Below are 115,343 nucleotides of genomic sequence, written 5' to 3' on the forward strand. Positions count from 1 at the left end.
CGCCCAGAAAACCGCTGCCTTCGGCCTGAATCTTCTGAAGTTCAGCCGTGACATACGGCTGGTTACCAGCTTCGCTCTGGCGAATCAGCGCCCGTAATTTCAACGTATTGGCAAATTTGATCCACAGCGTCTTGTTGCCTTTGAACAGGATATCGTCGGCACCGGGACCAACGCCAGCGGGAGCGTTTTTGAGGTCTTCGATGCCGGCGCTGATCAGGTTAATTGATTTTTCGTAGACGGTTTTTCCGTCCTCGTAGCGCGGAGTTGGGTGCTGTGTCCCCTGCAAAGCGTCGTCAAAAGGCAGGTTGTTGTAAATATCAACCAACCGCAGGAAGTGCCAGCCCTGCATGATCTGCGCAATTCCGGCGTAGAACAGAGCGCCTTCGGTCTGGGCCTGTTCTTTCATCAGCTGGTAATAGAGCAAGGTCGTATACCCATTTTCCCAAACCGGAATACCGTCGCGCTGGTGACGAATGGCAGGGCCGTTGTAGGACTTCAGATCGACGAACAAGTTGACTCCTTCGCTGGTGGTCCCCCAATAACCCGCCCAGAAGGCCCCAATCTGATTAAGCTGGCCGGTTTCCTGGTTAACCGTACTGACCAAAGCCGCCGGAAGTTTGGCACTTAGCGTCAGGTTTTCGCTCACCGGGGCATTCGGATTGTTGTTGACTTCCAGAAACTCACTGCACGAACTGAATGAAACCGTCAGAGCAGCCACTAAAACTATCTTTACTATCTTCTTCATGTCTATCTCAGAAAGTTAAATTCACATTGAAACCGTACGTGCGATAAGGCGGAACCTGCCGGAAGCTCAGGTAACCATCCGTGCTATTGTAGAGGTATTCCGGATCACCGTACTGGTTGTCTTTGTGACGGAGAATGAACAGGTTCGTGGCTACGAAGCCAAGACTGGCTTCGCGGACCACTTTCTGCCTGGCCAGCAACGCAGCTGGCAGTGCATAGGAAATATTCAACTCCCGCAGTTTGAAATAGTCGGATTTGGCCGCGGTGTTGATTTGAATTTCGCCCTGTTTGGTCCAGAACGCTTTATCTCCTTTCGATAAAACCGTTGTGTTCGGGGTGAAGCTGCCGTCGGCGTTCTGAATCACGGAATTCGGGAAAATAAACGGCTGACGGTCAAACTCGGCAGTGCGCGGGTCCGTTCCGGCGGTGTACATTCGGGGAACGATTTCGGAATAAAGCCATCCACCCATTCGCCAGTCGAACTGCGCGCCCACACTAAATCCTTTGAATTGCAGGTTGGTACTCAGGCCCATCTGGTACGGTGGCACCATCGTGCCCAGGTGCACGGGATCGGTGGCAATCAGGGGTTCGCCGGTGGTCGGATTGATGATTACCCGGCCCTGTGGGTCGCGCTGGTAATCACTAACCTGAAGGCTCGGATACTGCTGGCCAATATTGGCGTACGACTGCCGGAATATGTTGAACGATGTAAGCCCTTCATACAATTCTTTTACCTGGTTATTGATGTGGGTAAAGTTGAAGCCCACGTTCCATTTCAGGCCATTGTTGCGGACTACATCACCGTTGAGGCTCAATTCAACAATGTTATTGGTCAGCCGGCCCGCGTTTACAACAGCACTGCTGTAGCCCGTCGCGCGTGAAGTGGTTGCATTGAAGATCTGGCCTTTGGAGTCCGAGAAAACGTAACTTCCTTCAAAATTTAGTCGATTGTTCAGGAAACTCAGCTGAATACCTGCTTCGTAAGAGGTAACAAATTCGGGCTGAATGTTTGGGTTCGGATACCGCGCACCGGGCGTGAAACCCACTACGTTGCCAAACGGAAAACCATTGATCTGGCTGTACGGGTTGTTCAACGAATACGGTTCCAGCGTTACGTTACCGGTTTTGTTCCAGGATGCAAACACCTTCCCGAATGAGAGGACATTGCTATTTTTCAGCGCATCAATGGCTTCGTTGAAGACGAACGACGCGCTTACGCCCGGGTAGAAATACGAACGGTTTTCCTTGCTCAGCACCGAAACCCACTCGTTGCGTCCGGTCAGGGTCAGGAACAGGTAGTTGTTATATCCCCCCGTAAACTCACCGTAACCCGCCAGCGAACGATATTGGGTGATCGAAGAACTACCGCTCAGCTCGCCAATCCGGGTGCTGGGGTTGAACAGGTCGGGCAGCAGCAAATTGCTGGTCGAAATGGTGGCGGTTTTGGTGTAGTCGGAGCGGAAGTTCTGCCCCAGAATCAGACGGGTGCTAAACTTGCCAAACTGCTTGTTGAAGTTCAGGATCAGATCGCCGTTGAGCCGTTGAAAGTTATTGCTGCCGTCGCTGACACTGCCGTTGACGTTCCGGCGACCGGCGGCTTCAAATTTACCGGTCGTGCTGCGGGTCTGGGTTGCAGTGCTGAACATGCCTATCCGGTACATTGCACTAAACCAGGGTGTTACCTGGTAACCCAGTTCCACTTTTCCGTTGATGGTCTGCTGCTCGCTTACATCGCGGATGTTGTCAATCTGGTGGTACGGGTTTTTCTGTAAGTCCGTGAAAAAGTAATTCGGGTTGGCGTACGAAGCTGGATCCCGCCAGTCTTTCATTGATTTGAAATCGAAATTGGCGGGCAATGAATAGGCCGTAATCCAGGGTCCATCGGGCGTCGTATTCTTCTTGAAATAAATGTAGTTGACGTTATAAGCCGTATGCAGCTTGCCAAATTTGCGGGTTCCGTTGAACCGCGCACCGGTTCGGTGGCTTACGTCTTCGGGAATAATTCCTTTGATTGCAACATCCTGAACGGAAAAGAAATACGTGTTTTTCTCGTCACCGCCCGAAAACGACACATCATTTTGCAGATTTACACCGGTTTGGAACAAATCCAGCCGGTTGTCACGCGATGGTGCTGCGTACACAACCTGGTGACGTGAGCCACTGGGCAGCACCGGCCCGAAATCTTTCATCGTTCCATCAAAAGCCGGACCCCAGGATTCGGCCTGTGTAGGATCGTAGACACCGTTGACGCCTTGTCCAAATTTTGTTTGTGCCGGTGGCAACATAAAGACCTGCGAGAAAGTGGTGGTGTTGCTAACCCGAACGGTTCCGCGCCCCCGGGTTCCGCTTTTGGTCGTGATCATCAGCGCACCGTTAACCCCTTCCGAACCGTACAAGGCAGCCGCGTTGGCTCCCTTCAAAACCGTAATGTTTTCAATATCATTGGGGTTCAAACGCGTAATATCCGGCACCGGAATCCCATCGACCACATAAATTGGGGCATTTTTCGCCCGGTTAAGGGAGCGGCTGCCCCGCATCGTAATCTGGATTTGCGGATCGACTTTGCTATCGTACATATTAATTCGCAAACCCGCCACCTTACTCGTTAGGCCAAAGAGTGGATTGACGGTTTTTCCCTGATTGAGGTTTTCGTTGCTGACCACCTGAGCACCTCCGCCAAATTCGCGGGCGGCCCGTTTGATCCCCAGAGCGCCAGTGACGACTACCTCCGACAATTGTTTCAGATCCTCTTTCAAAGCAATTGCAAGAGGTTGAGGGCTCTCGGCCACAACGATTTCCTGGGCTTCGTAGCTAATAAAGGAAACAACCAGCACTTGCCCCGGATTAGCCCGGATCAAGAATTCACCTTTGTTATCCGTAGTTGTACCCAGCGATGTTCCCTTGATGGTAATGTTAGTTCCTGGCAGTGGTGAACCCGACGTTTGCTCAATTACTTTGCCCCGAATTGGGCGTCCCTCATCGCCCGGGCGTTGTGAAAAGGCCGTTATGGTCAGTGAAATAAGGAAGATTAACGTGGATAGCGATTTAATCATATAGGTTGAATTTTAATCCTGGATTAGAAGGTTCTAATTTTATTTAGACACAGTCTAATTAACTTTACGGCTGCAAAGGTAGATAGAGAATGGAAAGCAGAATGACGAATTCGGGAGAATTAATGACGCGAGAGGGAGAAATTAAAAACAATGGACTTAGCCCTATAAATAGCACAGAAACGATCCGGCAAAATTCTGTTTTTTTAGGACGGGATAAGGATAAAATTGTAGAAAAAAGCGAAACGTATTTGCGGGAAGATGCGGAGGGCGCGAGCTACGAATTTATATCGGCGGGTATTCACATTTGGTACGCAACTATTCAACCTAAAAAAAGAATAAAGTCTCAGCTATTGATTTCCAGTCCGTGTATTCAGCTACTTTTCTCGATTCAATCGGTCAGCTCGTATCGTTTTAAATTTGATAAAAACTCAGTTTATAAATTCTCGGATCAGGAGCATAATATTCTACTATTTCCTGACGATTACGTTTATTTTGAATCTAAAGTTTCTGATCAACTGGAATTCTTTTCGATCAGCCTTTCTCCGGAGTTATTTTTTAGTTACTTTCCCGACTCGATAACTTACTTTTCAGGCTTTCGTGAAACTATTAAGACAAAAAAAACGGCCCTATTTAGTGAACATAATTTATCGATTACGCCCCGCATCGCAGTTATATTGCAGGAAATAATTCATTGTTCGCTGGGTGGTTATAGCAAGCGGTTATACATCGAAGCCAAAGTAATTGAATTAGTGGCGCTTCAAATAGATCAATATGAGCGCATTAAAAACGCGCCCTTAGTTCTGCGTTTAAAAGAAGAGGAGGTGCAGAAAATGCATCGGGTGCGCCAAATTATTACCGAAAACCCGGAGAAAACATTCTCGCTAAAAGATTTATCCCGCGAAGTTGGTACCAACGAATATAATCTGAAAAAACACTTCAAACAATTGTTTGGTGACACAGTGTTTGGGTATATTCAAAATTTCAGGATGGAAAAAGCCAAAGCAATGCTGGCGGAAAGAAATGCCAAAATTGCCGAAGTGGGCCGCCAGTTGGGTTACAAACATGCGACCCATTTTACAACGGCTTTTAAAAAATATTACGGCTTCCTTCCTCACAAATTGAAAGCCTTTTTACTCGTGGATTTAGTTGAGTTTGATTTAACTTTATTGCTGGAAGTACTGTAAACTAATCAGGCGGGCTGACTCGTTTCGCTCAGCTGGAACCGGGTTTTGGGCAGGCTTTCAGGGTATTCGTCCCGCAGAAACGCAATAATATTCTCCCGAACAAAACACCGCAAATCGAAGCTTTCGGGCGCATTGCGGGAAGATGTCAGGATGCGGATAACCACGCAGGTAGGCTGGGTATCGGTTACCTGCACCACACAAACTTCCCGGTCCCATAACGGATTATTTTCCACCAGTTCTTTCAATTTCTCCCGAATCCGGTCGACGGGCACGTTGTAGTCCAGGTACAACATCACGGTTCCCAGGACTGCCGCGTTGGAGCGGGTCCAATTCTGAAACGGTTTTTCGATGAAATAGGTGATGGGCAGAATCAGGCGCCGACGGTCCCAAACCCGGACAATCACGTTCGTCAGGTTAATTTCCTCAATCCGGCCCCATTCGTTCTCAACCACCACCGCGTCATCAACCCGGATCTGCTGGGTAAAGGCAATCTGAATACCGGCCAGCAAATTGGCAATGGTGCGCTGAGCGGCAAAACCGATCACGACCGACGCGATCCCGGCCGACGTCAGAAAGCTCAACCCGATTTTGCGACCGCCGTTGAACGACAGCAGCAGGATGGAAAAGCCAATCACCAACACAAGAATGGTAACAAACTGCCGGACAAACCGAATTTGGGTAACAAACTTCCGCAGGTGCAGATTAATATCATTGGTTGTGTCGTACTGGCGAATGATGATCCGTTCGGCCACTTTCAGCAACTGAACAACCAGCCAGGTTGTGGCCGCTACAAAGGTAATTTCAGCGGTTTTTGACGCATACGGAAACCGCTGAAACGAGCGTTCCTGAAGGTTGGTAATGATCAGGAAAAAAAGGGAAGGCACGAACAGGTAAAACGCATTCCGAATGTATTGACGCAACAGCCCCAGTACTTCAGGGTGTTTTCGCCGGAGAACAAGCCGTACGGTCTGCGTGACGATCAGGTTGACGAGCAATCCGGCACCAAGCGAAATCAGTAGCAACAACCAGCCGGAAGCTCTCCGGTTGTGTCGTAGCCAGCGGTCAATCTCCGGACCAATCTGGCTGAAATTGTCCCAAAAATCCGTCCAGTTCATGGTATTATCGAGGGGGTTCCTAGTAGTAAAGACTCGGAAACCAGAAATTGTTAGCGGGATCAGCGAAAGATTTTCAACAAAATAACCTTACAGGCTGCGCACCCAGTACACCATCGGTTTCGGGCTAGAAACCGATTTGCCCAGATCGGGCCATTCCATAATGCTCCGCAACGAGGGTTCTTTTTTATACCCTCGCTTGATCCAGAATGCATCGTTCGGGCGGTAGTCCGACGGTTTGGCCGGATGGTTTTCGTCCCGCTCGACGGAAGAGAAGCAGGCCGTTTGGAAAGTGCCAAAGCTGTGGGCGTGTGCTTCCCGCTCGTCAAAAAAACGGTGACCTAACCCGTGTCCACGGTATTCGGGCAGGAGAATGCTTTCCCCGAAGTAGAAAATGGTATCGAGGTTGAAACCGGCTTCTTCAAACGGTTTTCGGACGTCGGCCGTTTCATCGCATAGCGGAATGCAGGTCGTTGCACCTACCATGTCGGGCCCGTCGTAAACGGCAAACAAAAAAGAACGATCCGCCTGAGCGTAGGTATTCAGATACGATTTTTCATACTCGACGTTACCCTCGTAGAGGTACGGATAGTCGTGAAAAACCGTAATGCGCAAAGCCGCCAGTCCGTCAAATACCGATTCGATTTCCCGGCCTCTTTTTGTCAGGAAAGAAAGTGACTGCATCGGGCGCGGGGTTTATTTGGAAACGGCTTTAATCCAGAGCGGCAGGTTATAATACGTAGTAACGCGTGTAATTTTATTGTCGGCCACTTCCAGAAAAGCGGCTGCCGGTACCACGTAGGTCTGGTTTGTAGCCGCAGGCAAACCGTCTTCCGCTTTTTTGTAAACGCCATTGACAACAAATTCAACCGCAACGCGATTGCCAGCTGGCTCCGTAAAGAAAACCATCTCCGTCAGCTTCTCGTCGTAAGAGTCGTCCATGTGGTGGACAAAAGCCGTGAATTGCTCAAGGCCAATGCGTGCTTCGCCCTGATTGGGTTCGTGCCGGATGTCGGGCGAAACGAGCGCCAGCATTCCGTTCCAGTCTTTCCGGTTAAAACAATCGTAATAGTTTTTCACAACGTCTAAAGCAGCCATCATTTACGGAGGTTAGTTTGGCGCAAAGATAGGAAAGAGATCCAGGAATGGTCAATGTAAAAATAAAAGCCCACGGTTTTCATCGTGGGCTTCTCTCGCCTTGGGAAGGTAAAAAACTTATGCCAGCAGCGGTTTTACCACTTTTCCGTGCACATCCGTCAGGCGATACCGGCGGCCCTGGTGCTTGAAAACTAGTTTTTCGTGATCGATGCCCATCAAATGCAGAATCGTAGCCTGAAAGTCGTGAACGTGGACCGGATCTTTGATCACATTATAACCAAACTCGTCGGTTTCGCCGTAAACCATGCTTTTTTGAACACCCGCACCCGCCATCCAGACCGTGAAGCAGCGTGGGTGGTGGTCACGGCCATAATTTTCTTTCGACAGTTTTCCCTGCGAATAATTGGTCCGGCCAAACTCCCCGCCCCAGATCACCAGCGTGTCGTCGAGCAATCCGCGCTGTTTCAAATCCATGATTAGAGCCGCCGACGGTTGGTCAACGCTTTTGGTTTGAATTTTAATGTCGTTGGGCAGGTTCCCGTGCTGATCCCAGCCTTGATGGTACAACTGCACAAATTTGACGTCTTTTTCGATCAGCTTGCGGGCCAGAATGCAGTTGGCAGCAAACGTACCCGGTTTGCGCGAGTCGGGTCCGTATAGGTCAAAAATGTAATTCGGTTCTTTCGAAATATCGAGCGTTTCGGGCACGGAAGTCTGCATCCGGTACGCCATTTCGTACTGTGCCATCCGGTTGTTGATTTCCGGGTCAAGCACTTGTTTAAGCTGTTCCTGATGCAGTTTGCCGAGGTAATCAAGCATTCGCCGACGGCTGGTTTTGTCGATGCCCGGCGGGTTGTTGAGGTAATAAACCGGATCTGGCCCGGAGCGAAACACCACGCCCTGGTGTACCGATGGCAGAAAACCGTTGCTCCACAGCTTGGCGTACAGTGGCTGATCGCCATCGCGGCCTTTCGAGAGCAGCACCACAAACGCCGGTAAATTCTGGTTGTCGGAACCCAGACCATAACTGGCCCAGGACCCAAACGAAGGCCGTCCGGCCTGCTGCGAACCGGTTTGAAAGAAGGTCACCGCCGGATCGTGGTTGATGGCCTCGGTGTGCATCGACCGGATAAAACACAGATCGTCGGTAATGCGGGAGGTGTACGGCAGCAACTCGCTCACCCACATCTGACTGTGGCCGTGTTTGGCAAAATTGAATTTGGAGGCCGCCAGCGGAAACCGGCTTTGCCCAGCGGTCATACCCGTTAGCCGTTGGCCTTTTCGGACCGATTCGGGCAACTCCTGGCCCCACATCGTTGCCAGCCGGGGCTTGTAGTCGAACAGGTCCAGCTGCGAGGGCGCTCCGCTTTGAAAGAGGTAAATCACCCGTTTCACTTTCGGCGAAAAATGCGGTTTGCCCGGGGCACGGTTTTCTTCGCTGCCCGCCAAAGCCTTGGCCGGGTTGAGTAGCGATGCGAGCGCCATCGCACCCAGGCCGGCACTGGTTTTGCCCAGAAAATTCCGGCGACTCAACTGATCGTGTATTTCGTCTTCCAGGTTTTGCATAACCTTCAAATTTTTGCTAACCTCTGATTTTCTTTGCTTGACTCCGCGAAATAGTTCTTTAAATTGTTTCGCGGAATTTAGCGGAGGTTTTATCGTTTGATAATCGCTTCGTCAACGTTCATGATGGTGCTGGTCACAACCGTCCAGGCCGCCAGTTCGGGAGCGGGAATGGCTTTATCAACCGGATATTCACCAACACTCAACAAGTCGGTGGCCCGCTTGGGGTTGTTCTTGAAATCAGCCAGCTCTTCCGCGTACAGTTGCTGCATCAAAGCCGTTTCTGCCGGTCGCGCCGGACGGCTAGTCACCGCTTTGAACACGTAGCTGATCAGCTGTTCGTTCTTGAGTCCCATGCCGCAAGCCCGTTGACCCAGCACGCGGGCGGCTTCAACAAACTGCGGGTCGTTGAGCGTCACCAGAGCTTGCAACGGGGTCGATGTTTTCTGCCGCTTGACAATGCAGGTGTGTCGTTCGGAGGCATCGAAATTGAGCATCATGGGCGGAGGAGACGACCGTTTCCAAACCGTATACAAGCTTCGACGGTACAGGCTATCTCCGTGGTTTTGTACGTAGTTGATGGCGTTCCGGGTTGCCAGGGCTTCCCAGATACCAGCGGGTTGGTACGGATGAACACTGGGGCCGCCAATTTTTTCGGTGATCAAGCCGCTGGCTGCCAAGGCAATATCACGAACCTGTTCGGCCGACATCCGGTAGCTTGGGCCACGCGACAGCAGAGAATTGTCCAGATCGGCTTCCAATTTCTTGTTGTCAACTACGGACGACTGGCGGTAGGTGGCCGACATCACAATCAGTTTCTGCAGGGCTTTGGCGTTCCAGACACCCGACGAACCTGCACCGTCCCGGAATCGGACGGCCAGGTAATCCAGCAACTCCGGATGCGATGGCAGGTTGCCCTGATTACCGAAATCATCACTGCTTTTGACCAATCCCTGCCCGAAATACTGCTGCCAGAACCGGTTGACCATCACGCGGCTAAACAGGGAGTTGTCGGGGTGCAGCAGCCATTTGGCCAGCCCCAGCCGGTTTTTTGGATAGTCTGCCGGGAAAGCCATCAACTGGGCGGGCGTTTCCGGTTTGACTTCTTCACCCGGGGCATCGTAGGCTCCGCGTTTCAGCAGGAAGGTTTTGCGGGGGTACTTCCGCTCCTTCATCACCATCACCTGATCGGAATTGTTGTACAGCACGAGTTCTTTTTCCCGCAGTTTCTGGTATTCATCAAAGGCTTTACGGTAGGTCGAATCGTGGGTGGTTACGTAATAGGTGTACAAGCCAGCTCGTTGGGTTGCGGTGCGTTTGGCGGCTGGTGTATGCAAGGCCGTTGTCAGCGCATCTGATTGATTGGCCAGAACGGGGATTTCGAGCGCCGTCAGGTTGCGGTTATAAATCCGTAGCTCGTCAATCGCGTAATCCTTGATGTAGTGGTCGTGAACCCGCCCAATCAGGAATGGCGATCCCGTCCAGTTTTTGCCGTTTTGTCCGTGATCAATGCTGTGCCGCAGGTTGTCGGTCACAATGCGCAACGGAGCGGGTTTGCCGTCCAGATACAAGCGGATACCGGCCGACCGGCCCGACCCGTCGTAGGTCATGGCCAGGTGAAACCATTGTTTATAGCGGATTTTACCGACGGTTTCTACATCGAGGCAGTTGTCGGGCCAGACATGGCTCATCGTCACCTTAAACCGTCCGTCTTTCTGCAATAGAATTTCGTACCCCCGGTTGCCGTCGAATGGGCCGTTCGATTTGCCCATCAGCATTCCTTCAAGGCCCGGTTGGGCAACATTGAGCCAGGCACTAACCGTAAACGGCTGATTCTGCTCAAAATAGCCAACCCGGCGGGGCAGTTCGATGTTGCTATCGCCTTTCAGGTAACGAGCCATGCCAACCCGGCCTTTAATCTGGTACGGCAAACTTTCAGGATCACCTGCCAGACGGGCCGGAAGTGTGTCGTTCTGTTGATTCCAGAACGCGTTGCGGGGATCTTTTTCGAGCTCTTCACGGGTTTTCGGTACCACCGGTTGTTTCAGCTCCGGCAGGCCCAGTTTTTTCCGGCGTTCGTCTTCTTTCTTCTTTAACTCAAATTCCTTTTTCCGCTCGGCATCTTTCTGTTTCTTTTCCTCTGAATGTTCGTAGGCTTTAAAATCCAGCCGATCGGTTTCGTCAAAGGTATAATGAGCTACCAAGCCCTCAGTAATGGATGATTTCGGATTCCGCTCGGCCTGGCTCAGCCAGAGTCCGAAGGCACGTTGGTATTCGGGTCGATTGATGTTCAGGCGCGGTTGCAACGGTTTCAACTGCCTCCGGATGTAGTTCAATTGGGCCTCCGTTGCCGTGGAGGTGAGCGTAATGGTGGGGGCGGGTTCACCGTTGTACGGGATCTGGCCGCGCTCGTTGTTGTTGTTGAAAAACGCGTACAGCGAATAATAGTCTTTCTGCGAAATCGGGTCGTATTTATGGTCGTGGCAGCGGGCACACTCAACCGTCATGCCCAGCATCGCTTTCCCAAATGTATTAACCCGGTCGGCGACGTATTCCACACGGTATTCTTCGTCCACAATACCACCTTCCTGGCTTTGCTGGTGATTGCGGTTGAAAGCCGTTGCCAGCAGCATGTTTTGCGTTGGATTTGGCAGCATATCGCCCGCCAGCTGCCAGGTGATGAACTTATCAAACCGCAGGTTTTTGTTAAAGGCTGTAATGACCCAGTTTCGGTAGGGCCACATGGTCCGCAGGCCGTCATCCTGATACCCGTGCGTATCGGCATAACGGGCCGCATCCAGCCATTCGGCGGCTTGTCGTTCGCCGTAGTGCGGGCTGTTCAGCAAGCGGTTTACCACTTTTTCGTAAGCGGTAGGGGCGGTGTCGGCCAGAAAAGCATCCACTTCGGCCACGGTTGGTGGCAAGCCCGTCAGGTCAAGCGTGACCCGGCGCAGTAAGGTAGCTTTGTCGGCTTCGGGATTGGGCGTTAGGCCTTTTTCTTCGAGTTTTTTGAGCACAAAATGGTCAATCTCGTTTTGAGGCCACGGCCTGTTTTTTACCGTCGGTATTTCGGGTTTGGTTGGCGCAATCAGCGACCAGTGGGGTTTGTATTCAGCTCCCTGCTCAATCCAGCGTACCAGCAGTGCCTTCTCTTCATTCGTTAGCACCAGATTCGATTCCGGCGTCGGCATCCGGTATTCCGGATCATTGGAAACAATCCGGTGATACGCTTCGCTTTGGGCCAGATTGCCCGGCACAACTGCGGTTTTTCCGCTTTCCGCCAAGGCTTCGTAAGCTCCTTCGGGTGTATCCAGTCGTAAACCGGCTTGTTGCTTTGCCTTGTCGGGCCCGTGGCAGGCAAAACAGCGGTCCGACAAAATGGGCTTGATGTGCAGATTATAATCGACCTTTTCGGGCAACTGGCTTTCCACCGCCACCAGCTCTGCCGGTTTTTCGACACTGGTGCTGCATGAACTCCAGATGGCCACCGCGAAGAGCGCGATGGTCGTGCTCAGGAGCAGAGGTCGAAATCGTATGTCGGTAAAATGACACATACGAAGAGAAGTGTTTAAGGAAAAAGTGCAAACAATCTACAAAATTATATAAAATATTTCGGAAATAAACCAATTTGCTTGCTAAAAAATGTACTTTTTTGACTTCTTATTCGGTTACTTCGTTTTGGTGGGTTCGGCAGCAGCCGAATCGGCTTTGGTGAACTGCGCAATTGAATTTTCCCCCAGCCCCATGTTAATTTCCAGGTTGGGGATTGCCTTCTTCAATTCGGCTACACCCGCGTCGGTCACTTTGGTTTGCCAGAGGTAAACGGTTTTCAGCTTTTTTAGTCCGGCCAGTTCTTTCAATCCGGCGTCGGTAACGGCGGTTCCGTACAAGTTCAGGTATTCCAGATACGGCAGAGCGTTTAGGTTTTTCAGCCCCGCATCGGTGACTTTGGTTTGTTCCAGGTGCAGCTTTTGCAGGTTTTTCAACTGCGCCACCTGCGTCAGTGTGGCATCGGAAATTTGCGTATCTCCGAGTTTTAACCAGACAATTTGCTGGCTCAGTTTTGGCAATGCCGTAGCCTGGGCATCATTGAACGCGCGGGCATTGACGGCGCTGACTTCCAGCTGATTCTGCTCTTTCGACAACGGTAGGATCAACAAACCCGTTTTCTTCAATTCTTCCAGCGCCTTGGGATCAGCGGCCGGAAGTTGCATCGTCAGCACTGGTGAGTCGGGAGCCGGACCACTGGCAACCTGCGGACCGCCCGTTGCGTTACCGGACCCCAATGAGGCCAGCGCCGGTTTGATATCGTCCGTAACTTTCAGTTCCGCTACTTTTTTGTCGAATGGCGCGCCCTGATTGATCCACCACGACAGCAGGGCGATCTGGTGGTCGGTCAGCTGGGGTTTGCCTTTGGGCGGCATATGATCATCGTCTTCTTCCGGCAACAGGCACACTTTCACCAACCGGCTCTGATCGGCTTTTCCGGCAACAACAACGGGGCCGTCTTCGCTGCCTTTTCGAATCATATCGGGGTTATCCAGCCGCAAATCGCCCTTTGATTTTTCCGGATTATGGCACTGAAGGCAGCGGGTTTTCAGAATGGGATTGACAATCTGCTGATACACCAGGGCCTGATTCACATCCGTGATCACGGGAATGTCCTCAATGGTTTGCTCCCGGGGTGGAATACCCGCCAGCGACCGAAGCGGTTCGGGCGTGTATTGGGTCAGGAAATCCGAACCGTGGGTGAGCGAACCGCCTTCGTGACCAGCCGCCAGCAAGAGCACAACACCAATTCCCAGCGCCGGAAAGTACAGCAGTTGCCCCCAGCGGATTCGGGGGCCAATGCGCTCGTGTTTGACGGCCCAGGCAATCCAGGCAAAAACTGCAACGCCGATGCCTTCCCACATGTGGTAGTTCAGTGTAGTTTCATCGTAACCGCCCCCCAGGGAGAGCAGGTAACCGAAAATACAGGCCATCGTGGCGCTGACTGCCGACCAGAACAGGATCAGGGTAATGGTGTGGGAACTAACACGCTGCCGACGCGTGATCCGGTCCAGCTCCAGCAAACCGGCAATCAGTAGAAAACCGATCGGTAAGTGAACAATGAGCGGGTGAAACCGACCGAAAAATAAGGCCCACTCAGAAGGTTGTTGCGAGGTGGCTTGTAAAAGAATAAAGCTAATCATTGATACGGTTTGTGCTGGGAGTAGGATCTGGTTGGGACAATCGGGCAGCAGACGTACTGAATGTATAATAGCTTCAGGCCGGACTGAAAACGAGTTTTAGTCCGGCCTGAATGAGATTCGGGCAATTGCGGAGCGAATATGCTCCGTAATCAATTATTAGCTAACGCGCTGTAGTTTAACCGGGTATGTTTTTTGGGAAGCCCACTGCGGAACATACACGTTCTCATCGCTGTCAACCAGCACATCGTGCGGGTGCATGAAAGCCTTGCTACTCATGTCTTTCCGTTGTTCCGTCAGTTTACCGTCTTTGTAAACCGGAGCTGAACCACCCGGCGTTGAGACCACCTTGTCGTTTTTGTCCAGAATTTGGATGTAGCCCGAATTCGGGTAGGCATCCGAGGTGCTGCGGAAAACCGCCCCGTAAATCATGTCGCCGTGCAAAACCGGGCGGCAGATGTATGATCCGGGCAGGGCAATGGTTGACAGGTACTTGCCGTCGAGCGTAAACCGTTTCAGGCAGTTGTGCCGCCGGTCGGTGATCAGCAAAGTGGGGTTGGCTTTGTTGCGGGTATCAACCAGGATCCCGTGGCAGCAGTCAAACGTTTCGTTGGTTTCGCCTTTGCCGCCCCAGTGCCGGATGTATTTGCCTTTGGCGTCGTACTGGGTAATGTAATTCAAGCCGTAGCCATCCGCCACGTAAATATCCCCGTTGGCGGGGTTAATGGCGGTTTCGGTGGGGGTGAATTGCGTGGGATAAGCGTATTTGCCTGTCTCTTTCGGATAATCAAGTGTCATCAGAACTTTACCTTTTAAGTCCGTTTTGATGACTTGGTGCCGGTTGTTATCACAGATAAAAAGGACTTGGTCTCCCCCTTCGTTGGCCAGCGTCAGACCGTGTCCGCCCGGATAGCTATTGCCCCAGGTTTCGAGAAGTTTACCGGATTTATCGTAGATAATGACGTTGTTTTTGGTTTCGTTGGTCAGCAGAATCAACCGGCCTTTGGCGTCTTCGACCATTTCGTGGCAGTCGTTGACGGGATTTTTTCCGGCATCCAGCACGCCCCAGTTTGGCACGACGCGGTAGCGGTGCGAACCGTGCCCGATCACCATCTCATCGGCTTTGGGTTGCGCGCCAAAGTTGATATGAGGAATAGCCAATCCGACGGCAGTGGCCGCAACGGCCTTAGTCAGAAAAGTGCGTCGGTTTACAGATTGAAAAGTCATAAGGTTAATTACAAAAGGTTTCAGGAATATTGGGTTTTGCGTTACAGGTACCCATAAACGGTCCGTCTGATGCGGTCAGGATAGCTCCAGGAAGCGTTCTGTGTTGATGCCCCGGTCTTCCAGCTCAAACGAATTGTTTATAATAAGTTGGTGAATATACTGCCAAAGTGAGTGATTTGTCAACCAAAAACTTAGATCAACGTTCAGAACACACTGCAAAAGGTCACCAGGGTAATAATCTCCTTCGGCAAACAGGTTTTTATTTAAGCGTTCGATCGCCAGCGGAATCAGGTAAGAAAGTGAAATACCGTTTCCGATCATCAGCCGAATATCTTCCGTACTGAACAGGTTCAAGGGGGTTTGCCGGAGCGCGTGAATTTTCTGGTGCCGGCTGTCGGCGAGCAGCGGTTCTTCCCAGTATTGATCCTCCAGCATTTCGAGCGTTTGCTCCTGCCAGTTTTTCTCCATGTGTCTTTAGCAGAGACCCTCTTTGATCCATCCAAAAACGAAGATACTAGTCCTTCTGCGGATCTGATGCAGTAAAAAAATATTTTTTTATCAGTGTGGGGTGATAAAGTACAAACTTGTCTATGTTAAATACCACCAGACAGATTGTCGTTTTACATGCAACAGCTACCGTTCAGCGATAACGAAAGTAATGAAGAAAATTTGCCGCGGTTCTCCGTCAATCGGTATACCGCCTACCGGGGCACTGTGACGGATGACGAATTGATATTCCGGGAGCTTTTCGTTCAGGACCCAAAGCGGGGTTGTGAGTTATTGTTCCGGCGGTATTACGCCAATCTGGTTAACCACGCTGTACGGTTTGTCTATTCTAAAGACATTGCCGAAGATTTGGTGGCCGAAGTCTATACGGTTTTTTGGCAGGATCGGATTTTTGAGCGGATAACGACTTCGTACCGCGCTTACCTCTACCAAACGGTTCGGTACCGGGCTTACAACTACCTCCGTTGGGAACTTCACCCCTCAGACCCGCTGGATACGCTCACCACACAGGATGCATCCATTGCCTAGCAACCTGACGAAATTCTGCATTTCAGTGAACTCCATCAGAAAATTGAAGAAGCTATTCAGGGCTTGTCGCCCCAGTGTAAGCGGGCTTTTCTGTTGAGCCGGGTCGATGGTAAAAAGTATCCGGAAATCGCCCAGGAAATGCAGATCAGCGGAAGTGCTGTCGAAAAACTAATGAGCAGAGCACTCAGCCAGTTGCGTCAGGAACTGAAACGACACCGATTGATCAGCCTGCTTGTGGGAATATTGATCTTCCTATTCTGAGGTATTGCATAAACTAGTTCTTCCCGTGATTGATCGGGCGTAATTCGAAGATAGTATGGAACCCGAACAGCTTAAAAAAATAGTGTTCGATTTTTTTGACGGAAAAGCGACGGCTTTTCAGCGGAAACTCCTGGCCGACTGGCTGGCCGATGAAGCCAGTCAGGAGATGTATTACCAGTACCTGGACGAATGGGAAAACCGCCACCGGCAGGTGGCGGTGGATACCGAAACGGCGCTGGATCGTTACCAGCAGATTTTAGCCAATCAAAAACCGTCCGTCGTGCGGGCGAGAATGCTGCCCAATGGATCGACGGGTTTCTGGGCAAATTGGAGAAACTGGGGCATTGCCGCTTCGCTCGTGCTGGTGAGTGTGGCGCTGGCGTATCTTTTCCGGACTCAGCTCCTGTATGAAACGCACCGGACGGCTTTTGGCGAAACCCGTGAGTACCGGCTCGACGATGGTACAGAAGTGACCCTCAATGCCAATTCCGTTTTGCGCGTTCCCCGTTTTGGCTTTGGCCGCGATACCCGGAAGGTTTTTCTGCAAGGCGAAGGGGAATTTAAAGTAACGCATACGGTGACGAATCAACGGTTTGTAGTGCAGACCGCCGACCGGTTTCAGGTCGAAGTACTCGGAACGGAGTTTGTCGTCTACGCGCGGGAAAAGGGAAAGCGGGTATTTCTGAACAAAGGAAAAGTGAAGCTCGATCTGCCCCAGGGCCAGCAGCTTTACATGCGTCCCGGGAATGTGGTGACCATTGCTAATTCGGGGAAATACCGGATGACTCGGACGCCCAGTGCGCGCCCGTACGTCGCCTGGAAAGATCACTGGTTTTACTTTGATAACACCTCAGTGGCCGAAATCGCCGAGCAGATTTACGAACGGTTCGGCGTCAAAGTAACGGTTTCGGATCCCCGCCTGGCAAAACGGCGAATTGCGGGCAACTTCCGGGCAAAACGCGCCGACGACCTGTTCATGATCCTATCCGGATTACTCAACCTAAGCGTGGTTAAAAAAGATCAGTACATTGAATTTCAGCCTTCTAATACCTAAACCCTTAATAGTTTACAAAAAATGTTTACTTCATGTCTACAGAAAACGGCCCTGATCACGCTGGTTATGCTGAGTTATCAGTTGACCCGGGCGCAATCCATCGCGCTGGCCCGGCAGCATGATCGTGCGCTGGAGCGGCCACAGTCTGCTCCGACGGCGGGGCAAAAAATGAAAGAAGTATTGACGGAGTTAAGCCGTCAGCATCAGGTCAGCATTCTGTTCGAAGAGACAACCGTAAGTGGGATGTTGGTTCCGGAAAACAGAACGTTGCATTCCGGAAAACTGGAAAAACAGCTGGAGCGACTGTTAAAACCGTATGGCCTGATGTTTCGGAAAATTGGGGGGCAGGCTTATTATATTATCAAAACGCCGGCGAAGAGCACGGAACCCCTGAAAACGGAGCGGGAAGACTCTAACGCATTAATTCCGCCGAAAGAGTCGACATCTGCCCACGGGCTGGGAAGCGCACCGAGCGTTCGGGCTGTAACCCTTGCCGATTTTACAATAACCGGAAACGTAGCCGGGGAAAACGGCGAAGGACTTCCGGGCGTGAGTGTGGTAATCAAAGGAACGCAGCGGGGAACGGTGACCAACGCGGAAGGGAACTACACGCTTTCGGTGCCGGAAAATGCGGCTGGGGCGGTGCTGGTCTTTAGCTTTGTCGGTTATCTGTCGCAGGAAAAAACCGTCAGCGCATCCACAACGGTCAATGTTACCCTGCAGCCAGACGATAAAGTGCTGGAAGAGATTGTGGTGATTGGGTACGGAACGGCGAAGAAAAGTGACTTGACCGGCGCGGTGGGTACTGTACGGGAAGCGGAACTGAAGGAACGGCCAACGGCTTCCCTGCAACAGGCATTGTCGGGACGGATGCCCGGCGTTCAGGTCAACACCAACTCTGGCCGGCCCGGTGGCCGGAGTACAATCCGGGTGCGGGGGTTCAGCTCCATCAACTCCTCGAATAACCCGCTCTACGTGGTTGATGGGGTGATGATGCCCCAGGGCACCCAGAATCAGTTTAGCTCGGCCATCGATTACATCAACCCCAACGATATTGTTTCCGTAGAGGTCCTGAAAGATGCTTCTTCAACGGCTATTTACGGAGCGCGTGGCGCCAACGGGGTCATCCTGGTGACCACCCGGAAAGGCCGGTCCGGCGAAGGCCAGGTCACCTACAATGTAGACTTCAGTGTGAATACCATTGGACCCAATCCTCCGAAAGTGTTGAACGCCCGGGAATATATGGCGGTTGAGGATCTTGCCTTTGCGAACATGGCGAAATATGATCCGGACGGCTGGGCTGCGGGCAAATGGGCGTACCTGAACCCCAAGCTGCGCCGAACGGACCCCCGCGTCTGGAACCCGGACGGTAGCCCCAAATACGATACAAACTGGTTGAAAGAAACGACCCAGAACAAGCTCTCCCAAAATCATCAACTGGGTTTCAGCGGGGGCAACGACCGCACCCAGTACTCTATTTCGCTCGGTTACCGCGACGATCAGGGACTGATTAAAACCTCCTACATGAAACGGTATTCGGGACGGTTTACCATCGACGATCAGGTAAAATCTTGGCTGAAGGTAGGTGGAACGCTCAGCTACAACAATCAGTCGGAGAACCTGGTGGATATCAATGATGCCGTGGCGCGTCAGATTGTGGAAGATTTTCCGTTTTTGCCGGTGCAGTACGAAGACGGAACCTACGCCAATAACCGTGATTATCCGTATGCGGAAGGGACGATGAGTTCGTACCACCGTCTGATGGGCACCCAATACATCCTGAACACCCAAACTACCCTGGGGAGCTTGTATTCGACCATCACCTTTGCCAAAGGACTTGAAATGCGGACGATTCTGGGAACGAATGTACAGACCCAGGAAAACAACTACTCGGTGACTCGGACGCTGAACATCGGGGGCAACGGAAATGCCTCTTCCAGCAATCGGAAAGAGTCGTTCTGGTCGCTGGAAAATTACCTGACCTACAACAAAACGATCAACGAAAAACACGCCCTCAATGCGCTGTTGGGCATTTCCTGGCAGGAGACTAATATCTTCAACGTCAATGCCAGTGTCAGCAATTTTGCTACCGACTACTTTGGGTTCAACAACTTGGGAGCGGGCGCCACGAATCCGCAGGTGGGGTCCGGCGCGTCTCGTTTCTCGTTCAACTCGTACTTCGGACGGCTTAATTACAACCTGATGGAAAAGTACCTGCTGACGGTGACGGGCCGGGCTGACGGTTCTTCGAAGTTTGGCGAGAACCACAAGTTCGCCTTTTTTCCTTCAGCCGCGCTGGCCTGGCGGGTTTCCGAAGAGGGTTTTCTGAAGAACAATCCGGTGATCTCGAACCTCAAAGTCCGGACCAGTTATGGCTTGACGGGCAATTCGGAGATTCCTCCCTACACCTCGCTGGCCTTGCTGAGCTCAAACTACACCACGATTTTAGGCGAAAGCCGGACCGCCGGTACCGGCATCAGTCGCCTGGCTAATGCCGATTTGCGGTGGGAAAAAACCGCTCAGACGGATGTGGGACTGGAAATTGGATTGCTGAAGGGCCGCATCAACCTGGAAGCGGATTACTACTACCGCAAAACGACGGATATGCTGCTGGATGCGCCCGTAGCGCGCACGAGTGGGTACGCCCTGATCCGGCGGAATGTCGGTTCGATGGAAAATAAAGGGTTTGAATTGGGATTGAATACGGTCAACATCGATGCGGGCGGATTTCAGTGGAACTCAACCTTCAACATCTCGTTCAATCGCAACAAGGTGTTGTCGCTGGCCACACCCTCCGATATTTTCAATGTGGGTGGCCCGAATTTTACCAACCCGACGAACATCATTCGGGTCGGCGAACCCGTGGGCTCTTTCTGGGGGCTAACGCGGCTGGGCGTCTGGAGCGAAGCCGAACGGGAGGAAGCCGCGAAGTTTGTCAGCTACCGGAATGGGCTGACGATGTTGCCGGGTGATATCAAGTACCTGGATGTGAATGGCGACAAGGCCATCACCGACGCCGACCGGAGCATCATTGGCAACGGGAGTCCCAGAGGCTGGGGGGCGTTTACCAATACGTTTCGCTACAAGAGTTTCGACCTGACTTTCGAAATGCAGTTCATGTACGGCAACGATGTCATGGATTTGAATATCTCGACCAGCGAAGATCGTCAGGCGCTGGCCAACAGCTACACCTCGGTGCTGAATGCCTGGACCCCCCAGCATCAGAATTCAAAGATTGCCGAAATCCGGGAAACGCGGGCGGGATATGTCTTGAACGTAGATAGTTACTGGATCAAGGACGGTTCCTTCCTGCGGGGACGTAACCTGCTACTGGGTTATTCGTTTCCCAGTAACCTGACCAGCAAGCTAAAACTCAACCGGCTGCGGGCCTATGCCACCGTGCAAAACTTCTTTCTGCTGGTGAAAGACCCCATCATCGGTGACCCTGAAGTAACGCCCACCAACCAGGGCGATAGCAACAGTGCCTTTTCGCAGGGAATGATCTGGCACAACTACCCCAAACCGACCACCTACATGTTCGGGCTGCAAATCGGTCTGTAAACCGTTCATCACTAACTCAGGATTTGACATCATGAATCATATAGCTCGTAAAATAAGTACGGTGGCCCTGTTGGGAGCCACCCTGCTGGGAACCGTGGGGTGCGAGGATTTCCTCCAGGAGCAGGCGCCGTCCAACCTGACGCCGGATAATTTTTATACCATTCCGGATCATGCCGAAGCGGCCCTGGCTGCCGTTTATGCCGACCTGCGGTTTATTGGCGATGCAGCCGGGATTTTCTCTTCGAACTGGCAATTGCTGGAAGCACTGACGGGAACCTCTACCACCGAAACCGCCCAGAATTCGGACCTGAACAACCTCTACGGTCTGGTACACGATGGCAACACCGCCCATGTAGTTAACTACTGGAACGGGCTTTACAAGGTGATCGCCAACGCGAATCAGGTTCTGGAGAAAGTACCCGGGATTAGTCCCATGCCGGAAGCTCAGAAAACCAGAATCCTGGGCGAGGCTCGGTTTTTGCGGGCTTCGGCCTATTTTACGGCGGTGCGGTTGTGGGGCGATGTTCCGCTGATTACCCAGCCACAAACAACAACGTCGCCGGATTTTCAGCCGTCGCGAACCGCGCAGGAAGAAGTTTACAAACTGATTGTCGACGACCTGCTAGCGGCTGAGAATGCAGGGCTGCCCTGGATGGATGCAAGCGGTCGGGTAAACCGGGCCGCGGTTAAAACCCAATTGGCGAAAGTGTACCTGACAATGGCAGGGTTTCCGTTGAGCAAAGGAGCCTCGCATTACAAACTGGCGGCTGAGAAAGCCCTGGAGATCATCACGTACGCAAACGCCAATCCCACGGAAATTAGCCTGTTTAGGAGCTACGAGGACGTTCATCGGGAGAGTACCAAAAACCGGCTGGAGCACTTGTTTATGTTGCAGTATAATACCCAGGTCGCCGGAAATCCAATGGATAATTTCTATCCGAACTTCAAACCGGTAACTTACAACGGACCTTCCGGAACGGGTAGCTCAGTGCCGACCGCTGCGTTTTATGCTTCCTATGAGAAAGGTGACCTGCGGGCGAAAGATCAGGAAGGGTATTTCTATACAACGTATTTCACCAACGGAAACGGAGCCCGCTTTGAACTGGGAGGAGCGTATGTGTTCAAGCATTTCAACCGGACGGCGAATGGAACGCAGGGCGTTGCCGGAACCCGGCAGAACAATCTGAATGTTCCGCAGATCCGGTATGCTGAAACGCTGTTGATTTACGCCGAAGCGCAAAATGAGGCCGGAGGACCAACGCAGGCTCCTTACGACGCGTTGAAAAGGATTCGCGACCGGGCGCAGCTGGCAACACCAGCGCTAGGAACCTACACCCAGGCGACGTTCCGGGAAGCCGTCTGGCGAGAGCGGTGGCATGAGCTGTGTTACGAGCAGATTACCTGGTTTGATATGGTTCGGTTGCGGAAAGTCTACAACGAGCGCACCAACGGTTTTGACAATTTTGTGGGGCACATCAACCTGAGCTCAAACCAGCTTTTGCAGGAAAAACACCTCTTGCTACCGCTGGGAAGGCAGGAGATGCTGAACAATCCCAATCTGAAACCCCAAAATCCGGGATATCCCAATTAATTCAATAAATAATCGTAATTTAGATGTTTGCAAGCGGTTTTTGTTATCGCGTAAGCTGCTGTTTATGAGATTTTTGAAGTTCGTGATGCAGTAGGAATAGTCGGGCTGACTGTTTATAATGAGTGTTTTTTTGTGAAAATTGGATTCAGGAATATTGGTGATAATGAAGCGCAACAAGATAAGTCGATTGGGCGGACTGCTATTGGGATTGTTCTGGATCGGTACGGTTTGGCTGGTGCAGGGCTGCGGAGGAGTGGAAAAACCCGCCGAAATCAAGCAACTGGCGGATCAGCTTCCCGACCAGATCGATTATAACCTGCACGTCAAGCCGATCCTGTCGGATAAATGCTTTTTTTGTCACGGCCCCGACAAGGCCAGCCAGAAAGGTGGACTGGAACTGGCGACCCGCGAAGGCGCAATGGCGGCTCTGAAAAAGGCGAAAAACAAAAAACACGCTATCGTTCCCGGTGATCTGGCCGAAAGTGAAGTGTATTACCGGTTGGTGACCACGGACGAAGACCAGATGATGCCGCCGAAATCGTCGAATCGGACGCTGTCCAACTACGAAAAAGCCGTATTGCTGAAATGGATTGAGCAGGGCGCGGAGTATAAACCGCACTGGGCGTTGATCAAGCCGGGAAAACCGGCCTTGCCAACCGTGAAAAATACGCGCTGGACCCAAAATCCAATCGACCATTTTGTGCTGAACAAGCTGGAAGCGCAGGGGCTGGCACCCTCGCCCGAAGCTGACCGCGAGAACCTGATCCGCCGGGTGACGCTCGACCTGACGGGGTTGCCGCCAACCGTAGCCGAAGTGGATGCGTTTCTGGCCGACCGCGCTCCCAACGCCTACGAAAAAGTAGTGGACCGGCTGTTGAAATCACCGCATTACGGCGAGAAAATGGCCGTCGATTGGCTGGATGTGGCCCGCTACGCCGACACGCACGGTTATACGGTTGATCGGTACCGCCCGATGTGGCCCTGGCGCGACTGGGTCATTAAGTCGTTCAACCGCAATCAGCCGTTCGATCAGTTCATTACCTGGCAGTTGGCCGGTGATTTATTACCGCATTCAACGCGCGAACAACGGCTGGCGACGGGCTTCAACCGCAACCATTCGCAGAATATGGAGGGCGGTATTATCAACGAGGAATTTCGGGTGGAATATGTGGCCGACCGCGCCAATACCGTCGGGACGGCCCTGATGGGTATGACGGTTGAGTGTGCCCGCTGCCACGACCACAAATACGATCCGATTTCGCAGAAAGATTATTACAGCCTGTTTGCCTTTTTCAACAACGTTGACGAAGCCGGACAGATCTCCTGGGACGACGCGATGCCGGTACCCACGATGCTGCTACCCGAATCGAAGCACGATAGTCTGCTGACGTTTTTGGATGCCAAAATCAAAACCGTGGAGACGGCGCTGAGCCAAACCGTCGGACAGGAAGAGGGGGCCTTTACGCAATGGCAGGCGAAAAGCGGGGCTTCTGTACCATTCGACCTTCGGAAGGGGTTACAGGCGCGGTTTACGTTTGATCAACTGGTCAATGGCAAGTTTCTGAATACCGTCAGCAAGAAAGATACGGGGAAAGTGCTTGATCCGGTGCTGGTGCCGGGGAAATACGGAAAAGCATTTCAATCCAATGGCGACGACATCCTGACGCTGGGCGAGGTCGGGATTTTCAACCGGTCGCAACCGTTTTCCATTGGTGTTTGGGTCAACATTCCGGGTGACGTGAACAAGGCCGCGCTCGTGCACAAAGGGAATGGCGACATTCTGTACAATTTTCGGGGATATTTTCTGAACCTTCGCGACGGCAAGGCGGAATTGCTCATGGCGCATACCTGGCCTTACAATGCGATCATTCGGGTGGGCACGCAGGTGTTGCCAAAAGAAAAATGGATTCACCTGACCATGACCTACGACGGGTCCAGCAAAGCCAACGGATTGCGGTTGTATGTTGATGGACAGGAAGCCGCTCTGGTGACGGAAAAAGATAATCTCTACAAAGACATTCTGTTCCGGGGCAAGCAAACCGGTTTGATGGTGGGTGCCGATATGCGCGGTCCGGGCTTCAAAAAAGGTTCGTTTGATGATCTGGTTGTGTACGATCGTACGTTGACCGCGCCGGAAGCACGGGCGCTGGCTAAAGCTGATCCGAACCTGAAAGCTGATAAAAATTACTACCTCAATACGGTTTCGGCCACGTATCAGCAGCAGCGCGCGGAATTGCAGAAACTCCGGGCGGAACGCAACCGGATCGTGGAGGAAGTGCCGGAAATCATGGTCATGGAGGAAATGAAAACACCCCGCCCGACCTACCTGCTCAAGCGTGGCGTCTACGATGCCCCCGGCGAACGGGTGCAGCCCGATGTCCCGGCCAGCATTCTGCCATTTCCGAAAGAGTATCCCAAAAACCGCCTGGGGCTGTCCAAATGGCTGCTGCATCCCGATAATCCGCTGACGGCCCGGGTTGTTGTAAACCGGTATTGGCAAGCCTATTTCGGAACCGGGTTAGTCAAGTCAGCTAATAATTTCGGAAATCAGGGCAATTTGCCCACACACCCGGAATTGCTCGATTGGCTGGCGGTTCAATTTCAAACGTCTGGCTGGAACGTGAAAGCCATGCAGAAGCTCATTGTGATGTCGGCCACCTACCGGCAGTCGTCGCGCGGTACACCGGAACTGCTCCGGAAAGATCCGGAGAACACTTGGCTGGCCCGCGGTCCATTGTTCCGCTTAACGGCCGAGATGATCCGCGATAATGCCTTGTCATCCAGCGGTTTGATGTCGGTACGTTTGGGGGGTGAAAGTGTGAAACCGTATCAGCCAGAAGGATTGTGGGCCGTCAACAACACCACGTATGAACAGGACAAAGGCGAAAAACTATACCGTCGGAGTCTGTACACTTTCTGGCGCCGGACTAATCCGCCCCCGTCGATGAATACGTTCGATGCGCCGTCGCGGAGTTATTGCGTGGTTCAACGGCAGAAAACCAGCACCCCGTTGCAGGCACTGGTGTTGCTCAATGATCCGCAGTTTGTGGAAGCGGCCAAACTGGTAGCAGCCCGGTCGTTTGAGCAATACAAGGCAGTGCCGGATCGATTGACGCAGGTGTTCCGGCTGCTAACCAGCCGGAAACCAGTGGAGAAAGAACTGGCCATTCTGACGAAACTGTACGAGCAGGAATACCGGAAATTCAAGCAAAGTCCGGCCAAAATGCAGGGTTGGATTCAGGCGGGGGAATACCCACTGCCCAAGGTTGACGAGTTGCCGGCTCTGGCGGCTGGTGCGGTTGTTGCCAGCACGGTGATGAACTCCGAAGCCTTTATGACCAAACATTAAACTGTAAACCGTAAAGCAATGAAAGACAAACTGGCGCAAAGTCTGGCTGATACGTTCAACCGGCGGTCTTTTCTGAACAAAGCATCGTGGGGACTGGGTACGCTGGCGCTGGGTTCGTTATTGCCTTCTTCCGGGCTTTTCTCGAATCCGGCGGAGCGAATCGAAACCGTGCCCCACCGCGCACCGAAAGCCAAGCGGGTGGTGTATCTGTTTCAGAGCGGAGGACCGTCACAGCTGGAAATGTTTGATTACAAACCCCATCTGGCAAAAATGCACGGTCAGGATTTGCCCGAGTCGGTTCGGAAAGGCCAGCGGTTGACCAGCATGAGTGCCCAGCAGTCGGCTCTGCCCCTGGTAAGCTCGCCGTATCACTTTGCCCAGCACGGCAAAAGTGGCGCGTGGGTGAGCGAATTGATGCCGTATACGGCCAAAGTGGCCGACGATCTGTGTTTTATCAAATCCATGTATACGGAGCAGATCAACCACGATCCGGCGCTGACGTTTTTTCAAACCGGAAACCAGTTGGCCGGTCGGCCCAGCATTGGTTCGTGGGTCAGCTACGGGCTGGGTACAGCCAACGAAAATTTGCCCGCTTTCATCGTGATGGTGTCGAAAGATGCCCCGCAGGATCAGCCCCTGTACGCTCGTTTGTGGGGCAACGGTTTTTTGCCTTCCAAACACCAAGGCGTGCAGTTTCGCTCCGGCAGCGATCCCGTGCTCTACCTGAGTAATCCTAATGGCTACAGTTCGGCGGATCGGCGGTTGATGCTCGACGCGCTGAAAGATTTGAATCAGGTGCAGGAGGAACTGTACGGCGATCCGGAAGTGTCGAATCACATTGCGCAGTACGAGATGGCGTTTCGGATGCAGACCTCCGTGCCGGACGTAAACGATCTGTCCGACGAGCCTGCCTGGGTGTTCGATCTATACGGGGAAGAAGCGCGCAATCCGGGTACGTACGCAGCCAATTGTTTGATGGCCAGGCGGCTGTTGGAGCGGGATGTGAAGTTTGTGCAGTTGTATCACCAGGGCTGGGATCAGCACGGCAATTTGCCTAAAGCGCTTTCTAAACAATGTAAAGCCACCGATCAGGCGTCGGCGGCTCTGGTGCAGGACCTCAAACAACGCGGTTTGCTGGACGACACGCTGGTAGTTTGGGGCGGTGAATTTGGCCGGACGAATTACTCGCAGGGCAAGCTGACCAAAGACAATTATGGCCGCGACCACCATCCGCGCTGTTTTACGATGTGGATGACGGGCGGGGGCATCAAGCCCGGAATCACGTACGGCGAAACCGATGAGTTTGGTTATAATATTGCCAAAAATCCGGTGCACGTCCACGATTTTCAGGCCACGCTACTCCACTTACTGGGCATCGATCACGAAAAACTGACCTACGAATTTCAGGGCCGGCGGTTTCGCTTGACGGATGTAGAAGGGAAGCTGGTGAAAGGGATTCTGGCGTAAACTAAACCGGATTACTCCCCCTTTCCCGCATAGCCTTTCCCCATCAGCACCTGCCCTGGTCGTTTGCCGTTGTGCTTGCCGTTCTCGATCACTGGCACACCGTTGACCAGCACGTACGAAAAACCGCTCGAATACGCGTGCGGCAGGTCATACGTGGCTTTGTCGCTGACGGTTTTTTCATCGAACACCACAAGGTCAGCGGCATAACCGGGCCGAAGCAGGCCCCGATCTTCGAGCTTAAACCGTTGGGCGGGCAGTGACGACATCCGTCGAATGGCCTCTTCTACCGGAATTACGTTCTGCTCCCGAACGTACCGACCCAACACCCGGGCGTTGGTGCCGTAACCCCGTGGATGTGGCATGCCCGACTGAAATCGCGCCACGCCCGCATCCGAAGCTATCATGGTATTGGGGTAGCGCATGATGGTGGCAATGTCTTCTTCCGACATGGTGTGGTAAACCATTTGAGTGTGTTTCATACGGGCTTTTTCCATCAGTTCCAGCACCAGCTCCGCTTCCGTTTCGGCGTTGTTTTTGCGGTTTAACTTCTGATTGATTTTGCTAATACTCAGTCCGTTGAAAGTAGTGTCGGTGGGGTAATAAGCTACAACGGCATATTCATAATTCTTGCGGTCGTTTTTCTTTAAACCGTCGAGCATTTCCTTCTTGATTTTGGTACGGGTAGCCGGATCGCGGAAACGGGCCAGTGTGGCCGAATCTCCGTCGGCCAGCGCCCAGGAGGGAACAATACTCGACAACGAGGTACTTGAAGCGGTATACGGATATTGGTCAACGGTTACGTCCAGCCCTTCGCGCCGAGCGGCTTCTACCATCCCGATGGTTTCGGTACTGGAACCCCAGATCGGCTTGCTGGCAACCTTGAAGTGCGAAATCTCGACCGGAATCCGGGCTTCGCGTCCAATCTGAATCGCTTCTTCAATCGCTTTTTTAACGGCCTGACCCTCATTACGCATGTGCGACGCATAAATGCCCCCGTAGCGCGAGGCCATTTTGGCCAGGCTAACAATTTCCGGTGTGCGGGCGTAGGTGCCGGGCGTGTAAATCAAGCCCGTGGAAATACCAACGGCCCCGTCTTTCATGGCCTGTTCTACCAAGGCCTCCATCTCGGTTTGTTCCTTAGCGGTCGGTTCGCGGAAGGCCATTTTCATTACTTTCAGCCGTACGGTATTATGCCCGATCATCGACGCCAGGTTGGGTGAAAAACCGTTGGTTCGAAGCGAATCGTAGAAGAGCCGCAGGTTGGTTGCCGAGCTGCCACAGTTGCCGGTAATGAGAGTTGTGACGCCATCATAGAGGAAATTCTCGGCTTCGGGGCGGTTCTGTAAACTACCTTCTACGTGCGTGTGAACGTCGATGAAACCCGGTGCAATCAGCTGATTCTTCGCGTCGATAACGGTTTTGGCGCTGGCGGCCGGGATCGTGCCAATCCGGGCAATTTTCCCGTTTCGAATGGCTACGTCGGCATAATACCACGGGTTGCCGGTACCGTCGACAACCCGGCCGTTTTTGATGACCACATCGTACGATTGGCCGGATGCGAGGGTGCTGATGAAGAGAAGGTAGACTATGTATTTCATGGGTTCACAGAGGGTAATAAACAGGCGGGTGAATTCTCATCTGAAACCACTAACTTACCGAACAAATACGGTATTTACCAGAGCTTCGGATGGGTAAAAAATGGGAACTGATGGTGTAGGCCAAATTTTGTCCTTATCAGTCTAGTCTTGGGAATAACCGCTAAGTACTGCTGAACCAAGCAGTTAAAAACGATACTCTTATACCTTGGTAACCTGTATGAAACGTAAATTTCTACTGTCTTTGGCCCTTGTTTCTGCCTTCTGCAGTTGCGAACCCAAACCGTCTGCTCCATCCATCGTCGGGACCTGGGAGTTGATTTCGGCTACATCCACCGAGAAGGATACGACTTTTTCAACGTTCAATCCGAACCGGAAAATGATCAAAATTATCAATGATACGCATTTTGCATTCCTGAACCACGATCGGCGCACGGGGCAGGATTCGCTCACGGAGCCTTTTTCAGGTGGTGGTGGTGCCTATACGTTAAAAGACAGCGTGTACACGGAGCATCTGGAATACTTTGTCGATAAAGCCTGGGAGAATCATGACTTTGTGTTTGTGGTCAAAATCGTCGGCGATACGCTGATTCAGAAAGGCGTTGAAAAATTGGAGAAACTGGGGATCGACCGGGTGATAATTGAAAAATACAAGCGCACGAAAGACTAAGTTTCCGCCTGTTTTCGTCGGGTAAAGTCACCTGAAAACCCATTCATCCTCTTCATCGTGCTTACCTGCCAACTGGCGCGAACTGGCAGTTACGGGACTCATTTGTGCCAAGAAATAGCATTTTGAGCGCTCATTGCCCGGCCCTTCTACAGTAAAACAGTTCTTACAAACAATAGTATTGGTTCTCTTTTTTTACATAAAAACAAAAAATATTACCAGTTCTTTTTTGTTTAAAGGATTAAGCATAGTTTTGAGAGGATTATTCAACAAACAGATACTAAAAAAACATCCTTAATTACTATGATACCGATGACAGGCTTGTTCCTGGTAACAGCGTCCTTCTACGAATCCCGGCCGAGGTCAGCAATGCGTTCGGGATGAAGCTTCACTTGGTCAGTGTACTCAAAAGCCCATTTGGAAAAAACCTGGGGCAATACCGTGTTTAGTCCAGGTTTTCAATACTGATTATTCCTATCCCTCCTTATTTTGCCTGTAAGCTTAATCGTTTAAGCTGATGAATAGCTTGCACGGAAAATTTTTGAATTCTGCATCCATCTTTCATTTTTCTAACCATTTCTACACGTATGAGAAAATTTGTAAAACTATGTTCGTTTCTGTTGCTGCTGGCACAGGGCTATGCCTTTGCGCAGACAGCCAGAATAACCGGCCAGGTGCTTGGTCCCGATAATCAGGGATTACCCGGCGTAAACGTTCAGGTGAGCGGTACCACGACGGGTACTTCCACGGACGCGTCTGGTAATTTCTCCGTGAATGCCGCCAGCAATGCGTCACTGGTGTTTTCGAACATCGGTTACGTGAGCCAAACGATTCCGGTCAATGGCCGAAGCGTGATCAATATCCAGCTGGCGGAAGATCAGAAAACGCTGAATGAGGTGGTAGTGGTGGGGTATGGTACGCAGCGAAAAGCCGATGTTACCGGGGCTTTGACGGCTATATCGACCAAAGAATTTGCGCAGCAGCCGGTCAACCGGCTGGATCAGGTTTTGCAGGGCCGGGCCGCCGGGGTGCAGGTCATGCAAACCAACGGCGCACCCGGGGGCGACGCCCGGATCCGGATTCGGGGGGCTAATTCGGTTCTCGGTAACAACAACCCGCTATACATCGTCGATGGCTATGTAGGGGCTGATTTTAACTTTGTTAACCCGAGCGATATTGAAACGATTCAAGTGCTGAAGGATGCTGCTTCGACATCGATTTACGGAAGTCGTGGGGCCAATGGCGTGGTAATTATAACGACTAAAAAAGGGGCTCGTGGGTTGAAATTAAATTACGAGGGGCAGTACAGCATTTCGGAGAACATCAAACGGTATGATGTTTTACCGGCGGGCGAATTCGCCGAAATCGTTAATGCCCGGGCCACGGCAACGGGTTCTAACCTGCCTTTTACGGCGGATCAGATCGCGCAGTTCAAGCAAAACGGCGGAACGGATTGGCAAAGTCTGGTTTTTCGGACCGGCACGGGACAACAGCACCAAGTGACGCTTTCGGGCGGTGGTGAAAAAACGACCTTTTTGATTTCGGGCAATTACCTGGACCAGAATGGTATTGTCAACAACAGCGGTTTTAAACGGTATATTTTGCGGACCAACCTGAATACGCAGGTCAATGACAAGCTTTCGTTTCGGGTAAATCTGTGGGGCACGCATTCCAAAAATCATAATACGCTCGATGGTGGAGCTATTGTACAGGCACTGGCCTGGGCACCCACAACGCCTGCTTACGGGGCCGATGGGCAACCAACGTTCAACGACCCGATTGGGTCAGTTTATCGCAACCCGCTGGATTACATGTATGATCAGTCCATTGATGCTAAGCGGGCCAGCCTGAACATCAACGGGGGCTTGAACTACAAATTGCCGATCAAAGGGTTGTCAGTAGACTTGCAATATGCCGTCAACTACCTGAATGCGCAGAACATGAACTTTACGGGCAAACGTTTGTCGAACAACGTTCCGAACGCCAGCCGCTATTCGGCGCAACAGGTAACCCTGCAAAACACCAACACGCTGAACTATGACCTCAAAGCAGGCGATCACTCGATCAATGCTGTTGCGGTTCTGGAAACCCAGCAGTTCACGGATCGTAACTTTACAGCAACGGCTTCCGGGCTGCGGTTTCCGCAGTTAGGCTACGACAACATTGGTGGCAATGCTGCGGCTTCGGTTGCATCGGGGTATCAGAAGTGGACGTTGCTTTCGCTGCTGGGCCGGGTCAATTACAGCTACAAAGACAAATACCTGGTGACGGCTGCGGTTCGGCGCGACGGTTCGTCGAAGTTCAGCGCGGACAATCGGTACAGCGTGTTTCCGTCGGTGGCGCTGGGCTGGCGGTTGTCGGAAGAAGAGTTCATCAAAAATCTCAACGTATTCAGCAACCTGAAACTACGCGGAAGCTGGGGAATGACGGGGAGCCAGGCCATCAACCCGTACGCAACCCTGTCGACCTACGGAACCACCTTCGTGGGCTTTAACAACACGGCAGCCACGGCGGGCGTTATTCTGGGCAATCCCGGGAACCGCGACCTGAAATGGGAAACCACCCGGCAGGTGGACGTGGGGCTGGAAATGGAGTTCTGGAACGGACGACTGCGGATTGAAGCGGATTACTTCAAGAAAAATACGACCGATCTGCTCCTGAACGTGGCGATTCCGAGTTACGCCGGTGGCGGTACGCAAACCCGAAACGTGGGCGAAATCGAAAACAAAGGGTTTGAATTGTCTGTCGGCGGAACACCCATTGACAAGGGCGGTTTTCGCTGGGAAACGAATCTGAACTTTTCGACGCTGCAAAACCAGGTACTTAGCCTGGGTGGACTGCCCCGCCTGGGACAGGGTACGAATGTTGGGGGAGGCATGTCAACGACCAATGAGTTTATGTTGATACCGGGCGAACCGCTGGGGTCGTACTGGGGGTTGCGGTACCTGGGTACCTTCAAACCGAACGAAGCTGATTTGGCTGCCCGCTATGGTCGGGTACCGGGCGATCCGCGGTACGAAGATTTAAACGGCGACAACACAATCACGACCGACGACTTCCAGATTATTGGTCGGGCGTTTCCGAGAGCAACGGGTGGCTGGAACAACACCGTGACGTACAAAGGGTTGACCTTGAACGTCTTCTTCAACGGCGTTTTTGGGGTTGATAAGCTCAACTACACGCGGGCTGCTGCCTTATCCGGTTCCGGCGATGCGCGGCAGTTCATTCTGTCGGAAATCCGCGACTATTACCGCCCGGGCAATGAGGGGTCCGACATTCCGGCCTTTACGAGAACGTATCAGCCGTTTACCCAATCGAGCCGCTTCCTGGAAGATGGCAGCTTCGTTCGGCTGAAAAACGTGAGCCTTTCGTACAACATTCCGAACGGTTTTATCCGGAACAAAGCTAATATTCGGGTCTTCTTCAGTGCAACTAACCTGCTGACCATCACGAAGTACAAAGGGCCGGATCCGGAATCGGCGCGGGTGGGTTCGGGCACCGACACCGCTATGGGTATTGACTACGGCTCGTACCCCAACTCAAAAACCTATACGTTCGGTTTAAATCTGGGCTTCTAAATTCCTCTGATCATCCATGAAAAAGTTATTCATAATTGCACTCGTGGCCGCGCTGGGAGCTGGCTGCAAAAATTACCTGGAAGAAGACACCACGGGCTTACTCTACGGTCCGAACGTTCTATCGACGCAGGAAGGACTGGAATCGGCACTGACGGGCGCTTACCGGGGACTGGGCAACCAGTGGGGATACGGTTTTCTGCACCCTTCTGCCAATGCCGCTACCATCGGTAGCGACGATGTAACGACCCACCCCGCCAGCAACAAAGCCGACTGGCGCGAATTTGATCAGTTTAACGTATCGACTACCAACCAGCGTTCGGGAGCGGTCTACAACGGTTGTTACAAAGCCATTCAGGGCGCGAATAACGTGATCAATAACTACGAAAAAACGGCGGGAACCAAAGCCACCATTGACATCATTGCGGGCGAAGCGTTCTTTATCCGCGCCTTCTCGTATTACTGGTTAACCCGTTTTTACGGGAGTATTCCGCTCGTGACGGTGGGTGAGTACTCGAGCGATCTGCTGACCATCAAGAAGTCGACACCGGCAGAAGTATACACCCTCATCGTGGCGGATCTGAAAAAGGCGGAAACCATGCTGCCCAACACCCGGCGCGAACCGGGCCGTCCCAATGCCGGATCGGCCAAGGCGTTTCTGGCCGATGTGTACCTGACGATGGCGGGCTGGCCGCTGAAGCAAACCGCCAACTACGATCTGGCGGCAGCCAAAGCGAAAGAAGTAATCGACAACCGGGCCACCTACGGTTTTGCGCTGATGCCGACGTTTGCAGCCGTGTTTGAAAACGATCCGGCGGTGGCTATTCTTCCGGAATCGGTGTATCAGATCAACGGTTTTACGGGTGGTAGCGGAACCGCCAACGCAACGTACGGAAATACCACCATGCCGGGTGAAGAAGGCGGTTGGGACGACATGTTTGCCGAACTGAACTTCTTCAACAGCTTTCCGGCGGGTCCCCGCAAAGACGCCACCTTCCGGACGCAATTTGGCTTAGGGACCACCAAAATTCCCTGGCAACAGAGCCTGACGAAGCATCCGTATTACCAGAAATGGTACATCAAAGGCAATGTCGTTACGTCCAGCATCTCACTTCCATCGGTTATGATGCGTTACGCGCACGTTCTGACCATTTACGCCGAAGCCAAAGCGCGCGGCACGGGTGGCCCCGATCAGGCGGCTTACGATGCCCTGAATCAGGTGCGGTCGCGGGGGTTACCGACGGGAGCCAAAATCCTGTCACCCGCCGACGGTTTGACGGCTACACAGTTTGCCGATGCCGTGGTGCAGGAGCGAGCCTGGGAATTTGCGTGCGAGCGTACCCGCTGGTTTGACCTGGTTCGGCTGGAACGCGTCGAAGCAGCCAATGCCGACAAGAGTCCGGATGATCTGAAACCAATCAAGGCGATCACCAAAGCCAACTACTGGTTCCCGCTGCCCTACTCGGATACGTCGATCAACCCGAATCTGAATTAATAAGGATAACAAAAAAACGCCCGGCACTTGTGCTGGGCGTTTTTTGTTACGAACAATCTGCCCCAACCGTTACACTTTGCCGCGCAGAAAATCCGCCGTATAATTTTCACCTTCCGGTAATTTAACCAGCTCCTCGGGCGTTCCGGTAAAGGTAATGTATCCGCCTTTTTCACCCCCTTCGGGGCCCAGGTCGATGAGGTAGTCGGCGGATTTGATTACTTCTGTATTATGCTCGATGATGATGACGCTATCACCCTGATCGACCAGCGCGTTGATGGCCTTCAGCAGCTTCCGAATGTCGTGGAAATGCAATCCCGTGGTGGGTTCGTCAAAAATAAACAGCGTACTGCCTTTATTCGGATTGCCTTTTCCCAGAAACGACGCCAGCTTTACGCGTTGTGCTTCTCCGCCCGACAGCGTGTTCGACGACTGCCCGAGCGTGATGTAGCCCAAACCGACATCCTGCAATGGCAGCAGTTTCTCTACCATTTTGGGCTCGGCTTTCCGGAAATACTCAATGGCTTCGTCGACGGTCATGTCCAGAATGTCGGACACGTTTTTATCCGCCAGCGTTACTTCCAGCACTTCCTGTTTAAACCGCTTACCGCCACAGCCTTCGCATTTCAGGTAGATGTCGGCCATGAACTGCATTTCGATTTTGACCTCACCCTCGCCCTGGCACACCTCGCACCGCCCGCCATCGACGTTGAACGAAAAGTGGGACGGTTTGTAGCCACGCGCTTTCGACACGGGTTGTTCGGCCATCACCGACCGCAGGTAATCATAGGCTTTAATGTACGTCACCGGGTTGGATCGCGACGATTTGCCAATCGGATTCTGGTCAATCATTTCGATGGCGGCCACGCGGTCCAGGCTACCGCCCAGACTGTCGTGCTTGCCGGCTTCCTCCGAGCCGTCGCCCTTCAGCCGCGTCAGGGCCGGATACAGTACCTTCCGGATCAGGGTTGATTTACCCGAACCACTTACGCCCGTCACTACCGTCAGCGTATTGAGCGGAAACCGTACGTCCAGTTCCTTCAGGTTGTTTTCCCGCGCGCCATTTATCTCCAGCCAGTGCGTAGCCTTCCGCCGGAATTTCGGCACCGGTACGGTTTCCTGACCAGTCAGAAAAGCGATGGTGTGGGAGTGATTCGTTAAGCCGGAGCCGTCCGGCGGTGAAGAGTGATGAGTGGAGAGTTGTTTCCCATCAGAGCCGTTGGTTTTTTCACGTCCGTCATAACTCTTAATTTCCGCCCAGGTTCCCTGAAATACCAGATTTCCGCCGTTAGTCCCGGCGTCGGGACCAATGTCAATGAGCTGATCGGCGGCCCGCATCACTTCTTCTTCGTGTTCAACCACAATAACGGTATTGCCCAGATCACGCAGGGTTTCCAGCACGCTCACCAACTGCTTGGTATCGCGGGGATGGAGGCCAATGCTGGGTTCGTCGAGGATATACATGGAGCCAACCAGTGCGCTACCGAGCGAGGTAGCCAGCTTGATACGCTGGTATTCACCGCCCGACAAGGTGTTGGTCAGCCGGTTTAAAGTCAGGTAGGTTAAACCGACCCGTTCCATGTAATCGAGCCGGTTACGGATTTCGGTCAACAGCCGCTTGCCTACTTCCTGCTGGTGGGCTGGCAGCGTCAGGTTCCGGAAGAAATCGGCGGCTTCGCTAATGGGCATCAGCACAATATCCGTGATTGATTTTCCGGCTACTTTGACGTAACTGGCATCCCTCCGCAGCCGCGATCCCCGGCACTCCGGGCAGGTGGTTTTGCCCCGGTAGCGCGACAGCATCACACGGTATTGCACCTTGAACGTCTGGCTCTCCACAAAATCGAAGAAGGCGTTGAGGCCCTTAAAATAGCTATTTCCGCTCCAGAGAATGTCTTTTTGTTCCTGCGACAAGTCTTTATACGGGCGGTGAATCGGGAAGTCGAAGCGAATGCCGTTCTTGAGCAGCGGCCGCAGAAACTCGTCGTTCATTTTTTCGCTTCGCCAGGGCGCGATGGCTCCTTCAAACACCGAAAGATTTTTGTCCGGGAAAACCAGGTCTGGATCAATGCCCAGCACTCGCCCAAAACCGTCGCACCGGCGGCAGGCACCGTACGGGTTGTTGAAGGTGAACAGGTTGACGGTCGGCTCTTCGAACGTAATACCGTCCAGCTCAAATTTATCCGAGAAAACGCGGGATTCTTTGCCTACTACATCCACCCGGCAAACCCCCTCGCCTTCGCTGAATGCCGTCTGGATCGAATCCGAAAACCGGTACTGGTTGTCTTCTTCGGGTTGCCCGTTTTCGTCAAACTGAACCGTACTCCGGTCAATCAGAATTTCCAGGTCAGCGCCCGACTGGGGTTCGGCAGCGGTTTTTTCCAGAATTTCTTCAATGAACAGCACTTCACCATTGGCTACAATCCGGGTGTATCCTTTTTGGAGTAAGATTTTCAGCTCGTCAATCAGGGTCCGGTCGGTGCGGATGTGCAGCGGGGCCATCACCATGACGCGCTGACCGGCTTCGTACGAATACAGATAATTTACGACATCCGTTACAGTATCTTTCCGCACCTCGCGGCCTGAAATGGGCGAATACGTGACGCCAACCCGGGCGAAGAGCAGCTTCAGGTAATCATAAATTTCGGTAGTCGTTCCAACCGTTGAGCGGGGGTTGCGGGTCGTTACTTTTTGTTCGATGGCAATGGCCGGCGACACCCCTTTGATGTAATCGACTTCGGGTTTTTCCATCCGGCCCAGAAACTGCCGGGCGTAGCTGCTCAGGCTCTCGACGTACATGCGTTGCCCTTCGGCAAACAGCGTATCGAATGCCAGTGACGATTTGCCCGAGCCGGAAAGACCCGTGATAACCACCAGCTGATTGCGGGGAATGGCAACATCAAGGCTCTTGAGGTTGTGCACCCGGGCCCCCTTGATGATGATAAATTCTTTCGGGTCAAGTTGGTCAACGTTCGGTTGTTGAGAAGGGCCGTCTGGCGGCAGACTGACTGATAAATTCATTCTTAAATTTAGCAAAACTCTATCTTTGGGCTAACGGTTTTTTTGAAAGGATGGTTTCCTTTTTTTAGATCATCTTGAGAAGAGCGATCAGCAACGGTTCGGACGGGATAGGAGTCTTTATTGATAAACGAACGGGAATGGATTTTTTTGTGCAGGAAGATATGCTAAAGCTTTTGCTGGCGATGCTGCTGGGCGGTTTGATTGGGGGCGAACGGGAGTATCGGGGCAAATCGGCGGGGCTACGGACCACCATTCTGATTTGCGTTGGATCGGCCCTGTTTACCATCGTGTCGCGCCGGTTCAGCGACGACGACCGGATTGCGGCTAATATCGTCAACGGCATTGGTTTTTTGGGGGCGGGTATTATTTTTCGGCAGGAAAACAGCGTCAAAGGACTGACGACCGCTGCCACCATCTGGGCCGTTGCCGCCATCGGGATGGCCATTGGGGGTGGGTTTTACGACCTGGCACTCGGCGGCTTTGTCGTTATTGGGGCTACCTTGCTGGTGTTGCCGTTGCTGGCGTCGGGTATTGCCCGGATCAATATGGCGCGCCAATACCGGATTGTTACTACCTTCCGGTCGCAAACGCTGGTGCACTACGAAAAGCTGTTTAAAGAATGCGGCTTGCATCCGCAGCGGCAGAATCAGCAGCGCATCGGCAACGATATGATCGGGCGCTGGCGGGTCAATGGCCCGGAAGAGTGCCACGAACGTTGTATTCAGCAATTACTGAATGATCCGGAAATTAAGGAGGTTGAATTCTGAGGGGAATTCTACGGACTAAAAACACCTATTTTTTCGTTTATATAACAAGTATTCATTTTTGTTCATTAATCAATTCTATGAACCTCATACAGAAAGGCTTACTGGCGATCATGCTGGTGAGTAGCAGTGTTGCTTTCGGACAGATTACCGAGGACCCGGAAGACCGGCGCGGAGATGGTAAAGACCCGTTGAAAACAAAAACCCCCGAAGGCGACCCGTTGCCATTTTCGCGACGCCTACGATTTGGTGGTGGTATTAGTTCCTTACAGTTTGGTAATTCAAGAATCGGTACGCCGTTTATTATTGGCTTGTCACCCGTCGTTGCCTATCAGGCTTCCGAGCGATTGATTGCTGGCGTCGGTATTAATTATGTATATTATCGCTACCGGTTACGATTGAACAATCAGACTTTGACTGACCAGTTCAATCAATACGGTGGACGCGGATTTTTAATGTATGAGCTTATACCAAGCATAGTACCTAATCTGTATGCTCACGCAGAGTTTGAAAATAATAATATCCGTTATCCGGACCAGGTTGCGCAGGAGTACAAACGTCGTTGGGTAACGGCACCGATGATAGGAGCCACGTATTCGCAACGCGTTGGACGTTTGGCCGGTATTAACCTGTCGGTACTGTACAATGTAAATTTTAACTCTGATATCTACTCTCAATATGTTTACGGAAGTCCGTGGAATATTCGGATTTCGTTCTTCTAGACAACAACAAAGCGCCGAGAGCTCAGAAAAGACTTGGGTCTATTTCTGGGCTCTCGGCGCTTTCCTTTATGATTGTCGCACTAATTCGGTTAGCTACAACGCCCGTAACCTGAGGGTGGGCAGCCCCTGCGTATTGATCCCTTGTTCCGAAATCGGGAAGGAATGCGAGGGCTTAAAAATGCCAGTCTGTTGAGTAAATTGAAGGCCGTAGTTGCTTCTACGGCTATGATTGTCAGCCGAATCAAATCGATCTTTTTCTGCAGCATTCTTTTCCTTTCATCGCTTAGGAGCGTGGGGCAAACACCCGACTTTTCCGGGGTGCCGGGAGCGATTGTTGCCTACAGTCCGGCGTCGTCGGGCCTGTACATCGGTTCGCCCAGCCTGTGTGTATTGCCCAACGGCGATTACCTGGCTTCGCATGATTTGTTCGGCCCCAAGTCCAATGAGTTTGTACGGCCCAATTCGCGCATTTACCGCTCCACCGACAAAGGCAAAACCTGGCAGCAGATCTCGGAAATCAACGGGCAGTTCTGGTCGAAGCTCTACATGCACCGCAACGGATTGTACTTCTTCGGAACCGATAAACACCACGGCAATACCATCATTCGCCAGTCTAACGACGGGGGCGTCAGCTGGACGAACCCGACCGACGGTGAAAATGGCCTGTTGCTGGCGGGCGAATACCACTGCGCGCCGGTGCCGTTTCTGGAACACAACGGGCGGCTCTGGCGAGCGATGGAAGACGCAATGGGACCCATCAAACAGTGGGGCAAGCGTTATGGGGCGTTTATGATGTCCATGCCGCTGGATGCCGATCCGATGAAGGCTGCCAATTGGACCAGCAGCAATGTATTGCGGTATGACTCCACATATCTGGACAACGGTTTTGGGGGCTGGATCGAGGGCAATGCTGTTCTGAGTCCGACGGGGGAAATGCTGGATATTCTGCGGGTTGACCACAAAAAATCATTGGATGAAAAAGCGGCTTTCGTACAAATCAGCCCAGACGGTAAAACCGCTACGTTTGATGTCAAGAGCGGTTTTATTCCATTTCCCGGCGGAAGTAAAAAGTTCACCATTCGCTACGATCCCAAATCGAAACGCTACTGGACGCTGGCCAACTACATTCCGCAGGAAGTCAAGCAGGCCAATACCGGGAAAAACCCGGCCAGCTTGCGAAATACCCAGGCGCTGTGTAGCTCTGCCGATTTACGCACCTGGGAGTTACGCCAGGTTGTGCTTCAACATCCCGACGTGGTCAAACACGGTTTTCAGTACGTCGACTGGCTGTTTGACGGCAACGATATTATTCTGCTATCCCGCACGGCCTATGATGATGGGCTGGGCGGAGCGCATAACAACCACGATGCCAATTTTCTGACGTTTCACCGCATTAAAAAATTCCGGAAAAGCCGGTAACCGCCGGATAGACAATCTTTTAGTAAGCAAGACTGGCCTCCGTATCCGTTTGTCCCTTCGGACGGAATTCGCGCTTGCGAAAGCGAAGTAACGTGCTCTGGCTAACCGGTTGGGGGAGCTGGCGGTTGAGTTCGGCCAGCGCTTGCTGGGAATCGTACGGATATTTTAACAATGCCTTCTGGACGGCTTCAACATGTTGCGGATCGCTCGGGTTTAACTTGGGTTTTTTGCCACGTCCTATTTTGTCGTATAAGCCATCAATACCTCCTTTTTTCCAGCGGTTCAACCAATTATGAATACTCCGCTGGTCTACCTGAAAAAGCTGGGAAAGCTCCTGGATATTCATTCCATAGTAATGGTAAAGGATACACTGGCATCGTTTTTCAAAAGAGCTATTGATACCCTTGCGAACAATCTGGCGCAGTTGCTGGAGGTTTTCTTTACTAATAGGCATATCGGTTGATCTGTCTAAACATTGAGTAATAAAGTCTCTTGGCTACGAAAATGTATGACGTGGATCGCTTCTTCTTCACCAGAGCGTTCTTTGACGACCGCATTGGAAAAGACAATTCTTACAGCATCGCACCGCTCAACTACAGGGGCTGTATGCAGTAAGGGCTGCTGGTTTTTTAGACAGAGAAAGGTACTATCGGTGACGGCTTTGGCTATACGCTCAGTAACTGTTGCCATTCCTGTTTTAGGCGCCACAACTGGCTGCGAATAGGAGCTCCATCAAAGGCGTGCACTGGCAGGCAGATGCGGCCTTGAGAATCAATCAAATAGGCAGATAAGATCTCCGCTCCACCCCGCGCATATTGATTCAGAACTTCCAGGGCCGATTCGGTATCCAGACGGGTGAAACTGATTTGTTGATAACCCCAGACAGGCGACAGCAAAGAAACATGTATGGTGGTTTGCATGGCTGAACGAAGTCTTCTAGTTAGTGCCTGCTTTGAGAATTCGGTGCCCTTCCTGAGCCAAAATCTTGGCCGACTTCGTACCAACTACCCAAAAAAGGGATTCCTGTTCATGTTTAACGATCCAATAGTCTTTTTGAGTGGTGCGGACCAACCGATTGCAGGCATTCATTGCGTCAACAAGAAGCACGTATTGTTGACGCTGGGATTCTTCCAGGGCTCTGGTAACCTTATGGTTTTTGAGATAAGATTGAATTGACTTGATCACGGCAAAAATCGCATTTGATGGTTTAGGAATAGCGTTATTATTTCAACAATCAGCCCGGCTGAGGCTGGATTTAGTAGGTAAAATAACCGGAGCACCGGGCGTCTTTGGTACATCTAACGTTTCCAGATGGAAGCGTACGCGTACTATCGCTAGGCATAAATCCGTTGTTATTCACCATTTATTAGACATAAATATTGCGATATCTGCCATCAACTTCACTAAGTACCTTTGTTAAGTACAGTCGATTGTTGATAAAATTTATAAAATAACACAGCTGTATTAAAAAAGTTATATAGTAAAAAGTAAAAATGTAAGTTGGTGCATAATAATTTTCAGACATCATTTCTTCGAATCAAAAACAATGGTTGTTTTTACATAAGCCATCCAGGTGATTTCCTAGCCTTTTATAGAGACTTGGCTGAGCATTGTTGCTTAGGCAAAACGCTTTGTGGAAAAACGAACGCATTCCAGCCCGATTTGAGCAAGATATTCGATAGTCCGTCAAACCGCTGAACGGTTTTCTGGTTTAGTAGATAGCAGGCTTGAAATAGATAACAGACTATGAAAAATATCGATGTAATTGCTACCGATTTGCGTTTTCCGGAAGGTCCGGCCTTTACGTCGGACGGTACTCTCTGGTGCGTTGAACAGGAAGGAGAAAGTTTGTTCTGGCTCAAACCCGACGGAACGCAGGGGCGGCTGCACGTGGGCAGTGGAAGTCGGCCGAACGGCCTTTACATCGATGACCTGGATCGACTCTGGTTTTGCGACTCCGGGCTGCATGCCATCCGCTGCATCAATCACCCTGATCAGGAACCCGAAGTTATGGTGGATCAGGTGAATGACGAGCCGCTTAGCTGGCCCAATGACCTGACATTTGATTCGGAAGGAAATATGTTGTTTACCTGCCCGGGTTCACCCGAGGATGACAAGCCCGGTTACGTTTGTGTTTGCTCAACCGTGGGCGAAGTGAAAAAAATCTCCGAGAACCTTTTTTACCCCAACGGTATTGCTTTTTTGCCCAATAATCGGACACTGCTCATCGCCGAAACGCACCGCAAACGAATCTGGGCCGGAAGCTGGGATTCGACGAGCCTGACCTGGATCAACCCGACGATTTGGGCCGAAACAGGCGAGGACGGTTTTGGGCCGGATGGCCTGACGCTGGGACCCGACAACCTGCTTTACGCGGCTATTTACGGCGGTAGTATCCTGCAATTATACCGCCCATCGGGCACATTGTCAGACACAATTCAATTACCCGGCGAAAACCCTACCAATTGTGCTTTTGATCCGACAGGGCGGCTGGGCCTGGTGGTGACGGAAACCCAGAACGGGCAGTTGATACGAATCAGCGAGTGATAGAAAGGGGGTTTACGCTCTTTTTTTTCTTCTTTTACAACCTTTCTTCTTCTTTTCCGCACTTTGGATTGAACGTTCAACGAAGCCATTCATTTGACCCTGACGCCCGATCTAACGGAACAAGAACTAGTTGCCCATTGCCTTCAGCTGGATCAACCGGCGGGTCGGCGGATGGCGCAGCGGTTACTGTTTGAACGGTACAAGCGGGCCATGTATTCGGTGGCATTCCGGATGCTGAACGATTACGATCACGCCAACGATGCGTTGCAGGACGCGTTTGTGGAGGTTTTTCGGCAACTGCATACGTTCCGGTTTCATTCGACACTGGGCGCCTGGATCAAAACCATTGTCGTTCGGCAGGCATTGCGAAAGCGTCAGCTGGAATGGCGGTTTGAAACCATCAACGAACAGCTACACGATGCGCCGGTTGAAGTGCCCGATTCAGTAACGGGTGATGCACTGGATGCCGCTATTCGGTCATTGCCCGACGGTGCCCGGACGGTTTTTGTGCTGGCCGAAGTGGAAGGCTACAAGTACCAGGAAATTGCCATTATGCTCAATATTTCGGAAGGAACCTGCAAATCACAGGTCAGTTATGCCCGAAAATTATTGCGCAGAAAGCTGGCGGAACTGATCTGAGCGCGGATTTCGCCGAAAAATAAAGGATTAACAGGAATTGATCATGGACTTATCCAGGGCCCTACAAAACTTGCCGGAACACGAACCGCGCGCCGACCTCTGGGAGCGGATCGAGTCCGATTTGCGGGCCGATGCCGTCATTGACCAGGCACTGGAAGAATTGCCGGTTTTTGAACCGAAAGCCGACGCCTGGGAGCAAATTGCCGGACAATTGGAGCCGCCAGCGGTTCGTCCGTTATGGCCGCATTCGATTCGATGGGTGGCCGCGGCTGCTGTGGCGGGGTTGCTGGTTGGGATCGGGTGGCTGGGGCAACCGGTTTCGGATGAAAAAGTGACCCTGGCGTATGCCACAGAAACCGTTGAAGCGAGTTTCCTGGATACGCCGGAACCGCTGGAGTCATCCGCGGATCAGAAAGCGGAAACCTTCATTCAGCAGCAGTGCGAACAGCAAACCGTGGTGTGCCAGAAGCCCGAAGTGAAAGAACTAAAGCAGCATCTGGATGAGCTGAACAGCCGAAAGGCCAGTGTCGAAGAGAAGATGAGCCTTTTTGGGAATGACCCGGTATTGGTTCAGGCGCAAATCAAAATTGAAAATGAACGGGCGGAAGTCACCAAAGAACTGGTCCGGATTTTAACGATATGAGAACGGTATTTTTTCTGCTGGCCCTTTTTTCCCTTCCTGTTGTTGCGCAAACCCGGCTTCAGGTGGTGACAAAGACCGTGGAAAAAGAACTACCGTACAGCACCGGTCAACGGGTCAATCTGACGGCCCAGAAAGCGGATGTAAGCATCAAGGGCTGGTCGAAATCGACGGTTATGGTCCGGTTGAAACTGATTGCCAAGCATCCCGAGCGCGATGCTGCCGAGCGCGAACTGGCGTTCCTGAAATACGACATTCAGCTTCGAAACCAGGTTATTGAGCTCTCAAACCGTTTCGTTATTCCGCAGCGGGTGGGTGCCGTAAAGGGCAACCTGAAGGCCGTATACGAAATCTGGCTACCGACGCACTGCCCCATTTCGATCAGCAATACGTTCGGGGATGTAAACCTGGCTGATCTGGCGGGTGAAACAGCACTGAAGCTGGAGTTTGGGAAATTATCGATGCAGAACCTGAGTGGTAAAACTGTCATCACGTCGGAGTACGGCGATATTGACGCCAGCGACTTGAGCGGAGCGTTTACCATCAAAGCCGAAAAAGCGGAAATCACCTTGCGCGACCTGGGTGGAAGTGGCCGCATCCAGAGCCGGTACGGTAAGGTTTACATCCATCCCATCGCTAGCCTGACGGCCTTGACCGTCGAGGCCGCGCGCACCGAAGTAGCCCTGTTTCCCCGGCGAATCGACGATTTTCAGTATGACGTCGAGACAACATATTCGATCATTCAGGTGCCGGAGGGCTATGGCGAGAACCTGGGTCAATTTATGAATAAAAGGCGATTCGATTACCAGCCTCCGGGGCATAAACCCACCATTACGGTGAAAAATTCGTATAGTCCGGTTAGTATTCAGCTGGCGGTGAGCGGGGTTACTTCAGTAAAGTAAGCAAAGAACACAATGAAAAAACAATACGGACTGCTTGGGATGCTACTGGTCGGCCTGTCGGGTTTGGGTTATGGGCAGCAGTGGACGGGGGGCGTGAAAGGCATCGTCCCGGTGAGTGTACGACCCGAACGGATAACGACCCGGATCAACGAATTTGAGGTATTCGAATCAAAAGGGGGCGAGTCGCTGGGCAGCGGCTGGGGACTATTTACGCGCTACGATTTGCCGCGCTGGTATGGGCAGCTCGAAGCGACTTACGGACGGTATTACCTGACCGGGCTGTACCTTTCTTCCCCTAAAAACTCGTTTGGAACCAACCTGGATCTGAAGCGGCAGCATATCCGGCTGATGGGCGGCTACAAACCGATACCGTGGCTGAGGCTCCATGCCGGCATGGCAGGCGCTTTCAACCAGGCGACCCGGCGCGAATCGAATGAATCGCACCTTCAATTTCTGGAGGAGCAACTGCAAAAATACCCGGCCCAGAAAGAATGGTACGAGTCTCAGCTAACGGAAGCGCGGCTGTTTAGCGCCATCCGGAATAGCTATCAACGGTTCAATGCGGAAGGGCAGGCCGGCATCGGTACCGATATTGGGGGCCTGATGCTCGACCTGACGTATACGCACAGCCTGAGTCCGATTATCAACGGGGTCAGTTATCAGGGAAATCGCTACGCTATTCAATCGCATTACGGTTTTTGGGCACTCAGCGCGGCCTATCGCCTGTTTCCGTTCAAAGCGTTTTTGCTGCAACCCCGTCGCAACAAACGTACCTACGACCGCATTAAGAAAACCATTCCGTATTACCGCAATGAAGTGGGTGTTGGGGTGGGCATCACCGGCGATGATTTTGGTGGATCGTGGCTTTACGAAAACCGGTATACCCGCTACATCCACCGGCGGATTGGTTTCACGGGCGTCGTCGGGATGGCTCGTTCATTCGAAGACTACAGCGGTTTTTTGCCACAAGCCTACACGGCTTTCCAGTTTTCGGCCTTGGCGCGGTTTTTACCGCTTTACACCCGCCGTCATCATCTGGCGCTGTCCGCCGGACCGGTTTACACAACGGTTTCGGGAATCAACCCAGCCTCCGGTCGAGGAGTAAATATTGCGGATGGAAAACTCATCGAACAGGTTATTACACTGCGCCCCGACAGTGGGGAGCGGCAAAAGGGACTCGGATCGATGGTGCAGATCGACTACCAGTTCATGCCTGTCGACCGTATTCCGGTTGGCGTCTGGGTCCGGATTCAACAAAACCGCGCGCTGGACTATGCGGCAGTAGGTTTTCAGACAGGGTATCGTTTTTAAAAGCAGGTTACCAAATGGCTCGTTTTTTATCCATTTTATCATTTTGGGGCTTGCTGCTGGTCAGCCCGTTTGCGCTTGCCCAATCGCCCAGTGATTACCGTTGGGAAATCGCCGGTAGCGGCAGCGTTTTGCGCTCGTCGGATGTATCCTCAATGGGTTGGTTCATTCGGCAGCAACTAACCTATTTTCCGCACCAAAACATCGGTTTTTCAGCAGGTCTGGGTTGGGGTAAACTGGCTGATTTGTCGTCACTAAAAACGGGAAACACACAGGACTTAGCTAACCTTTTTTACCGGCAGCACAATGCTGCCGAACTGAATGTGGTACTGGCTCCGGTTCGGTCGCGTCGGCAAACCGTGCGCCTGTCGGCTGGGCTGGCGTTGTGGCGCTCCCGGGCGATGAATGTGGATAGCGTGTATCCCAAGGAGCCGCAGTGGCAGCAGTACGAAATTGCCCCCCGGTTTACGGATTCCCGACGGTTGGTGCCGCAAGTTGGGGTGGGGTATCAATTGAATGTGTCATCCCGCTGGTTGATTGGTCTGGATGCACGGGCGTATTGGACGGGATCCGCGAAAACCGCTACGACCGTAGGCCTGACGGCAGCGTATCGGTTTCAGCTGAATGCGGATTCGCTCGGAATCAGTGGCATTGACCGGCAGGATCTGAAAGCGGGTGTTCGACTGGGCGCTACGCACAGCGTTGGCAACGGGCGGGGAATTTCGGAAGTGTATCGCACCCGTTTTGTGGGCGGTCTTTGGGCCGAATTGCCCATTTCGTTGACCTGGTTTGCGCGCGGAGAAATTAGTTACGCCCAGCGGGGATACCGCGTTTACGAACGCAAGCAGGGGAATGCGCGCTACCTACCCGCCGTTTCGAGCCAGAATTTCCTGGACTGGACCCTGCTGTTCTCGCACGAGGTAGCCTACCGCTGGCGGTTGTTTGTGGGTCCTCAACTGGCTTTGTTTCTGAACGGAAAGGCGGACCTGGACGGCGAGCCGGTGGAGGTGCGTCGGCGGAATTTTGGGGGAGTGGTAGTCGGAACGGCGGTTCAGCTTTCCGACCGGTTGCAGCTCGATGGTCGTTACCAGCGCGATCTTGTGTCCTTTTCAACGAATCAGGGTGGTGGGTTGAACGGGTTTCAGCTCGGCATCAATTATTCCTTAAAGCCGTAAACTATTCATCAATGAAAACAACATTTCTTTTGATCATCGCTTTGCTCGTTGGGCAGGAGACTGGATGGGCACAAACCGTCAATAATCTCCCCATCACCTATTCGCAGGAAGACAGCGCGGTGACTCGCAGCGAGTTGCAACGGGTATATCGGTATATTACACGGGCCAATGTAGAAGAGAAAACCCTGATCAAACTCGGTTTCTGGCCCAATGCGATTGATCGGGAGTTTTCCGGCCGTCCCACTTTCCGGATTGGTCTGAATGCCGATGCGTCAGTGGAACGGAAATTAAGTCCGTCACTTTCGCTACTGGTAGGGTTTGATCTGGCGGTTCGTTACAATCGGATCAACCAACTTAATTTTACCGCCATGTCCGGTTATAGCTATACCGATGTAGACCGAAGTTTTTTGAGCAGCGTGTATGGTAAAATAGGAGTTCGGTACTATTACGGTATGGCAAAGCGAATCCGGGAAGGTAAATCGGCCAATAACTTTTCGGGTAACTACGTTGGTCTTCAGGTTGCCCGAGCACTTTCTGTTTACAACGCTAGACATCTCTACGATACAAGAACCGGCGAACCCGTACGTACGGAAAAGTATGATATGGCGGGTTCTTATAATGCACCTTTGATTGCGGCTATGTGGGGAATACAACGGCGGGTAGGCCGTCGAGGCTTTTTTGATATTAATGCCGGACCAGAAATTACCGTTCCAAGACGGCCGGAAGATCCGTACGGAAATTCACTTCCCAATAGTTATTTCTACAAAAATAGCGACCGCCCTGGTTTTGCGCTGCGCGTCAATGCGGTGATTGGTTTGGGATGGTGAGATGGTGGGTGCGGATGTGATTGAGTGGGTTGGATTCTTGTCGGGAAACTGTTAGTTTCCAGCTCTCTTATCCTGTCCCACTTTCAACCATGACATCCGAAACCGTTTTTATGATCGTCAATACGCTCGTTTTACCGCAGTGGCTTTTGATGATTTTTGCCCCCCGCTGGAAACCCACCGATTTTCTTACCAAAACATTACTCATTCCGGCCCTGCTGGCGCTCGTTTATATCTATTATCTTTTTTTCGGCAGGGGCGAGCTAAATTTACAATCCTTCAGTACGCTGGCGAATATCAGAACGTTATTTAGTCACGATGATGGCCTGCTGGCGGGCTGGATTCACTACCTGGCGTTCGATCTGGCGGTTGGTAGCTGGATCGTTCGCAACGCGCACCGTCGACAGGTAGCACACGGCTGGGTGATTCCGTGTCTGGTATTTACCTTTTTGATGGGCCCGGTTGGGTTGTTACTGTATTTGATCGTCCGGTCGGTAAAACGGCAAAAACTCTATTGATCGATCCTTGTTGGTGTAGGTAATGAAAAATCTTTCCTTTTTACTGCTTTTTGTTTCCACGACGGCTTTTTCGCAATCGCTGTTGTGGAAAGTGTCGGGCAACGGCCTGAAGCAACCGTCGTACCTGTTTGGAACCTACCATATTCTGAAAGACAGTTACCTGACTAAAAATCCCAAAATCAAAACCGCTTACGAAGGCGCGGAAGGCGTCGTGGTTGAGACCGAGATCGACTCGTCGGCCATGTTGTCGATGGCGATGCGGGGCATGATGCTCAATACCAGCCTGAATAAGTTACTGTCTGAAGCGGATTACAAACTGGTAGCCGACGAATTCAAGGCCCGGACCGGTTATGATCTGGGTCTTTTCAACCAGATGAAACCCGTTGTTACGGCCACCATGCTGAGTCTGGCTTACATTCAGAAGCAGTCGGATACGCTCAACAGCTTTACGGGTTTGCCCATTGATCTGTATTTCGCCAGCGACGGCCGAAAACGCCAGAAAGCAGTGAACACGCTCGAAACGATGGAGGAGCAGATGTCGTTTCTCTTTGACCATGATCCGGTGGAAAAACAGGCGCAGCAGCTGGTGGACATGGTAAAAGGGAAAGCCGACGTGTACGAAATGGGCAAATCCGTTACGGAATTGTACCTGAAGCAGGATTTGCAGGGCATGTGGAAACTGAACGAAAAACACGGCAAATCCTTCGGCGACATGACGTACCTCATCGACGAACGGAACCACAATTGGATGAAGCGCTTACCGGCACTAATGGCCGCCCGGCCCACATTTGTTGCGGTAGGTGCCCTGCACTTGCCGGGCCCGAACGGGTTGATTGAACTGCTGAAAAAACAAGGCTACAACGTGGAGCCGCAGTAACTACGCAAAGCGCCGTTTCAGAATGTCGATCAGCATGGCGACTTCGTCGCTGCTCATATCCCATAAGTATTGAGCGGCATACCGGTACGAAACCAAATCGCGCGCCTGATCGTAGCTGGTGGCACGGTTTAATTCTTCAATCGCTTCGTTGTATGAGGCTGCATTGCCGTTGAACAACTGATTGATAAACATGAACTTCTGGTTCAGTGAAATGCTTTTGCTGATGCTTTCAATCGGAGCACGGTGAAAGGTTTCACCAATGGTTACGGGTCCGGCGGGTTCTTCGTCGGCTTTCGTGGTGACGTTCATGGCCGGGGTATCGCTCAAATGGGCCGCGGCCTGACTGGGCTGCATGGATGGCGTTGCCGGGGTAACCGAAGGACCCGAGTCATCCAGAAAGAGCGGTTTGACCGACGATTCTGACTCGTCGGAGGGTGGGGGAGCAACGATTGTATCCGGGCGGTTTTCGGGTTGCGGAGCCAACGGAGCGGGCGGAATGCTGACGTTATCGATCTCGGTGTCAAAAAACGATTTATTGGGCGTTGAAACCGTTTGCGGGGGCGAGAAATCGTAAGATGACGACGATTTTCGGAGCAGCACGCCCGGATCGAGCAGCACTTTTTCGGAAAAGAGTGAAATGAATTTTTCCGGTTTTTCCAGTTCGCGACCCCGCTGCATCAGAATTTCGTCGAGCCAGTTGAGCGCCTGATTGACGTAAACCAGGCTCTTGCCCTTCATGCGTTCTTCCAACGCTACCGGAACAAATTTGTTGATTTGTGTGTAACGCGTCAGTTGATGGGCAGCCTCGGCCGAGAGCGAAAAATCGGCCTGGTTGCGCAACGCTTCGTCAAAATAGCTACGTGGATCAAAGAGTAGAATCAGGGTTCGGCGGGTCGCATCGGCCAGCAACGGCTCCAGGTTCTCGCGACGTACGGAGATATGCTGCGAGACGGAATTCATAAACACCTGCATTGCCTGCCGGACATCCGGGTGTTCAAAATCAAAGTAGGGGCTCCGAAACCGCTCGGCATCACTTCGCCATTTTTCGGATAAGCTACTGATTACGAATAGATTGACCTGGCTGATGGGGCTTAGTTTCAACAACTCCTGTCCGCTGATGACGGTATGATGGGCAAAAAAATCACTGGCCAGTTTGCGGGCGTACGATTTAGAATATTCCGTAAGGGAGGAGGCATTGAACTTGTTCGACATATCAAAATATCTTTGCTTTGTAAAGATATGGTTTTCGCTTAGAAAAATCCGTTCGGACATGGGTGAAATTATCGGTAAAGCCGCTTTTTGACACTACAAGAAGAATGCCAGATTCGTGAGAAAAAGAGTGGTCGAAAGGCCTGCGTGTGGAATGCTATGCTGCCTGGCTTCGATCGCTCAATTATTTTATCCAACGCTACAAAAGTATGTTTATTGAACCCAACCGCCGGCGTGACCCGCCCCACCTTCGCACAGGTTGGATTGAAGTGATCTGTGGCTCCATGTTTTCCGGAAAAACCGAGGAGCTGATCCGGCGGATCAACCGGGCCGTGATTGCCCGGCTCAGCGTGGTTATCTTCAAGCCGTTGATTGATACACGCTACCACGAGGAGAACATTGTTTCGCACAACGCGAATGCGGTTCGCTCGCAGCCCGTGCAATCGGCGCAGGAAATCCGGACGCTGGCGGGGGATAGCGAAGTGGTGGGCATTGACGAAGTCCAGTTCTTTGATGACAAAGAGCTGATAGAAGTCTGCAATCAGCTGGCCAATGAGGGCAAACGCGTAATCCTGGCCGGGCTGGACATGGATTTTGAAGGAAAACCGTTCGGCTGTATGCCGCAATTGATGGCTATTGCCGAATACGTCACGAAAGTCCACGCAATCTGTGTGGTGTGTGGCGACATTGCCAGCTATTCCTACCGGCTGGTTCCGTCCAAAGAAAAGGTTTTACTGGGCGAAACCGAAAGCTACGAAGCCCGTTGCCGGCGTTGCTACAACCTGGGCAGCGAAGTTGTGAGCAAAGAATGGGTGTATGAAGACAACAATGAATTAAGAAATAAGAATTAAGAATGATGAGTTGGGGAGTGGAGATTCGGAAGCACAAAGGAACCTGCTGGGCTTCTTGCCGTAAATGGCCGTTTTGCTTTCTCTTCTTGGCTCTTAATGCATCACTCTTAACTTATTCTTCCTTCGCCCAGCCCGGCACCTGGCGGGCACATCCCAGCTACCTATCTGCGCAAACCGTGGCGGCTGTCCAGAACAAAATCTACTGTGCATCGGAAAACGGTTTTTTCTATTACGATCCGGCGGCCAATGAAACAACTCGCCTGAGTCGCGATGACGGTTTTAGCGAAACGGGAGTGAGTCAGCTCGCTTACCTGCCTGATCAGAAACGGCTGCTGGTGGGGTACCGAAGCGGTACCATCGACCTCCTGAGCGTGTCAGAAACCGGCGAACCCGGCGCCCGAACTACGATTACCCTTATACGCGATGCAACGCAGATACCGGGTAGCAAACGCATCAATCACCTGGCTCGTGTTGGCAATGAGGCTTACCTGGCCTGCGATTTTGGTATGGTAGTGCTGGATGTGGCCCGCTCCGAAATCCGGGATACCTACCGAAACATCGGCCCCAATGGAACGTCGGTGGTTGTTTATTCAACGGTTTTTGCGAACGATTCCATTTATGCGGCTACCTCGCGGGGGTTGCTGGCGGCCCGTTTTGCCCCAGCGGTGAACCTGGCTTTTTTTGGAAACTGGCAAACCGTTCCGCTTCCGGCGGGTGCGTCCGTGCGCGCGGTTGCTGGTGTTGGCAACCGGCTGTATGTGGCCTGGCCCGGCCGGGGTGTGGCCGAGCGGCAGAATGGGCGCTGGACGGTGGTACAGGCGCTTCCTGCCATTACCGGTTTACTGCAAACTGCTACCGAGTGGATTGCAACGGCTCCCGATCAGCTCCTGCGGTCGGCGGGTGTTCTGTTAGAACATGAGCTGGTTGGCGAGCCCCGGGAAATTGTCGAAGCCGCCGGAAATTTCTGGGTGGCCGATTCGCTTTCTGGTCTGCTGCGCATCTATGGAGCCGCCGTTCAAGCCGTTAGCCCGGACGGACCAGCTTCCGATGTGTTTCAACGGCTCAGTGCGGCTGGTCCGACGGGTTCGGTGCTGGCGCTGCCGGGCGGTTTTTCGGACGACCTGAAATCGTTACGGCGTCGGCGGGGCTTCGATCAGTTCGGGCAAAACCGCTGGCAGAATTTTCTGTCACCTTCGCTGCCAACCGATTTTGTTTCGGCGGTTTACAACCCGGGCGACCAGCGGACGTATTTGGGTAGTTTTGGTGGAGGCTTGTGGGCTCTCACTGCTCAGGGCGCGCCGGAAGTGGTTCATCAGACGCTGGCCAACATCAGTAGTTTGGCGGTGGATCCAGCCGGTGAAATCTGGCTGACGACACCAACCCTGAATTTCGGGCAGGCAACGGTACACGTTCGGCGGAAAAGCGGTCAAATTGAATCCTTTATGCCCAGTCGGGGCGATAGTCAGCAGCTAATTATTGACGACAACGGTTTTTTATGGATGACGCTCAGCAACTTCAACGGTGGTGGCATGCAGGTATTTGACCCGGCTACAAACCGAACCCGGCTGCTTTACGACCAGTTGGGCGAAGGTGGTTTGCCCGATCGGAATGTGCGGGCGCTGGCGAAGGATCGCGACGGACTCGTCTGGATTGGGACCGACAACGGCGTGGCGGTTTTTGATGCACCATCGACGGTTTTCACCGGAACCGTTAATGCTTACCGACCGGTTTTTGACCGCCGTCGGTTGTTGAGCGGTGAAGCTGTCACGGCCCTGGCGGTCGATGGTGGCAACCGGAAATGGATCGGAACGACCAATGGTTTGTACCTGTTCAATGAAGACGGAACAGCTTTGGTTGAACATTTTACCCCACAAAACAGCTCACTGCCGTCGGCGCAGATCAGCGCGCTGGCCATCGAGCCAACCAGCGGTGAAGTATTTGTAGCAACGCCCAACGGCCTGGTATCGTACGGCGGCACGGCCAGCGAACCGGCTGCGGCATTTTCCGATATTACGATCTTTCCCAATCCCGTTCGGCCCGACTTCAGTGGCCTGGTCAGCATCCGAGGGGTGGTAGAAAATACCGTCGTGAAAATCATGGATGCGGGTGGGCAGCTCGTTTACGAAACCCGCTCTCAGGGCGGAACGGCTACCTGGAACCTGCGCGACTACCGGGGCCGGTCGGCCGAAACCGGCATTTACTTTGTGTTTGCGGTGACACCAGACGGCCGGGAAGGCATGGCTGGTAAATTGGCGGTGGTGCGGTAATTGTGCCGCCAACGTTTTATTTTTGTAAAATGATCAACAAACCATTTATTGTCGGAATCACGGGCGGGAGTGCTTCCGGAAAAACATCGTTTCTGAAAGGCTTGCTCGACGCTTTTTCGGAAGAGGAAATCTGCCTGATTTCGCAGGATAATTACTACAAAACGCTGGATCTGATTCCGCGCGATGAAATCGGTATTCCGAATTTTGATCTGCCAGAAACCATTGACCACGTTCAGTTTGCCGACCACATTCGGCAATTGCACGAAGGAAAAACCGTAGAAACGACGGAATATACGTTCAACAATCCCAACGCAGTTCCTAAAAAGCTGTTGCTCCGGCCCACGCCCATCATTGTGGTGGAAGGCATCTTTGTCTTCCATTTTGAAGATGTTGCCGAACAACTGGATTTGAAGGTTTTCATCAACGCCAGTAACAAAATCAAGTTTGAACGGCGGATGACGCGCGATCAGGCTGAACGCGCCCTGACCCCCGAGATGATCAAACACCAGTGGGAATACCACGTCCGCCCGACCTACCGGGAGTTTATCAAACCGCACAAAGCCAAAGCGGACATCATCATTCCCAACAATCATCATTACCAGAAAGGACTGGATGTTGTCATTGGCTTTTTGAAAGGGAAAGTCGCTAATTTGTCCTTAAAATAACAAAAACCGTTGCTGGCTCTGGCAACTCCTTATTTCCTGAATCCTGATGAACTTAACTCCAACCCTGCTTTCTGCCGCTTTACTGCTGGCATCCGTTGCTATGGCCCAAAAACCGGAAACCGTTGACCTATGGCCCGCTAATCAGGTCCTGAATGCCGTTTCGAACGATGCGGTACAGGAAAAATCGGACATGGGCAAAGACGGCATTCTACGCATCAGCGACGTTAAAGTGCCAACCATCACGGCTTTTCTCCCCCCCAAGAACAAAGCAACCGGCGCGGGAATTATGATTTGTCCGGGTGGTGGATACGCGCTGCTGGCCTACGGTCACGAAGGGGAGGAAATGGCAAAGTGGTTCAACGAACGCGGAATTGCGGCTTTTGTCCTGAAAAACCGGCTGCCCGATGACCGAACGCAGACGAACAAACACGAGGTGCCGCTGGCCGATGCCATGCAGGGCATGAAGCTGATTCGGCAGAATGCCGCTAAGTGGAATGTGAACGTGGATCGCCTGGGCGTTATCGGTTTTTCGGCGGGGGGCCACCTGGCGGCTACCTTGTCGACCCACTACCACCGGGGCGCCGGAGCCAGCGAAGAAGCCAAGCCGAATTTCGCGATCCTGATGTATCCGGTCGTTACGTTTGGCGAGAAAGCACACGCGGGCTCGCGGGAGCGACTGCTTGGTAAAAACGCCAGCCCGGAGCAGATTGCGTATTATTCCAACGAATTGCAGGTGGATGCGAAAACCCCGCCGACGTTTCTGGTTCATGCCGAAGATGACAAAGCCGTGCCGGTGGAAAACAGTATCGACTACTACCTGGCGCTGAAGAAATTCAATATTCCGGCCGAAATGCACCTGTATCCGACGGGCGGCCACGGTTATGCCCTCCGCACCAAGGGCAAAGGCTCTATTGAAGGCTGGCCCGTCGCGTGCGAAAACTGGCTGAAGTCGATGGGGTTGTTGGAGAAAAAATGAAACGTTGTTTTGCGGAGTTGAGCGGAGCCGCTTATTTACTTGAACAACTCCGCTTAACTCCGTGAGACAATTGCGTTTAAACCCTTAAAAACACCTTTTTCGTATACAGAAAATACAGAAAGGCCCATTTCACGGCCAGTAGTGCCAAAATACCTCCTACGGCCCGAACGGGTTCGGAAAAGAAGCTCAGAATGCCTTCAAAAAAGAATTTGGCCGCGTATTCGAAGTCGATGAACTCACCAGCGATGTAAATCAGGATAGAATTCATCCCGATCACCGTGAAGAAAAACGCCCAGCCGCTAACTTTTTTAACGTCGATAATCCAGTAGAACAGCGCTAGCATCAATAGGCTCCAGCCCCCCGCTACCAGCACAAACGAACTGGTCCACAGGTTTTTGTTGATCGGAAAAATCCACCCCCAGCTGTAGCCGAGAATCAGGCAACAGGCACCGCCCATCACTAGCCACAGGGTTTTTTGATCCCGGTGGGCCGAGCGCCCGTCGCTGCGGAGTAGCTGACCCGCGAAAATCCCGAGCAGCGCCGTGCCAATGGCCGGAATGGTGGAGAATAGCCCTTCGGGATCGTGGACTTTCAGGTAAAGTCGCCCCGGCATAATGGACCGGTCAATATAGCCCGCCAGACTGCAATCCAGCGTCAGGACTCCGGCTCCGCAACCTGGAACGGGAATTAGCATCATCATGGCCCAATAGCCCAGCAGTAAGCCCCCAAACCAGGCATACTGCGCTTTTGGATTCGGGAAATACAGGTAAATCAATTGGCCAAACATCCCGGCCAGACCAATCCGGCCCAGAACGCTACCAAATCGCATGTCGCTGATGGGTTTGGTAAACAGACCGTTGTTATAAATAATACCCAAAAGGACCAGAATCAGACCCCGAGTGATCATTTTCCGGGCCAGTTCGCTTTTCGGGACACCCCGCTCCAATCGTCCGCCCACAGCAAAAGGTGTGGAGACGCCTGCCATAAACAGAAATAAAGGGAAAATACAGTCGTAGGGCCGAAAACCGTTCCAGTCGACGTGGGTGAATTGTTCGGCCATGAAAACCGCCCACGCCCAGCCAGTCGCTTTGGCCAGGACATGAAAAATCTCTTCTCCACCGGCAATCCAGAACATATCAAAACCCCGCAAGGCATCCAGCGACATCAAACGTCGGACGGGTGCGGGTTGGGCCAAAGCAGGCTCGGAAGTAGCCGTAGAAGTTGCGTGCATATCAGGTTGTATGAAGTATGCTGATAATACTGTATCCAAACGAGAATGGACTATTGGATTCGCCTGAAAGGTGCCAGTCATTCTGTCGCAACAACTTTCTTATCAAAAGTAATACTGCAAAATTCTGAAAAACAGCCTGTTACGAACAAGCATGAGGGCCCGGGCTGTAGCGAGTCACCCGGAGTAGCTGGCAGCTCATCCGGGTGCTACTCTACCGTAAACCGCTGAATCCAGTCGGCTACGGTGGCGTTGGTGAGGTTAAAAAGCAGGTTGGGAAACAGGCCAAGAATCAGCGCCAACGCAGCCAGTGGGATCAACATCAGCCGTTCACGGGCATCGAGATCAGTAAGAGTGTCGACTGATTGCGTTCGCAGCCAGAGCGGTCCGAAAAACATCCGCTGGAGTGTCCAGAGAAAATAGGCAGCCGCCAGAATGATGCCCAGCGTAGCCACCGCCGTCATCCAGCCGGGTAGCCAGAGCGATTGAAAACTGCCCATCAGCGTAAAGAGCTCGCCAACGAAACCGGGAAAACCGGGCAGCCCCAGGGAAGCAAAAAAGGCAATGGCCGTTAGCGCTGTATAGCCCGGCATGGCGCTGGCCAGTCCGCGGTAATTGTCAATACGCCGGTCGTGGGTACGGTCGTAGATAACACCGGTGAGTAAAAAGAGCATAGCCGACAGCACGCCGTGGCTCGCCATCTGATACACCGCGCCGTTGATGCCTTCCGGCGTCAGCGACGCAATGCCGAGGAGCACAAAGCCCATGTGCGATACCGACGAATAGGCAATCATTTTTTTGAGATCTGATTGGGCGAGCGCATTGAAACCGCCGTACACGATCGAAACGACACCCAGACCCGCCAGCAGCAGGGCGTATTCGGCTGCTCCGTCGGGGAACAGGCCCCAGCCGATGCGCAAAAAACCGTAGCCACCAATTTTCAGCAGTACACCCGCCAACACCACCGAAACGGGCGTTGGTGCTTCAACGTGGGCGTCGGGTAGCCACGTATGGACCGGCACAACGGGGAGCTTGATTGCAAAACCCAGAAAAACACAGAGGAAAGCCAACATGCGGGACGGAATTCCGAACAGGATAACTTCGCCCGTTGGGCCCAGGAAGGAGTCGGGCAGGTAGTTACCACCGTGGGCCATATAGCGCAAATCAAAGGTATGCACCACTTGCTGGAGGGGAATTTTGTACTCGGCCAGCAGGTATTGCATCTGGCGAATCATCTCGTCTGTTGCTTCGGATCGATCGTTGATCAAGCCGGTCTGGAGGGCGGTTTCAACCGGATCCATAACCGACATGTACAAGCTGATCATAACCAGCAGAATAAACACCGAACCCGCCAGCGTATACAGGAAAAACTTGATGGAAGCGTACTCCCGACGAGGACCACCCCACAAGCCGATCAGGAAATACATCGGCAGCAGCATGAACTCGAAAAAGAGGAAAAACAGGAAGAAATCAAGCGCCACAAAACAACCGATCACCGTGGCCGTCAGCAGCAAATACAGCGAATGATAGGCTTTCAACCGTTTATCAATAGTCCAGGAAGAAACGGCCCCGACAAGCATAACGGCCCCCGACAGCAGCACCAGCGGCAGGCTGATTCCGTCGACACCGACTAAATAATCGATGGAAACCAGCCCGAGTGAACCTAGTGACAGACTGATCCAGTCGGTACGTTCGAGCAACTGATAACCGGCCTGGGTGGGGTCAAAGGCCATATAAACGGCTCCACAAATCAGCAGTTCAATACCGCAAACGATCAGGGTAATCCATTTGTAAATGTTTTTCAGACTGGCGGGCAACAGCGCCACTAGCAGCGCACCCAGCAGGGGTATAAAAATGAGTGATGACAGCATAATAGATTGTCGATAGGAACAATACCGACTAGATCAAAAACCAAAGAATCAATAACAAACCGATAACCGCACTGGCGATGTACGACTGTACGCGCCCGTTTTGTACTGAACGTGTCAGATTGCCCAGCCGGTGGGCGAGCCACGAAGCGCCATTGACCAAACCATCGACAATTGTGCGGTCCGTCCAGGCGATGATGTGCGCTAAAACCACATTACCTTTAGCCGTTAAATCGACTAGCCGATCAATTATTTGCTGATCGAGTCGGTACGAAAGCCGGGCCAGTCGGACAAACGGTACCACAATGAACCGTTTGTAAAAACCGTCGAGGTACCAGTTGTACTCCGACACCCGGCTCAACGACGTCGATTTCGTTACAACCGGTAGTTGCCACCCCATCGCAATGCCGAGGGCCGCAACACTCACCGACAGCAGGGCGATCCAGAGGTGCTCTTCGGGTTCATTTGCTGGCGGAAATACGCGGAAGAACCAGCTGTGACCCGCCGAGAAAGGGTTTGCGGCAAAGACAAAACCGATGGACAAAGCGGCCAGGATCAGAATGGGAACCGTCAGCATCAGCCCTGATTCGTGCGCTGGGGCATGCGAGTCGTCAGCCTGGCGCGGGGTACCAAAGAAAACCAGCTTTGCCTGCCGGGCCATGTAACAAGCCGTTAAGCCGGACGAGGCAACGGCCAGAACCGGAATCAGGTAGGCGAAGCCGCCCTGTTGCCCGGCCCAGTTAAAGGCTCCCGCCAAAACGGTTTCTTTGGACAAAAAACCGGAGAACAGCGGCAGACCCGCCAGCGCAGCCGCGCATACGGCCCAGCCGGCAAACGTCAAAGGCATGGCGGTCCGTAAACCGCCCATCTGGCGCATGTCCTGCGTATGAACGCCGTGAATGACCGAACCGGCCGCCAGAAACAGACCGGCTTTGAAAAAGGCGTGGGTAGTCAGGTGAAACAGGGCGCCGAGGGGATTGCCAGTGCCCATCCCAACGACCATCAGGCCGAGTTGCGAAACAGTGGAATAGGCTAATACTTTTTTAATATCGGTTTGGTAGAGCGCCGAATAAGCCGCCATCAGCATAGTTACTGTTCCAATAAGGGTGATAATCAGCAGGGCGTCGGGGGTTAGCAGGAAATAGATGCGCGCCAGCAGGAAAATACCGGCGGCCACCATGGTGGCCGCATGAATCAGGGCCGAAACCGGTGTGGGGCCCTCCATTGCATCGGGCAGCCAGGTGGTGAGCGGAAACTGGGCTGATTTTCCGATGCATCCGCAAAACAGGCAAAAGCCGGTCAGGGTTGCCAACCGCCCATCGGTTACGAACAGGTCCGGCAGTTCCGCCAAATCCGTAGTGCCGGCCTGAAACAGCAGCAAAAAAATACCGAGCAGAAAACCCGCGTCGCCGATGCGGTTCATAATGAACGCTTTCTTGGCCGCAGCAGCCGCTTCGGGCTTTCGGAACCAAAAGCCGATCAGCAAGTACGACGAAAGACCGACCAACTCCCAGAAGGCATACATCATAATTAGATTCCCGGCCAGCACGATGCCCAGCATGGAGCCAATAAACAGACTGAGAAAACCAAAATAACGGTAACGGTCGCGTTCGTCGTGGAGGTACGAAATGGAATAAATCTGAACCAGCAGGGCGATAAAATGCACAATCACCAGCATCAGCGCGGTGAGCGCGTCGATGCGGAATGTAATCGGAACGGAACGCCCCGGCATCAAAATCCATTCGGAGCGGAGTGTAAGAAGTTCGGTGCCGGTTTGCGTGGTCAGCCAGATTGACAAAACCAGTCCGGCCAGTGTCCCAAGAGCTGCTGCGCTGCCAACCCAGCCATTGCTGCGCCGACCAGCCAGCAGCCAGAGGCTACCGCTCAGAAACGGAAGCAGAATCAAGAGCCAAAGAAGATTTCGGACGGTAATTTCGTCAAGCATTGCGCAAGATACGTGTGGACGTTCGGTGTGGCAAATATCCTCAATAAAGAGGCTAATAAAAATAATTGATTAATTTTATAGGGTATGAAGAGACGCATTAATTGCGAGCTTTTATAAATTTGGCTTCACATCATTTACTCAACCTATTCTCATGGCCCTTGCAACCACTCAAACCAATGAAAATTATAGCATGAACCTTCCCTGGACGGAGTCGCCTTTTTTCAATGTAGAATTGAAAAAAGCGAACTTAACTCCGGAGCTGGAGCGGATTGTGACGCAGTTTGCCGCAGAAGGATATGTGGTATTTGATCCTGCCATTGATGAAGCCATCCTGGATAGAGCCCTGGAGCAACTGGAGCCTAAGCACATAGCCGTTAAAGATGACCGAATCCAGGATGCCTGGAAAGAAGTGCCCGAAGTGAAACAAATTGCGGTTGCGCCGAAGGTGCTGGAAGTGTTGCGGGTACTCTACCGCCGGGAACCAATTCCGTTTCAAACGCTGAATTTCAAATTAGGGACGCAGCAACGGACGCACAGCGATTCTATGCACTTCCATTCGATTCCGCAGCGGTTTATGTGTGGTGTATGGGTGGCACTGGAAGACGTCCGGAATGATAACGGCCCCCTGCATTATTATCCGGGAAGTCATAAACTGCCCTTTTATGATTTATCGGACATTGGTATCCGGGCAACTTCGGCCAAAAGCCTCAACGAAGCCTATAACAAAACATACCCCAAATACGCTGATTTTCTCGAAGATCTGATTGACGCGCAGAATCTGAAAAAAGAGATTCTGAACATGAAAAAAGGCATGGCGTTGATCTGGGCTGCGAATCTGCTGCACGGTGGCGAGAAAATTATCACCGCCGGCTCCACCCGCTACAGCCAGGTTTCTCATTACTTTTTTGAGGATTGTGTCTACTACACGCCCTTGCAGTCGGATATGCCACTGGATAAGTTGTACCTGCGTCAGATCACCAACATCCGGACCGGTGAAAAGGTCGTCAATAAATACATCGACGAATACATCAGTCAGGACAGCGAAGGCTATGCCATGCGGGTTACTATTCCCTCGGCCGTTCGGCGGATTGGCGGGATGATTTTGAAGCCCTTCCGGAAAATACTGGGTCGCTAAATCCTTTCGTGTAACCAAGACCGTCCGGCTTTTGGTAGCGGTGGATTTACTAGATTGCGTGCAAAATATTAAAACTATTTTAATAGAATATTGTAGTTTTAATACGTTTTAGAAGAATACTGCACACACCATCGACATTGGAAGATCGCTTTACGCATACGGACGAAACTTACTGGCAAGCGATTCGAATGGGAGATAAGACCGCATTGGAAGCCCTGGCAACGCGGTATTATCGCCCTCTGTTCCATTATTGTACTCGATTCACCAGTAATCACGCCTTGATCGAGGACTGCCTTCAGGACTTGTTTCTGGAGATTTGGGAAAAGAATCGCGGGTTGGCCGTGGTCAAATCCGTCAAAGCCTATCTCTTTACAGCCATTCGACACAATGTAGTGCATCGACTCCGGCGCGATCATCTCTTCGCTCCCCTCCCGGAAACCGATGAATCCGAAGACCCGGTTTTTAACCCCGAAAGCCTGCTGTTGACCCACGAGCTCGAACAGGCGCAGAACAACCTGCTCAAACAGTCGCTCGAACGGCTACCCCGGCGGCAGCGCGAAGCCATTTACCTGCGGTATTACGAGGAGCTTTCGTACGAAGAAATTGCCTCCGTGATGGGCCTAAACCGGCAGGTTGTGGCCAACTACCTCCAGCACGCCCTGGAAACGCTGCGCAAATACTGCCGGAATGTATTGCTGGGCGGGTGGTTGGGGGCCTTTACTAGCTGGTTAGGAAATCAATTGTAATCCTATCAGGACGGGTGGAAAAAATGGTTACCGTTTTTAAACAATAACCCGTGTTGTAAAATTGGATATGAAACCAACGGTTTAGTGCTCGTCGGTGCTCAGGTACGCCAGCATCAGCAACACCACAGTCAGCGTCGAAGCGGTGGTGCGCACGGTGTTCAGTCGGTTCCACGGCCCTTCAAACTGCGCCCGATGCCGGGCAATTTCTTCGGGCGAAGCTGAGAGCACTTGAAACGAATCGAGCTGCTCGTTCAGCGGAATGTTGCCCAGTATTGTAACACCCAGAACACCAGTCCAGTATACCACGGTAGCCGCAGCCAGTAGCCAGAACCGCCGAGTTTTATCCGGATGATAGTGCAGCCACGCACTCAGGGGAAGAAACAACGGTACACCCAGAAAAACCAGTAGAAAAACCGGATTCTGAATGGCCCGGTTGATGGACTGAAAAGCCGCAACATAGACCGCATCAGACAAACGGCCCAGCCCCAGATTAACAGCCCAGGAAAAAGCAAAAAACAGTCCGGCCATCAGAGCTGTGGTGGTTCCGGCCAGAACAAAAATCAGGTTTGCGACTTTCATACGCTCGTGTGGTTACTTCAGAAGCAAAGTTGAGATGCAGGGCCTGCGGAAAATAGAACGAAACCGACAACCGCAGCTGACTTATCGTTGAAACCAAAGCCAGCTTTTAAGTAATCTTTCTGGCTGAATGGATTGATTACCAGCTTCCGATCGATCCATTCGATGGAATTGTAACTTTATCTTGAAAAATTTTTGCAAAACCACGGTTACTTTTCTCTTTCTTCTTCCTCATCGTCGTGAAAATGCCCCGCTGCCGATTTTTCATTACCAAACTCGACGACGTGCAACCGCTGGATTTAATCGAAAACGAATCATTCCGACGCTGGATTTACCGGCCGACTGAGGCCGATACGATGTATTGGGAAACCTGGATGGCTGAGCACCCCGACAACCGGGCCAATGCGGAGCTGGCCCGCCAGTTTTTGATAAACGCCAAAGGCGAGCTGCCTACGCTCACCGACCAAGCCGTATCAACCCGGGTGAGCCGGATGTTGACAGCCGTCGAAGACGCTGAACCGCAAGATCATTACGCCCTGAAAAAACCGTGGTGGAGTCGCCAGTGGGCGCTGACGGGCGTGGCAGCCTCGATGCTACTGGTCTTGGTTGGCGGCTTCTGGTTTCTGAAAAAAGCCAACCGATCCACGTCCGAAAGCCCGATTACCCAGCAACAACCCGCTGTGCGCATGATTGAAGTAAGCAATCAAAAGGCTGCTCCGCGGTTGGTACGGCTTTCTGATGGAAGTCTGGTGCGGCTTCATGCGCAGGCAAAAATTCGGTTTCCGGAAACTTTTGCGGCCCAGACCCGGGAAGTACAGTTGAGTGGTACGGCCTTTTTTGAAGTCGTGAAAGACGCGTCCAAGCCGTTTCTGGTTCATGCCAATTCGCTGACAACCCGCGTCGTAGGAACCAGCTTTACAATTTATGCACCGCAGCAGGGGGCCGATACGCGCGTGGTTGTTCGAACGGGACGCGTAGCGGTTTACCCCAGTACAGCTTCGGCAACACCGGCACCGCCGGCTGAGTCGGCGGTTTTGCTGGTGGCAAATCAGCAAGCGGTTTATCACCCCGGTGATGCCCGACCGGCCAAAGAAGAAGTAGCTAAAACTGAGCGGATATCGATCCCGCGTTTTTCGTTCCGGCGCACCCCGCTGGCGCGTGTGTTTCAGAACCTGGAGCAAACCTACGGTATTCGGGTTTTGTACGATGCCCGATCGGTGGCAAACTGTACGCTGACCGTGCAGTTCGAAGACCAGTCGCTTTTTGAAAAACTAGATGTGATTACAGCCAGTACCGGAACCAGCTATGAACTGACCGACGACGGAGCCATCCAAATTCGGCCCGGTAGCGGCTGCCAGTAAGTGAAACGTGCCCCACAACCACCCATTATTGCGATGAAAGAACGACTACTCCCTTTTTGCCGGTTACCGCATCGATGGTCGAAAACCGCTCTGGTAGCGGCCTTCCTGCTGACCGGTTTGGTCAATGAGTTGGTGGCCCGGCCCGCGTCCGGCCACAATCCACTCAAGCGACCCATCACGCTAACCATTTCGAATCAGCCGATGGAGGCCGTGCTGCAACAGGTAGAAAAGGCCGCTGATGTGACGTTTGCTTATAGTTACGAAATCATTCGTGCCGACCGGCGGGTTAGCCTGAATGTTCGGAACGAGCGCTTGGGCACCATTCTCAACACCTTGCTCGACCCGATTCAGGTTAGTTACGAAGTGGTGGGAGCCCGCATGATTGTGCTGAAAAAGAAATTGGCGGAGCCCGAAGGGGTAAAATCCGGTAGCACCCGGACCTCTCTCGACCGGCCCGAATCGCTCGCTCTGGCATCGACGGAGTCGGCGGTTATTGACAAAGTGATTTCGGGGCAGGTAGTGGATGAAAAAAACGAACCCATGCCGGGTGTGAATGTTGTTCTGAAAGGGACTACTACGGGTAGCACCACCGACGGCGACGGAAAATACCGGATCAACGTACCAGATAACGGTGGCACGCTCCAATTTTCATTCATTGGTTATTTGACGCAGGAAACCGTTATCGGCAACCGGACCACCGTGAACATTACCCTGGCCGTAGACGATAAAACGCTGTCGGAGGTTGTCGTGGTGGGATACGGCACACAGAAAAAAGCTGACCTGACCGGGGCGGTTTCGACCATTTCGTCGAAAGATATTGACCGATTGCCGGTAGCGGGCATTGATCAGGCACTCCAGGGAAAAGCCGCCGGGGTGCGGGTAACCCAATCGACCGGAGCACCGGGCGAAGGCGTTGCGGTTCGGATTCGGGGCGTTGGGACCATCAACGACAACAGCCCACTGTTTATCATCGACGGCGTGCCGACAAAAGATGCCTTTAACGTGCTGAATCCCACGGATATTGAAAGCATGTCGGTGCTGAAAGACGCGTCTTCATCGGCCATTTATGGGGCTCGGGCCGCCAATGGGGTAATTGTGGTGACGACCAAGCGGGGCAAAAGCGGAGCGCCCCGCATTGCGTTTAACAGTTATACGGGTGTACAGCAGCACGGGCGATTGATTCCGATGGCCAATACCGCCGAATACGTCCGGATTTTCAACGAATCGGTCGAAAACGATAATGTGGGCGTCGAAAATCCTAACCTGCAACGACGGCCTATTCCGGCCAGCGCACAACTGGCCGATACCGATTGGCAAAAAGCCATTTTTCGACCAGCCATGATTCAGAATTACCAGTTGTCAATCAGCGGAGGCAACGAAAAGTCGCGTTATCTGCTGTCAGGCAATTATTTCGATCAGAAAGGAATCATCCTCAATTCGGCCTACAAGCGATACGGTTTGCGCACCAGCGTTGATACCGACATTGCCGGAAAAGTAAAAGTCGGAACCAATCTGAACCTGACCTTTTCCGACCGCGACATCATTGGCAGCTCGGGCGACGGCTACGGTGGCAACGGCGGGAGCATTGTTCGGTACGCGTTATTCCGGTCGCCCGCTATTCCGATTTATGACCAGAATGGCGATTTTTCGGATTTGCCATCCAATCCGGCGCTTTATGGGGACGGTTATAATCCGGTAGGACTGGCCGAGAAGCAGGATAACAAAGAGCGGCAATACCGTGCGTTTGGTAACCTGTACGGAGAATGGCAGATTCTGAAAAACCTGCGGTTTCGGTCGGATGGCGGCATGGATATCAACATCATTAACCGGAAAACCTTCAACGAAAACTGGGGAACCAACGGCCGCATCAACAGCCCGGCCACGCTGGTCAATCAGGTAGCGTTGATCAGCACGCTGAACTGGAACAACACGTTGACCTACAATCGGATATTTAACGACCGGCACGACTTGTCGGTGCTGGTCGGTACGGAAGCAATCCGTAACGTCAGCCGAACCATCGGCGGCTCCGATCGTAATTACATTGATCAGGTCGAAAACCTGCGTTACCTCGGCCGCGGCATTGATCCGACGGGCAAAACGAGCTTCGAGGGCGACTCGCGCTGGGCGTTATTCTCACTGTTTGGAAGGGTCAATTACGCGTTCAATAGCCGGTATCTGTTTTCGGCCAATATCCGGCGCGACGGCTCATCGCGGTTTTCGGCGCAAAACCGTTACGGAACCTTTTTCTCCGGTTCGGCGGGCTGGAACATCGACCAGGAAGAATTTTTCAAACCGTTGTCCAACACCATTTCCCAGTTGAAACTACGGGCCAGCATTGGGCAGCTGGGAAACCAGGACATTGGTAATTATCCGTTTGCGTCCATCGTTGCGGGCGGTTACAATTATCCGCTGGGCGATCCGCAGCTGACGGTGCCGGGCTACACCATTGTAAGCCGGGGCAATACGAATGTGAAATGGGAATCGTCGACGCAAACCGATATTGGATTGGAAATTGGTTTTCTGGCCAACAAAATCCAGCTGAACGCCGATTATTTCATCAAAACCACATCGGATATGCTGATTCCGGTGCCGGTGCCGAAGTCGGGCGGGGCCGCCGGGGCGCCCTACGTCAACGCCGGTAAAGTCGAAAACCGTGGTATTGAACTGGATCTGGTTTACCAGGATAAGAAAGGGGCCTTCAGTTACGATGTAACCGCCAATGTGTCCTTTATCAAAAATAAACTGCTCTCCCTCAGCGATGGACGGCCCATTCCGGGCGGACGCATCGACAATGGGGTGTTTGCTACCCTGACCGAGCCAGGCTATCCCATTGGCTCGTTTTACCTGTTGCAGCAGGAAGGAATTTTTCAGTCGGAATCCGACATTTTTACCAGTGCCTTTCAGGGCAACACCATCCGGCCGGGCGACGTAAAATTCAGGGATGTCAATGGCGACGGACTCATCAACCAGCAGGACCGCTCGCACGTGGGCAGTCCCATACCGACTTTACTGTACGGTTTGACGGCCAATCTGGCCTGGAAGGGGTTTGATTTATCGGCTTTCTTTCAGGGCGTATCGGGCAACAAGATTTACTACCAAGTGGCCACTGATATTGAAGGCTTTTACCGGGCGTTCAACATCACCAAGCGCGTGGTGGATGAACATTGGACGGGGCCGGGGACGAGCAACACCCAGCCGCGGGTTTCCTGGAAAGGTTCGGCCAACAACAAACAACCGTCGACCCGCTTCCTGGAAGACGGCGCTTACACCCGGCTCAAAAACCTGCAAATCGGCTACACACTACCGGCCAAAATCAGCAAACGATTTGGCTCGTCGAGTACCCGGGTTTACGTGAGCGGCCAGAACTTGCTGACGTTCACAAAATATCCCGGACTGGACCCCGAAATGCAGACCAGTAATAACGTCAATAACGAGGCATTCAAGGGCGATGTGGCCGTTGGTATCGATTGGGGAACCTACCCGACCGCCAAAATTTACATGATCGGTTTAAACGTAAACTTTTAACGACCGGAAAACCGTATGAAGCGCATTCAATTACTAGCCATAGCCACGGTTTTGCTGGGAATAACCAGCAGCTGCGGTGATTTTCTGAATGAAGAAGTACGGGCGGATTATCCCGAATCCGCTTTTTACCAAACGCAGGCCCAGGCCGTCCTGGCCATCAACGCTGCCTACGTTCCGCTGACGTTTTCGACGGACCGAAACCGTCTTTGGGTTTTTGGAGACGTTGCGTCCGACGATGCCGCCAAGGGCGGAGATCCGGGCGATCAGGCCGATATTGGTTTGATCGATGACTTCCAGATTTTTCCGAGCAACGGTGCCGTAGAGTCGCAATGGGGCGAATGGTACGAGGGCATCAGCCGCTGCAACATCGTTTTGCAGAAAGTACCCGGCATCACCATGAGTGCCGACGTTAAAGCCCGGATTCTGGGCGAAGCGCGGTTTTTGCGCGCCCTGTATTACTTCTACCTTGTCAATACCTACGGTCCGGTGCCGGTTTTGCTTGAACCGAAAAATCCGGATCAACTTCAGATTGCGCAATCGCCGGTCGAGGAAATCTATACCCGCGTCATTGAAGCCGATCTGGCCGAAGCCATCAAGAATTTACCCCCTGCTCATACGGGTTCGGATGTAGGGCGGGCAACGAAAGGTGCGGCTACAGCCTTGCTGGCCAAAGCGTATCTGTACCAGAAAAAATGGCAGCAAGCCGCCGAAACAGCCGCGCAGGTGCAGTCCATTGGCGGTTACGAACTACTGCCGGTCTATAGCCAGAACTTTCAACAGGCTTTCAAGAACAATAAGGAAGCGATTTTCTCGTTCCAGCACCTGACCAATCAGGTACCGTTTACGGGCAATCGCCTGAATCAGTGGTTTGCGCCCCGTCAGAACGAAAACGGTTATTTTTTCGACGCACCCACCCCCGATTTTGTGGCCGAGTTTGAGCGAACCAGCGCGGGGGTTGCAGATCCCCGACTCGATTACACCGTTGCGCGGCAGGGGCAACCCTGGATTGATGGAACACCCTACGATCCGTCCTGGTCGCCAACGGGTTTCCTCAACAAAAAACACCTGCAACCGCTGTCGGAAGTGCCGAAGAGTACCAAGGCCGACGGTAATCTGAATTACGTGATGATTCGGTACGCCGACGTGCTGTTGTGGCAGGCTGAAGCGCTTAACGAACTTGGGCGATCCACCGAAGCACTGGCGTTTCTAAATCAGGTGCGGAAGCGGGCGCGGGAAAGCTACCTGCATGACTCGACGCTGGATTCAACGGCGGTTCCGCCCGGATTGCTACCCATTGTAACCACGACCAGCCAGACGGCTTTGCGGGAGGCCATTTACCACGAACGGCGCGTTGAGTTAGGATTTGAGTTTCACCGCTATTACGATCTGATGCGTTGGGGCAAAGCCTACGCCGAAGCCGCCCTGAGCGACAAACCGTCATTCAAGTACGAAACCAGCCGGTATTTCCCGATTCCGCAGAGCGAGCGGGATACCAACAAGGGCTTAAAATTTTAGCTTTTACATGTTCAATAAACCAAATCAGTGACCTATTTGTATGAAAAAGAACCCTTTTGCAATCAGCAAGTTACTCTGGGGGCTGGCCGCTCTCATGATGGTGCTTATTTTGGCCCAATCCTGTACAAAAGACGATGAACCGGCGGCTACGCCAGTGGACAAAACCAGACTGAAAGCCCGGCTCGACAGTGCCAATGCCGGGTACGCTGCCGCCGTGGAAGGAACCGCCGTAGGGCAGTTTGAAGCCGGTTCCAAAGCGACGTTCAAAACCGCTATTGATGCTGCGACAACGGTTTACAATGATGGTGCCGCTACGCAAACGGCCGTTAACAACGCCTATGTAAACTTGGGCGAAGCTGGAGCGACCTTCCTAAGCAAGCGTGTGCAGGAAATTGCGCCGACGAACCTGGTGGCGTACTACAAATTTGATGGCAATGCGAATGATGCGTCCGGGAAGAACAACAACGGAACGCTAAAAACGGGTAGTCCGATCTGGGGTGCCGGAACCGTAACACCAACCAAAGACCGGTTTGGAGCAGATGCGAAGGCGTATCACTTCGACAAAGGCGGCAACATTGAAGTGCCGTACAACTCGTCGCTGAATCCGGCGAAGGAAATCGCCATCAGCATGTGGGTTAAATACGATTCGTCGCGCGCCAGCAACTACCTTCTGTCGCTGAACCGCTGGAACGGGTATAAAGTCCAGTTGCAGGAAGCCAACAAGGTTTTCTTCACGGTCAAAACGGCCGCTGGTGCCAAGGATAAAGACGATGAAACCGTGACGCTGGACAAAGGAAAATGGTACCACATTGCAGTTACTTACAAGTCGGGCGACATGAGCTTTTACATCGACGGCGAACTGGTGAAAAAATGGACGGATGTAACGGGCGACCTGGTCTCGGTTAAAAACACCATCAACATGACCATCGGTCAGGATTTGCCGACCAACATGTATAACACCAACGAGAAAGATGATGCCGACGGCAACAATTTCTACGGCCCGTGGGGTGGTTACTTTACCGGTGACATGGACGATATTCGAATCTACAATGTAGCCTTGAGCAGCACGCAGATCAAGTCGATTTACACGGCTGAAAAAGGAAAATAAAGTGGGTTTTTTCGCGGAGCCAAGCGGAGATTTCAAGCGTTAAGCGGAGCCTCTGCTAATCGATTAAAACCTTCGCTTGGCTCTGCGAGATAACTTTCAGCGCATGAAATACGCCCGACTAATCCTCCTTCTACTCCCGCTTTTCATCAGCAGTTGCGAACGCCAGCAGGCCGACCGATCGCTGGTGTTCTGGTGTTCGAACAACGCTGGAGAGATTGCGTTTGCGAAGGAGTTTACGGAACGCTGGCTGCAGGCGCGGCCCGACAAACCGTTGCGCTATCAGCCCATTCCGGAAGGACAGTCGAGTGAGGAGATTATTCTGGCGTCGGTGGTGGGCAAAACCACGCCGGATATTTACGCCAACATGTGGCAGGGAAACGTCGAAATGTACGCCAAAGCGGGAGTTCTGGTGCCGCTCGACACGTTGAAGGGATTTCGGGAATTTCTCACGACCCGTTGCGACAGCAGCATGATTGCCGAAATTACCTCGTCGGACGGTCATATTTACCAGGTGCCTTGGAAGGTAAACCCGATCATGACACTCTGCAACACGCGGGCATTGAGTAAATGGAGTGCGGCCGAACCACCCTTTACGTATTCAACGTATCTCGAAGCCGGGCGGCAGTTTAAGCAGGATAAAAACAAGGACGGCTACACCGATCAGTGGCTGGGCTACACGGAGGTAAAACCCATCTGGTACCAACGGTTATTCAATTTTTACCCACTGTACCTGGCGGCTTCCAACGGTGCACCCCTGCTGGTCAATACCCGTGGACGTCCATCCCGGGCGGCTTTTCATAACCGGCACGCCATTGAGGTCTTTCGGTTTTTACAAAATCTTTACAAACACGACTACTTCGCGCGGGAACGGCTTTCGGCGACCCGCGATCCGTTTTTGGCGCAAACCATCGCCACGCAGTTCACCGGCCCGTGGACGGTGGCGTTTCTGGAAAAATTCAAGGATGAAGGATTCGAATACGGAACGTTTACCATGCCTGTGCCAGACAGCCACCGGGGCCCGGTTTATACCTACGGTGATCCGAAAAACATTGTGATCTTCAACACCTGCCGTGACCCGCAGGCGGCCTGGGAATTTGTGCGGATGCTGGTGGATCGGCCCGGCGATCTGCGGTTGATGGAACTGACCGGTCAGTTTCCGCGCCGGAAAGAGCTGGACGCTGATCCGTATTTTGGGGTCTTCCTGAAAAAGAATCCGCTCCTGTTGCCGTTTGCCCAACAGACCCGCTATATCAAAGGCGTGGATAACAGCGAAGTCATTGTGGAGGTATTTGACATTATTTCGCAGGAGTACGAAGCCTGCGTGATCTATAATAAAAAAACACCCGAAGACGCCATCCGCGATGCGGCCCGGGCGGTGGATGTGTTGCTGGGAAATTGAGAAGAGTTATTTCGCGGAGTTAAGTGGAGGAAATCAGAGTTGAGCAGAGATTTCTTTTATTAACTCCCTTTTTTCTCTGCGTAACTCCTTTTTTCTCCGCTTAACTCTGCGAAACAATTCATGACAAAAAAAGACAAATGGATACCGTACGGTTTGGTGGCGCCTTACGTCCTGCACTTTGCGGTCTTTGTGGCGTTTCCGGTGGTATTCTCGATCGTGCTGACGTTTCAGAGCTGGAACATCATCTCACCGATGGAATTCGTAGGGCTGGCGAACTATACCCGGCTGTTCAAAGACCGGCAGTTCTGGCAGGCGATTTACAACACCTTGCGGTTTTTGCTCATTCATATTCCGTTGCAGCTCGTGATTGCACTGGCTTTGGCCGAGCTGCTTAACCGAACCATTCGGGGAGCGGCTTTTTTTCGGGCGGCTTTTTTTCTGCCGGTTATCGTGTCGGGCGTAGTGGTTACTATTCTGTGGCAACAGCTGCTGGGGTACAACCTGGGTATGCTGAACCGGATGCTGACGGCCATCAGCCTGCCCCGCGTGGCCTGGCTCGATGATCCGGCGGTGGCGATGTATTCCATTGCTGTCATGGTGACCTGGAAAAACGTGGGCCTGTACGTTATTCTGTTTCTGGTGGGGTTACAAACCGTGCCGGTTCAATACTACGAAGCGGCTGATCTGGAAGGCGCAACGACCTGGCAAAAATTTCGGTATATCACCCTGCCCATGATCAATCCGACTATTTTTACGGTGGTGGTTTTATCCACCATCGGCGGTTTTTCGCTGTTTATCGAACCGTATATCATGACTGAAGGCGGGCCGATGAACAGCACGCTGTCGGCCGTAATGTACATCTACCGGCAGGCTTTTCAGTATTACCACATGGGTTATTCGGCCACGCTGGGCTTCTTTTTTGCCTTGCTGATCCTGTTGGTGGTGGCTATTCAAAAACGGTATGTTGAACAGGATTCCTGAAAACTGATGGCCCGATTACTTCGATATTCTTTGCTTTTGCTGGCGGCAGCCTCATTTATCTATCCATTTATCTGGATGGTAAGTGCATCGCTGTCGTCGGAGCGTGGCCTGAGTGTGCTAACGGTTTTTCCGGTGGAGTTTAGCTGGAATAATTACGTGACGGTTTTCTCCAAAATACCGCTGGGGAGAGCCTTTCTAAACAGCGTACTGGTGGCCGTAGTCACCACGGCGCTGGTGTTGATTTCGGGGGCAATGGCCGGATATGCCCTGGCGCGGTTGCGGTTTGTGGGGCGAAATCTGATCTTTTACCTGATCATTTTCACCATGACGCTGCCGTTTCAGATTACGCTCATTCCCAACTACATCACGATGGTGAAACTGGGCTGGGTCGATACCTATTTCGCGCTCATTGTGCCGTTTGCACTCAATTCACTTTCCATTCTGCTGTTTCGGCAGGCTTTTATGGGGTTACCGCAGGCGCTTATCGACGCGGCCCGGCTGGACGGGTGCGGAGAACTGCGCATTATTTTTCAAATTTTGTTTCCCAATATCTTGCCAACGGTTTTAACCATTACCATTCTGACATTCATGGGTTTGTGGAACGAAGCCTTGTGGCCGCTGATTGTCATTCGCGATGAGCCAACAATGACCATGCCGCAGCTGGTTACGCTGTTTTCGGTGGGTGGCCGGGCGGAAGGACAGTTGGGCGTAAAGATTGCCGCAGCCGTGATGCTGGCGGTTCCGATTGTTATTCTGTATCTGTTTTTTCAGCGGCATTTCATTCGGAGTATGGCGTCGTCGGGGCTGAAAGATTAAGTTTTAAACGTAGATTGATCGACATGATAAAGCGACACATAACGATTCCTTTACTGCTGGTTCAGTGCCTGTTTCTGGCGTTTTCCTGCAAAAAAACACCGGTTTCAGAGCCTGCACCCACCAGTCGCTGGGTCAGCATGGCTCACCTGGAACATCTGTATCAAACCGTTAAACTGCCGAATGGTACGGAGGTGGGCACGGTTGCTATTTACAGCAATGCGCCAAACTACGAGCTGATTGACGACGACGACGAAGGATTTACCTGCATCGATGACGTGGCCCGGGCTGCCTTGTTGCTGCTGCACGAGCCCGACCTTGCAACGAATACAGACAAGCAGGACAAGCTCCGGAAAATGACTGAATTTGTGCTTCAGCTGCAGTCGGCCAACGGGTATTTCTACAACTTTCTGTGGCCGGATCGCACCATTAATACCACATTTCAGACCAGTGTCAACCAACCCAACTGGTGGTCCTGGCGGGCGTTGTGGTTTTTGTCGGAAGCGCAGCCCTATTACCAGAAAACCGATGCCGCCCTGGCTACCCGCATTCAGACGGCCAATCAGAAGCTGGTTACGGTCATGGTGCGGGACTTTGGCAGCAAACCCCAGGAAGTCAATTTTGCGCGGGGCATTAAAGTGCCCAAATGGCTGCCGTTTGGCTCTGGAAGTGATCAGGCCGCTATCATGATGCTGGGTCTGCTGAATTATCACCAGCAGACGCCCGACGCGCAGGCCGTCAAGCTGATTGAATTGCTGGGGGAGGGCGTTGTAATGATGCAGCAGGGCGACGGGCAGAAGTTTCCGCACGGGGCCATTCTAAGTTTCGAAAATACCTGGCATGCGTACGGAAGTGATCAGGCTTACGCGCTGCTGAAGGTGGGGAAAGCCCTGAACAAACCCGCCTGGGTGGAAGCCGCCCGGCGCGAAATCGATTATTTTTATCCGTATCTGATCAAGCAGGGATTTCTGGAGTCTTTTGAGATAGCCCAGCAGGGCAGTGAGATTGCAGCTACCAAAACGTCGCGCTTTGCCCAGATTGCCTACGGGGTACGGCCCATGATCTGGGCCGCGCTGGAAGCCTACGAACAGACCAAAGAAAACCGGTATGCAGAGCTGGCTGCGCAACTGACGGGCTGGTTTCGGGGGGCTAATCCGGCCAACGCAACCATGTACGACCCAACCACCGGGCGTGGCTACGACGGCATTTCGTCGACGACTGACGTCAATCGTAATTCCGGGGCGGAGTCGACCATCGAAGCGCTGTGGGCATTCCAGCGGTTGGAGAAATACCCGGAAGTGCTTCAATTGTTGGAAAAATACAAGTAAACGGCTATGGCAGAAGTCCGCTTAGAACACATCGCCAAAGCCTACACGACTGATGTACGTGTGATTCGGGATGTTAGTATTGACGTAAAAGACAAGGAGTTCGTGGTGTTGGTGGGGCCGTCGGGTTGTGGCAAATCAACCCTGCTGCGGATGATTGCGGGTTTGGAAGTCATCACCGCCGGAAATCTGTACATCGGTGACCGGCGGGTGAACGATATTCCGGCTAGTGAACGCGACATTGCGATGGTTTTTCAGAACTACGCCCTGTATCCACACATGACGGTCTTTGAGAACATGGCATTCGGCCTGAAACTGCGCGGGTTGCCCAGGGACGATATTCGGGAACGGGTTACCAAAGCAGCCCGGATGCTTGAAATTGAGAATTTGCTGGATCGTAAGCCCAAGGATATGTCGGGCGGACAGCGGCAGCGCGTTGCCATCGGGCGGGCCATTGTGCGTAACCCGCAGGTGTTTCTGTTCGACGAGCCGCTGAGTAATCTGGATGCTAAACTGCGAGGCCAGACCCGAATTGAACTCCAGAAGTTGCACCGCGAGCTAAAAGCGACCATGATTTACGTAACCCATGATCAGGTGGAAGCCATGACGTTGGGCGACCGGATTGTGGTATTGCGCAACGGGGATGTGATGCAGTACGATACCCCGCTTAACCTGTATCATTATCCGGTCAATCAGTTCGTTGCCGGTTTTATTGGCTCTCCTCCCATGAATTTCCTGGCCGGGCAAATCACGACGGACGGGCCGTTGCAATTTGTCAGTGAAAACCGTCAGGTGGTGGTCGATCTGGACGAAACCGGCCATGCTACCGCCCTGAAACCGTATCGTGGAAAAGCCGTCGTGCTGGGAATCCGGGCGGAAAACATGACGCACCAGCCGTTTACAGATCGTGCTTTTCACCAGCAAACCGTGCAGGTGGAAGCGGTCGAAAACATGGGCAGCGAAACCCTGGCGTATTTCTCGGTTGAAAAGCAGCGATTTATCGCCCGATTGTCGGCGGAGCAGGATTTGACGTACGGCCAGCCCGTAACGTTATTTTGGGATGTTACTAAGTGCCACTTCTTCGATGCGCAAACCGAGCAGGCCATTCGCTGAAAGCCGTTGAGAATTTACTTCTTCCGGGTAGGCTCGGGCGGTTTTTCGTCGATTCCTAATGTGGTGAGCACCGGGTTCAGCGTTTGGGGAACAATCCGGACTCGGAAAACCTTGGCTCCGGCCACGTCAAAATCACACTGGTACGTGCCGCGTTGCTTCAGGCTTCGGTACACCGCCGTGTAATTAACTTTGATAGGCCAGCCATTGAGCGCAAGCTGCCCAATAATGGTCTCAACGGCTTTTTTAAGATTTGAGAAGAAGACGACAAACGGTTCGCGCTGACGGAGCGCATTGAGTGAGCCTATGTACTGAATGGAAACTTCGTAGATCGTCTGGGACTGTTTTCTCATAACGAGCAATCCCGGCTTTTATTGTGTGCGCTGAAAAACTGCGGGATTATGTTGCACAAATATAAACGTGCCGACGGACTTTAATCCGTGAGCCCCCGAAGTTAGCGAATCGCTAGACTATATGGGAAAGCACGGAACGGACCAAAGTCCGTCGGTATCATTTATCGAGATGAATAATTCGGCGCTTCTTTCTGAATCTGAATGTCGTGCGGGTGGCTTTCGCGGACCCCCGCCGACGTGATTTTAACGAATTTAGCGTCTTGCAGCGTTTCAATATCTTTGGCTCCGCAGTAGCCCATTCCGGCTTTCAGACCACCCACCAGTTGGTAAATAATCTCGGCCACGCGTCCTTTGATGGGAACCCGACCCACGATGCCTTCCGGCACGAGCTTCTTGATATCATCTTCGGCATCCTGAAAATACCGGTCTTTTGAACCTTCTTCCATCGCTTCCACCGAACCCATCCCGCGGTACGTTTTAAACCGGCGGCCTTCGTACAGCACCACTTCGCCCGGCGCTTCTTCGGTTCCGGCCAACAGGGAGCCTACCATCACCGTATACGCACCGCCCGCAATCGCTTTCGTGATGTCACCCGAAAAGCGAATACCACCATCAGCAATAATTGGAACACCAGTGCCTTTCAGGGCTTTGGCCGATTCGTAAACCGCGGTCAGCTGCGGCATTCCGATTCCGGCAATAATCCGGGTTGTACAGATACTACCGGGTCCAACGCCAACCTTCACGGCGTCGGCGCCGGCATCGGCCAGGGCTTTGGCCCCTTCACCCGTTGCCACGTTCCCGGCAATTACATCCAGATTCGGAAACCGTTCTTTGATCCCACGAACAGCGTCGATAACGCCCTGGGAATGACCGTGTGCTGTATCAACGCTGATGACATCGACACCGGCTTTGACCAGCGCTTCGATGCGACGGGTCAGGTCGGGTGTAACACCTACGGCGGCCCCTACGCGCAACCGTCCCAGTGCGTCTTTGCAGGCATTAGGGTGGTTTTTCTTTTTCAGAATATCCTTGTAGGTAATCAGGCCAACGAGGTGGTTTTCAGAGTCGATGATCGGTAGCTTCTCGATTTTGTATTGCTGCAGAATGCTTTCTGCTTCCTCCAGCGTAATGCGTTCGCGGGCCGTGATCAGGTTCGAACGCGTCATGATGTCCGTCACTGGCTTCGACAGTTCTGTCTGGAAACGCAGGTCGCGGTTGGTTAGAATCCCGATGAGTTTATTGGCAGTATCGACCACCGGAATCCCGCCGATTTTGGATTCGCGCATAATCTGGTGCGCATCGGCCAGTGTGGCTCCTTCGGTGAGCGTAATAGGGTCGATGATCATTCCGCTTTCCGAACGTTTCACCTTCCGAACCTGCTCCGCCTGAGCCTCGATGGTCATGTTTTTGTGGATAATTCCGATACCACCTTCCTGAGCCATCGCAATTGCCAGCTCCGACTCAGTAACGGTATCCATAGCCGCCGAAATCAGCGGAATGTTCAGCCGGATGTTGCGGGTAAGCTGGGTGCTGGTCTGCGTATCGCGGGGAAGAACCTCCGAAAAGGCAGGCAAAAGTAGAACGTCGTCGTAAGTAAGCGCTTCGTAAAGAAACTTGGAGGAGTCTAAGCTCATGGCAAATAAGCAGGATATGTTATTTGCCGGGTAAAATTACGGAAAAATTCTGAACTTAGATTAATTTTATTGAAATCGTTTTTCCGGCTCCACCCACTTGTATCCGACAATCGTCAAAATTAGGCCCTGAAACGCGCGGACGGTAGTTATTACTGAATCCATACGGCTCTTTCGGGATACCAAACATTTTTTTATCCATCTGTCCGTTGTCGTTCACATCATGAAAAAGTGCAACCGCATAATCACCCGGTGGCACGGTAAAAGTGACGCGCGTACTGCTGCCATTGACGGCGACAATTTGATTGGCGATGGGTTTGCAACCCATCGGGAAATCATCGCACGGTTTGTACAAACCGACCCGAAGTTGCCCCTTTACTTCTTTAATGTTCTGCACATCAACAATAAGCTTTGTTTCGGCGCGGAACGAACTGAACGCTGATCCGAAAAGAGCAATAAGCAGCAAGGAAATTGTTTTCATATATTTGGTAAACGCGATTCACGTCCGGTTGTTTCAGCGCTCTCAAAAACGCTTGATAAACGGTTTAAAACAACGAAAACGGCCACTTTTGGGCGGCCGTTTTCGTTTCCATTTATCTTCCCGGTCATCAGACGAGTTCGGGTTCCGGCTCTATCGCAACGGTTTTGATTTCCACGCGGGGAGGAAGCAGTTTGTACAATACGGGCGTCACAATCCGGGATAGCAGCGTCGAGCTGATCAGGCCACCGATCAAGACCAGCGCCAGGGGCGAATACAGCGGATTGCCTTCAATCGCGAGTGGGATCAGTCCACCGATGGCCGTGAGCGAGGTCAGGACGATGGGCACAAACCGAATTTCTCCCGCCTGTTCAATGGCTTCAATCAACGGCATTCCCTGCTCCCGGAGCTGGTTGGTGAAATCGACCAGCAGAATGGAATTTTTGACTTCTATTCCGATCAGGGCGATCAAGCCGATGACGGCCACGAAAGAGAACGGATTGCCCGACAGCAGCAGCGCAGCAATGGCCCCGATAATGCCCAGTGGAATTACCGATAATACGATCAGCGTACTTTTAAAAGTACCAAACTCCAGGATTAGCACGGCCAGAAAACCGAAAACCGTGATCAAAATAATGGTGCCCAAACCGCCGAACGATTTTTCGCGACTTTCCAGCTCCCCGGCAGCTTTGTAGCTAAAACCGTCCGGTAATGTCAGCCCATCGAGTTTCTGTATCACCTGATTGTACACATTATCAACGAGATAACCACTTTTTACGAAACCGGTGATGGTTACATAGCGGTCTTTGTCGTAGTGGCGAATCTGATTGGTGGTGGTTTCAAACTGCAAGTCGGCAATCTGACGCAACGGTACTGAACCGCCGGTGAGCGTATTGACGTACAAGTTGTTGAGCACCCGAAGATCGGCTACCTTGCCTTTGGGCATGGTCACGTTGATCAGGTAGTCGTCGCCATTCTGGTCCTTAAACATACCCACGTTCAACCCAGCAATGGCGAGCCGGATGGTGCGGTTGATGTCGGCGATGGACATGCCCAGCATCCCGGCCTTTTCCTTGTTGATTTTGACGCGCAGATCGGTTTTACGCGTTGCCAGCGGATTGTTCACGTAAATCAGACCGGGCGTAGTTTTCAACACGTTTTCCACATTGGCGGCTACGGTTCGGAGTGAATCCAGGTTTTCGCCAAATACCCGGATGGCGACTGGTGCTTCCTGATCGGGTCCCTGCTCGAAGTCTTTTACCTCAATTTTGGCATTGGGGTAATGGCTGAATTGATCCCGAAACTGGTCAATCAACTGGCGTTTCTGCGCGGGGGGCATGTCGTGCAGCTGCACAAAAAACTGTGAAAAATTGGTGGCTTCGTTGCGCTGGATGACATTGTAATAAATCCGCGGATTGCCCTTGCCGACGTTGGTTGTAAAGTATTTCACGTCCGGCTGGGTGCCCAACTGGCTTTCGATGTAGCGGGCTACGCGGTTGGTTTCCTGCAAGCTGGTGCCTTCGGGCGTTTCGATGTTGATCAGAAACTGCGGTTTTTCGGAAGCCGGGAACAGGGCAAAACCGACCTTCGGAACCAGGGCCAGCGCACCCGCAAAAATAGCCAGCGCTCCAAGCAGCGTCAGCACCGGATACCGCAAAGCCGTATGTAAAAACCGGCTGTACGAGCCACTGATCAGCCGTTTGAGTGACCGCATGAAAATGTTACCGTCCGGATTGTGTTCTTCCTTCAGGATTCGGCTCGATAAAAAGGGGACGATGGTTAGCGAAACCAGCAGTGAGGCCAGGATGGTGGTGACTACCGCCGTGGGCAGCGAACGGATGAAGTCGCCGGACGCTTCGGGCAGGAACATTAGCGGCAAAAACGCCAGAATGAGGGTGACCGTACAACCGATGACCGCCAGCGTAATCTGCTTCGTCGCTTTGACGGCGGCATCGCGTTTGGAAAAACCGGCGCGCAAATACCGTTCGATGTTCTCGACCACCACAATCGAGTCGTCGACCAGAATACCGAGGGCGACGATCAGGCCGACGATGCTCAACTGGTTGATACTGAAGCCGAATAGATTCAGCAACGAAAGGCCGATGGCCAACGAAAGCGGAATCGAGATCATCACAACTACGGCGGCCCGCATACCGAGCGGTAGCAACGTCAGCGCAACCAGCAGAATGGCAATGCCGAAATCCTTGGCAAACCGATCCAGCCGGGCGTTGACACTGGCGGCCTGGTCGAAGTTTTTCACCAGTTTGATGTGGGGCGGCAATGTTTTGGCAAACTCATCGACCACCGGGTTGATCTGTTCGCCAACCTTCGCGATGTTTTCACCCATTTTTTGCCCCGCCGTAACCAGCACCGCGCGGTGGCCGTTCAGGCGGGTAAGGTGCGTTTCGTCTTCGTAATTAAAATCGACATCAGCCACGTCGCGCAGGTGAATGATTTTCTGGCCATTGGTGGCTACTACGGTATTTCGAATTTCGTCGAGCGATTGATAATCGCCACTGGTTTTGACGTTGAATTTGCGGGTTCCGGCCTGGACGCTCCCGCCCGGGATGGTCAGGTTTTCGGCCTGTAGAGCGCCAACCAGCCGGTTGACCGCAATGCCTTCCTGCGCCATACGCTCGATGTTCAGCGAAATTCGGACGGTGCTTGCCGGGTAGCCCCAGTCTTCAACCCCTTTCAGGCTTTTGATTTTCTCCAGCCGTTCTTTCAGGTTATCGGCATAATCGCCCAGCTCTTTGTAAGAAGCCACCTCCGACTGAAGCGCAATCTGCACGATGCTGACATCGGTGGGTGAAAATTTGTGAATTTCAATGTTGAAAATATCGGATGGCAGTTGCGCCCGCAGAGCGTTGACTTCACGCACCATCTCCTGGTATTTTTCGTCTGGATCGGTGTTGTAGTCGTATTCGATCCGCAGGACGGCCAGCCCGTCGTCGATGTTGGTAATCACGTGGTTGATATTATCCAGCGCATTAAAGCGGGCTTCGGCCGGATCAACCACCAGTTCCTCCATATCCTGTGCGTCGGTGCCGGGGTAAACGATTACAACGGCGAAAGAGGGGGCCGTAAACTCAGGATCTTCGCCCCGGGGCATATTGAACAGCGAATTGACGCCCAGCGCCACAACGCCGATGAAGACCACCAGCATAAACTGCCAGTTCTTAACGGAAAACTCGGAAAGATTCATGGGGAGAGTTTGGCGGAGGTGTTATTTGAGAAGTACCGTTGATGTTTCTGTCAGGTAGGCTGAGCCTGCCGTTATTACATTCGAGATGCCCGACAAACCGTTGGAGAGCAGCACTTTGTCGTTGTCGATGAATCCGATCTGAACCGGAATTTTACGGACGTGTTTCTGGTCATCGGACAAGGTAAAGACAAAACCGTTCTTACCGTCGCCTTCCACAATGGCTTCAATGGGTATCAGGGCGTAGCTTCGGCTCTGGGCGGGTTGCAGCGTGGCCTTTGCAAACAGACCGGGCGCAAACTTCACCGCGCCGGGGTTGATCCGGATTTCAACATCGTACAGCTTGTTCATCGGGTCGGCGGCCTGGGCCAGTTCGCTGACGGTTCCGGTGAACGTTCTGTCCGGGTACGCTTCCAGCGTGATGGTAGCCCGGTTGCCGATTTTCAGCCGCGCCCAGTCTTTGTCGGATACACCGACGCGCACAATCCAGTCATTCTGTCGGGTCGAGGAAATCATAAAAACCGGTGACCCCGCCGTGGCTAATTCGCCTTCGTTCATGAGTCGGCGCGTTACAGTGCCATCAACCGTCGAACGGATTTGGGCGTAATTCTGGTTAAATTGCGCGATGGTCAGGTTTTGTTGCGCTACATCGTGGCCCGTCGTGGCATTCTGCAATTGCTCAAGCGTCGCAGCCGTATCGGCATAGAGGGCTTTCACCCGGTTGAGATCGCGCTCGGTTTTTTCGCGGGCAAACTGCGCCTGACTCACCTGGGCGTTGATTTCCGTTAGATTCAGCGTTGCCAGCAACTGCCCTTTTCGGACGGGCTGGCCTTCTTTGACGTACAGTTTTTCAATGATGCCGCCCACTTTGAATGAAAGTTTTGCTTCTTCCGCCGACGATACCAGGCCCGATGCCACCACCGGTTCGGTGCGGATGACGGATTCAACTTTGGTTAATTTGACCGGAATGGACGTGTCATCGGCCTGGTCTGTCTTTGTTTTGCTCTGCGTTTCTTCAGCTTTTGTGCCACAGGCCCATAGGCCGCCTGCTAGTATACAGAATAGTATGAGTTGTCTGGCTTTCATTCTGGTAGTTGATTAATTGTCAGTTCGGTAAGTAATGCGTTTGTGCTAGTGGTTACGCAAATCGGAATAAAAAATCCGGGAGTCCCACCGGGCAAAAGAGCTGCCGTTGATTTGTATCAGCAGTATTGAAAAGACCGGAAATCATCCTTATGATCGGGTAGGGCGAATGATAAGAAACGGTTATTGAATTGCCGTCACCCGGTCGAGGGCCGCCCGTTTTGTCAACACGTCATAACGCGTGAGAACCTGCTGAATCTGTGCGGTTAGTCGATCGTTCTGGAAGCGCAGGTATTCTACCAGCAGTGCCTGCCCGTTGCGGTATTTGCTGTCGATGAGCCGGAAAGTCTGCTCGGCATTGGCCAGACCGGTTTGGCTGGCTGTCAGGCTTCCGTTGGCCGCATCCAGTTCGTAATAGGCCTGCAGCACCTGCAGCTGAATCTGTTTTTCAACTTCCGTCAACCTGGTCTGGACCAGTTCCGTCTGGATTTTGGCTTGCTGAACCTTGGAGCGCTTTTCGTAACCTTTGAAGAGATCCCACGACAACCCGACCTGGCCAACTACATATGCCTGGTTATCAAAAGTATAGCCAAATCCCTGAAAACCTACATTGCCGCCTACGTATACGTTAGGAAGCCGGATCGATGCTTCGTTCAGCTTGACGGCATTTTGCGTGGCCCGGAGCGAGCTGCCCAATTGTTTCAATTCCTGCCGACTTTGTACGGCGGTTTGTTGCAGAGCGGTTAGCGCGGGCGGTGCTGCCGGTAGAGCATGGGTGAGGAGAGAGTCCACGAGGATGTCGGTAGTTAACTCCCGGTTGAGTAAAAAATTAAAATACGCTTTGGCGGTTTGGCGGTTTTTGTCGGCTTCGGCTAGTTGCTGGTCAATCTTGCTGATTTCGTAGCGGGCCGAGGTGACCGCGTCTTTCGTTGCTACCTGATTACCAACCAGCTTTTCATTCAGTTTGGCCAGTTCATGCAGAACGCTGCGGGAGCTTTCGAAAATGCGAACGGCATCGAGCGATTGCAGATACTGGTAATACGCCGTGGCGATGGTGTACCGCAGTTCGTTTTCAGCAACCCGTTTGCGGGCTTCCTGGGCCGAAAGTAAATCTTTTTGAATCAGGTAATTGTATTGAATATCAGAGTTGAAGATGGCGTATTGAATGTTCAGTTTGGTGTCGTGAAAATTGTTGGGAGCCAGCAGTTCGTTTACGTTGGCGATGTTCGTTGGAAAGCGTTCGGCGCCCGTTAACTGGTTGAGGGTGGCATAAACCGGATTGAGCATATCGCCGACCGGAAATTGCAACCGCCGGCCACCAGCCGCGACGGAATAAGTTGGATTGAACGTTAAACGCGGATAAAACAGGGCTTTGGCCTGATTGATTGACTCAGTAACCCGCCGAATTTCCAGCGATTCCTGTTTGAGTGCCAGATTACTTTGCAGACCTTCCTGCACGTAGGATTCCAGAATAGCCGAAGAAACCTCGATTGTTTGGGCCGCTGTAATTCGTGGAATGATTGCCAGCGTAAGAATCAGCAAGTAGCTGATTTTTAATTTTGTAATCATAGATTATAAAATAAACAGTGTTCACTATGCGAAAAAAATTTTTATAGTCCCCGCCGGATGGTTTCAACAAAGAGAGCAAAAGCGCCTTCCATCAGTTCTTTCTGACGACCTTCACCGAACATTTCCAGGCGTTTGCGCAGGAACAGCGCGGTATAGCCGTGGACCGAGCTCCAGATCATCATGGCGGCTATTTCAGGGTCCTGGGGCCGAAATAAACCAGCGTCAATGCAATCCTGCACGCATTTTACCAGCAGGTTGAAAGCAACTTTTCCCTCGTCCCAGACGTCATCCCGGCACGCTAATGCATCCATTGGCGCTGTCATGATAAACATCAGGTCAAACAGTTCCGGATTTTCGAACGCAAACTGGAAATACTGGCGCCCCATTTCCACCAGCCGTTCGAACGGGTTGGTCCGTTGCAATGCTTCCTGAAACTCGCCAACCATTTTCTGAAAAGCGATTTGGTGAAGTGCGTACAACAACTCGTTCTTATCTTTGTAATACAGATAAATGGTTGCCGGGCTGTATTCAATCGCATCGGCAATGTTGCGAATGCTGACCTTTTCGAAACCGTTCTCCAGAAACAGCTTTTGGGCTGCCTCCAGAATCAGTTTTCGCATTTCTTCTCTCTCGCGCTCTTTCCGCTCAACAATTCCCATGAGTGTTAATTAACGTTACAAATGTACTGAACACTGTTTAGTAAACAATAGGTGTTTAGGTTGACCGGTAAAAAAAAGGGATGAACAAACCGAATCCGGCCGTCAACCGTAAGGAAACCGGAGCCAAAAGAAAAAGTCCGTAGAGCTTCGCTACTCAATAACGGCGTAAATAGCGACTGGGTTTGACTTATTTTTCAGGAGCACTTCGCCCAACGGTTCGCATTGGAAAGAATTTTTGACCAGCTGGTAGGCGGTTTCGCTGATGATAATCTGGCCTTCCTGCGCCACCGATTGCAACCGTTGGGCAGTGTTGACTACATCGCCAATGACCGTATAATCCAGCCTGCGGAGCGTGGCCGAACCGATGTTGCCCGAAATCATCTCGCCGGTATTGATCCCGATGGCCACTTTGGGCGTATAGATTGGTTCGCCGGGAACGGTTTTTTCCAGCCGTTCAACATGGTCCCGAACGGCCAGAGCGGCTTCGATGGCGCGGTCGAGATGGTATTCGCCCCGAAACACAGCCATGACAGCATCACCCATAAACTTATCGACAAACCCGCCCTGCGCAATGATTTCCTTGACCATTACGTCGAAATAGAGGTTAATCAACTGCACAACGGTATCCGCACTTTCGCGTTCGGTGATGGCCGTAAACCCGCAAATGTCAATGAAAACCGCCGTCGCGTTTACGGTTTCGTTCATCATCAGCGACGTTTCAAACTCCCGCCGATCCATGAAATTCAGCACGGATTCGTCGACGTACATGCGTAGAATGTTGTTCTCTTTGATGGCTTGCAGTGTTTCGCGCAGTTGGGCAACGTGCCGGAGGGTTTTCTGCATGGTGACGTCCAGGTCCTCGAAATTGACGGGTTTACAGACAAAATCAAACGCACCCCGGTTCATGGCGCTCCGGATGTTGGTCATGTCACCGTAGGCCGAAACAATGACGGTTTTGGTGAGCGGGCTTACTTCGCTCAGTTTTTCGAGTAACGTCAGACCGTCCATTTCGGGCATGTTGATATCACTCAAGACAATATCGATGTCGGGGTGTTGCTGGAGCTTCACCAGAGCATCGACGCCGTTGTACGCAAAAACAAACTCATATCGCTGTTCGCGGATTTGACGACGAAACTTCTGCCGAATCAGTAACTCCAGATCGGCTTCGTCATCCACGACCAGAATTTTAGATTTCATAAGGCATTTTTGAGTTTTTCCTTCAGGGTAGCAAAGTCGAGCGGTTTGGTCAGAAACGCATCAGCTCCCAGTTGCATCGCCTGGTCATAACTGTCCGAATCGCCGTAAGCCGTAATCATCATGATTGTAGGCGGAGCCGATGGGTACGTGGTTCTAAGCTGGCTAAGCAATTCCAGACCGCTCATGCCGGGCATATTGATATCCGACAGAATTAAGACATATTCGGAGTCGTGTTCGTTCAGATACGTCAACGCTTTTTCGCCCGAAAGGGCAAACGCAAACTGAATTTCGCCCGCGCGAATCTCGCGTCGGAACCGTTGTTCAAAGAGGGTCTGTACGTCCGTTTCGTCGTCGACAACCAGTACTTTCATCTTGGCAGATTGATTAAAAAGAGATCAGGATTCCTTTCAAAGATACGGAAACTCGGGCGTTATGTCGGTAACCGAATTGTGAACTCCGTAAATTCGCCTTCCTGTGTTTCGACGCTTAATTCACCGCCGTGACCTTTGGTAACAATGTCATAACTGAGCGACAGACCCAGTCCGGTGCCCTGTCCCGTTGGTTTGGTGGTAAAAAACGGCTGGTAAATTTTGTTCAGGACCGACTCCGGAATGCCGCAGCCGTTGTCGCGCACCCGGATTTCGGCGGTTTCGGCGTCAATGCGTCGCGTCTGGACCTCCACCGTTGGCTGATAACCCGCCAGCCCCGTTTTTCGCTTTTGTTCGGTTGCGTAAAATGCGTTGGTAAAGAGGTTCAGGAAAACCCGGCCGATGTCCTGCGGAACGGCAGATATAGAGCCGAGCTTATCGTCAAAATCCATCACCATGGTGGCGTTAAAGGATTTATCGCTGGCCCGCAGGCCATGATACGCCAGCCGTAAGTATTCGTCGGCCAGCTTGTTGAGGTCGGTTGGCTCGCGTTCGTGGGTGCTGGTGCGGGAATGCTGCAACATGCCCTTCACGATCGAGTCGGCGCGCTTGCCGTGGTGCGTGATTTTTTGCAGGTTTTGCGCGATGTCGTTCAGAATCTCCTCTTCCAGCTCCCGATCCCGGTCCGCCTTTTTTCGTTCCTCCTGCAATTCTTCAACGAGTTCGACCGACACTTCCGAGAAGTTGTTGACAAAGTTGAGCGGGTTCTGAATTTCGTGAGCGATTCCGGCCGTCAGCTCACCCAGCGACGCCATTTTTTCGCGTTGAATCAGCTGATCCTGCGTGGCCTTCAGTTCGTTGAGCGTTTGTTCGAGCTCTTCTTTCTGGCGGGTTATTTCGGCGGTTCGCTCGGAAACGATTTGTTCGAGCATTGCGTTCTGGCTGGCGATGACGCGGTTTTGCTCTTCTTCCTGTTCGCGTTTCAGCCGTTCTTTTTCGAGCGCTTTCTGTTGTTTTTGACTGCTTATCCAGGTTGCAATCAGCCAGACAAACGAAAAAACGCTGGCAATGTTGACAATGTCATCGATGCTTTCGTAGAAGCTACTCGAAATCAGCTTGGCCAGATCACCAAACAGCGACACTAGAATGAACGGCCCCACCGCCAGCCAAAGGTTGCGAACCGGGCGGAAATCTTTCAGCAGGTAGGCCGCGCCCACCATGCCCAGCAGCAGCAAATGCCAGAGCCATCGGGTGAAGTCGTCATCCAGAAAAATCTCAGAGGCCAGCAAGCCTATGGCGATATATTGGACAATCACCAGCATCCGTTCCCATTCGGGAAACCGTTCGGCGGTTTGCAGGGATCTCCGGATGTACCGAATCATGAAAAAAACAATCAGAAACGAAGCAACTCCCATAGGCGGTCAGGCAGCAGGAACGAATAAAATACGGTTTGATCTCTCAAATTAAGTTTTCCGCTCTACAGTTACAAAATACCGCTGTTTTTTCCCGAATCCGGCGCTGATCAGCCGCGTAAACTTCTGCCCAAATACCCCAGCAACTACGCTTTTCCCGGAGGGTTTTTTCGGCAGGGCAATCCGGGTAGATCATTTCTTCAAATTCAGATTGGATCAAGCATTCTGGGTTCGGTTTGGAGCCCGTTGAGGAGGAATTTTCAGCGAAATGACCGCCCTTGTACGCGATATTTTCTAACTTGACGGCGGTCGAAACAACTTCGTTTTGATCGTACGTAACGACCTGATTTTTTTGTTTTTTAAACAGATTGATATGGAATACAGACAATTAGGTGGCTCTGGTTTAAAGGTTCCGGTGTTGAGCTTCGGTACGGGTACCTTTGGTGGGCGCACGGAGTTTTTCAAAGCGTGGGGAACTACGCAGGTCGACGAAGCTACGCGGATGGTGGATCGCTGTCTGGATGCCGGGCTGACCATGTTCGATACGGCGGATGTATATTCGCGGGGAGTGTCCGAAGAAATTCTGGGCCAGGCACTCAGTGGTAAGCGAAACAAAGCCCTGATTTCGACAAAAACGACGTTTAGGATGGGGGATGGGCCGAATGATTTTGGTTCGTCACGATTTCGGTTGATCAAATCCTGCGAGGACAGCTTACGCCGGTTGAAAACCGATTACATCGATCTGTATTACATGCACGGTTTCGACGGCAACACGGCAGTGGATGAAACCCTAAGTGCTTTGCATGATCTGGTTCAGAGCGGCAAAATTCGTTACATCGGCTGTTCCAACTTCTCGGGCTGGCATCTGATGAAATCGCTGTCCATTTCCGAGCGTTACGGCTGGACCAAATACGTAGCGCATCAGGCTTATTATTCGCTCTTGAGCCGTGAATTTGAGTGGGAGCTGATGCCGCTGGGGCTGGATCAGAAGGTTGGCACAGTAGTCTGGAGCCCGTTATCGGCCGGGCGGTTGGGCGGAAAATACCGTCGGGGACAAACCGCTCCCGCCGGAAGCCGCATTGCCGAGGGCGGGGGCGAAGGTCCGCCAATTCCGGAAGAATACTGGTTTTCGATCATGGATGTACTTGATGAGCTGGCGGCCGAAACCGGAAAAACCGTGGCGCAGGTGGCGTTGAACTGGGTGTTGCAGCGTCCGACGGTTTCCAGCGTTATCATTGGCGCCCGTACGGAAGAACAGCTGGTCCAGAATCTGGGTGCCATCGGCTGGAATCTAACGAAAGAGCAGGTGGCGCGGCTGGATGCCGTTAGTGACAAACCCACTATTTACCCGTATTGGCACCAGCGTGGCAATCCGGACCTGAATCCGTTGCCGGTGTGAGGGCAGTATGTAGCTTACGGTTTTCTGTTTATGGTGGCTGGCGTATTCGTTGACTATATATCAATTGCTAAAAACCATAAACAGAAAATTGTAAACCGAATACGATAAACCGTTAATGCTTCACCGACGTCTGGATCAGGTTGGAGGCCGCTTTGGCGATGATCTTGCCGTCGGTTGCGGTGAGGGTACATTCGGCGTGGATGATGTTCTTGCCAGCCCGCACGATCTGAGTTTGGGCAATAACGAGATCACCCAATCGGGCACTGTGCAGAAAATCAACGTTTAAGTTGACCGAGGTGTAGAGGTATTCCCGGCCCAGGGTATAAACCGTTGCCCCGATCAGGTCGTCGATAATGGCCGCAGCACTTCCGCCGTGCAGCACGTTCATGGGGTTGGTCATGTCTTCCCGCACCACGTATTCAACCGTTAATGAACCTTCTTCGGCGGCCCGCAAGGTGCCATTGAGCCAGCGGCCCAGAGGAGAAGGGCTCTGCTGCATATTCTGGCCGATGATGGAGCGGAAAAAAAGCAGACGGTCATTGCTTTCAGAAGTTGGCATAAAACGGGAATGTTTTTGTAAAAATAGCATTTAACCAAGCCGAACCGGGTTTTAACAAGTATAATTTATGGATATTCTTGGGAGCTAGCTGGACTTGTGTTACTTTTGGTCGTTTTTTGCGCCTAATACGCTATCCCCTCATAATGAATTATACACTTTCCCACATTCCGGAACGGACCACCAAGCCGCGTCAGTATGGTTTGACGATGGTGATGGACAAAGGATTGAGTATCCGGCAAGTTGAGGATTTTCTGTCTACCTCTGCTGCTCACGTCGATTTGGTAAAACTGGGCTGGGCAACGTCGTTTGTAACTCCTAATCTGAAAGAGAAACTTCAGGTTTATAAAGACGCCGGAATTCCGGTCTATTTTGGCGGAACGCTGTTTGAAGCGTTTGTCATTCGCAAACAGTTTGACGATTACCGTCGCCTGCTCGATACGTACGGGCTGACGTACGCTGAAGTGTCGGATGGCTCGATTGAAATGAGCCAGGAAGAAAAATGCGGTTACATCAGCAAATTAGCCAGCCAGGTAACGGTTTTATCGGAGGTGGGTTCTAAAGATGAGGCCAAAATTATTCCGCCTTATAAATGGATTCAGTTGATGAAAGCCGAACTGGACGCCGGTGCCTGGAAAGTAATCGGTGAAGCCCGCGAAGGCGGAACCGTTGGGCTGTTTCGGTCCAGCGGAGAGGTTCGGCAGGGCCTGGTTGAAGAAATTCTGACGCAGGTCCCGTTTGAAAAAATTATTTGGGAAGCTCCCCAGAAAGAACAACAGGTATGGTTTGTCAAGCTGCTGGGGGCTAATGTGAATCTGGGGAATATCTCTCCCAACGAAGCTATTCCGCTGGAAACTATCCGCTTAGGCCTGCGCGGTGACACGTTCACGCATTTTCTGAACGGTCTCGGGTCACTCCATTAATTAAACCAAGCTATTCACATCTCTTATGGAATTCATTCAGTCGATTCTCGACTTTTTTCTGCATCTGGACAAGCATCTGGCCGATATCATCAATGAGTACGGTACATTGACATACGTTATTCTGTTTTTGATTATTTTCGTCGAAACAGGTCTGATTGTCATGCCGTTGCTGCCGGGCGACTCACTGCTTTTTGCCGCCGGAGCGTTGGCGGCTTCAACGGGGGCGCTGGACATCAAAATTATGATTCCGCTGTTGATCGTAGCGGCTTTGCTGGGCGATAACGTCAATTATTTTGTCGGGAAACTGCTCGGAAACCAGATTAAAATGCGGGAACGAATTCTGTTTTTCAAACGGGAATACATCACTGAAACCGAGAATTTTTACCATAAACACGGCGGCAAAACCGTCATCATGGCGCGGTTTATCCCGATTGTGCGCACGATTGCGCCCTTCGTAGCGGGTGCGGGTAGTATGAATTATACCAAATACATTGGTTACTGCGTATTCGGTGCCATTTTGTGGGTGGTTGGTGTTACCCTTCTGGGCTATTTGTTTGGAAATATACCGATTATCAAAAACAATTTCGAGCTGGTGATTTTTGGGATCATCGGTTTGTCGGTGGCCCCGATCATCTTCCAGTTTGTGAAAACGAAATTTCGTCGGGCTACTACATAGGTCGCCTGTTGCCTAATTTGATCGGGCGGCTGATCGGGAATTCCTGATCAGCTGCCCGATTTTTTTGCGTAAAATTCCGGGTGTTGGTGTGCTAAAATGCTTCGGCGGTTTATTTCTTACGCTTAGACTGAAGTGAGTCGGCATGAAATCCCGTAAATTGAGGACTCACAGTGAAACGGTTTCTAAAGCAATGCGCTACCTCTGCCAAATTATTACCATAATGTTGATTGGCATTGTGGTCGGCCAAAACGCCAATGCCCAGCGGGTTCGGCTGGATACCGAAGCGGGTACTATTCTGCTGGAGCTTTATGCGGACAAGGCACCCATTACCGTCGCTAATTTTTTACGGTACGTCGATGAAAAACGGTATGATGGCAGCCGCTTTTATCGTGTCGTCAGACGGGATAACCAGCCGGATAATGCCGTAAAAATTGAGGTAATCCAGGGTGGGTTTCAGGAGGACACAATCCGCCGGTTGCCGCCGATTCTGCAAGAAACTACGCAAAAAACGGGGCTAAAACACCAAAACGGCACACTTTCGCTAGCCCGCAGCGGACCCCATACCGGAACGTCGGAATTTTTTATCTGCATCAACGATCAGCCAGAATTGGACTTTGGGGGAAAACGCAATCCGGATGGCCAGGGATTTGCGGCTTTTGGACGGGTGGTGGAAGGGATGGATGTGGTGCGCCGGATTCAGCAGGGAGTTACCGGAACCGATGCCGCTTCCGGGCAGCTTCTGAAAACCACCATTATGATTCGAAGTGCCCGGCGAATGCAATAAAGCAAGCCGGTTAGTCTGATAAAGAGAATCTGGAAGAGCTAACCGGCTTACCAATTACCTGGCCAGCTTGACGTTGGTGGCGTTGAGACCTTTAGGGCCACGTTCTAACTCATACGTCACTTTGTCGCGCTCCCGCACTTGATCCTGGCACGCAGAAACATGGACGAAAACATCACCATTTCCATCATCGGGAACGATAAATCCGAACCCTTTGCTTTCATTGAAAAATTTAATGGTACCCGTCGGCATAACTTTCAAAAAATAAGATTAAGCCGTAAAGTAACGGTTTCTTCCCAGTAGTTGTCACTGTCTGTACAAAAAATTATGCTGAGGTACCCCGGAACAGGGGTGAATCTCACCAGCTTGATTGCATCGTAAGGCATTTTTTCCTGCCTGCAAACCGTCCAAACGACTCTATTTCTTATTGAAAAGGTGCTGGTATTGCTGGAAAAAGTGATACTTTAGGGCCTTGGCCAGTACCACGCCAACTCATGCTAATGACCCGACATGAAACGATATTACCAGACTGAGGAGGACATTGGTTTGTTTCAGCGCATGCAGCAGGACGACCCCCGGGCTTTTGAAGAAATCTACTACCGCTATTTCCTGAAGCTGTCCAACACGGCTTTTAAACGGTTGCAGGACCGGGCCATGACGGAAGAAATTGTGCAGGAATTGTTTGTCAACCTCTGGCTGAAAAGGCATCGGCTGCCAGCACTGAAAAACCCCGAAAGCTACTTGCAAACGCTGCTCCGTCATTCAGTTATCGACTGGTTTCGGACCCGGACCCGGCACGACGGTTTTGCCGCCGAGCGACTCGCCCAACCGGATTACCAGAGTACCAATACGACGGAGCAGCAAATTCTGTATGCCGATTTGCAGCAGGCCTATGAGTCGACCATTGGCCAATTGCCGGACAAATGCCGTCAGGTCTATACGCTCCATCAACGTGGTCATGCCGTTGCCGACATTGCCGCTCAACTTCAGATAGCCCCCAAAACCGTTGAAAGTCATTTGCTTAAGGCGCATACCACGCTGCGGGATGTGCTAAAAGATTATTCGGCCGTTAGCCTGGCGCTCCTGAATCTATTCTTAACCTGATGAAAAAATAGGGATACGTCAGGCTAAATTTTAAATTTTTCTAAAAATTACACCAATCAACTAAGGTTTTCGCGCTCCTTATTCGTCTTACAGGAAATGGATTGGATTTTTCATCCATAATCTATTAACCTAAACAGATGGATAACCATTACCCTTCCCCCGACGTATTGGAAAAATACCTGGCTGGTCGATGTTCGCCCGACGAGGCCCGCCGGGTTGAAGCCTGGTACGATTCATTTGAGAGCCAACCCGATCTGGTGCAACATCATCCCGAATCCCAGGATTTGGCCTATTCCCGCAAAATGCTTCAGCAAATTCGTCGGCGTATCGAAACCGCTGAGTCGGCACCGGTTCGCCAGCTGTGGCCCCGTCGAACCGGTTTTTGGGTAATGGGCGGTATGGCCGCTGCGGTCATGCTGATAACGGTCGGTATCTGGCAATTTCGGCGGACAAAACCGGCGCAGCCAGTCCAGATTAATCGTTCGAAAACCGCTCCGCTGATCATGCTGAAAAATGGCACCCAAACCATTCAGCGGCATGAATTAAGCGATGGCAGCGTAGTTTGGCTGAGCCCGGCAACGCAACTGCGGTATCCTGCACAATTTGGTAGGGCGGTCCGCACGGTTTCGCTGGATGGAGAAGCTTTTTTTGAGGTTCGCCGGGATACAACCCGCTCATTTGTCATTCAGGCCGGGAAGCTCAAAACGGAAGTATTGGGTACAACATTCAATGTGCGGGCTTACCGAAACAGTCCGCGTTTTGAAGTTTCGGTGGTCACGGGGAAGGTGGCTGTGAGCGTGGCTAAGCAGCAGAAAGTACTGCTGACCGCCCGGCAGCAGGCATTTTTTAACCCCAAAGCCGAATCACTGGCCAAGACCGACCTGCCGCCCGCGGCCAAGCCCAATTTGTGGGAGCCAACCACAATCTCCTTTGAATGGGCCTCGCTCCGGCAAGTGGCCGATGCGCTGGAAGAATCGTTTGGGGTTCGGATTCGGTTTCGCAATACGGCTCTTCAAAATTGCAAGCTACGGGCCGATTTTACCAACATGCGGCTACCGGTTATCCTCAATTTACTCTGCAAAACAACCGATGCATCCTATACACTCGATGGTCCGGTGATTGAACTCGACGGCCCGGGTTGTCCTTAACGTGCGCTTTTCTTACTCCTAATTTCTAACCTGTTAACTATTATGAGAAAGCAATTTTACGCCCCGCCGGGCGGCATCACCTCCCTGTTCCGGTTGACGTTCGTGCAACTGCTACTGGTGATGATCGTGTCATCTGCATCCCTGGCCGGTCGTCATCCCGGCCAGGGTGGGTTGAGTCAAAAAGTAGTTCTCAACGTTCAAAATGTCACTTTGCGTGAAGCCCTCCTGAAGATTGAACGGAAGGTGATGATCAAGTTTGTGTACAGCAGCCGAATTGTTCAGGACCAGCGCGTGAGCTTTCAGACCCAGGGCGGTCGGCTGGCCGACGTGCTGGATAAACTACTCACACCACTGAATATTTCGTATGAACTGATTGATAATCAGATTATTTTAACAAAAAAAGAACCGTCAGCGACGGGGTTAACGCTCACTGCTGCCGACGAAACCGTTTTCGTAAAACAACCGCAAGCCATTGTATTTGCAGTGCGGGGTGTTGTAAAAGAACCCGGTGGATCACCCCTGCCGGGAGTGAATGTGGTTGAAAAAGGCACCACCCGCGGTACCAATACCGATGCAAATGGAGCTTTTCAGCTGGACGTCTCCGACGGAAATGCAACGCTGGTTTTCAGCTCGATCGGGTTTGCGAAACAGGAAGTAGCCGTCGGAAACCGCAGTACGGTCGAGGTAACCATGGAGTCGGACAATCGTAACCTGGAGGAAGTTGTCGTCATTGGGTACGGAACCGTGCGGAAAAGCGACCTGACCGGTTCGGTCGGGGCTATCAAAGGCGAAAAACTGCTCGACCGCCAGGCAACCAACATCGGTCAAGCATTGCAGGGACGGATTCCGGGCGTCGATGTGGCCGTGATGTCGTCGGCACCGGGTTACCAGCCCCGGGTCCGGATTCGGGGGGTGGGTTCAATCAACTCCAGCCTGGAACCGCTGTACGTGGTCGACGGGATTATTGGGGTAACGAACGCCAACCTCATCAACCCGAACGACATTGAGTCGCTGGAAGTCTTGAAAGATGCGTCGGCAACGGCCATTTACGGCGCACGCGGTGCCAACGGAGTAATCATTATTACCACGAAACGGGGCAAATCCGGCCAGACGCAAGTGTCGTATGATACCTGGGGATCCTATATTACTCCGGCCAAATACCTGGGTGTGTTGTCGTCCGAAGAGTTCATGAACGTTTATAACAAGGCGTACGACAACGCGGCAAAATACGATCCGGAGGGCTTTGCCAGTGGCAAATACGTGCGCAACGATCCGAAAAATTTCCCCAACCTGTTCGATGCCAGTGGTCGGCCGTTGTACAGCACGGATTGGGAACGGGAAATCTACCAACCAACCTGGGCGCAAAACCACGAATTAGGGGTTCGCGGAGGAAGTGAGAAAACCTCCTACAGCCTGTCGCTGGGCTACACCGATCAGGGCGGTTTGATGCTGAATTCCTGGTTCAAGCGGTATTCGGCCAAGTTTACACTGGACACCGACGTGAAAAAGTGGCTGAAACTGGGCGGCAGCATGTTCCTGAACCGGACCAACCAGCGAGAAGTAGACGATGCATCGGGCGGCTTGAATGTTCCGCGGATGGTGATGGAAGCGGTACCCATTTTGCCCATACAATACCCTGACGGTAGCTGGGGCCGTAACCGGGACTGGCCGGGCATGGAGGGGGGCGAAAACCCGGTCCGGATTGCCAATCAGCGGATGCGGATCAATCCCAAAAACCAGATGCTGGGTCAAATCTATTCGCTGCTCACCTTTACGCCGGATCTGACGTTGCGCAGTAATTTTGGCTACGAGCTGAAGTTTGAGAAAAATAACTTCTATTCGGGCCGGGATTTGAGTGCTTTGTCGGCCGATCAGCGCGGTACGGCGGATATCTGGAGCAATCAGGAGTATTATTGGCAGTTTGAAAACTACCTGAACTACAACAAAACTATCAACAACGATCACACGATTTCGGCGCTGGCGGGATTGTCGTGGCAGAAACGCTCGTGGGAACGGTATCTGGCGGCTGCGCAGAATTTCATCGACGACTTCTGGGGCTATCATAACCTCGGCGTCGGAACCAGTCTGCAAAAACCGTCTTCCGAAGATCAGGAGTGGAGCCTGAACTCGTATTTCGCGCGGTTCAATTACAATTTCAAAGACCGGTATTTAGTCACGTTTACAGGGCGTTACGATGGGGCTTCGAAATTCGGAGCCAACAACAAATACGCATTTTTCCCGTCGGCGGCCGTTGCCTGGAACGTGAGTCAGGAAGAGTTTCTGAAATCGGTCAGCTGGCTATCGAACCTGAAACTGCGTGCGAGCTACGGCAAAACCGGGAACCAGGAAATTGGTCAATACCGTTCGCAGCAGTTCCTCGGTACCGGCGATGTGTTGCTGGGCGGTGTTCGGCAGACCGGTATCTGGCAGAGTTCGTTCGGTAATCCGGATTTGCGCTGGGAATTCACCAATCAGCTGGACATTGGTGCCGACATCGGTCTGCTGAATAACCGCATCGATCTGACGATTGATTATTACCACAAAATCACCAAAGACTTGCTGTTGGATGCCCCGATTCCCTGGTCGACGGGGTTGGGAGTTGTGACGCAAAACATCGGTTCGGTCGAAAACAGAGGGTTGGAAGTGGGGCTGAACAGCCGCAACGTAGCGACCACCAATTTCTCGTGGACGACCAACCTGGCGTTTTCGACCAACAAAAACAAAATTCTGAAGCTGGGAACCAACAACGACGATATTTTTCCGGGACCGTGGTTCCTCGGTCAGACCAACATTCTGCGCGTGGGCCAGCCGATTGGTACATTCTGGGGCCGGAAACGGCTGGGTACCTTCAGCACGGCGGAAGCGGATCTGGCGGCTAAATACAACCGGCTGCCGGGCGATCTGAAGTGGGCCGATTTGAACAATGACGGGAAAATCGACGGTTCGGACGAAACCATCATCGGGCGGGCGTATCCCAAATGGAACCTGAACGTGGGCAACACCTTCCAGTTTGGCAAGTTCGATCTGTCGTTTGATATCCGGTTGGTGATGGGGGTCAATACCGTCAATGCCACGAAGCACTCGGTGGAAGACCGTCAGGCAATTGCCAGCAGTTCGCGAACGGTTTTGGGGGCCTGGACGCCGGAAAACCAGAACAGCATGATTGCTGAAATTCGCCACTACAACGCCGGGTATGACACCGCTATGGATGACTGGTGGGTGGAAGACGGTTCGTTCATCCGGGGGCAGAACCTCGTTTTGGGGTATTCATTGCCCAATAAAATCGGGAAACTCGACTTCCAGCGGTTGCGGGTGTACGCCAGTGCCCAGAATTTCTTCCTGATTTCGGACTATTCGGGCTATGATCCGGAAGCGTTGACGGCTTTTGGGGGGCAGTTGATTCAGAATATCGAATTTTTCCAGTACCCCCGTCCCCGGACGTTCAGCCTTGGCTTGAATCTTCAGTTCTAAATGCTTATCCGCCGGAGATCCTGAAAAGGAAAACCGGCCTTTATACCTGCAACTATGAAAAAACATATGATGTATACCCTGGCAGTCGTTGGCCTGACGCTGACCTCCTGCGAGGATTTTTTGAAAGAAAACCCGACGGGGGCCTTAACCACCTCGTCGCCGGTTTCCAGCCCGGAAATTGCCCGGGCCTTTGTGAATGGCGCCTATTCGACCATCGGAACCTGGAACAACGGTGGTGGGGGCTGGGGCGGTAACAACGCATCCCTGCTTGAGTTCATGACCGGCAAGGCCGACGGGAATTCCCAAACCGAAGCGTTCAAATTTTACAACCTGGAATACGATGCCCGGGCGTTTTATATCGACAACTGGTGGTCGGGTCTGTACGCCGGAGTGACACGGGCTAACCTGGCGATTCAGAAACTGGGTGAGTTTACTACATTGCCCGCTGCGGATAAAACCAACATGCTTGCGGAGGCCAAAACCATGCGGGCGCTCTATTATTTTCAGTTGGTTCGGATGTTCGGGGACGTTCCTAAAATTACCTCGCAGATCACGGAACTGGGGCAGGTGCAGACACCTCGTTCGCCGGTGAAGGAGATTTACGACGAAATTATCATCCCGGACCTGCTGGAGGCCGAAAAATCGACCCTGCCCTGGCGCGATACCGATGGCCGAATTTCCAAGGGGGCTATCAAATCCATTCTGGCCGACGTGTATCTGACGTACGCGGGTTACCCGGTCAGAGGGGGGAATCAGGCGTATGCTGAGTCGGCAAAGCGCTCGAAAGAGGTGATTGACAACGGTGCGTACTCCCTCTTTCCGGAATATACCGATATGATCAATCCGGCCAACCGCAATCAGAAAGAGTTTATTTTGCAGGTTCAGCACGAGAAAGACATCCGGCACAATGGATTGACGCCGGTGACATTACCCGCGTTTCGGGGCATTGCGGCTTATGCAGATGAATACGGTGGCCTAATTCCGCGCAAGGAATTTGTCGAAAGCTACGAGAAAGGCGATAAACGGACGCAGGAAAAACAGTTCTATTATACATCCTACAAGGGGCATCCGTCGGATTATCCGCTGGGTGACCCGCGCCGGGATTCAATGGCGCTGGGCGGTTATTATATTTACAAGTATTTCGACAAGCAGGCTATTGATGACGATGCCAAAGCCAATATCAATTACACCATTTACCGACTAGCCGATGTCATGCTGCTGTACGCCGAGGCTTCGAATCGGGCGGAAGGTGGGCCGAATGCTGCGGCTCGAAAAGCACTTAACGATATTCGGGCGCGGGCTAAACTGGCACCGGTGACGGCAACGGGCGTCGACGCCTTTGAGCAGGCGGTTTGGGCCGAACGGTATTTTGAGTTGGCCTACGAAAGTAAAATCTGGTTCGACATGATTCGTACGCGGAAAGTGCGTAATGACGTAACCAAACGCTGGGATGATTTCATGGGCCATACGACGGTTTACGGCAAAACTTTTACCGCCAATCAGTTGCTATTGCCCATTCCAAAGCGTGAAATTGATAACAACCGGAACCTGGTGCAAAACGCCGGATTCTGAGGTTACGATCAACGCCGTTTGTCAAAACCCCCAACCGCCGTCGAGCGGTTGGGGGTTTTTGCGGTTTTCAACCCCAGAAAACATCCGGCAATGATGGAGATATACTTCCATTTGCAGCTGTCGAATAATTAGCTACCTTTACATAAGCCGGTTTTTTGTATACTGGATAAAGGCTGTTTTGTTTACTAAGGTAAGAGATGAAAGAGGATTCGCTCGCTAATAAAGCGTATAATGAACTAAGACGGAAAATATTGTCGAATCAGCTTGTTTCTGGGATGCGGTTGAAAGAAGATGTCTGGGCGGGAAAGCTGGAGGTAAACCGGATGGCTATTCGGGAAGCCCTAACCCGATTACTGGGCGAACAACTCGTGGTATTGGGCGAAAAAGGCGGTTTTTTTGTGAAGTCGTTGACCGCGGCCGATATTCAGGAAATTCGTGAACTGCGGGAAATCCTGGAGCTGGGTGCTTTACGACTGGCCATTCAAAAAATCGATGAGCAACATATTAAAGAGTTGGAGCGGATTTGCGATGATTTCACTTCCATGATTCAGCGCGGCTACTTCGGTGGAGCCTGCGAAGCGGACGTAAAATTTCATGAAACTCTGATCGATAGCGCTGATAATGACAAGCTAAGGAATCTATATCAGGCCGGTAACATTCCTCTTTTTCACCAAAAATTAGGGCAGAGTCAGACGCATATGGATGACTATGAACTGACGGATATGGAACACCGCCAAATTCTACAAGCCCTGAAAACGAAAGACTTGCATCTGGCCGAACAAACCCTGATTAAACACCTGGTTCGGGGTGAAGTGGCTTCCTTAGACCTCGAATAACCTTCTGTTTCTCTTTTTCTTCGATTATAGCTTTCTATTCTGTCCCTGTCTTCTGACGGGCTCTTCTTCACTGGCTTTTCCTCGCCATTTTTCTGCTGAGCATACCTGCTCTAAGTGGCTTATGCACTATTGAGTTGATTCTCCAAAGGTACAGTTTTATAAAAAATATGGTTACTAATTTTTTGTTTACAAAAAATTAGTATTTTTGTCAGCATAATTGATTCAATAAGTACTTCTTTAGCATACCGTACCACCTGTTCAGAAGCTACAGCTCCGTGTAATCGCCTTTCTGAATGAATTCGAAGAATCTCATCGTCATCGTCTGATGAGATTAGCCTGGTAAACTTTTAATAGTTGAGTAAACAGTTTGCGTACAAAATTATTTACGAATTCCTATTTGTAATTGCCTTTGTTCAGCGTTTACCGAATCCATTTCCAACGCATTGCCCCTTACCTAACCATTACTGCAAATCTCTTTCTAAACCTGCTGGCGTATGAAAAGAAGAAATTTTTACCAGATAAGCTTGTTGCTCGCTCTGATGATGGCATTACTTCTTGGCAACCCTGGCTACTTGCTGGCACAGGATAGCCGGGAAATTCAGGGAACCGTGCTCGAAAAAGGAACTCAGACTCCGCTGCCAGGGGTGAATGTGGTGATCAAAGGCAGTAACAAAGGAACCACCACCAACGCCGAAGGCCGGTATACAATCAGCGCTACCTCCGGCGACGTTATTATCTTCTCGTTTATTGGGTACGTTAGCAACGAAGTGCCGGTCGGAACGCAAACCGTTATCAATAGTGAACTGGCTACGGATGTACAGGCGCTGAACGAAGTAGTCGTAACGGGCTATTCAGCGCAGCGGAAAAAGGATATTACCGGCTCGGTGGCGATTGTTGATATGAAAGCGGTCAAGTCGTTTCCGGCGGGATCCGCTGTGCAGGCTCTTCAGGGACAGGCATCCGGTGTCAATGTGATCAGTTCGGGGGTGCCGGGCGCTAACAGTCGGATTTTTGTGCGGGGTGTTACCTCGTTCGGCGATACGCAGCCCCTGGTGATTGTCGACGGTATTCAGGCCGATCTGAATAACATCAGCGCCGACGATATTGAATCCATGCAGGTACTAAAGGATGCTGGTGCAGCCGCTATTTATGGGGTTCGGGGCTCTAACGGCGTCATCGTAGTGACAACGAAAAAAGGAAAATCGGGCCGGCCAACCATCACCTATGATGCCTACTACGGAAGCCAGCGACCCCTTCCCGGCAATCCGTACGATTTGCTGAATGCCCAGGATTTTATGAAGGTGGTGCAGATTGCTACACCGAACAATCCGATTTTTGTCAACGGAATGCCGGATTATTTGTACGCAGGACCGGGTGTAGCGGGTGTGGCCAAGGCGGGTGATCCCGCAGTCGATCCCGCCAAATACCGGTTTGATCCCATTAATACGGCCAACAACTACCTGATTCAGGAGGTGAACAAAGCGGGAACGAACTGGTTCCAGGAGCTTTTTCGACCAGCGCCCATGACCAACCACACTCTGACGGCTAGCGGAGGGACGGACAAATCGAATTACTTATTCTCGCTGAATTATATCGACCAGCAGGGTACGCTACTGGAAACGTATCTCAAGCGTTACTCGGCCCGGATCAATACCGCTTTTAAAATAGGTGATCACATCCGAATCGGGGAAAATGCAAACGTATATTACCGGCAAAGTCCCAGTTTCGGAAATCAGGCGGAGTTCGGTAACCTGTCGGCGGTTTATAAGATGATGCCCATTATTCCCGTATACGACATCATGGGCAACTTCGGGGGAACCTTTGCCGGGCCGTCACTGGGGAGTAACCAGAATCCGGTGGCCATGCAAAAACGGACGCTCAACAACCGTGATCACTCCTGGAATATTGTCGGAAATGCTTACGCCGAGGTGGATTTTTTAAACCATTTTACGGCCCGCACCAGTTTTGGCGGTACCATCATGAATGGGTACAACCAGAACTTCAGTTTTACCCAGTATGACAACAAGCAGGGCAACAGCTCGCCAAACGCCTACAGTGAAAGTGCCAATTATAGCAGTACGCTGATGTGGACCAACACGCTGACGTACAGTCATCTCATCGGTAAGCACAACGTACAGGCATTGATTGGTTCGGAAATTGTCAAAAATAGCGGCAGGAGTGTGGCGGGTAGCTCCCAGGCTTTTTTTGCCACCGATTACAACTACCTGGTGCTGGGCAACGGAACCGCCGGAATGACCACCAGCAGCAGTGCTTTTATCAATAGCCTCTATTCGCTCTTCAGCCGGGTCGACTATTCGTACGATGATAAATACATCATTGGCGCTACCATTCGGCGCGACGGCTCTTCACGGTTTGGTTCGGACATGCGGTTTGGGGTGTTTCCCTCGGTTTCGCTGGGCTGGCGGGTGTCTGGCGAGCGCTTCATGAAAGACATTGCCTGGATCAACGAACTGAAAATCCGGGGAAGCTACGGTATTTTGGGTTCTCAGAACAACGTAAGTCCGGAGAATGCATTTAGCCTGTACGGTGGTGGATACGGCAATGCGTATTACGATATCGCCGGAACCAGCAATGGCGTTCAACAAGGATTTATTCAAACCCGGATTGGCAACTCCCGCACGGGTTGGGAGGAGAATATCGTATCCAACATCGGTTTTGATGCTACCATTCTGAACAATCAGCTGGACCTATCGGTCGAGTATTACCGAAAGTCGATCAACGGGTTATTGTTTACCCAACCGCTGCCCGCTACGGTTGGCGGAGCAACAGCGCCCGTTGTTAACATTGGCGACATTCGGAATACCGGCGTCGATGCATCGATCACGTACCGGGGCCGCATTGCCAGCGATTTGCAATTCTCCCTGGGGGCCAACATCACAACCTACAAAAACGTAGCCGTCGAAATTCCGAATCCCGGTTATTTTGATGTCGCCAGCTTGCAGGGCATGGGTACGCTGGTTCGCAATCAGAAAGGCCAGCCGGTCAGCTCATTTTTCGGATACGATGTCATCGGCCTGTTTAACTCGGCGCAGGAAGTGGCTGAAGCTCCTGCCCAGAGTGGGGCCGCCCCCGGGCGTTTCCGTTACCGGGATGTCAACGGAGACGGGGCGATTACACCCGAGGACCGGACGTTTCTAGGCAGCCCGAATCCGGATTTTACGTATGGACTGAACCTGGGATTAAATTACAAAGGTTTCGATTTTTCCACCATTTTCTACGGTTCACAGGGCAACGAAATCATAAACACCATCCGTTCCTATACCCATTTTTACGCGGGGTATATCGGAAATAAAAGCAATGTGTTGCTGAATGCCTGGACTCCGGAAAATACCAACACAACCGTTCCGAAAATTGAAACCGGAACGTCACTGAGCACCTCCGGTGCGCTGAACTCCTATTTTGTCGAAGACGGGTCGTACCTGCGGCTGCGGTCACTGATTCTGGGCTATACCTTCAAACCGACGCTGTTGCAGAAAATTCGCATGAGCAAACTGCGGGTGTATGCCCAGGCCGCCAACTTGTTTACCCTGACCAAATACACCGGATTGGACCCGGAGCTGGGCGGTAGCAGTTCCAGCTTTGGTATCGATTTTGGCAACTATCCAAACAACCAGCGCAATTTCCTGCTGGGCCTTAACCTTTCCTTCTAAACCGACCCTGTTCATCCTGAGAAATCATGAAAAGACGTTCTTTTAAACTGATGCTGGCAGGTTTCATCGTATTGGTTGCTGCCTGCAAAACCGAATTTCTGGAAAAGGAGCCGATTGGTTCCATCAGTGAAAGCACCCTGGCTACCAAAACGGGCATCAATGGTGTGCTGATTGGCGCGTATTCGTTGCTCGATGGTGCCGGGGCTGTCGGGGGAGGCATCTGGAGCAGCCTGACGGTTATGTCTAGTGTGGCTTCGGATGATGCGCACGTAGGCACGGAGCCGAACGGATTACTGGCCTCGTACGAAGCCTACACCCACGACCCAACCAGCTCGGCAACCAACGAACGGTGGCAGTTTACCTACGCGGCCGTTCAGCGGGCCAACGATGTGCTGCGGCTGTTGCCCAAAGTGGCCGGTTTGACGGCCGACGAAGTGACTCAGCTTCAGGCTGAAGCCCGGTTTTTGCGGGCGGTTTATCACTTCGACGCGGCCAAATTCTGGCGTAATGCACCGTATCTGGACGAAACTGTTACGTATGATGCCGGAAATTATAACGTGAGCAATGCAGAATCGCTGTGGCCCAAAATTGAAGCCGATTTCAAATTTGCCGCCGATAACCTGACGCCCACCAAAACCGAAGTGGGCCGCGCCAACAAGTGGGCCGCCAAGGCCTTTCTGGCCAAGGTGTATATGTTTCAGCACAAGTACACCGAAGCAAAACCGTTGCTGGCCGAGCTCATTGCGAGTGGGGCAACGTCCAACGGAAAGAAATATGCCCTGAACGAACAGTATTTCGACAACTTCCGAACGGATAAAAAACACAGCCCCGAAGCGGTTTTTACCGTTCAGATGTCGGTTTTCGACCGTGCTAACGGGGCCAACGGCAACCCCGCCGATATGTACAACGGCCCCTTCGGCGGACCGCCCTCCTGCTGCTACGGCTGGCTGCAACCTTCTTTCGATCTGGTCAATGCCTACCAGACCGACCCGAACACCGGTTTGCCGCTGATGGATACCTACAGCAAAACACCCGTTAAACACGATCAGGGCCTTCAGTCGTCGGCACCATTTACGCCCCATACCGGTACGCTCGACGCCCGGCTGGACTGGAACGTAGGTCGGCGTGGTATTCCTTACCTTGATTGGGGGCTGCACCCGGGCATGGCCTGGATTCGGCAGCAGAATACCGGCGGGCCGTATAGCGTCATTAAAAATATTGCCTGGCAGGCCCGCATTGCAACCGATCGCGAGAACGCCAACACCAACAACCCCTACAACATGATCCGGTTTGCGGACGTGTTGCTCTGGGCAGCTGAGGTTGAAGTGGAAATCGGGAGTCTGGCACAGGCCGAAACCTACGTCAATCTGATTCGGGCACGGGCGGCCAACCCAGCGGGTTTTGTGAAGAAATACATCGACAACGCGGCCCCTCTGAAAGGCTTTACCAATGAACCAGCGGCCAATTACAAGGTGGGTTTGTACACGGGTCAGTTTGTGCAAAAAGGCAAAGAGTTTGCCCGCGAAGCCGTCCGGTTTGAACGAAAATTGGAGCTGGCGCTGGAACACCACCGGTTTTTTGACCTGCAACGCTACGACAACGGAACGGGCTATATGGCCACCTTACTGAACAAATACCTGAATTATGAAGCCTCTGTGCCCAATTATTTCAACCAGGATTATATGAAAGGAGCCTTTTTTACCAAAGGCAAAAATGAAGTTTACCCCATTCCGCAGGCGCAGATCGACCTGAGTATGAAGGACGGCGCGCCCACTTTGAAACAAAACCCCGGCTATTAAATCATTAGCCGTCCGGGTAGTCTTAAAAGATGGCTACTCCGTATGCCGGTAAAGATTTATAACGGTAAACTCGGTCGGAAAACCGCTTTTCTGTTGACAAACCCATCATAAAACCGCTGAAAATTTCTGACTATTTCCACCATGACCTTTAACAATTCACATTCGAACGAAAAAACACCAAATTCTATGGAAAAAGATGCTGTCAACCGGCGGTCGTTTCTGCGCTCGGCAGGGCTGGGTGCTACGGCGCTGGGCATGCTCCCCGTAGCGTGTTCGACGGGCCGGCCACCCGCTCAGGCCAGCAACCAACCGATTCAGGGATTTGAACGGACACAGGAAACCGCCAATGTCAAAAAATGGGTGCCCGTTTCCGATCGGAAAATCCGGGTCGGGATCATCGGTTACGGACTCTGTAAATTCGGTGCCGAATTTGGCTTTCAGAATCACCCGAACGTCGAGATTGTAGCCGTTAGCGACCTGTTTCCGGATCGCTGCGCCCAGCTGGCCAAAGCGTGTGGCTGCAACAAAACGTACCCATCGCTCGAAGAACTGGTCAAGGACGATACCATCGAAGCGGTTTTTATCGCGACCGATGCCCCGAGTCACGCCCGCCATGCCATTGAAGCCCTGAAACACGGTAAACACGTGGCGGTGGCGGTTCCGGCGGTTTTCGGTTCGCTGGAAGATGCCGACCGACTCTACGAAGCCGTAAAAACCAGTGGCAAAAAGTACATGATGTTCGAAACGTCTTGTTTCCACGAAGACCTGTACGCCATGCGTCAGATTTACAAAGCGGGCGGGCTCGGTAAGCTGGTCTATTCGGAAGGCGAATATTATCACTACATGGATGATCCGCTGCCGTCGTACAAAGACTGGCGCGTTGGCCTGCCTCCGCAGTATTACCCCACGCACTCGAATGCGTATTACATCGGCGTCACCGACGGCAGTTTCACCGACGTTTCCTGCCTGGGTATTCCGAGCATTGTCAACCAGCTAAAACCCGCCAACAATCGCTATCAGAATCCGTTTGGGTCAGAAATTGCGCTGTTTCGCACCAGCGAAGGCGGCATGTCGCGGATGGCCGTTAGCTGGGACACGCCCGGCGACCACGGTGAAAAAGGCCGGATTCGGGGCCAGAAAGGATCGTTTTACGGAAAATACGAAGGCATCGAAAAAGCATTGCCGGACCTGGTTCGGCCCGCGCTTCCGCAAGGTGTCTCTTCCGGCGGTCACGGTGGTTCGCACGGGCGGCTGACGGACGAGTTCATTACCTCGATTTTGCAGGATCGGACTCCGCTCGTGAATATCGCCGTAGCCTTGAATCTGACAGTAGCTGGCATCGTAGCGCACCAGTCGGCCATGAAAGACGGCGAAACCCTGAAAATTCCGCAGTATTCAATTTTAGCTTAACGGTATGAGTACCAACACCACAAAAAGTTCGTTAAACCGGCGCGGTTTTCTCGGTATGGCTGGTCTGTCGGCAGCCGCTTTATCGGTTTCTCCGCGGTTTGCGTTTGCCCGTGAATCGGCACCGGATCGGAAAGTGCGGATCGGCATTGTCGGAGGGCGGTTTGGCCTGGGTTTCTATTTTCACGAACATCCCAACTGCATCGTCGAAGCCGTCAGTGATTTGCGGGCTGACCGACGGAACGCGTTGATGAAAACCTATCAGTGTACGAAAAGCTACGAGTCGCTGGACAAACTGTTGCAGGACCCCAAGGTGGAAGCGGTTTTTCTGGCGACTCCGGCGCCCGATCACGTTAATCACGTGCTGGCGAGTCTGAAAGCTGGTAAGCACGTACTGTGTGCGGTTCCGGCGGCCCTGACGCTCGAAGATTGCAGTAAAGTGAAGGATGCCGTCAAACGGAGCGGGCTGACCTACATGATGGCCGAAACCAGCGCGTTCATGCAGACCACTATCTCGGTTCGGAAACTGTACAAGGAGGGCGCTTTTGGGAAGCTGTTCAGCGCGGCTGCCGAATACAATCATCCGGGGCTGGAGACGCTTTATTTTGAAGATGGCAAACCGACCTGGCGGCACGGGCTGCCCCCGATGCTGTATCCGACTCACTGTACCTCGTTCCTGATTTCGGTGACGGGCGAGCGCCTGACCCACGTCAGCGGCATGGGCTGGGGCGACGATAGTCCGGCCCTGAAAGGCAACCCCTACAAAAATCCGTTCTGGAACGAAACTGCCTTTTTTAAAACCAACCGCGGCACGCCATTTCGCGTGGAAGTGAACTGGCGAGGTGCCTTGCGAAATGTTGAACGGGGCGAATGGCGGGGCGAAAAAATGAGTTTTTTCATGCCCGAGTCCGAATCCGGCGAATCAACCGTGGTGCGGGTCGATAGCAAGGAAGGGGTGGACCATGGCGGTTTTCAGGTCGCCAAAAATATCGTGGAAACCTACAAACAGCCGTTGTGGTGGGAAACGGACATGCTCCCCGCTCCGCTGCGGCACAAAAGTGGTCACGGCGGTTCGCATACCTTTATCACCCACGAATTCATCGATGCTATTGTCAACAACCGCCAGCCGCTGGTGAATATCCAGGAAGCGCTGGCCTACACCGCTCCCGGTATCGTTGCGCATCAGTCAGCCCTGAAGGATGGGGAATACCTGAAAATCCCGAGTTTCGATTAAAAGGGTTTCGGTTTACGGCTTTCATTCATTTTTCGGTGAACTGACGCGTCGAAGATCGTGTGCTTCCGTCTTGGCGGTGAATCGCAGCCAGAACCGTAAACCCAAAATCATAAACTGAAAAAATCACAGAATCAACCTGAATGTACAATGACTAAGTGGCCGAAATCGCAGGAAATTCTCAAGAATAACGAACAATGGATACCCGGTGGAGTGGTGTCGCTCAATCGTAAATCAGATCCGAACATCTGTTTTACAAAGGGCGTTGGTAGTCGCGTCTGGGATATTGAGGGGAATGAATACATTGATTACCAGGCCGGTTTTGCGGCCACCTTTCTGGGGCACAACGACCCGGATATCAACGAAGCTGTTCGACAGGCGTTGAGCGGAGAAACCGTTCTGATGGGAGCGGGGCCGACGGATCTGGAGGGCCAATTTGCGGAACTCTTCTGCCAGCATGTGCCTTCAGTGGAAAGCCTTCAAATCACCTCGACGGGGTCGGAAGCCACCTATCATGCCATGCGGATTGCCCGGGCCGTGACAGGGCGCGATCATGTCATTGTGATGCAGGGGGGGTACAACGGCTGGCACAACGATGTGGCCTGCAACGTTATCAGCAGCCTAACCGACGTGGGGCCGCGCGTCAGCCCCGGCGAATACCCGTTCGATGCGCTATCAGCCGGGATTCCAGAGGTGCATCAATCGCTGGTACACATCATCAATTACAACGATCTGGATTCGGTGGCGTATGTGCTGAAACGGTATCCGGTGGCTTGCCTGATTCTGGAGCCGATTTTGCAGAATATCGGCATTGTCAAACCAAAACCGGGTTACCTGGAAGGTTTGCGCAAACTGGCCGACGAACAGGGTTTTCTGCTGATATTCGATGAAGTAAAAACCGGTTTTCGGCACGCCATCGGCGGTTATCAAAGCATTTCCGGCATCCAGCCGGATTTGAGCACCTTCGGAAAAGCCGTGGCCAATGGTTATCCGCTGGGCGTCATTGGTGGAAAAAAGAAGTACATGGATTACTTTGTGCACCCCGACCGCGATAAGCGCGTCCTGATTGCAGGTACCTACAACGCGTTTCCGCTCACAACCGTAGCTGCCCTGGCTACCCTGAAAAAACTGGCATCGCCGGAGTACGGGGTTTACGAGCACGTCAACCGGCTGGGGCAACGGCTGGAAGAAGGGCTGAACACGATTTTTGCCTCAACCGGGCGGCCTTTTCATCTGGCGCGGCAGGGATCGGCCTATTGCCTGTATTTTATGGACCACGCGCCGGTCGATTTTCACGATATTGCCGCACACCACGATTTTGCGCTTGATAAAACGTACCGCGTCAAATTGATCGAAAAAGGCATTTTCAATTTTCCCATGCCGATCAAACAAGGCAGTATTTCGTTTGCGCATACCGCTCAGGATATTGACGAAACGCTCGAAAAAACCGAAGCAGTGGTAACCCGCCTGTTTCAACAAATTCCTGATTCTCAAATTGCCTGATTAACCCTGACTGATCCGAATGAAGATTACGGCGATTGAAACCCAGGTTTGCCATGCCCGCATGCGAAACTGGATTTTTGTAAAAGTGATGACCGACCAGCCCGGTTTGTGGGGTTGGGGCGAAGCGACGCTCGAATGGCATACCCGCGCCGTGGTGGGCGCCATTGAAGATATCTCCCAACTGCTGATTGGCGAAGATCCCCGGCGCATCGAACACCTTTGGCAGATGATGTACCGGCAGCATTTCTGGCACGGCAACGGTATTGTGCGCGGCACGGCCATCAGCGGCATCGACATTGCCCTCTGGGATATTCTCGGAAAAATTCACGGTGTGCCCTGCCACGAACTCTGGGGCGGCCGCGTGCGCGATTACATCCGGCTGTACTGCCACCTGGGCGGAGGGAAAATGGAGGATTTTTACCAGACCAAACCCGATGACGCCAACCGATTTGGCGAATTGGCCCAGCAGGCCGTGGCCGACGGTTTTACGGCTTTCAAATCGATGGCAGTTCCGGAAACCATGCCGCTGGAAGGGCTGCAGCCCATTCATTACGCCGAAGCCTGTGTGAAAGCCATGCGCGAAGCCGTTGGCGACAGCATCGATATTATGGTTGACTGCCACGCCCGGCCTTCCCCGCGCATGGGGATGCAGTTTGCCAAAGCCCTGGAACCGTACGGGCTGTATTTTTTCGAAGAACCCTGCTGGCCCGAAACGATGGACGATATTGCCCTGATTCAGCGGGCGGTCAAAACGCCGATTGCCAGCGGAGAACGGCTGATTGGTGTTCATGCGTTCCGCGAAATGCTGGAAAAGCGGGCGGTCAGTGTCATTCAACCCGACATAACGCACTGCGGAGGATTGAGCGAAGTACGCCGGATTGCGGCTTTGGCCGAAGCCTATCGCGTAGCCGTGGCTCCGCACAATCCGCAGGGACCGGTCAGCACCGCAGCTTCCATCGAATTCGGCTTTGCCACCCCTTCGTACGCCATTTGCGAGAGCGTGCACAGCGACGTTCCGTGGCGGGTTGATGTGGTCAGCGAAGGGTTTACGGTGGAGAAAAAAGGTCGGATTGTGTACCCGAATCCGCGCCCGGGACTGGGCATCGAAATCAACGAAGACGAAGTTAGAAAACACCCGTTTCAGCAGGAGGTGCTGCAACGAACGTTCTACAAAGACGGCAGCGTCGGCGACTGGTGACGGTAAAATAGAAATGAACTAAACGGACGGACAGTGGACAAACTATTTACAAAAAGAACCGTCCTGATCAGTGGTGGGCTGGGCGACATTGGCCGGGCCATTGCGCTGGAATTTGCCCGACTTGGCGCTAACGTTGCCTTGGGCGACATTAGCCCAGCCAGCCGGGCGGAGGCTTTCCTGGATGAACTGAACCGGTTTTCGGTAGCGACTCTGTACACGCAGGTCGACGTAACGGATTCAAAAACCGTACAAGATTGGGTGCTATCGGTGGAGGAGAGTCTGGGTGTGGCTGATATCATCATCGCCAATGCCGCCACGGTGACGCCCAAGCGTATTCACGAGCTAAGCCCGGAGGAATGGTCGGCCGAAATCCGGGTTAACCTGGATGGGGCCTTCTTCCTGACGCAAACCGCCACGGCCCGGTTACTGGCTCACCAGTTGCCGGGGCGCGTCGTATTTGTCGGGAGCTGGGCAGCCCACGCGGTGCATCCGCACATTCCGGCCTACAGCGTAGCCAAAGCCGGGCTCCGGATGCTCTGCCAGTGTCTGGCACTGGAGCTGGCGGAGCACCAGATTCTGGTCAACGAAATCGCTCCCGGCTACGTCAATGCCGGTCTGAGTGCCCGGTTTTGGGAAAAAGAACCGGCGCTGGCCGATCAGGCTCGCAACCAGGTGCCCATCAAAAAACTCATCAGTGCGGAAGCCGTGGCCCGGCAGGTGGTTCAACTCTGCCACCCCGACAACGAACACATGACCGGCAGTACGCTGCTCATGGATGGAGGACTTTCACTATTGACCTAAATGGAACCTAAACCCTACCCTGCCTTTCAACAACCTGCCTTTACCGGTTTGATCGGTGTTGCGCAGAATGATATTACCCCGCCGGTGGGCATTTACGCCCGGAACTGGGGGGCCGCGACCCACGAAACCGCCGAAGGCATTCACCGACCGCTGATGCTGACCTGCACCACGTTTCGGACGGCTGAAAACGAAAAACCGCTTGTGCTGATTGGTGCTGATCTGGGTTGGTGGCGGAGTGCCGACGACGAACACTTTCTTCGTCACGAGATCCTGAGCGCATTGTCGCTGGATGCGTCACAACTACTGTTCTGTTTGTCGCACACCCACGCAGGCCCCAGTCTTTCCCGCGACGATGTCCCTAAAGCAGGTGGAGAGTTAGTTGAACCGTATCTGCGGTTTTTGCAGAAAAAAGCCATTGAAACTGTTCAAACGGCCCTGCGTGCGGCTGTTCCGGCAACGTTGACGTGGGCGTATGGCCGCTGTGATCTGGCGTCCAACCGGGACTTGCCAGATGCAGATCAGGATCGTTTTATTTGTGGATTGAACCCCGAAAATGGGGCGGATGACACGCTGCTGGTGGGGAAAATTGCCGACGAGCAGGGACAAACGCTGGGCACGCTGGTCAATTACGCCTGTCACCCGACTACGTTGGCCTGGGAAAACCGGCTGATCTCCCCCGATTACATCGGAGCCATGCGCGAGGTGGTGGAAGGGGCAACCGGTGCTCCCTGTCTGTTCATGCAGGGGGCTTCCGGCGAGCTAGCGCCCCGCGAGCAGTACGTCGGCGATGTTCGAATTGCCGATGCCTACGGGCGGCAGTTGGGCTACGCTGTTTTGTCGACGCTGGAAGCGATTTTACCCCCGAAAAACCGGCTGGAATTCAGCGGAGTCGTTGAATCGGGTGCGCCACTGGCCATCTGGAAAAAAACAGCGTATAACCCCTCCCGCACGCTCCGGTTCGAGAAAATAGACGTGGAACTGCCGCTGAAACCGTTGCCTTCGCTGGCCGAAATTGAGCGTGAGTGGGCCGCCTGTACCGACAATGTCCTGAAAGAGCGGCTCTGGCGGAAACGCGGTATTCGCAAAACCGTCGGTGATGGTGATGTAACCCGGATACCGCTCTGGATCTGGCAACTGGGAGATTCGGTGCTGGTGGGGCAGCCGAACGAAGCGTATTCGGTGTTTCAGCAACAACTTCGGGAGCAGCTAGCCCCCAAAGCGGTGGCCGTAGGTAACATTGTTAATGGTTCAACCGGTTACCTGCCACCCAGCCACCTCTACGATACCGATATCTACCCCGTCTGGCAAACGCCCTTTGCCCCGGGTTCACTGGAGCGGCTGATCGACCGCGCCATTCAGATAACCCGCAACCTGACCCGGCATGAATCTATCCACGCTTGACCTGTTTATTTTTGGTATTTACATTCTTGGGGTTATTGCTTTAGGCATTTATGCGTCCCGCAAAGGCCAGCAGACCAAACGGGATTATTTTCTGGCGGGAGACAAACTGCCGTGGTGGATGATTGGCGGGAGCATCATTGCTTCCAACATCAGCAGCCATCATCTGGTGGGCGCGATGGGCGTGGCCTACAGCCGTGGTTTTGTGGCTATTGCGATGGAGTGGGGCGCTATCCTGATCGGATTCAACGCCTTGCTCTGGATTTTTCTGCCGTTCTACATCCGCAACGGTTTTTATACCATTCCCGAATTTTTACAAAAACGCTTCGGCGACGCGGCCCGCACAACGTACGCCGTCCTGATTCTGTTGACGTACATTTTCGTGGAAATCAGCGCGGTATTGTACCTGGGTGCCCTTTCGTTGCATTCCTTGCTGGGCTTTCCGGTGATTACCAGCGTTTTGGTACTGGCTATTTTTACCGGCATTTACACGATTGCGGGCGGCTTGCGGGCTGTGATCTGGACCGAAATGCTGCAACTTGGCGTATTGATTTTGGGGGGTGTCGCGTTGACCGTTGCCACCGTCAATGCGGCTGGTGGCGTTTCAGCGGTTACCGAAACGTCGAAAGACTGGGATCTGATTCTGCCCGCCGATGATCCGGATTTTCCGTGGACCATGTACCTCGGTGGTACGTTGTGCATCAGCATTTTCTACTGTGCTACCAACCAGTTTATTGTGCAGCGGGTGCTGGCGGCCAAAAATGAGTGGCACGCGCGCATGGGCGTGGTCTTCGGTGATTACCTGAAATTTTTGATTCCGGTGATTATCACGGTTCCGGCGCTGGTGGCTCCCAAACTGTTTCCGGCGCTGGAAAAACCGGATTTGTTGTTTCCGACGCTGGTTGAGAACCTACTGCCGACAGGGCTGGTGGGGCTGGTGATGGCGGGTCTGATTGCCGCCGTGATGTCGCATCTGTCGGGAGCAATCAACTCCTGCACTACCATCCTCACGGTGGATGTGTACCTGAGTTACTTCAAGAAAAATGCATCGGAAGCGCAGGCGATTCGGTTTGGCCGGATGGCTGGCATCGTCATTATTGTGACGGGTATCTTGTGTACAGGTTTGTTCATTACGCAGTCC

The 115,343-nt window shown here is 52.4% G+C and carries 87 protein-coding genes (2 of these 87 only partly in view); 56 read left to right on the top strand and 31 right to left on the bottom strand.

Annotation, left to right across the window (positions count from 1 at the left end; translation table 11 throughout):
- Together ACYVH9_RS01905 and ACYVH9_RS01910 are read right to left on the bottom strand one after the other, a co-directional pair.
- A protein-coding gene (locus ACYVH9_RS01905; RefSeq protein WP_460634596.1) for a SusD/RagB family nutrient-binding outer membrane lipoprotein crosses the window boundary here: on the bottom strand, positions 1-745 show its 5' portion. The gene continues 767 nt to the left of window position 1, outside the view; 745 of the gene's 1,512 nt are visible here — the first part of the coding sequence; it begins with the start codon at positions 743-745; its stop codon lies off the left edge, out of view.
- 7 nt (positions 746-752) lie between these two features.
- Positions 753-3,797: a SusC/RagA family TonB-linked outer membrane protein gene (locus ACYVH9_RS01910; RefSeq protein ID WP_460634597.1), complete on the bottom strand. Its 3,045-nt coding sequence runs from the start codon at positions 3,795-3,797 to the stop codon at positions 753-755.
- Between the two features lie 89 nt (positions 3,798-3,886).
- Here ACYVH9_RS01910 and ACYVH9_RS01915 point away from each other — a divergent pair, with 89 nt between their 5' ends.
- Positions 3,887-4,981 (top strand): helix-turn-helix domain-containing protein, encoded by a 1,095-nt coding sequence (locus tag ACYVH9_RS01915; RefSeq protein ID WP_460634598.1) that lies wholly within the window; start codon positions 3,887-3,889, stop codon positions 4,979-4,981.
- A 5-nt stretch (positions 4,982-4,986) separates the two neighbouring features.
- Here the strand turns inward: ACYVH9_RS01915 and ACYVH9_RS01920 are convergent, their stop codons facing one another.
- The 8 genes from ACYVH9_RS01920 to ACYVH9_RS01955 all read right to left on the bottom strand — a co-directional run bounded on the left by ACYVH9_RS01920 (position 4,987) and on the right by ACYVH9_RS01955 (position 15,638).
- Positions 4,987-6,096: a mechanosensitive ion channel family protein gene (locus ACYVH9_RS01920; protein ID WP_460634599.1), complete on the bottom strand. Its 1,110-nt coding sequence runs from the start codon at positions 6,094-6,096 to the stop codon at positions 4,987-4,989.
- Positions 6,097-6,183: 87 nt separating this feature from the next.
- Complete coding sequence (locus ACYVH9_RS01925) at positions 6,184-6,777, bottom strand: GNAT family N-acetyltransferase (protein ID WP_460634600.1); 594 nt, start codon at positions 6,775-6,777, stop codon at positions 6,184-6,186.
- A 12-nt stretch (positions 6,778-6,789) separates the two neighbouring features.
- On the bottom strand, positions 6,790-7,191 hold the full coding sequence (locus tag ACYVH9_RS01930; RefSeq protein ID WP_460634601.1) for a nuclear transport factor 2 family protein: 402 nt from the start codon (positions 7,189-7,191) through the stop codon (positions 6,790-6,792).
- Positions 7,192-7,308: 117 nt separating this feature from the next.
- The gene (locus ACYVH9_RS01935; RefSeq protein WP_460634602.1) at positions 7,309-8,757 is read right to left on the bottom strand and encodes a DUF1501 domain-containing protein; all 1,449 of its coding nucleotides are present in this window, start codon (positions 8,755-8,757) and stop codon (positions 7,309-7,311) included.
- A gap of 89 nt (positions 8,758-8,846) precedes the next feature.
- Complete coding sequence (locus ACYVH9_RS01940; RefSeq protein ID WP_460634603.1) at positions 8,847-12,308, bottom strand: DUF1553 domain-containing protein; 3,462 nt, start codon at positions 12,306-12,308, stop codon at positions 8,847-8,849.
- A 114-nt stretch (positions 12,309-12,422) separates the two neighbouring features.
- On the bottom strand, positions 12,423-13,946 hold the full coding sequence (locus tag ACYVH9_RS01945; protein ID WP_460634604.1) for a c-type cytochrome domain-containing protein: 1,524 nt from the start codon (positions 13,944-13,946) through the stop codon (positions 12,423-12,425).
- Between the two features lie 156 nt (positions 13,947-14,102).
- On the bottom strand, positions 14,103-15,170 hold the full coding sequence (locus ACYVH9_RS01950) for an NHL repeat-containing protein (protein ID WP_460634605.1): 1,068 nt from the start codon (positions 15,168-15,170) through the stop codon (positions 14,103-14,105).
- Between the two features lie 75 nt (positions 15,171-15,245).
- The gene (locus ACYVH9_RS01955) at positions 15,246-15,638 is read right to left on the bottom strand and encodes a contact-dependent growth inhibition system immunity protein (protein WP_460634606.1); all 393 of its coding nucleotides are present in this window, start codon (positions 15,636-15,638) and stop codon (positions 15,246-15,248) included.
- Positions 15,639-15,794: 156 nt separating this feature from the next.
- Between ACYVH9_RS01955 and ACYVH9_RS01960 the strand changes: the two genes are divergently transcribed.
- From ACYVH9_RS01960 to ACYVH9_RS01990, 7 genes are all read left to right on the top strand, one after another.
- On the top strand, positions 15,795-16,205 hold the full coding sequence (locus ACYVH9_RS01960; RefSeq protein WP_460634607.1) for a sigma factor: 411 nt from the start codon (positions 15,795-15,797) through the stop codon (positions 16,203-16,205).
- A gap of 15 nt (positions 16,206-16,220) precedes the next feature.
- Positions 16,221-16,466 (top strand): sigma-70 family RNA polymerase sigma factor, encoded by a 246-nt coding sequence (locus ACYVH9_RS01965; protein ID WP_460636435.1) that lies wholly within the window; start codon positions 16,221-16,223, stop codon positions 16,464-16,466.
- Between the two features lie 55 nt (positions 16,467-16,521).
- Positions 16,522-17,520 carry a FecR family protein gene (locus ACYVH9_RS01970; protein WP_460634608.1) on the top strand — a complete coding sequence of 333 codons (999 nt, stop codon included), beginning with the start codon at positions 16,522-16,524 and terminating at the stop codon, positions 17,518-17,520.
- 21 nt (positions 17,521-17,541) lie between these two features.
- Positions 17,542-21,081 (top strand): SusC/RagA family TonB-linked outer membrane protein, encoded by a 3,540-nt coding sequence (locus tag ACYVH9_RS01975; RefSeq protein WP_460634609.1) that lies wholly within the window; start codon positions 17,542-17,544, stop codon positions 21,079-21,081.
- A gap of 31 nt (positions 21,082-21,112) precedes the next feature.
- A complete protein-coding gene (locus tag ACYVH9_RS01980; RefSeq protein ID WP_460634610.1) occupies positions 21,113-22,672 on the top strand; it encodes a RagB/SusD family nutrient uptake outer membrane protein in 1,560 nt (519 codons plus the stop codon).
- A 163-nt stretch (positions 22,673-22,835) separates the two neighbouring features.
- Complete coding sequence (locus tag ACYVH9_RS01985) at positions 22,836-26,021, top strand: DUF1553 domain-containing protein (protein ID WP_460634611.1); 3,186 nt, start codon at positions 22,836-22,838, stop codon at positions 26,019-26,021.
- A gap of 18 nt (positions 26,022-26,039) precedes the next feature.
- The gene (locus ACYVH9_RS01990; RefSeq protein ID WP_460634612.1) at positions 26,040-27,488 is read left to right on the top strand and encodes a DUF1501 domain-containing protein; all 1,449 of its coding nucleotides are present in this window, start codon (positions 26,040-26,042) and stop codon (positions 27,486-27,488) included.
- 11 nt (positions 27,489-27,499) lie between these two features.
- Here the strand turns inward: ACYVH9_RS01990 and ACYVH9_RS01995 are convergent, their stop codons facing one another.
- Positions 27,500-29,086, bottom strand: coding sequence for an N-acyl-D-amino-acid deacylase family protein (locus tag ACYVH9_RS01995; RefSeq protein ID WP_460634613.1), 1,587 nt, complete (start codon positions 29,084-29,086; stop codon positions 27,500-27,502).
- Positions 29,087-29,303: 217 nt separating this feature from the next.
- Between ACYVH9_RS01995 and ACYVH9_RS02000 the strand changes: the two genes are divergently transcribed.
- The 3 genes from ACYVH9_RS02000 to ACYVH9_RS02010 all read left to right on the top strand — a co-directional run bounded on the left by ACYVH9_RS02000 (position 29,304) and on the right by ACYVH9_RS02010 (position 34,820).
- Positions 29,304-29,753, top strand: a complete 450-nt coding sequence (locus ACYVH9_RS02000; protein ID WP_460634614.1) for a hypothetical protein — start codon at positions 29,304-29,306, stop codon at positions 29,751-29,753.
- Between the two features lie 584 nt (positions 29,754-30,337).
- A complete protein-coding gene (locus tag ACYVH9_RS02005) occupies positions 30,338-33,328 on the top strand; it encodes a SusC/RagA family TonB-linked outer membrane protein (RefSeq protein WP_460634615.1) in 2,991 nt (996 codons plus the stop codon).
- A 16-nt stretch (positions 33,329-33,344) separates the two neighbouring features.
- Positions 33,345-34,820 (top strand): RagB/SusD family nutrient uptake outer membrane protein, encoded by a 1,476-nt coding sequence (locus ACYVH9_RS02010; RefSeq protein WP_460634616.1) that lies wholly within the window; start codon positions 33,345-33,347, stop codon positions 34,818-34,820.
- 69 nt (positions 34,821-34,889) lie between these two features.
- Here ACYVH9_RS02010 and ACYVH9_RS02015 read toward each other — a convergent pair whose 3' ends face one another.
- The gene (locus ACYVH9_RS02015) at positions 34,890-37,838 is read right to left on the bottom strand and encodes an excinuclease ABC subunit UvrA (RefSeq protein WP_460634617.1); all 2,949 of its coding nucleotides are present in this window, start codon (positions 37,836-37,838) and stop codon (positions 34,890-34,892) included.
- A gap of 74 nt (positions 37,839-37,912) precedes the next feature.
- Here ACYVH9_RS02015 and ACYVH9_RS02020 point away from each other — a divergent pair, with 74 nt between their 5' ends.
- The 3 genes from ACYVH9_RS02020 (at position 37,913) to ACYVH9_RS02030 (ending at position 40,743) form a co-directional block, all read left to right on the top strand.
- Positions 37,913-38,605 (top strand): MgtC/SapB family protein, encoded by a 693-nt coding sequence (locus tag ACYVH9_RS02020; RefSeq protein ID WP_460634618.1) that lies wholly within the window; start codon positions 37,913-37,915, stop codon positions 38,603-38,605.
- A 77-nt stretch (positions 38,606-38,682) separates the two neighbouring features.
- Positions 38,683-39,324: a hypothetical protein gene (locus ACYVH9_RS02025; RefSeq protein WP_460634619.1), complete on the top strand. Its 642-nt coding sequence runs from the start codon at positions 38,683-38,685 to the stop codon at positions 39,322-39,324.
- Positions 39,325-39,486: 162 nt separating this feature from the next.
- On the top strand, positions 39,487-40,743 hold the full coding sequence (locus tag ACYVH9_RS02030) for an exo-alpha-sialidase (protein WP_460634620.1): 1,257 nt from the start codon (positions 39,487-39,489) through the stop codon (positions 40,741-40,743).
- 19 nt (positions 40,744-40,762) lie between these two features.
- Here ACYVH9_RS02030 and ACYVH9_RS02035 read toward each other — a convergent pair whose 3' ends face one another.
- Positions 40,763-41,197: a helix-turn-helix domain-containing protein gene (locus tag ACYVH9_RS02035; RefSeq protein WP_460634621.1), complete on the bottom strand. Its 435-nt coding sequence runs from the start codon at positions 41,195-41,197 to the stop codon at positions 40,763-40,765.
- Positions 41,198-41,408: 211 nt separating this feature from the next.
- On the bottom strand, positions 41,409-41,663 hold the full coding sequence (locus ACYVH9_RS02040; protein WP_460634622.1) for a hypothetical protein: 255 nt from the start codon (positions 41,661-41,663) through the stop codon (positions 41,409-41,411).
- Between the two features lie 826 nt (positions 41,664-42,489).
- On the opposite strand from ACYVH9_RS02040, the gene ACYVH9_RS02045 reads away from it, so the two are divergent.
- The 9 genes from ACYVH9_RS02045 to ACYVH9_RS02085 all read left to right on the top strand — a co-directional run bounded on the left by ACYVH9_RS02045 (position 42,490) and on the right by ACYVH9_RS02085 (position 50,173).
- Positions 42,490-43,290, top strand: coding sequence for an SMP-30/gluconolactonase/LRE family protein (locus ACYVH9_RS02045; protein WP_460634623.1), 801 nt, complete (start codon positions 42,490-42,492; stop codon positions 43,288-43,290).
- Positions 43,291-43,383: 93 nt separating this feature from the next.
- Positions 43,384-43,929: an RNA polymerase sigma factor gene (locus ACYVH9_RS02050; protein ID WP_460634624.1), complete on the top strand. Its 546-nt coding sequence runs from the start codon at positions 43,384-43,386 to the stop codon at positions 43,927-43,929.
- Between the two features lie 43 nt (positions 43,930-43,972).
- Positions 43,973-44,572 (top strand): hypothetical protein, encoded by a 600-nt coding sequence (locus tag ACYVH9_RS02055; protein ID WP_460634625.1) that lies wholly within the window; start codon positions 43,973-43,975, stop codon positions 44,570-44,572.
- Positions 44,569-45,471, top strand: coding sequence for a DUF4097 family beta strand repeat-containing protein (locus tag ACYVH9_RS02060; protein ID WP_460634626.1), 903 nt, complete (start codon positions 44,569-44,571; stop codon positions 45,469-45,471). The genes ACYVH9_RS02055 and ACYVH9_RS02060 overlap by 4 nt, the downstream gene beginning before the upstream one ends.
- 12 nt (positions 45,472-45,483) lie before the next feature.
- The gene (locus ACYVH9_RS02065) at positions 45,484-46,782 is read left to right on the top strand and encodes a hypothetical protein (protein WP_460634627.1); all 1,299 of its coding nucleotides are present in this window, start codon (positions 45,484-45,486) and stop codon (positions 46,780-46,782) included.
- 14 nt (positions 46,783-46,796) lie between these two features.
- Positions 46,797-47,954: an outer membrane beta-barrel protein gene (locus ACYVH9_RS02070; RefSeq protein ID WP_460634628.1), complete on the top strand. Its 1,158-nt coding sequence runs from the start codon at positions 46,797-46,799 to the stop codon at positions 47,952-47,954.
- An 11-nt stretch (positions 47,955-47,965) separates the two neighbouring features.
- Entirely contained in the window at positions 47,966-48,781 is an 816-nt protein-coding gene (locus ACYVH9_RS02075) for a hypothetical protein (RefSeq protein ID WP_460634629.1), read from the top strand.
- An 89-nt stretch (positions 48,782-48,870) separates the two neighbouring features.
- Positions 48,871-49,296, top strand: a complete 426-nt coding sequence (locus ACYVH9_RS02080) for an ABA4-like family protein (protein WP_460634630.1) — start codon at positions 48,871-48,873, stop codon at positions 49,294-49,296.
- A gap of 22 nt (positions 49,297-49,318) precedes the next feature.
- Positions 49,319-50,173: a TraB/GumN family protein gene (locus tag ACYVH9_RS02085; protein WP_460634631.1), complete on the top strand. Its 855-nt coding sequence runs from the start codon at positions 49,319-49,321 to the stop codon at positions 50,171-50,173.
- On the opposite strand, the gene ACYVH9_RS02090 is transcribed toward ACYVH9_RS02085, so the two are convergent.
- On the bottom strand, positions 50,174-51,385 hold the full coding sequence (locus ACYVH9_RS02090) for a hypothetical protein (protein WP_460634632.1): 1,212 nt from the start codon (positions 51,383-51,385) through the stop codon (positions 50,174-50,176).
- A 206-nt stretch (positions 51,386-51,591) separates the two neighbouring features.
- On the opposite strand from ACYVH9_RS02090, the gene ACYVH9_RS02095 reads away from it, so the two are divergent.
- The 4 genes from ACYVH9_RS02095 to ACYVH9_RS02110 all read left to right on the top strand — a co-directional run bounded on the left by ACYVH9_RS02095 (position 51,592) and on the right by ACYVH9_RS02110 (position 56,141).
- Positions 51,592-52,233 carry a thymidine kinase gene (locus ACYVH9_RS02095; protein ID WP_460634633.1) on the top strand — a complete coding sequence of 214 codons (642 nt, stop codon included), beginning with the start codon at positions 51,592-51,594 and terminating at the stop codon, positions 52,231-52,233.
- A gap of 86 nt (positions 52,234-52,319) precedes the next feature.
- Positions 52,320-54,500 carry a type IX secretion system anionic LPS delivery protein PorZ gene (porZ, locus tag ACYVH9_RS02100; RefSeq protein ID WP_460634634.1) on the top strand — a complete coding sequence of 727 codons (2,181 nt, stop codon included), beginning with the start codon at positions 52,320-52,322 and terminating at the stop codon, positions 54,498-54,500.
- A 29-nt stretch (positions 54,501-54,529) separates the two neighbouring features.
- Positions 54,530-55,165 (top strand): uridine kinase, encoded by a 636-nt coding sequence (udk, locus tag ACYVH9_RS02105; protein WP_460634635.1) that lies wholly within the window; start codon positions 54,530-54,532, stop codon positions 55,163-55,165.
- A 46-nt stretch (positions 55,166-55,211) separates the two neighbouring features.
- Entirely contained in the window at positions 55,212-56,141 is a 930-nt protein-coding gene (locus ACYVH9_RS02110) for an alpha/beta hydrolase (protein ID WP_460634636.1), read from the top strand.
- 76 nt (positions 56,142-56,217) lie between these two features.
- On the opposite strand, the gene ACYVH9_RS02115 is transcribed toward ACYVH9_RS02110, so the two are convergent.
- The 3 genes from ACYVH9_RS02115 to nuoL all read right to left on the bottom strand — a co-directional run bounded on the left by ACYVH9_RS02115 (position 56,218) and on the right by nuoL (position 61,182).
- Positions 56,218-57,372, bottom strand: a complete 1,155-nt coding sequence (locus ACYVH9_RS02115; protein WP_460634637.1) for an acyltransferase family protein — start codon at positions 57,370-57,372, stop codon at positions 56,218-56,220.
- 206 nt (positions 57,373-57,578) lie between these two features.
- Positions 57,579-59,243: a complex I subunit 4 family protein gene (locus tag ACYVH9_RS02120; RefSeq protein ID WP_460636436.1), complete on the bottom strand. Its 1,665-nt coding sequence runs from the start codon at positions 59,241-59,243 to the stop codon at positions 57,579-57,581.
- 25 nt (positions 59,244-59,268) lie between these two features.
- Entirely contained in the window at positions 59,269-61,182 is a 1,914-nt protein-coding gene (nuoL, locus tag ACYVH9_RS02125) for an NADH-quinone oxidoreductase subunit L (RefSeq protein ID WP_460634638.1), read from the bottom strand.
- Between the two features lie 151 nt (positions 61,183-61,333).
- Here nuoL and ACYVH9_RS02130 point away from each other — a divergent pair, with 151 nt between their 5' ends.
- Positions 61,334-62,317 (top strand): phytanoyl-CoA dioxygenase family protein, encoded by a 984-nt coding sequence (locus ACYVH9_RS02130; RefSeq protein ID WP_460634639.1) that lies wholly within the window; start codon positions 61,334-61,336, stop codon positions 62,315-62,317.
- A gap of 188 nt (positions 62,318-62,505) precedes the next feature.
- Positions 62,506-63,063 (top strand): RNA polymerase sigma factor, encoded by a 558-nt coding sequence (locus ACYVH9_RS02135; RefSeq protein WP_460634640.1) that lies wholly within the window; start codon positions 62,506-62,508, stop codon positions 63,061-63,063.
- Positions 63,064-63,144: 81 nt separating this feature from the next.
- Here the strand turns inward: ACYVH9_RS02135 and ACYVH9_RS02140 are convergent, their stop codons facing one another.
- Positions 63,145-63,642 (bottom strand): anthrone oxygenase family protein, encoded by a 498-nt coding sequence (locus ACYVH9_RS02140; RefSeq protein WP_460634641.1) that lies wholly within the window; start codon positions 63,640-63,642, stop codon positions 63,145-63,147.
- A gap of 242 nt (positions 63,643-63,884) precedes the next feature.
- Between ACYVH9_RS02140 and ACYVH9_RS02145 the strand changes: the two genes are divergently transcribed.
- The 9 genes from ACYVH9_RS02145 to ACYVH9_RS02185 all read left to right on the top strand — a co-directional run bounded on the left by ACYVH9_RS02145 (position 63,885) and on the right by ACYVH9_RS02185 (position 76,779).
- Complete coding sequence (locus ACYVH9_RS02145; RefSeq protein WP_460634642.1) at positions 63,885-65,000, top strand: FecR family protein; 1,116 nt, start codon at positions 63,885-63,887, stop codon at positions 64,998-65,000.
- Positions 65,001-65,033: 33 nt separating this feature from the next.
- Positions 65,034-68,525 (top strand): TonB-dependent receptor, encoded by a 3,492-nt coding sequence (locus ACYVH9_RS02150; RefSeq protein WP_460634643.1) that lies wholly within the window; start codon positions 65,034-65,036, stop codon positions 68,523-68,525.
- A gap of 15 nt (positions 68,526-68,540) precedes the next feature.
- Positions 68,541-70,040 (top strand): RagB/SusD family nutrient uptake outer membrane protein, encoded by a 1,500-nt coding sequence (locus ACYVH9_RS02155; protein WP_460634644.1) that lies wholly within the window; start codon positions 68,541-68,543, stop codon positions 70,038-70,040.
- 40 nt (positions 70,041-70,080) lie between these two features.
- Positions 70,081-71,148, top strand: a complete 1,068-nt coding sequence (locus tag ACYVH9_RS02160; protein WP_460634645.1) for a LamG domain-containing protein — start codon at positions 70,081-70,083, stop codon at positions 71,146-71,148.
- A gap of 103 nt (positions 71,149-71,251) precedes the next feature.
- The gene (locus ACYVH9_RS02165) at positions 71,252-72,547 is read left to right on the top strand and encodes an extracellular solute-binding protein (RefSeq protein ID WP_460634646.1); all 1,296 of its coding nucleotides are present in this window, start codon (positions 71,252-71,254) and stop codon (positions 72,545-72,547) included.
- Positions 72,548-72,667: 120 nt separating this feature from the next.
- Positions 72,668-73,528 (top strand): carbohydrate ABC transporter permease, encoded by an 861-nt coding sequence (locus ACYVH9_RS02170; protein ID WP_460634647.1) that lies wholly within the window; start codon positions 72,668-72,670, stop codon positions 73,526-73,528.
- Between the two features lie 6 nt (positions 73,529-73,534).
- The gene (locus tag ACYVH9_RS02175; protein ID WP_460634648.1) at positions 73,535-74,344 is read left to right on the top strand and encodes a carbohydrate ABC transporter permease; all 810 of its coding nucleotides are present in this window, start codon (positions 73,535-73,537) and stop codon (positions 74,342-74,344) included.
- 23 nt (positions 74,345-74,367) lie between these two features.
- Positions 74,368-75,669: a glycoside hydrolase family protein gene (locus ACYVH9_RS02180; RefSeq protein WP_460634649.1), complete on the top strand. Its 1,302-nt coding sequence runs from the start codon at positions 74,368-74,370 to the stop codon at positions 75,667-75,669.
- 6 nt (positions 75,670-75,675) lie between these two features.
- Complete coding sequence (locus ACYVH9_RS02185; RefSeq protein ID WP_460634650.1) at positions 75,676-76,779, top strand: ABC transporter ATP-binding protein; 1,104 nt, start codon at positions 75,676-75,678, stop codon at positions 76,777-76,779.
- Between the two features lie 14 nt (positions 76,780-76,793).
- Here the strand turns inward: ACYVH9_RS02185 and ACYVH9_RS02190 are convergent, their stop codons facing one another.
- From ACYVH9_RS02190 to ACYVH9_RS02235, 10 genes are all read right to left on the bottom strand, one after another.
- Entirely contained in the window at positions 76,794-77,129 is a 336-nt protein-coding gene (locus tag ACYVH9_RS02190) for a hypothetical protein (RefSeq protein WP_460634651.1), read from the bottom strand.
- Positions 77,130-77,290: 161 nt separating this feature from the next.
- Positions 77,291-78,763, bottom strand: coding sequence for an IMP dehydrogenase (guaB, locus tag ACYVH9_RS02195; RefSeq protein ID WP_460634652.1), 1,473 nt, complete (start codon positions 78,761-78,763; stop codon positions 77,291-77,293).
- 55 nt (positions 78,764-78,818) lie between these two features.
- Positions 78,819-79,241: a DUF2141 domain-containing protein gene (locus ACYVH9_RS02200; protein WP_460634653.1), complete on the bottom strand. Its 423-nt coding sequence runs from the start codon at positions 79,239-79,241 to the stop codon at positions 78,819-78,821.
- Between the two features lie 127 nt (positions 79,242-79,368).
- Positions 79,369-82,443 (bottom strand): efflux RND transporter permease subunit, encoded by a 3,075-nt coding sequence (locus ACYVH9_RS02205; protein WP_460634654.1) that lies wholly within the window; start codon positions 82,441-82,443, stop codon positions 79,369-79,371.
- Between the two features lie 21 nt (positions 82,444-82,464).
- Positions 82,465-83,526, bottom strand: coding sequence for an efflux RND transporter periplasmic adaptor subunit (locus ACYVH9_RS02210; RefSeq protein WP_460634655.1), 1,062 nt, complete (start codon positions 83,524-83,526; stop codon positions 82,465-82,467).
- Between the two features lie 180 nt (positions 83,527-83,706).
- Positions 83,707-85,092 (bottom strand): TolC family protein, encoded by a 1,386-nt coding sequence (locus tag ACYVH9_RS02215; protein ID WP_460634656.1) that lies wholly within the window; start codon positions 85,090-85,092, stop codon positions 83,707-83,709.
- 41 nt (positions 85,093-85,133) lie between these two features.
- A complete protein-coding gene (locus tag ACYVH9_RS02220; RefSeq protein ID WP_460634657.1) occupies positions 85,134-85,751 on the bottom strand; it encodes a TetR/AcrR family transcriptional regulator in 618 nt (205 codons plus the stop codon).
- Between the two features lie 150 nt (positions 85,752-85,901).
- Positions 85,902-86,948, bottom strand: coding sequence for an adenylate/guanylate cyclase domain-containing protein (locus ACYVH9_RS02225; protein WP_460634658.1), 1,047 nt, complete (start codon positions 86,946-86,948; stop codon positions 85,902-85,904).
- Positions 86,945-87,319, bottom strand: coding sequence for a response regulator (locus ACYVH9_RS02230; RefSeq protein ID WP_460634659.1), 375 nt, complete (start codon positions 87,317-87,319; stop codon positions 86,945-86,947). The genes ACYVH9_RS02225 and ACYVH9_RS02230 overlap by 4 nt, the downstream gene beginning before the upstream one ends.
- A gap of 59 nt (positions 87,320-87,378) precedes the next feature.
- On the bottom strand, positions 87,379-88,731 hold the full coding sequence (locus ACYVH9_RS02235; protein ID WP_460634660.1) for an ATP-binding protein: 1,353 nt from the start codon (positions 88,729-88,731) through the stop codon (positions 87,379-87,381).
- Positions 88,732-89,101: 370 nt separating this feature from the next.
- Here ACYVH9_RS02235 and ACYVH9_RS02240 point away from each other — a divergent pair, with 370 nt between their 5' ends.
- Entirely contained in the window at positions 89,102-90,127 is a 1,026-nt protein-coding gene (locus ACYVH9_RS02240) for an aldo/keto reductase (RefSeq protein WP_460634661.1), read from the top strand.
- A gap of 112 nt (positions 90,128-90,239) precedes the next feature.
- Here ACYVH9_RS02240 and ACYVH9_RS02245 read toward each other — a convergent pair whose 3' ends face one another.
- A complete protein-coding gene (locus ACYVH9_RS02245) occupies positions 90,240-90,686 on the bottom strand; it encodes a PaaI family thioesterase (protein WP_460634662.1) in 447 nt (148 codons plus the stop codon).
- 143 nt (positions 90,687-90,829) lie between these two features.
- On the opposite strand from ACYVH9_RS02245, the gene ACYVH9_RS02250 reads away from it, so the two are divergent.
- The 3 genes from ACYVH9_RS02250 to ACYVH9_RS02260 all read left to right on the top strand — a co-directional run bounded on the left by ACYVH9_RS02250 (position 90,830) and on the right by ACYVH9_RS02260 (position 93,066).
- Positions 90,830-91,606 (top strand): phosphosulfolactate synthase, encoded by a 777-nt coding sequence (locus tag ACYVH9_RS02250; RefSeq protein WP_460634663.1) that lies wholly within the window; start codon positions 90,830-90,832, stop codon positions 91,604-91,606.
- 25 nt (positions 91,607-91,631) lie between these two features.
- Positions 91,632-92,282 carry a DedA family protein gene (locus tag ACYVH9_RS02255; RefSeq protein WP_460634664.1) on the top strand — a complete coding sequence of 217 codons (651 nt, stop codon included), beginning with the start codon at positions 91,632-91,634 and terminating at the stop codon, positions 92,280-92,282.
- A 190-nt stretch (positions 92,283-92,472) separates the two neighbouring features.
- Positions 92,473-93,066: a peptidylprolyl isomerase gene (locus tag ACYVH9_RS02260; RefSeq protein WP_460634665.1), complete on the top strand. Its 594-nt coding sequence runs from the start codon at positions 92,473-92,475 to the stop codon at positions 93,064-93,066.
- Positions 93,067-93,120: 54 nt separating this feature from the next.
- On the opposite strand, the gene ACYVH9_RS02265 is transcribed toward ACYVH9_RS02260, so the two are convergent.
- The gene (locus ACYVH9_RS02265; RefSeq protein ID WP_460634666.1) at positions 93,121-93,315 is read right to left on the bottom strand and encodes a cold-shock protein; all 195 of its coding nucleotides are present in this window, start codon (positions 93,313-93,315) and stop codon (positions 93,121-93,123) included.
- A 258-nt stretch (positions 93,316-93,573) separates the two neighbouring features.
- Between ACYVH9_RS02265 and ACYVH9_RS02270 the strand changes: the two genes are divergently transcribed.
- The 14 genes from ACYVH9_RS02270 to ACYVH9_RS02335 all read left to right on the top strand — a co-directional run.
- Complete coding sequence (locus ACYVH9_RS02270) at positions 93,574-94,167, top strand: sigma-70 family RNA polymerase sigma factor (protein ID WP_460634667.1); 594 nt, start codon at positions 93,574-93,576, stop codon at positions 94,165-94,167.
- A 137-nt stretch (positions 94,168-94,304) separates the two neighbouring features.
- Complete coding sequence (locus tag ACYVH9_RS02275) at positions 94,305-95,315, top strand: FecR family protein (protein WP_460634668.1); 1,011 nt, start codon at positions 94,305-94,307, stop codon at positions 95,313-95,315.
- A gap of 42 nt (positions 95,316-95,357) precedes the next feature.
- Complete coding sequence (locus ACYVH9_RS02280) at positions 95,358-98,786, top strand: TonB-dependent receptor (protein WP_460634669.1); 3,429 nt, start codon at positions 95,358-95,360, stop codon at positions 98,784-98,786.
- Positions 98,787-98,840: 54 nt separating this feature from the next.
- Positions 98,841-100,358, top strand: coding sequence for a RagB/SusD family nutrient uptake outer membrane protein (locus tag ACYVH9_RS02285; RefSeq protein ID WP_460634670.1), 1,518 nt, complete (start codon positions 98,841-98,843; stop codon positions 100,356-100,358).
- Between the two features lie 197 nt (positions 100,359-100,555).
- Positions 100,556-101,194: a GntR family transcriptional regulator gene (locus tag ACYVH9_RS02290; RefSeq protein WP_460634671.1), complete on the top strand. Its 639-nt coding sequence runs from the start codon at positions 100,556-100,558 to the stop codon at positions 101,192-101,194.
- Between the two features lie 494 nt (positions 101,195-101,688).
- Positions 101,689-104,865 carry a SusC/RagA family TonB-linked outer membrane protein gene (locus tag ACYVH9_RS02295; protein WP_460634672.1) on the top strand — a complete coding sequence of 1,059 codons (3,177 nt, stop codon included), beginning with the start codon at positions 101,689-101,691 and terminating at the stop codon, positions 104,863-104,865.
- A gap of 26 nt (positions 104,866-104,891) precedes the next feature.
- Positions 104,892-106,664 carry a RagB/SusD family nutrient uptake outer membrane protein gene (locus ACYVH9_RS02300; RefSeq protein ID WP_460634673.1) on the top strand — a complete coding sequence of 591 codons (1,773 nt, stop codon included), beginning with the start codon at positions 104,892-104,894 and terminating at the stop codon, positions 106,662-106,664.
- Positions 106,665-106,850: 186 nt separating this feature from the next.
- Positions 106,851-108,074 (top strand): Gfo/Idh/MocA family protein, encoded by a 1,224-nt coding sequence (locus ACYVH9_RS02305; RefSeq protein ID WP_460634674.1) that lies wholly within the window; start codon positions 106,851-106,853, stop codon positions 108,072-108,074.
- A gap of 4 nt (positions 108,075-108,078) precedes the next feature.
- Complete coding sequence (locus ACYVH9_RS02310; protein WP_460634675.1) at positions 108,079-109,305, top strand: Gfo/Idh/MocA family protein; 1,227 nt, start codon at positions 108,079-108,081, stop codon at positions 109,303-109,305.
- Between the two features lie 147 nt (positions 109,306-109,452).
- Complete coding sequence (locus ACYVH9_RS02315) at positions 109,453-110,805, top strand: aspartate aminotransferase family protein (RefSeq protein WP_460634676.1); 1,353 nt, start codon at positions 109,453-109,455, stop codon at positions 110,803-110,805.
- A gap of 19 nt (positions 110,806-110,824) precedes the next feature.
- Positions 110,825-112,003: a galactonate dehydratase gene (gene dgoD, locus ACYVH9_RS02320; RefSeq protein WP_460634677.1), complete on the top strand. Its 1,179-nt coding sequence runs from the start codon at positions 110,825-110,827 to the stop codon at positions 112,001-112,003.
- Positions 112,004-112,036: 33 nt separating this feature from the next.
- Positions 112,037-112,804 (top strand): SDR family NAD(P)-dependent oxidoreductase, encoded by a 768-nt coding sequence (locus ACYVH9_RS02325; RefSeq protein ID WP_460634678.1) that lies wholly within the window; start codon positions 112,037-112,039, stop codon positions 112,802-112,804.
- On the top strand, positions 112,805-114,205 hold the full coding sequence (locus tag ACYVH9_RS02330; RefSeq protein WP_460634679.1) for a hypothetical protein: 1,401 nt from the start codon (positions 112,805-112,807) through the stop codon (positions 114,203-114,205).
- Positions 114,186-115,343 carry the 5' portion of a sodium:solute symporter family transporter gene (locus ACYVH9_RS02335; protein ID WP_460634680.1) on the top strand. It continues 408 nt past the right edge of the window, so 1,158 of the gene's 1,566 nt are visible here — the first part of the coding sequence; its start codon is at positions 114,186-114,188; the stop codon falls past the right edge of the window. The genes ACYVH9_RS02330 and ACYVH9_RS02335 overlap by 20 nt, the downstream gene beginning before the upstream one ends.

The organism is Larkinella harenae (genome assembly GCF_054780515.1).

What these genes read in the sequence shown, in the direction of transcription:
- ACYVH9_RS01910 (WP_460634597.1), bottom strand. Translation starts at nt 3,797, where the DNA reads ATGATTAAATCGCTATCCACGTTAATCTTCCTTATTTCACTGACCATA.
- ACYVH9_RS01915 (WP_460634598.1), top strand. Translation starts at nt 3,887, where the DNA reads ATGGAAAGCAGAATGACGAATTCGGGAGAATTAATGACGCGAGAGGGA.
- ACYVH9_RS01920 (WP_460634599.1), bottom strand. Translation starts at nt 6,096, where the DNA reads ATGAACTGGACGGATTTTTGGGACAATTTCAGCCAGATTGGTCCGGAG.
- ACYVH9_RS01925 (WP_460634600.1), bottom strand. Translation starts at nt 6,777, where the DNA reads ATGCAGTCACTTTCTTTCCTGACAAAAAGAGGCCGGGAAATCGAATCG.
- ACYVH9_RS01930 (WP_460634601.1), bottom strand. Translation starts at nt 7,191, where the DNA reads ATGGCTGCTTTAGACGTTGTGAAAAACTATTACGATTGTTTTAACCGG.
- ACYVH9_RS01935 (WP_460634602.1), bottom strand. Translation starts at nt 8,757, where the DNA reads ATGCAAAACCTGGAAGACGAAATACACGATCAGTTGAGTCGCCGGAAT.
- ACYVH9_RS01940 (WP_460634603.1), bottom strand. Translation starts at nt 12,308, where the DNA reads ATGTGTCATTTTACCGACATACGATTTCGACCTCTGCTCCTGAGCACG.
- ACYVH9_RS01945 (WP_460634604.1), bottom strand. Translation starts at nt 13,946, where the DNA reads ATGATTAGCTTTATTCTTTTACAAGCCACCTCGCAACAACCTTCTGAG.
- ACYVH9_RS01950 (WP_460634605.1), bottom strand. Translation starts at nt 15,170, where the DNA reads ATGACTTTTCAATCTGTAAACCGACGCACTTTTCTGACTAAGGCCGTT.
- ACYVH9_RS01955 (WP_460634606.1), bottom strand. Translation starts at nt 15,638, where the DNA reads ATGGAGAAAAACTGGCAGGAGCAAACGCTCGAAATGCTGGAGGATCAA.
- ACYVH9_RS01960 (WP_460634607.1), top strand. Translation starts at nt 15,795, where the DNA reads ATGCAACAGCTACCGTTCAGCGATAACGAAAGTAATGAAGAAAATTTG.
- ACYVH9_RS01970 (WP_460634608.1), top strand. Translation starts at nt 16,522, where the DNA reads ATGGAACCCGAACAGCTTAAAAAAATAGTGTTCGATTTTTTTGACGGA.
- ACYVH9_RS01975 (WP_460634609.1), top strand. Translation starts at nt 17,542, where the DNA reads ATGTTTACTTCATGTCTACAGAAAACGGCCCTGATCACGCTGGTTATG.
- ACYVH9_RS01980 (WP_460634610.1), top strand. Translation starts at nt 21,113, where the DNA reads ATGAATCATATAGCTCGTAAAATAAGTACGGTGGCCCTGTTGGGAGCC.
- ACYVH9_RS01985 (WP_460634611.1), top strand. Translation starts at nt 22,836, where the DNA reads ATGAAGCGCAACAAGATAAGTCGATTGGGCGGACTGCTATTGGGATTG.
- ACYVH9_RS01990 (WP_460634612.1), top strand. Translation starts at nt 26,040, where the DNA reads ATGAAAGACAAACTGGCGCAAAGTCTGGCTGATACGTTCAACCGGCGG.
- ACYVH9_RS01995 (WP_460634613.1), bottom strand. Translation starts at nt 29,086, where the DNA reads ATGAAATACATAGTCTACCTTCTCTTCATCAGCACCCTCGCATCCGGC.
- ACYVH9_RS02000 (WP_460634614.1), top strand. Translation starts at nt 29,304, where the DNA reads ATGAAACGTAAATTTCTACTGTCTTTGGCCCTTGTTTCTGCCTTCTGC.
- ACYVH9_RS02005 (WP_460634615.1), top strand. Translation starts at nt 30,338, where the DNA reads ATGAGAAAATTTGTAAAACTATGTTCGTTTCTGTTGCTGCTGGCACAG.
- ACYVH9_RS02010 (WP_460634616.1), top strand. Translation starts at nt 33,345, where the DNA reads ATGAAAAAGTTATTCATAATTGCACTCGTGGCCGCGCTGGGAGCTGGC.
- ACYVH9_RS02015 (WP_460634617.1), bottom strand. Translation starts at nt 37,838, where the DNA reads ATGAATTTATCAGTCAGTCTGCCGCCAGACGGCCCTTCTCAACAACCG.
- ACYVH9_RS02025 (WP_460634619.1), top strand. Translation starts at nt 38,683, where the DNA reads ATGAACCTCATACAGAAAGGCTTACTGGCGATCATGCTGGTGAGTAGC.
- ACYVH9_RS02030 (WP_460634620.1), top strand. Translation starts at nt 39,487, where the DNA reads ATGCGAGGGCTTAAAAATGCCAGTCTGTTGAGTAAATTGAAGGCCGTA.
- ACYVH9_RS02035 (WP_460634621.1), bottom strand. Translation starts at nt 41,197, where the DNA reads ATGCCTATTAGTAAAGAAAACCTCCAGCAACTGCGCCAGATTGTTCGC.
- ACYVH9_RS02040 (WP_460634622.1), bottom strand. Translation starts at nt 41,663, where the DNA reads ATGCAAACCACCATACATGTTTCTTTGCTGTCGCCTGTCTGGGGTTAT.
- ACYVH9_RS02045 (WP_460634623.1), top strand. Translation starts at nt 42,490, where the DNA reads ATGAAAAATATCGATGTAATTGCTACCGATTTGCGTTTTCCGGAAGGT.
- ACYVH9_RS02055 (WP_460634625.1), top strand. Translation starts at nt 43,973, where the DNA reads ATGGACTTATCCAGGGCCCTACAAAACTTGCCGGAACACGAACCGCGC.
- ACYVH9_RS02060 (WP_460634626.1), top strand. Translation starts at nt 44,569, where the DNA reads ATGAGAACGGTATTTTTTCTGCTGGCCCTTTTTTCCCTTCCTGTTGTT.
- ACYVH9_RS02065 (WP_460634627.1), top strand. Translation starts at nt 45,484, where the DNA reads ATGAAAAAACAATACGGACTGCTTGGGATGCTACTGGTCGGCCTGTCG.
- ACYVH9_RS02070 (WP_460634628.1), top strand. Translation starts at nt 46,797, where the DNA reads ATGGCTCGTTTTTTATCCATTTTATCATTTTGGGGCTTGCTGCTGGTC.
- ACYVH9_RS02075 (WP_460634629.1), top strand. Translation starts at nt 47,966, where the DNA reads ATGAAAACAACATTTCTTTTGATCATCGCTTTGCTCGTTGGGCAGGAG.
- ACYVH9_RS02080 (WP_460634630.1), top strand. Translation starts at nt 48,871, where the DNA reads ATGACATCCGAAACCGTTTTTATGATCGTCAATACGCTCGTTTTACCG.
- ACYVH9_RS02085 (WP_460634631.1), top strand. Translation starts at nt 49,319, where the DNA reads ATGAAAAATCTTTCCTTTTTACTGCTTTTTGTTTCCACGACGGCTTTT.
- ACYVH9_RS02090 (WP_460634632.1), bottom strand. Translation starts at nt 51,385, where the DNA reads ATGTCGAACAAGTTCAATGCCTCCTCCCTTACGGAATATTCTAAATCG.
- ACYVH9_RS02095 (WP_460634633.1), top strand. Translation starts at nt 51,592, where the DNA reads ATGTTTATTGAACCCAACCGCCGGCGTGACCCGCCCCACCTTCGCACA.
- udk (WP_460634635.1), top strand. Translation starts at nt 54,530, where the DNA reads ATGATCAACAAACCATTTATTGTCGGAATCACGGGCGGGAGTGCTTCC.
- ACYVH9_RS02110 (WP_460634636.1), top strand. Translation starts at nt 55,212, where the DNA reads ATGAACTTAACTCCAACCCTGCTTTCTGCCGCTTTACTGCTGGCATCC.
- ACYVH9_RS02115 (WP_460634637.1), bottom strand. Translation starts at nt 57,372, where the DNA reads ATGCACGCAACTTCTACGGCTACTTCCGAGCCTGCTTTGGCCCAACCC.
- nuoL (WP_460634638.1), bottom strand. Translation starts at nt 61,182, where the DNA reads ATGCTTGACGAAATTACCGTCCGAAATCTTCTTTGGCTCTTGATTCTG.
- ACYVH9_RS02130 (WP_460634639.1), top strand. Translation starts at nt 61,334, where the DNA reads ATGGCCCTTGCAACCACTCAAACCAATGAAAATTATAGCATGAACCTT.
- ACYVH9_RS02135 (WP_460634640.1), top strand. Translation starts at nt 62,506, where the DNA reads ATGGGAGATAAGACCGCATTGGAAGCCCTGGCAACGCGGTATTATCGC.
- ACYVH9_RS02140 (WP_460634641.1), bottom strand. Translation starts at nt 63,642, where the DNA reads ATGAAAGTCGCAAACCTGATTTTTGTTCTGGCCGGAACCACCACAGCT.
- ACYVH9_RS02145 (WP_460634642.1), top strand. Translation starts at nt 63,885, where the DNA reads ATGCCCCGCTGCCGATTTTTCATTACCAAACTCGACGACGTGCAACCG.
- ACYVH9_RS02150 (WP_460634643.1), top strand. Translation starts at nt 65,034, where the DNA reads ATGAAAGAACGACTACTCCCTTTTTGCCGGTTACCGCATCGATGGTCG.
- ACYVH9_RS02155 (WP_460634644.1), top strand. Translation starts at nt 68,541, where the DNA reads ATGAAGCGCATTCAATTACTAGCCATAGCCACGGTTTTGCTGGGAATA.
- ACYVH9_RS02160 (WP_460634645.1), top strand. Translation starts at nt 70,081, where the DNA reads ATGAAAAAGAACCCTTTTGCAATCAGCAAGTTACTCTGGGGGCTGGCC.
- ACYVH9_RS02165 (WP_460634646.1), top strand. Translation starts at nt 71,252, where the DNA reads ATGAAATACGCCCGACTAATCCTCCTTCTACTCCCGCTTTTCATCAGC.
- ACYVH9_RS02170 (WP_460634647.1), top strand. Translation starts at nt 72,668, where the DNA reads ATGACAAAAAAAGACAAATGGATACCGTACGGTTTGGTGGCGCCTTAC.
- ACYVH9_RS02175 (WP_460634648.1), top strand. Translation starts at nt 73,535, where the DNA reads ATGGCCCGATTACTTCGATATTCTTTGCTTTTGCTGGCGGCAGCCTCA.
- ACYVH9_RS02180 (WP_460634649.1), top strand. Translation starts at nt 74,368, where the DNA reads ATGATAAAGCGACACATAACGATTCCTTTACTGCTGGTTCAGTGCCTG.
- ACYVH9_RS02185 (WP_460634650.1), top strand. Translation starts at nt 75,676, where the DNA reads ATGGCAGAAGTCCGCTTAGAACACATCGCCAAAGCCTACACGACTGAT.
- ACYVH9_RS02190 (WP_460634651.1), bottom strand. Translation starts at nt 77,129, where the DNA reads ATGAGAAAACAGTCCCAGACGATCTACGAAGTTTCCATTCAGTACATA.
- guaB (WP_460634652.1), bottom strand. Translation starts at nt 78,763, where the DNA reads ATGAGCTTAGACTCCTCCAAGTTTCTTTACGAAGCGCTTACTTACGAC.
- ACYVH9_RS02200 (WP_460634653.1), bottom strand. Translation starts at nt 79,241, where the DNA reads ATGAAAACAATTTCCTTGCTGCTTATTGCTCTTTTCGGATCAGCGTTC.
- ACYVH9_RS02205 (WP_460634654.1), bottom strand. Translation starts at nt 82,443, where the DNA reads ATGAATCTTTCCGAGTTTTCCGTTAAGAACTGGCAGTTTATGCTGGTG.
- ACYVH9_RS02210 (WP_460634655.1), bottom strand. Translation starts at nt 83,526, where the DNA reads ATGAAAGCCAGACAACTCATACTATTCTGTATACTAGCAGGCGGCCTA.
- ACYVH9_RS02215 (WP_460634656.1), bottom strand. Translation starts at nt 85,092, where the DNA reads ATGATTACAAAATTAAAAATCAGCTACTTGCTGATTCTTACGCTGGCA.
- ACYVH9_RS02220 (WP_460634657.1), bottom strand. Translation starts at nt 85,751, where the DNA reads ATGGGAATTGTTGAGCGGAAAGAGCGCGAGAGAGAAGAAATGCGAAAA.
- ACYVH9_RS02225 (WP_460634658.1), bottom strand. Translation starts at nt 86,948, where the DNA reads ATGAAATCTAAAATTCTGGTCGTGGATGACGAAGCCGATCTGGAGTTA.
- ACYVH9_RS02230 (WP_460634659.1), bottom strand. Translation starts at nt 87,319, where the DNA reads ATGAAAGTACTGGTTGTCGACGACGAAACGGACGTACAGACCCTCTTT.
- ACYVH9_RS02235 (WP_460634660.1), bottom strand. Translation starts at nt 88,731, where the DNA reads ATGGGAGTTGCTTCGTTTCTGATTGTTTTTTTCATGATTCGGTACATC.
- ACYVH9_RS02240 (WP_460634661.1), top strand. Translation starts at nt 89,102, where the DNA reads ATGGAATACAGACAATTAGGTGGCTCTGGTTTAAAGGTTCCGGTGTTG.
- ACYVH9_RS02245 (WP_460634662.1), bottom strand. Translation starts at nt 90,686, where the DNA reads ATGCCAACTTCTGAAAGCAATGACCGTCTGCTTTTTTTCCGCTCCATC.
- ACYVH9_RS02250 (WP_460634663.1), top strand. Translation starts at nt 90,830, where the DNA reads ATGAATTATACACTTTCCCACATTCCGGAACGGACCACCAAGCCGCGT.
- ACYVH9_RS02255 (WP_460634664.1), top strand. Translation starts at nt 91,632, where the DNA reads ATGGAATTCATTCAGTCGATTCTCGACTTTTTTCTGCATCTGGACAAG.
- ACYVH9_RS02260 (WP_460634665.1), top strand. Translation starts at nt 92,473, where the DNA reads ATGCGCTACCTCTGCCAAATTATTACCATAATGTTGATTGGCATTGTG.
- ACYVH9_RS02265 (WP_460634666.1), bottom strand. Translation starts at nt 93,315, where the DNA reads ATGCCGACGGGTACCATTAAATTTTTCAATGAAAGCAAAGGGTTCGGA.
- ACYVH9_RS02270 (WP_460634667.1), top strand. Translation starts at nt 93,574, where the DNA reads ATGAAACGATATTACCAGACTGAGGAGGACATTGGTTTGTTTCAGCGC.
- ACYVH9_RS02275 (WP_460634668.1), top strand. Translation starts at nt 94,305, where the DNA reads ATGGATAACCATTACCCTTCCCCCGACGTATTGGAAAAATACCTGGCT.
- ACYVH9_RS02280 (WP_460634669.1), top strand. Translation starts at nt 95,358, where the DNA reads ATGAGAAAGCAATTTTACGCCCCGCCGGGCGGCATCACCTCCCTGTTC.
- ACYVH9_RS02285 (WP_460634670.1), top strand. Translation starts at nt 98,841, where the DNA reads ATGAAAAAACATATGATGTATACCCTGGCAGTCGTTGGCCTGACGCTG.
- ACYVH9_RS02290 (WP_460634671.1), top strand. Translation starts at nt 100,556, where the DNA reads ATGAAAGAGGATTCGCTCGCTAATAAAGCGTATAATGAACTAAGACGG.
- ACYVH9_RS02295 (WP_460634672.1), top strand. Translation starts at nt 101,689, where the DNA reads ATGAAAAGAAGAAATTTTTACCAGATAAGCTTGTTGCTCGCTCTGATG.
- ACYVH9_RS02300 (WP_460634673.1), top strand. Translation starts at nt 104,892, where the DNA reads ATGAAAAGACGTTCTTTTAAACTGATGCTGGCAGGTTTCATCGTATTG.
- ACYVH9_RS02305 (WP_460634674.1), top strand. Translation starts at nt 106,851, where the DNA reads ATGGAAAAAGATGCTGTCAACCGGCGGTCGTTTCTGCGCTCGGCAGGG.
- ACYVH9_RS02310 (WP_460634675.1), top strand. Translation starts at nt 108,079, where the DNA reads ATGAGTACCAACACCACAAAAAGTTCGTTAAACCGGCGCGGTTTTCTC.
- ACYVH9_RS02315 (WP_460634676.1), top strand. Translation starts at nt 109,453, where the DNA reads ATGACTAAGTGGCCGAAATCGCAGGAAATTCTCAAGAATAACGAACAA.
- dgoD (WP_460634677.1), top strand. Translation starts at nt 110,825, where the DNA reads ATGAAGATTACGGCGATTGAAACCCAGGTTTGCCATGCCCGCATGCGA.
- ACYVH9_RS02330 (WP_460634679.1), top strand. Translation starts at nt 112,805, where the DNA reads ATGGAACCTAAACCCTACCCTGCCTTTCAACAACCTGCCTTTACCGGT.